The organism is Cryobacterium sp. PH31-O1 (assembly GCF_030063455.1).
In the GTDB taxonomy this organism is placed as follows: domain Bacteria; phylum Actinomycetota; class Actinomycetes; order Actinomycetales; family Microbacteriaceae; genus Cryobacterium.
Map to the genome: position 1 here is coordinate 861,905 of NZ_JASITB010000001.1, position 105,060 is coordinate 966,964.

Here is a 105,060-nt window from a genome sequence, read left to right on the forward strand (position 1 = left end):
GGCCGGTACGCCGCCGTCGCCTCGCTCGGCGGCAGTCCCAAAAACCCAGTCTGGTACGCGAACGTCGTGGCGCACCCCGAGGTCGAGCTGCAGGACGGCACCCAGAAATGGGACATGCACGCCCGCGAGGTCACCGGTGACGAAAAGGCCGCGTGGTGGGAGCGCGCCGTGGCAGCCTTCCCCGACTACGCCGCCTATCAGAACAAAACCGACCGCGAAATTCCCGTCTTCGTGCTCGAACCCCTCGCCTAAGCGTGGCCAAGACCAACACTCGCAAAGGGCCCGGCCCCGTCACGCCTCGATCGACCGCATCACCCTGCCCGACCTCGTAGACGACGACGGCGCTTTCTTGCGCTCCGGTGTCGGCCGTGAGGCCGAGCGGTACACGGGCGTTGACCTCGACGGACGTGACCTCACCGGCATCACGTTCGGGGAGTGTGAATTCACCCGGGTCTCTCTGCACGAGACCAGGCTGCGCGGGGCATCCTTTTCGGAGTGTCTGGCCACCGATCTGCACGCGCCGGTGTTTAGCGCGCCGCGTTCCAGCTGGCGGGACGTGCGCATCGAACACGCGAGGCTCGGTTCGGTCGAGGCCTACGAGGCAACGCTGCGGTCGGTACACATCGACGGCTCCAAGCTCGACTTCGTGAACCTGCGCAACGCCACCCTCACCGACGTACTCATCAGCAACTGCATCATCGAGGAGCTCGACCTGGGCAGCGCCACCGTGCAGCGCCTCGAACTGCAGAACTGCCGCATCGGCACTCTCGATGTCGGAGGCGCCAAGCTCAAAGACGTCGACCTGCGCTCAAGCGACTTCTCGGCCGTGCACGGCCTCGAGGGGTTGCGCGGCGCCACGATCGACGACGCCCAACTGAGCCTGCTCGCCCCGCTGCTCGCCGCTCACCTCGGTCTGCGCGTCGAATAGCCCCCTCAACAAGCACCAGCGAACAAGCGGATGCCTACGGCCGTCCCCGCCAGCCCGCCCGCTCTAGGGGATCGCGGTCGCGGTTAGCTCGAGGTCGGACGTTGGCCGATCGTGCTGGGTCGCGATCGCCGCGCTGGCCGCGACGCAGACGACGACGATGGCGATCTGCTGCAGCAGGGTAAAGGTTTCGCCGAGTACGAGAGCGCCGAAACCGGCCGCGATCACCGGGCCGAAGCTCGTGATGATCGCGTACAGCCGCGGGCTGATCCGACGCAGAATATAGGTGTCTAGCGTGTACGGAAAGGCCGAGGAGACGAGGCCGACAAGCAACAGCAGCCCGACTACGCCCCAGGTGAAGACCGAGAGATCCAGGGTGAACAGCGCGATCGGCACCACGATGACGAGGCTGACCACACTCGCGATCGAGATACCCTCAAGCCCGGCGAACTCCGTCGCCACCCGGCGGGTCAGCACGATGTAGCAGAACCAGGCGGCCGCTGCGGTGAGCGCAAGCACAATGCCGAGCGGGTCGAGCGTGCCGTCCGACCAGGTCAACAAAAACACTCCCCCGGCGGCGGCCGCTGCGCAGACGAAGTCCAGAATGCGGCGGCTGGTCACGAGGGCGAGGGCGAAGGGACCGAGAAATTCAATCGTCGCCGCGACGCCGAGTCCGAGCATACTGACAGCCTGGTAGAAGCTGAGGTTCATGACGGCGAGCACGAGACCGAGTGCAAGCGGCGGCCAGATCCGGGCCCAGGTCAGGTTCTTCAGCCGGGGCCGGGCCAGCGGCAGCACCACGATAACCATGACGATCTGGCGGGCAGCGACGACGATCGGCGAGCCGACGACCGGAATGAGCAGCCCGGCCAGTGACGACCCGAAATTGATGCTGACCTCGGTGGCGAGTTGGGCTCCAGCGCCGCTCAGTTTCTCCCGCTGCGTACGCACACTGCTCCTGTCGGCGCCATCAGGGCACCTCTCGACAGTACCGCTCGCGGCATCCACTCTAAAAATGCGGGCGCGGGAGGGCGCCTACAGCTGCAGCGGAACGAACTGGTATTCGCTCGTGAGATGCTCGTGCTGGCAGGCGCCGCAGTAGAGCACGCCGGAAACCCGCATGGCGTCAACCCGCGAGCAGCACTGGATCACCTTGGGACCACAGCAGGGGGAAATCACCATGTAGCCGCCCGATTCGGCCGGATCGTGACCGCTCAATCCGCGATCGTGATGCACGCCCTCGCAGGGCAGAAGAGACTCGAAGTCGAGCTGCTCCACAACGCGATCGTCCAGTAGTACATTCATGATTTCACAGCCGATCTCGGTGGTTCTCAGCCGCCATCCTGGGCCACGTCATCCGGCGGCGACCAGCCCGGTTGAACGACGACCGAGGGTCGTCAGCACTGCCAACCGGGGACCGGGGCTGGCACGAGGGTCGACTTCGCTATAAAACCGTGAAGCCCCCTACGAGGTAGGAGGCTTCCATGTCGACTACGTGTCTGTGCATAGTACGCTTCCATCCTGAAATTACCAGTGCCACTTTGCGCGCACCCGTTTCGGGGACTGAAGCCCGGCTAGTGGAACACCGCCCGGGATACCACCGTCACCTCGAGCGGCACACCGTCGGGGACCACGAGAGTGAGAACCGGCGGGCGCCACCACGATTGAAGCGTCACCGACGCGCTCTGCCGGTCAGTGGATGCCGCGCTCGTCACCGACAGCGCCTCGAACGAATCGTGGGGAACGAGGCGCAGATACTCATCGACCGCTGCCGACACGTCATGCGAGCGCAGTTGGGGCCGTGGCCCGCCGACGCCGAGCTGCACCGCCCCCAGGGTGAACGCCTCGGACCCGGCGAGCGCGGCCCCATCGGCGAGGCTCAGCAGCCGTTTGTGTTCGAGATACAGCGACGTCGCCGACAGAGCCACGAGCACGAGGCTCAGGGCCAGAAAGCCGTAGAAGATCACGAGCAGCAGGGTGGATCCGTCCTGGTTCGATGGGTGCGGCAGACGCCTGGTCATCCGAGACCACCGAACCGGGACACGATCTGGGTCGACGCCGCCGTCATCGGAACGCTCGCGCTCTGGTTCAGGGCGAGCAGATCGGGAGCCAGCGGCAGAATGATGCCGATGCGCACGGTGACCGTCACGAGGTTCTGACGGCTCAGGCAGTGACTGGCCCCACCAGCACAGTCGATCTGCACCTGGGCATCACCCGGGTCAAGGCCGTAGTCCTCGAGCGCGAAGGCTACCGCACGGTGGGCCCGCGCGGTGGCGGTGACCGCATCGGGAGACTGCACATAGACCCGGGCGGCCTGTCGGGCGGCACCCTCCACGGCGAGCGCACCACCCTGCAGCGCGGACAGGGTCAACACCAGGTAGACCAGAGGTACCAGCAGGATCAGGCCAGCCGTGATGAACTCGAGCGACGCCGAGCCCGATTCAGAACCGTTATTCCAGCGTTTCGACCGCGGCACGAGCGACCACCTCCAATCCGCGTGGAACACCGAGCAGTCCCATAAGCGGCAGCGGTGCGCGCACCCGCACTTCGACTGTGGGATATCCAGCACTCACCCCATGCTGCGCTACGACATCGGTGGCATAGGTCGCCCCGATGGCCGTCGTAATCAGGTCGCGCGTGCGCTGGGCCCCCGCTGGCAGGCTGCTGTCGGCGAGCGTGGCATAGCGGGCACCCTCGGCGGCGGCGTCGAGCACGGTGTTGCGAATGTGCAGGGCGAGGGCGAGTTGCATGACCATAAGCGTCAGGAAGGTCAGTAAAGACACCACCATGACGAATTCGGCCACGACGGAACCCGCCTCGCCGCTGAGCCGGTCACGGCACAGCCGGGCGCGGCGGCGCATCCGCTCGCAATGCTGGTACATGCCGCCCGGTCAGAAACTGCTGACGCGGTCCATGGCCTGCTGGAACACCCCGCTGAGGGCGGGGCCGGCCAGGCCCCAGATGATCAGAACCAAGCCTGCCGTCATCAGGGTGATCAGCACCCAGCCGGGCACGTCGCCTGTTTCATCGCGGAGCAGGTTGTTGAAGCGGAGCATGATTCGGGTCATCTGATTCTCTTCTCTCGAGGGGTGGGTGGTGCTGTGGAACGTCAGAACCCGGCCTGAAGCACAACGAGCCCGGGAAAAACAGCGAACAGAACGGTCATCGGAAGAATCAGGAAGACCAGCGGCACGAGCATCGCCACTTCCTTCTTGCCGGCCAGTTCAAGCAGCGTGCGCTTGGTCTGGTCGCGGGAATCCTGCGCCTGCGCCCGCAACACCTCGGCGAGCGGCGAGCCCCGGTCGAGGGCGCCGGTGACCTGGTCGACGAACCGGGTCACCTCCGGCAACTGGATGCCCCGCGACAGCGTCTGCAACGCCGCCCCGATCGGAACCCCGGTGTGCACGTCGGCGACCACCCCGGCGAATTCCCGCGACAACTCCCCCGAACTCGTGCGTGACACCCGTCGGATGGAATCCAGGATGCCTTCCCCCGCCGACAACGACAGGGTGAGGAATTCCAGAATGGTCGGCAGCTCACTGCGCATGCGTGCCAGTCGTGCGGCCGCCGCCCGTTGGAGCAGCCAATCCCGCAGCGTGGCACCGCCGAACGCAGCCACGAACGGCAGCGCAATGCGGGCGGGCAACAGCAGATCGGGCAGCGCCACGACAGTGACCACCGTTCCGGCAGCGAAGGCCAGCAACGCCCAGACGAGCTGAACGGAACGAAATTCCAGGGCGGTCTTCATCGAACCCGACTGGTGCAGACGTCGCGCAATGGTGTCGCTGCCCCCGAGGAGACTCGACAGCCCTCGCGTGAGCGCACGCAACAGCGGCGCGAACAGGCTGCCCAGCACAGGGATTGGGTTCACCGTTCGCCGGGCTTGGATGCGGCGCGCTTCCGGGGAAATGTCGAGGATGTACGGCACCACCCGGTCGCTCAGGCGAGGCCGGGTCAGGCGAGGCGTCAGGCTTACGAGCGACCACAGCCCCACGCCGAGGCCGCTCCCGCACAGCACGGCCCAGCCCAGAGCGGACGAATTCAAAGCGAATGAACTCAGAGCGGCACTCATCGGCTGCACCCGTTCACGAGAACCACCGGCGTTCCTCGGGCAGGCGACCGACGGCGATCATGACCCGATACGCGATGACCGACAGCGCGAGACCGCTCGCGATCACGACGACACCGGCCGGCGAGTTGTACGCGATGGCCGCTTCCGGGCGCGAAGCGAGCAGAATCAGAATGATCCACGGTGCGGCGACGCCCAACCGGGCCGCGTTCACCACCCAGGACTGGCGGGCTTCCACTTCGAGCCGCACGGCGGCATCCTGGCGCAACCAGGCAGCGAGGCTGCGCAGCACGACGGTGAGGTCACTGCCGCCCACCTCGCGCGCCATGCGCAGGGTCTCCAGAATGCGATCGGCAACCGGGTCGGCGAGGGAACATTTGAGTTCGTCAACGCAGTAGCTGAAGTTTCCGGTGGCGCGGTACTCGCGCTCGAACTGCGCGAATGCCATGCGGGTCGCGGTCGGCCCGGCCTGCGCGAGGCTGCTCACGCTGTCGGGTAACGCCAGCCCGGAACGCAGCGCCGACACCAGGTGGTCGACAACATCGGGCCACACCGTGCGATTGGCCCGACGCCGCGCCGCCGCCCGCCACGACACGATCAACCACGGCAACAGCAGCCCGGCCAATCCGGCGACCGCGCTGAGCGCGAGTACCGCGAAGATTCCGTGGACCAGGGCAGCGGATGCCACCCCCACGATCGCCGACAGGGCCAGGAAAGCGGGTACCGGCACCGACGGCAGCCCGCCTTGAACCAGGCGCATCCGCATCCGTTCGCCCACTCCGGCCCGCTTGGCTGCAGAATCGGCCGGCCAGAGGAACGGCGCAAGGACCAACACCAGCCCGCTTCCGAGCACGCACCCCAGCACGAGAGTCATGCGGCGCCCTGTCGTAACACCGACGCCGGATCGACGCCGGCCGCACGAAACTTGGCCAGTTTGGTGGGGTGGGAGCCGGTAGGTTCAAGGTGGCCGTGCGGGGAGAGGAACAGGGGGCTCGCCTCGATGGTCGAGCCAGCGAGCTGGCCGCTCGGTGCGATGATCTCGGTGACGCGGCGGCGGCCGTGCCGGTCGATCTCACAGTGCACCACGATGTCGATGCAGCCCGCCACGGTCGGCAGTACGAACGACGAGTCGATGTTGCGACCGGCCAGCAACGGCAGCGTGGAAAGCTTCGCGAGTGCGTCTCTGGCACTGTTCGCGTGGATCGAACACATGCCAGGCAGCCCGCTGTTGAGGGCGATGAGCAGGTCGAGGCTCTCGGCTTCGCGCACCTCGCCGACCACGAGCCGGTCGGGACGCATCCGCAGTGACTCCTTGATCAGCCGGCGAAGGGTGATCTCCCCTGTACCCTCAAGGCTCGGCTGCCGGCATTGCATCGCGACCACGTCACGGGCCGACAGGTCCAGTTCGAAAGTCTCCTCCACTGTCACGATGCGTTCGCCCGGCCGCGTCGACGAGAGCAGGGCGTTGAGCATCGTGGTCTTGCCGGTCTGAGTGGCGCCGGACACCAGAATGTTCTGGCCGCCGAGCACACAGATTCGCAGAAAATCGGCGGCCTGCTGGGTGAGGGCGCCGAGCCCGACAAGCTGGTTCAGATCACGGATGCGCCGGGTGAACTTGCGAATATTCACGGCCCAGTACTTGCGCGTTATGTCCGTTATACGTCGATAGCTACAGGGGTACCCCACCGGGCCGTGATCGTCAACGTTCGGACCTCGCCGAAGTTCACAATGAGCCCGGAGGCAAGACTTCGAATGGCGGCACGCTTCGTCTGCAAAGATGCGCCTGGCCACGCCTCCATGAGTTCACGTGCGATCTTCGCGGGCCCGGCGGGCGCGAGGACAACAGACGACTCCACTGCTCGCAGGGACTCGCTGAGTGCTTCCCGCCGTTCTTCCATTGCGGCTACCGCCGACCGATACGCGCGCTCAGGGACAATCCCTTGCGCGAGCTTCTGAGTCAGTGTCGACATCTGCGCATCGACGGCGAGAATCTCCCGTGCGAACCGTTGCGCATCTACCTTCGCCGCAGCCGCAGCATAGTCAGGTTCTGGATCGTCCATGCGGCCCACCTGCTCCAGCCAGCCGAGCACCGCCGGGTCAAGAATGCGCGCCGAGATCGTCCCCGGCCCATGCGCCGGAACTGTATGAACATTCTGAAACTGGCACCGGTATCCGATGTACGGATCAACGCTGCCTCGGCTCTGACTGTTCATGAGCCCGAACATGGTCCCGCCGCACCCGCACCGAAGAATGCCAGAGAGTAAGTAGCGGTGTCTCGGCGCACGCTCGCCGGCACGTTCAGCCCGCATTGCCCGGTACTGTTCCCAGACAGCGACCGGGACCAGACCCTCATGCTCGCCAGGAAACAGCTCGCCGTTGTATGTAATCTGCCCGGAGTGAAACGCCTTATCCAAAATGGACGTGACGGTCGAGTGCTCCCATGAAGAACTGTCATAGAACGTGCGGTAACCGTTCGCCTCCAACCAGTCGGCCAACTGTCGCGATCCCATGCCTGACAGGTACAAGTCATACAGTTTCGGGATGGCCGATGCGTTCTCTGGGTGCGGTACAGCATGCTTGTCCTTGATAACCCATCCCCACGGTAGGCGCCCAGACGGCAAGCCGCGGTTCACTCGGTTGACATGGACCTCTTTCCACTGCTCGCCGATGCGCTCAGACTCGAACGCGGACAGCTCAGTCATTACGCCGCGCGCGAATCGGCCGGCTGCTGTCACGTCGTTCGGCTCGGTGGCGGACTCGATGCGTCCGCCTGCTACCTCGATGCGGTCGACGGCCAGGGCCCAGTCTTTGCGCGATCGCGAGAGCCGCGACCACCGCCATAGGACGACGACATCAACGTCCCCGCTCTCGACGCTCGCCATGAGTCGTATGACCGCGGGGCGCTTCCATGTGCGTCCCGAGATTCCCGGGTCGGCTTCGACTCCGACGACGGTATAGCCGTGTTTCTCGCAATGAGCCCGCCCGGCAGTCTCTTGCAGCTCAAGACTGATGGACTCTTCCTTAAACGTCGACTGGCGCAGGTAGAGGATTGCACGCGGCTGCTGAGTCATGACGTGACCCTGCCGACTACTCCGTGGCGCCGAGTGCAGCCGTGATGACCTCGAGCGGATCCAGGCGCAGCACTCTGCACAGGCTCACGAACAGGTCCATATCCAGCGCGCGATCTCCACGCAGGTATTGAGAGATCGTCTGCTGAGGAATGCCGCCCAGTAATTCGCCCAGGCGCTTCTGGGTAATGAACATCTCGAGAAAGGCGTCGTTGACGATGGCGGCCACAGCCAGAGACATGGGGCCGGGTTGCATCCTTCTCCCCTTCGCCACACCCTGACGTTATCGGCAGGCTTGCCGACTTCTGACGAGGGTTAGGCTCGACCATATATATGGTTCGCTCTCCGCGGGTGTCTGTCAATGGGTATCCCTCGCTTTTGTGACCCGACGTGCAGCGCAGATGGTGCATGTCGCCGGTCGGATGTATGTTCGAATGTAACGAGAATTTGGGGGAATTATGCACGCGTACGCAAACACTGTTCGAGGCCGGCTGGTTGATGCAGCCAAGACTGCTGGCATCACGAGCAACCTGCCGGAACAGCCCGCTGACATTGCCGTCAGCGTGGCCATTCGCGAGGCACGTCGGTGCGATGTGACGTTATCAGTCGTCTTCGACGATCGCTTCGGCCTCGATCGCAATGGCTGACACGGTCGTGCCGAGGGCTTTGGCTATTGCGCGAAGCTCGCCCACTGTCGCAGCGCGCTCGCCCTTCCTGATTCGAATAATGGTCCGCAGGTGGATTCCAGTTTGAGCGCTAAGGTCCTCATTCGTCATCTCCCTGGCCGACATAAGCTTGCGGATCACTTTTGTAACCGCGAGGTCGAGAGGGTCTATTCGTGTCATAACTGTCACTGTATGGCCATATTTGTCACTTGTCGATTTGCGAAACAGGGGATTGACAAATCTGTCCTGTCTAGTCCTCGACTTGTGCAGTGACATATTTGTCACTACAGTGACAGTTATGTCACACACACCGCCTCAAGCCCAGGACGTAATCAACGTCGTCAGGAAATCCCTAGGCATGTCGGACGAAGCCCTCGGCTCGGCATGCGGAATGCCCCGCTCCACTCTCCGCACCAAAATCCAGAATATCGACCTCTTCACCCTCGGTGAGCTCAAGCGCATCGGACCCGCTCTGGATACCGACTACAAGACCTGGGTCTAGCCGCGTGAAGAAGGCACTCGTCCTCTCGCAAACCGCTTCCCTCTTCTGGGCCGGCATCCGTGAATCACGGAAGCTCACGCCCCACGCGCAGGCCGTCGCCGCGCACTATGCCGGCGGCCCATCCGTCGAGAACCTCGAACGCATGATCCTGGCCGAACGCGCCGTATAGCTCCCCCGCCCTCATCTGAGTAGGGCCGCAACACCTCACATTCTTGGCCGTCCACTGGACGGCCGAACCGCCGGCGTGTCCGCATGCCAGCTGCATCACCTGATTTGCCCCAGGGACCACCGCGAAAGCGACACGGCTGGGCGCGCTCGCACCTCATTGAAAACTGAATACAGCGAACTGAGAAGGATATTTACTCCGCCACACGGGCCCCGAGAACGAATGGGGAGGCGAAGTCGAGCAGTACGGCGAGGGAGCGGCATTCGAGGCCAGGCCCCGCCAAGGAAAGTACTCAGGTCGTGTGCATGCGGGTAGGTCGGTCCCTACGTCGCATGTGGCTTTACCGGCGCAGCTCGCTTGACGCGCCAAGGAACCACAACAGATTTGGCCTCACCCCGAGGGAGCGTGTCAGCGGGCGAATGCTGCCCCATCGCTGAAGTGGAGAGGTCACGCCCGGTCAGCTTCGAGCCCTGACCGGGCATATGGGCGGGTAGCTCAACTGGAAGAGCGCGGGTCCCCCCACCCGATATGCCGGTTCGAATCCGGCCCTGTTCCCACTCATCAACAGAAAGGGGAATCAATGAGCTTCATTCTCTCGACCGCCGCGATCTTGCTCGCTGTCAGTCAATGGGTTTGGGTTCGCCGGGTGACTCGACGGCGACTGGATGAAACGGGACCACGCGTTTCTTCGCCAATAGAACGCCGTATTTCAGAGTTATTTCGTCGGGGCGGTCGCCACTCAATGACTTCAAGGTGAATCGTCGCGACGATCCGGCCTTCATATCGCCAAAGAGCCAGGATCCGCCGAGTTGGTACTCGGCGACGGACGCGGGATCAATTGCGACCTCTCGAACGGTTCGTGATCCCACGTTCCTGATCCGGTACCACCCATCAAAAGCCGGGTCGAGTTCGATTCGGAAAGCGATGGACGCCGAATTGATCCGACGAATCGAGTCAGCCCAAGATGCGGCGGCGATAACCAGCGCGCCGAGCGATATGAGTTCACTCATTGTCATGTTCCGAAGTCTATGGCCGGGTCCGTCATAGGGATGTCCGGGCGCATAGCCCCGGCGTCCCGCTTATCAACGAAAAAGCCCACCCGCACGAACGGATGGGCCACGACACAGAAACGAGATCCAATGCCCACCCAGACTACAGACTTCGACGCCGAGATCAAGAAGCGGCAAGCGGAGATCGACGAATTGCGGCAGCAGCGAACCCGCGCCGAGGTCGCTGCGACCGAACCCGACTGGCTCAGCGCCGGCGGCAAGTACATGGTCAGCCTCAACGCCCACGGTAGCGGTGGCGCCGAGGTCACGACATTCCGCTACAACTTCCCGCAGTCGTCGGGATTCCTCACGGCTGCCGACCTCGTGTCGCTGCGGGACCACCTGACGCTCGTGATCAACATGCGGGCGTTCTCATGAGTGCCACCATCGCCACGGCCTACGCCGAGCGTCTGGACGACCTCAAGGTGATCACGCTCACCGATGGTGAGGTATGGAGCGCACGCGATCTGATGGAGTTCGCCGGGTACACCGAATGGCGCAACTGGTCGAAGGCTATCGATCGGGCCGTCGTATCCGTCAACACCACAGGGATCAGCGCTGCCGACCATTTTGTTGGGGTCAACAAAATGGTCCAGATCGGGTCAGGGAGTCGCCGCCAGGTCGAAGATGTCGAGGTGACCCGCTACGGGGCATACATCCTTTTCCAGAACGCGGACCCGTCTAAGCCCGCAATCGCCGCCGTGCAGCAGTACTTCGCAGTGCAGACGCGGCGCCAAGAGGTTGCCGAGCCCGCCGCGCTCCCCGGCGACTACCTGGCCGCGCTCAAGGCGCTCGTCGCGGAGGTGGAGTCAACCACGGCGCTCAAGGCTCAAGCCGCGATTGACGCCCCAAAGGTTGCTTACGTCGATGAGTTCCTTGCATCCGAAGACGTCGTTCTATTCCGGGCCGCCGCGTCCGAACTTGGCGTGGCCGAGGGCGTTCTGCGCGAGACCCTGCTGGACGCGAACTGGATCTACCGGTTGACGATCGGCAAGCGCTGGTCGAACTCGCGACAGAAGGACGTCCCCGAAGTCGAGTACCGGGCGGCTTCTGCTCACGGCTCAAAGTTTCGCCTGATGCCTCAGCACAACGCCCCACGTCACCACAACGGGCAGGTCAAGCAAACACTTTACATCCGTTCCGAATCGCTGCCGGCCATTCGCCACCGATTCTTCACCGCGAAAGCAGTTGCAGCATGACCAAGCCTCCCGCCCCGTATCCCGCAGAGCCCACCCACGGCTCGCAGATCATCGACAGCGACCGCCGCCGGCGAGTTGCCCAGCGCCAGACCGTGGTTGAGGTTCGCAGGTGGCTGGTCTCGCTAGTGATCGGGGTGCAGATCGCAGTCCTCGTGCTCCTATTCGCTGCAGTGATCGCATGGTGGTTGTCGTGACGGCCGTCGAAGACCTCACGGTCGCGATTCGCACGCTGACCGAGTTGACGTCAACCAGGGCGCGCGGCCCGATCCCTGCGCACCGTGATGCGGCCGATCTGACGGCAGCGCTCCGACGTTCGGTGCCGGCGCTGCTGGCGATCATGGCGGCGGCAATCACTCGGCTCGACGGGTGGCCTTCGAGCGATGCGGGCACGCAGGCGAACCCTGTTTACCTTGCCCGCCTGATCAACGCTCAACCGGATCCGCACGATGAGCAGCCGTGCTGAAATCGCCGGGGTTCATTCCGCGTCCGGTCGCAGTAGCTGGCGATCACGTCATGGTCATCGGCGGTCGCGGTCGCAATGAATGGGACATGACCGGGTACCTGCTGCCCTCCGATCCAGAGGTTGTTCGGCTCGCCGCTGAGGCCGTCGACGACGACCGGGTCGACCCGCCTGAGGACTGGTGGCGCGCGTCGTGGTTCTCCCGTCAGGTGAGCGTCGTGCTGCTCCGCCGGCGCCCATGGGTGTTCGTGTGACTGCCCCGCGTTGGCTCATCATCCTTGCCGTCATCGGCGCTCTACTCACCTTGGCGGGTGCCTGGTTCCTGTCGAACCTGCTCGCCCTGTTCGGCGTGGCCCTCATGGTCCCGGTCACCGCTATCGGCTGCCTAGCCGCGATTGAGAGATCACACGATGAACGCAAATTGTAAGCACCCCGGATGCGCACGACGCTCTTGCAGCGCCGGCTATTGCAACGCGCACCACCTGCGCCAAGTTCGTGGCAGCGATATGGACGCCCCACACCGTAGCGACGTGCCACCTGAAGACAGGTTCTGGTCGAAGGTCAACAAAACCGGCGACTGCTGGCTTTGGACCGCATCAAAGGATTGGCACGGCTATGGATCGTTCGCGATTGACCGCACGATGTGCAGGGCACACCGCGTTGCGTACATCTGGGCAAACGGACCCATTCCAGACGGTCTAACTCTGGACCACATGTGCGGGAACCGTGCATGTGTGAATCCAGATCATCTGCGAGCAATAACGAACACCCAAAACCACCAGAACAGGCAGGGCGCGGACATTGACAACGCTTCCGGGGTTCGCGGAGTCTCCTGGAGCGTGGCCAGTAAAAAATGGCAGGCCAAGGCCGAGCTCAACGGCAAGCAGCACTTTCTCGGCCTTTTCACCGAAATCGCGGCGGCCGAGGCTGTCGTGTCCGAATGGCGCCGAATCAACATGCCCTATTCACTAATGGATCAACGGCCTGCGGGCCGGGAATGAGATTGCAATGACATCGCAGAAAATCACCAAGATCACCGTGACCGACTTCATGGGGATCGAGGGCACCGTCGAGATGTTCCCCACCGGCCAACTGCAGGTGATCGCCGGGCCGAACGGATCCGGAAAGTCCAGCTTCATGGCCGCCGTCGAGGAGTGCTTCGACCCGGCCGGCACGCGGTTGATCCCGAACCCGGTGAACAACAAGGCCACTCGGGCGAAGGTGGAGATCCTGCTGACGGATGGGCGCATCGTCCGCGACTACCCGAAGGACGGGCCCGGCACGCTCACCGCCTATGCGCTCGACGGCGCCAAGTACCCGAGCGGAAAGGAGTTCGTGGCCAACATCACCGGCGGGCTGCTGTTCGATCCCAAAGACTTCGTGAAGCTGTCCGACAAGGAGCAGCGCCAAACGCTGCTGTCCAAGGTGACACTGCCCTTCGACCTCGCGGAGATCGACGCGAAACGCAAAGGATTCTTCGACGGCCGCACCGACAAGACGCGGGAGGTAAAGCGCCTGGCTGCGCAGCTCGACGGATGCGCCCCGGCCGACGCGAGCGTTCCGGATGCCGAGGTGTCGGCCGCGTCGCTGTACGCCGAGATGGATGCGATCCGCGAGCACAACGTGGAAGTGGACCGCCGCAAGGACACTGCCGAGCGTGCCTGCATCGCCCGGATCGATCTTGACGAACGCGGGAAGGCACTGGCTGCCGAGCTTGACGCGGTTCGGGCTGAACGCAGCGCAATGCTGGCCACCGAGCGCGAGGCAATCGCAGCGTGCAACTCGATTGCACCACAGTCGCCGGGTGCCGTGGCCGCGCAGCTGGCCAGCATCGACGAGACCAACGTAAAGGTGCGCGCACAGCTCACCCGGGCCGCCCTCGCCGCTGAGCTTGACGACCGTACCGCCGAAGAGGCCGCGATGACCGCGAGCATCGCCGCCATCGACAAGGTGAAGGCTGGCGGCCTCGCCGCTGCCGACTTCCCCGCCGGCCTCAGCGTGAGCGACGACGCAATCATGTTCGGCAACGTCACGTTCAAGCAGTTGAACACGGCCCGTCAGGACTCGATCGCGTTCGACCTGGCCACGAGCGGCAACCCGGACTTGAAGATCGTGGTCATGAAGTCGGGCAACGACCTTGATGACGTCAGTCTCGCGGCCGTGCAGAAGCTCGCCGACGAGCGCGGCTATTTCGTTCTCATGGAGCGGTACCGCGGTGACGCTGATGGTGTCGGCTTCCGCATCCAGACCCCGGCGGTGTCGGCATGACCGACTTCAAGGCCGCAGCGAAAGCCCGAATCGCCTACTACCTGAACCACCCGGAAAGCATCCTGAACACCGACGCGGATCACTTCGCCTTCGCCCAGGCGACGGCGACCATGGCCATCGCTGAAGCAGCAGACGCGCAGGTCGCCGCAACCATCGCGCAGACGGAGCAGCTACGCATTGGCAACCTCATCGCCTACAAACAGCTGCACACCCCACGCGAAGTCAACGACCGAGGGCTGTTCTTCGAGCTGCCCGTGGACCGCGACGAGATGACCAGCGACATCGAGAGAGGCCTGTGGGCGCTGTGACCATCGGAGAGAGCCAATCAGACATCTACTACGACGCCCCAGACGGGTGGACGGCTGAGCAGGAAGACCATATCGAAGAGGCGGCGCGAACACTGGTCGACCTCACTGTGGCTGATGCGCTCGACAACATCGGGAAGCGCTGGGAAGACGTGCCTGACCTCACCGAAGAGCAATTCACAGAGGCCAGGGAGCAGGCTGAAATGGCGATGCAATCCCTCGTGAGTTGCCCCGATTGCCACCGAGTCGGCGGTCACAAAATGGATTGCGGGCGTCGAGCATGACCCCCGCCGAAACGCTTGCTGGCCCCGCTGAGATTGACGTGCAGCGGGGCGTACTCGCACCGCCCTGGCAATCCCGTGTCATGGCCGACTCACTCGACCGGCCCGCGTGGCTCACTGCGCGAGAGCCGATCGTCGGGGCCAGCGACGCGGCCAAGCTCGTGAAGATGTCGTCCATCGAGACGTACCTCAACGCGAAGCTGAAGCCCTCGACCTTCTCGGGCAATCGGTACACCGAATCGGGCAACGAGTGGGAACCGATCATGCTCGCCTGGGCAGGCATCCCACAGAACACTCTGCTGATCCATTCCGCAGACCACCCGGGCCTCGCGGCCACCCCTGACGGGCTGCTGGTCAAGCCTGAGGGCATCGTGCTCTCCGAGGTCAAGGCCAAACACGACCGCATCGTCTACGGCCCCACACCGGGCGAATTCCGGCAGGTCGCATTCCAGCAGTACTGCGTCGGCCCGGAGGTCCTCTACACCGAGTTCATCTGGGCCGAGATCGTCAAGGGCGAGATGCGCACCGAGGTTCCCAAGAGCCTGCGCATCTACCCCGCCGACGTCGCAGACGTGCTGGCCGCACTTCTGCCGATCGCCATTGAACTATCCACGCGGATCACCGCCGCACTCAAATTCGAAAGAGGCATGCCATGAGCAAGGAAGTCACTCAGTACGAAGCCGCCGGGCTGGACGAGAAGATGCGCTACGTGCAGACGCTCGCATCCGCTGGCGACCTCATCCCCAAGGGGCTTTGGGACCGCGGCGCCCCGTCCCCCGGCAAGGTGCTGTTGGTCATGGAGACCGGCGCGATGCTCGGAATTCACCCGATGGCCGCCCTCGGTGGAATCCATGTGATTGAGGGAAAGCCTACGATCTCCCCCGGCCTCATGTCGGGCCTGGTGCGGAAGGCCGGCCACAAGCTGCGCGTGAACACGACGGGCACGATCGAGGGCGGCGACTTCGCGGCCACGGCCACGATCACCCGATCAGACGATCCCGACTTTACGTACTCGGCAACTTGGACTCCTGCCCGCGCTGCCCGCGCTGGTTTGTGCAAGTACGAGGTCAATAACGGTAAGTGGGTTGTGACTGCACGGTCAAAGAGCGGCAACCCGCTCCCGTGGGAGGCCTACAGTGAAGGGCTCTGCAAGGCCCGCGCCATCGGAGAAGTCGTCCGGGAGGGCGGCGAGGATGTTCTCATGGGTGTGAGCTACACACCAGAGGAGATGGGCGCGCTGGTCACCGACGCTGGGGAGCTGCAGTCCACCACAGGCACAGATGCTGAGCCCGCCGAGGATTGGGCTGCACTCGTGGCCGCGGCGACGACGACCGCTGAGCTTATGGCGATCAGGGATCGGGCCAGCGCTGCCGAACAGTACACGGCCAACCGCACGATGTTCCTGACGAAGCACGGCGAACTCAGCCGGGCCGAGGCATCCGAGGCATCCGAGGCATCAGCCGATACTGCTGCTGAACCTGACGAGAACATTGTCGACGCCGAGATAATCACGGATGACGAACCTGTCGCCGCTGTCGCAGAACTGGAACCGGAAGAGACGGAGCTGCAGCGGTACGAGCGCGAAACTGCTGCTGAGTTCGCTGCCGCAACGCCCGCCGCTGCGTCATGACCGAGGGTGAGCCGAACGCCCTGGCCATTGTCGGAAGGTCCGATGAGGAGAACCGCACTATTGCGGACCCCGCGGGCGAACTCCTCGTCTCTGTCGCGGAGGACCATGTCATCGCCATGCTTACCCCGGTTGATCTGATCGATTATCTGCCGCTGGGCCCGACGGAGGTGGAGCAGCTCATTCAGATACTCGCGGATCGGGTTGAGCGCTCTGCCGGAGTCATCACCCGCCTGTATGAGGACGTTCACCGGGCTACCGAGAAGTGGCAGGGGGCTGTCGCAGATCATTGCGTGGCCAACGTGAAGTACGGCGCCCAGATGGCCCGGCAGGTCGCTCTGTCAAAGACCAAGAGCGAGCTTCATGATCTGAACCTTGCTAAGGAGAAGCTCAAGTACGCCGAGGTGCTGGCGGATGCTCTGCAGTCGAAACTTTACGGCTACATGAATATAAACAAGTCCGTGACTGCGGCATACAACGCTTCTGGCATGCGTCGATGACCACCACAAACTCCCTGCTGCCGTCGGCGCAGGAGAACGCACGACCCAAGAAAGAAGGAACATCATGTCCGCAACATCCAAGACCGAGGCTGGCAGTTTCGCCGCCATTCTCGCATCCATCCGTCCCAAGAGTGACGTGGAACTCGCGGATGAGCTGCGCGGTGTCATCGAAGCCGTGAAGGACACCGGAAAGCCCGGCTCCCTCATTTTCCGTGTCGACGTGAAGCTCGTCAACCCCGGCGGCTCCGAAGTGATCATCAGCGACAAGATCACGGCGAAGCGCCCCGAACGCAACCGTGAAGGCTCCATCGCTTACACGGATTCGGCGAACAACCTCAGCCGTTCGGACCCGCGGTCAACGCCGCTGTTCGAGGAAGATGCACACGATATGCCCGCATACGACCACGCCACTGGCGAAGTAAAGGACCTCGACTGATGACTGATTTCACCACCGAAGCACAGGCAGTATCTGCGCTCGCAGGACAGGCTCTCGCACCGCAGAGCGTCGACATCAACCAGATCTACACCGTCGCTGACCAAGATGGCGGCGTGCGCCTCATCGACACGGACCAGTACGGCCCGGGCCCACGGCGAGCTACTGGCCGGCGCATCGTCACTGATGCCTACTCGTTCGTGACGTACCTCGACCGGCACTCGAATGACCAGACCGAGGTCTTCGCCGACAAGGTCGCGAGTACTGTGATCGCGGTGCTCGATTCGAATACCGGCTTCGCTAAGCCGAACGGCTGGCAGGGCCATACTGTGAAGCTCGAACTCGTCAAGACGATTCCATGGCTCGCATGGCTGGCTCGGGACCTCACCACAGTGGGCCGGGGCGCTTGGTTCGGTCAGGAGGAATTCGCCGAGTTCATCCAGGAGCGCGCAACGGACTGCGTCTCCCCCGACAGCGCCACGCTGCTGGAACTCGCAACGTCGTTCCAGGCGAACAACAAGGTCGACTTCAAGTCAGCCGTGAACACCGGGTCGGGCCAGATCAACCTTGGGTTCGACGAGACGATCACGGCCAAGGCTGGGCAGAAGGGGAACATCCCGATCCCGACCGAGTTGAAGCTCCGGCTGCGCCCGTACATCGGCGGCCCGATCTACAACGTGACGGCTCAGTTCCGTTTCCGGCTCAACGGCGGCGACCTGCGTCTGGGGTTCGCGATCGTGCGACCTCAGGACATCCTCGACGCGGCGTTCACGGACATCGTCGACGAGATCCGCGACGGCAAGGACGAGACCATCGTCGTGCCCGGCGTCGGCGGCGCCGAGGCGACAACCGAGAAAAAGCTCATCCACACCGGCACGGATGCACCGATCTTCTTCGGGAAGCCTGCATAACCCTCCGCGCTGCATGACAGCGCACCCGTAACACCCTCGCCGAAGGCCGCCCGCGCAACCACGCATGGCGGCCTTCGGCGTACCACCGCCGGGAGGCACCAATGCTCAACATGAATTCAGCCAGACCATGATCGGAACCGACACAGGCATGATGCCTTCCAGCTTTCAAACGATCACGCCCCGCCGAGTGATCGGTATCGACCTCAGCATGACGTCGACCGGGCTCGCCGTCATTGCCAACGGAATCATCGAGACGCACACCGTGACGTCGAAGGCTGACGCTGACACGCTCCGCAGCTTCATCGACCGTTCCGAACGGATCGCCCACCAGATCGACGAGGTCGTGCAGTTCCACGGCACCGATCTAGTCGTGATCGAGGGTCTCATTTATCACGGCAAGTCGAGTTCTCTCGACAAGATCAACGCGCACTGGTGGATGGTCGTGAAGTTCATCTGCGAATACGTCGATCAGGAACCCGTGGTCGTGAACAGCTCGCAGCGCTGCAAGTATGCGACCGGCGGAGCGTCGGCGAAGAAAGACATCGTGCTCGCTGCCGTCCTCAAGCGCTACCCGCAGGCCGACGCCGCAGGCAACGACGAAGCCGACGCGGTCATCTTCGCTGCGATGGGTGCTCGCCACCTCGGGCATCCGGTTGAAGAGTCGTTGCCTCTGCTGAACCTCGAGGCGATGGAAGCCGTGAGGTGGGGAGCGTGAGCGCCGCTTGGGCGTCGCCATACGCCGACTCCGCGCGGCGGTTCAAGAACGATGTCACGAAGCACCGAATGACAGTGCTGCACGATTCGGGCGTTTACCGCCACGTGCGATTCCAGAAGCCAGGCACGGGCATTGGGCACTTCGCCCTAATCACGGCGCCGGGCTGTCTCACGATCCGCGGCGACATGGGCACCTACGTCTTCGCCCGGATCTACGACATGTTCAACTTCTTCGACCGCTCGAGCTACGGGATCAACCCTGGCTATTGGGGCGAAAAACTCGAAGCGATTGGACGGCCTGAGGGGTATCGAGAGTACTCCGTGGAGAAGTTCAAAGCTTGGGTGAACGAAGACTGGGCTGACCGTATGGAGCAGTACACGCCGGCGCAGCGCATGACCATTCGCGCCGCGATCGATAGCGACATTCTTGGCGACGACAACTGGGGATTCGATACCGAGTACATCGAAGGGGCAACGGGCGTTCTCGATGATTTCGACGTGGAAGGCTTCACGTACACGGATGTCGGAGAGCTGGATTTCGAGGACTACTCGTATCACTATCTCTGGGCGTGCCATGCAGTTCAGTGGGGCATTCAGCAGTACCGCCTCGCCGAGGTTGCCGCCGTCGAGCCGTGGACCTCCAAGCGATGGTGGACCCATCGCGAGCAGCCGTTCGCTCGCGTCGCTTTCATGGCTGCGCACACGTCCAGGCGGTGGGCAGCATGATCCTCCCCAAGGTCCCGAAGCCATCGAAGGCCGAAGAGAACGACGCCTACGAGCTGGCCACCCTGCGCGACAAGGACACATGCCAGAAGTGCCGCCGGGACTGTGGGCCGACCGCTCGCGACCACCGTGTGAACCGCTCCCAAGGCGGCCGCACCGTCGTGAGCAATCTCCACGTGCTCGGCCTCGACTGCCACAAGTGGGCGACCGAGCATCCCCTCGACGCGCAGGCCGAGGGGTGGGCCGCACCGAGCTACGCCGACCCGCGCGAGTGGCCGGCGCGACGGTGGATGCCGATCTACGGCGGGCGTCTGCACCTGTCCTGGGTGCTGTATTCCGACGACGGCGAGATCGCAGTGATCACCGAAGAGGACGCAGCGCTCCGAATGTACGGCGCCGCGTGATCGACCGGGCCGCGCTGATCAAGCACATCAAGTCCCGCGCGAACAAACAGGCATCCCTGCCCGCAGCCGCGGTACTGGATGCCCTCGCCCTCCAACTCGAGAGAGGCGACTTTGACGACAAGGAAGGAGGTAAGACGTAGTGGTCTGGTTCAACGTTGACGACGGGTTCCCCACGAGCCCAAAGGTTTTGAGCATCCCCAGGGGTGAGCGAATGGCCGCCGTGGGTCTCTGGACTATCGCCGGGGCGTCGTGCGCAAAGCACCTCACGGACGGCCATATTCAGACTTTCATGCTCGACGAATGGGGTGCAGATCCGCTCTCTGCAGAGGCTCTCGTGGCCTCTGGATTGTGGGAGACAACCCCTCAAGGATTCGTCTTCCACGATTGGGAGGGTTGGCAGCGCACGAGGGAGGAAGTTGAGGGAAAACGCGAGGCTGAACGGCTGCGAAAGAAGACTTGGCGAGAAAATAGAGCTGATCAGAAGGCAAATCATGTCCCGCCTTTGTCCCACGGGACGGACAGCGGGACGGACGCACTTGTCCCACGGGTGTCCCAACACCCAAACCAAGCCAAGCCAAGCCCTACCAAGCCAAGCCGATTAAGTACTAAAGAGCTTCTTGTCGATGATTCTCCCGAGCCCATCTCGGAGCTTCGCCCCGAGGTCGAACGGCTGTGCATCCTGCTCCGCGATCTTGTCGTGGCAAACGGATCGAAGGTACCAGTCATTGGCCCGAGCTGGCACACCGCGGCCCGGCTCATGCTCGTCGCCGACGGCCGTGACGTGGACGCCGCCGAGCGGCTGATGCGGTGGTGCCAGGCCGACTCGTTCTGGCGAGGCAACGTGCTCTCCATGCCGAAGTTCCGGAAGGGCTACGACCAGATCCGTCTCCATGCCGAGAGGCAGCGGATCGAACGGCAAGAGCAAGTCAAGGTCCCGAAGGATCAACAGATCCTTGACGTCATCGAAACGGGCAGGCGAATGCAAGCCGAACACGACCGGAAGGCGCTGAGCGCATGAACTACGACGACATCGGCAAGCTGATTGCCCGCGTGAAGATCGGCGACAACCGCGACGTCGGCAAGCTCGGCCTGCTGCACGAGGAATGGTTTCAGTCCCTCGGCCACCTGCCGCTCGATGAGTGTTTGGCCGCTGTGGTCATTCATCGTCAGGAGCAGCCGGGGGTGTACCTCGAGGCCGGCCATATCGTCGCCAACGTCCGACTGATCCGGTCCCGGCAGGAACGCGCGGAGCGGATCGTGACGGCCATTCAGCGCGGTGCGATTGCTGCACCGATGATCACGCTCGACCGGGCGAAGTTTGAGGCTGAGACTCAGGCCTCGATCCGGGAGCACCGCATTGCGCGCGGCGTCGACCCGGAGACCGGGAAGGCGATCGTATGAATGACCTGATGGCTCTCGCGGATGACGAGTTCGCGGATGAGCTGAACGAAGCGATCTTCGATGACGAGATCTGGGCAGGGTTCTTGGACCCGGACGTGTGCCGGCGGGCAAGACCTGCGCTGGTGATCCTGCGTGCGTCACTGATGGAGCGCCTGCGCGAGGTGAAGGCTCGCACGGCGACGCGCCGGGAGCTGATCGCGTTCATAGCAAAGGCTGAACTGCGGCTGGCAGAGGTCAAGACCGCCGTGTCGGCAGCGAACAAAGCTGATGATGCGTCGATCGCATCGCTTGAGCGCAAGTGGGGCATGTTCGCTCAAACCCTTGCCGAGATCGTGAACAGCTCGGACTTGGCGCACCAACTCAGCTACGTGCTCCTCGACGGCGATTTGAATGCCGAGCAGTGGCTCCGACTGCGGCACCAGAAAGCGCCGGCATCGTCATGAGCGCTCACCCCCACACCGTGACCGTCTCTGTGCCCATGACCGCCGTCGACATGTGGAAGCTCGAGACCATCGCGGAGCGCCGCGGTATGACGTTGGCCGACTTCCTATTCCGCTCGGCTGTTGCCGTGTGCGGGGCGGGCGCACCGGCCGGCGCCGAGTCGATCGTGATCTTCCATCGGGCAGGAATGACCGCCCCGGAGATCGCCCGCCGCCTGGACATGACGAATCTGGCCGTGAAGGACCGGCTGCGCCGATTGGGGCTCACGCCGAACACGAATATCAAACGGAAAGAGACCAAGAAATGACCGCGAAAGCAACGAATGATGGCCGCGACAACTTCACGATCGGCTGCACGACGTGCCCGGATTTTGGGGCGGTGGCCTCTGGCCAGTCGGCAACGGTGAAGATTTGCGCCCGGCACGACAAGCGATTCCACCCGCAGGTGTATCAGCCGCCTAAGCATTCCCCTAGCGTGCGGGATTTGCCAGCCACGAGTCGCCCCGTGGCCGCTGGCGGGGTTTTGCCCACATTCGACCCGACTGCACGCCAGAGCCGGGAAATCGACGGAGACGGGCGCGTAACGCTTCCGACCAGAACCACAAACACGATGTTGAGAGACGAGAAATAGAGCATGGCGAAGGACTACGACCCCAAATTGGGCACCCGCCTGGTGCAAGGACCCCCCGAGCACACGGCAGCAATCACGAAGATTCAGGCCGCAGCTCGCGGCGACATCCAGACGAAAGAGAGCACGACAGCATGAGCAAAGCAACACTGACCATCGAGGGATTCGTGGCCAAGGAACCCGAACCCCGAGATGCCGGACAGCATCGCGTCGTCGAGATTGTGGTGCCTGTCACCCCATCTCGCAAAGTGAACGGTGAGTGGGTCGAAGAGAAGGAAAAGACGGTCTGGTTCGAGGCCACGTTCTGGGACGAGCACGCCGACGTCGTGATGAACGAGGTTCGAAAGGGCTCGCTCGTGCAACTGACTGGCGGTATCGAGCTCGAGGTGTACAAGAAACGCGACGGTGAGCCCGGCGCGAAGGTGAAGCTTTCATTCCCGACGATCGCGGTCGTAGTGCTTAGGCCGAAGCGCGGCGAGAGCGCATCGCAACGGCAGGGCAACCCAGCAGATGAGCCTTGGCCTGCCACCTCCGCTGCCGCGCCGGCGGCTGCTGCTGGTGATGTCTGGAATCAGCCCGGCAACTTCTCGGGTGAGACCCCGTTCTAAGCGCATAACCCCCGGGGGCGGCACAAGTCGCCCCCGCCAACAACTTCACAGAGACAGGACGCCATGACTGATCACGGCAGCACGAGAGGCTACGACGCGAGGGCAGCCGCATGACGTGGCGTGAGGCGGCGAACTGCGCGACGTCCGACCCTGACGCTTTCTTTCCCTCGGTGGGCGGGAGCATGAAGGGCCCGGCGAAAGTGTGCGCCGAATGCACCGTCGTCGCGGACTGTTTGGCTTTTGCCGAGTCGCATGAGAGCACCCGAGATTACGGAATTTTCGGCGGGTTGAGCGTGATCGAGCGGCGTGCGCTGCGCAAGGCGCGCGGGGTTGCCGCGTGAAGAAGCTGCTCGAGGCGAATGTCGCCTATGGCCGCCGGCGTATCGCGCAGGTGTTCGGTGACTTCTGCGAGTTGGCCGCCCTGGCGATTCGGAACACCGTCGACCTGAACTGTCATGCCGAGCGCGAGGAACGCTACGCCCGGATCATTGGCGAGTACTCCTCGGGGGAGGCTCTGCGGTTCGGCGAGATTCTGGGGAAGCTCACCGAGCATCTCAGCGGCGACCTGTCCGACGTGCTCGGCCAGCTGTACATGAGCTTGGAGCTCGGCAGCGACGACATGGGGCAGTATTTCACCCCGTTCGATGTCAGCCGGATGATCGCCCAGATGACGTGCACGGGGTTCGAGGAGGTGCTGGCCACTCAGGCGTTCATCACGGTCTCGGAGCCGACGTGTGGCAGCGGCGGCATGATCGTGGCTCTCGCGGACCGGATGCGTGCAGCAGGGTTCAATTACCAGAAGCAGCTGCACGTGACGGCGCAGGACCTCGAGCGCACCTCGGTGCACATGACGTACATCGCCCTGTCGCTGCTGCACATTCCTGCCGTTGTGATCCACGGCAACACCTTGACCATCGAGGTGCTGGACAGCTGGTACACGCCGGCGCATATCCTCGGCGGCTGGTGTGGCAGGTTGCGGGCACGGGAGGCGGTGCGCGAGGTCGCGGCGTCAACTACCACGCTTGCAGCGTCTGCAGCCGCGCCAGAACTGCTCGCACCGCTGCCGGCCGCTGCGCTCCCCCCTGATCCGGGCGTAGACATTCCGCTATTCGACTTCGACTTCGCGTAAATTCGCCCACCTATTCACAAGGAACTGACATTCGGTCGGTGCCTTTTCTTATCCCAGAAAGGACCGCGGCCATGACGCAGATGTGCAAACTTGACCACGTTCACCGACACGCGCTGTCGGGCACCTGCTACGTGATCGGCAAATGCCGGTGCATCCCCTGCACGGCGGCTATGACCATCCGGGCGAAGGCACGCCGGAAGGCGCAGGTCTTCGGCCGCTACGACAATGGCCTTGTCGACGCTGGCCCGGTGCGCGACCACATCGCTTACCTGCAGGCGAACGGCATGGGCTGGAAACGTATCGGCGTTGTGTCCGGGGTCGGTTCGACCGGAGTTTCATCGCTGGTCTACGGCCGCAAGGGTGGCCCGGATGACCCGCGCAAGGGCGAAGTGCTCAAGCGCACCTCACGGGCGAAGGCCGAGAAGATCCTCGCCGTGCGCCCCGAGCTGCACCTACTCGCCACCGGCGCGCCAATCCCTGCCAGGGGAACACATCGCCGCGTGCAGGCGCTCGTGACGCGGGGCTGGTCGCAGTCGAAGATCGCGGTGCTCGTCGGAGTGAACCGTGGGAATTTCGGCGCGATGATGCAGCAGCAGGCAGTAAGCGCGGGGTTCGCGTTGAAGATGATCGCCGTGTACGACCGGCTCTGGAACACCGCGCCGCCGCATGACGAATGGCGCGACCGAATCGCGTGGGCTCGCAGCATCAGATATGCGGCTGAACGCCGCTGGGTGCCGCCGCTCGGCTGGGACGACATCGACACCGACCGGGTGCCGCCGACCTCCAACCATCCCCGTTTCTGAACCACCATGCTCGGCCATTCGGCCGGGCATGACTCGTACCCCAGAGAGGGAAATCATGCTCAGACTCATTCACCTCAACCTCACCGTGTCCCGCGCATGATCACAATCACAGACCTATTTTGCGGTGCCGGCGGTTCAAGCTCGGGGTTATCAACGCTCCCCGGAGTGCAGGTTGTCATGGCTGCGAACCATTGGGCGCTTGCCATTGAGAGCCACCAAATGAACCATCCGAATACCGATCATGATTCGGCTGATATTAGCCAGGTCGAACCGTCGAGATTCCCAACGACGGACATCCTCTGGGCCAGCCCCGAGTGCACGAATCATTCGGTGGCCAAAGGGATCAAACGTCAACGGGCGACCGAGGCGACATTGTTCGGCGATGAGAAGCCGCTGCCCGACGCTGCCGCGATCCGATCCCGGGCGACGATGTGGGATGTGCCCCGTTTTGCGGAGTACCACCACTACAAGGCGATCATCATTGAGAACGTTGTCGATGCCTACCGGTGGATTCCATTCCCTGCATGGCTGATGGCGATGGAGGCGCTTGGCTATGACCACGAGATCGTCTGGCTGAATTCCATGCACGCTCAGGCACGCGGGTTGCCGGCGCCACAATCTCGTGACCGCATGTACGTGGTGTTCTGGTTGAAGGGCAACCGCAAGCCGGATATTCAGAAGTGGACGCGGCCCAACGCGCTATGCCCGACTCACGGTGTCGTTTCGGCGGTGCAGGTGTTCAAGAAGGCCGAGCGCTGGGGACGATACAAGGCGCAGTATCTCTACCGTTGCGGGCAGTGCGCTGCGGTCGTTGAGCCGGACTGGTTGCCCGCGTCGAGCGCGATTGACTGGACTATCGAGGGCACTCGGATCGGTGACCGCAAGACGGCGCTGTCGCCGAAGACAATGACCCGGATCGAAAAGGGCATCGAACGGTACTGGAATCCGATCACGCTCGAAGCTGGCGGGAATCAGTACGACTCGTGCGACCCGAAGCACAAGCAGTTCGGGAGCGATACCGGTTATCTCAGAGCATGGCCTACCGAAGAGGCATTGCGAACGCTGCACACCTCGGAGACGAAGGGGCTCGCACTCCCGCCGCTGATCACTGACGGCATCCGCGGTGAAGGCACCGTGCAGTCTGGCGCGGCCCCGATGCTGACGCAGACGACCGCGCAGACAAAGGGCCTGCTGATCCCGGTCGAGGGTCGCACTGGCAAGGTGGCTGCGCTGGCCTCCGATCCGATGCGCACGCAGTCGACCCGAAACGAAACTGCGATCGTCGTGCCGCTCCGAAACAACGGCGTGGCCAAGAGCGCGAGCGACGTTATCGACACCGTATCCGCTGGCGGCAATCATCACGGGCTGCTCATGCGCAACAACACGGGCGGCGCTGAGATGACGACGCCGGTCAAAGAGGTCATGCGCACGGTAACGACGGCGGGGCACCAATCGCTGCTCGTGCCCTACTACGGGACCAGCCTCCCGGCGCCGGTAACTGACCCTCACCGCACGCTGACCACCGTCGACCGGTATTCCCTCGCCACGAGTACCGGAACCGTCGATGTTCAGGACTGCATTTTTCGGATGCTCACCCCGGATGAGATCAAGGTCGGCATGGCTTTCGCGGCTGACTACATTCTGCTCGGGACTAAGCGCGAGCAAGTCCGTCAATCAGGTAACGCTGTAACGCCCCCAGCCGCCCGTGACCTTGGCGCCGCGGTGATCGAGTCGCTGGGCATCGTGCTCGAACGAGTCGTCGCATGATGGGGCTACTCGATGACTTCGACCTGCATTTCGCTGGTGAGGTCGGCCTGATTGATTTTGATGAGGCCGCGAATGGCGGCCTCGTGGGCACCGTCACAGGCGGCCTCACTCTCGCCCTCATCGCCGTGAGAATCGACGATAACGCGCCCCCCTTGGCCGATGCTGTCTCTGATCACAGAAACGTAGATGGCATCGACTGTCCGCCATTTATATTCGTACGGAATGACTCGATCAACTTCCTTCCGGAAGGCATCGAACTTGGCAGCAGGAACTCGGACTGTGATGGTGCTGCGGTATCTGACGGTCATATCCGAACTCTATCGCTGGCCCTCGCGTGACTGTCCCTTCATGGCCGCAGATCACCGAGGCGTCTCGCTCGCTACGCACGGTGGGCGGGGTTTATGAGTACCTCGCGGCTGCCCTTGAGCGGGACCACCAATCACTGAACCCAACACGAAAGGCTCCAATGCCAGAACTCGCACCCCCCACCCACCTGACCGATCTGCGTGATGCGGTCTGGGCTGCCCGCGAAGCTGCACGCCCGGCCCGCTCATGCAATCCACGCACCGAGTTTGAGGCTGGCTGGGCTGCGCGGGATGGGGTGAAGCCGTGACCGTCACAGACGCAGTCCTCGCTCTCGCAGCGACCAGGATCCGCAAGCTCGAAGCGGACAACCTGAATCAGCGGGGTCGGCTGATCCGCAGCGGGCAGCGGCTCGCAGACCTAACCGAAAAGCACGAGGCCACCTGCAACTATCTGGCCCGCACCTTGAGCAGTATCGAGGGCCAAGAGTGGGCGTGGTCGGCAGACGATGCACGCGAATTTATTACCGATGCGCTCAAGTATTTGGGCGCTGGAAACGAACCGAAAGAGAGCACGGAATGACGAAAACTGACAGTCTGGACCTCACTGCAATCCGGGCGCGGGCAGATGCGGCGGCTAACGGTCCGTGGTGGTGGGGCGGTAACGTCGACAACAATAGCGACGTGGGGCTACGCGGTCCCGGCAATGGCCACGGCGTAATCGATGTCATGCGCACATCTACCGAGGACATCGAAGAAGACGCGGCGGGCAAGGAGTGGGACTCCACCGATGCAAGCGACTACATCGACCGTGATGGCTACATTCAGTGGCGGACGGAGAATCCCAAGAGCCACCTTTGCTTCCTGCGTGAAGATGAGATGTTCATCGAGCCCGCGCGGGACCTAGCGATTTTCGAGGTGGCGCGCAATCAGAAGCTGCCGGACGACACCCCGAGGGGTCACCCGAAGGTGTACCGGGGCGACGTTGTAGGTGTGCGCAACGCCAACGCCGAGTTCATCGCCCACGCCCGCACGGACATACCCGCCCTGCTCGCAGAGGTAACCCGACTGTCCTCGCAGGATGAGGGCCGACAGACGCGCATTCGGGAGCTGCTGCTGGAGGGTGACCGGTTGCGTGCTGCTCTCAGGGCAACGGAATAGGGCATGAAATGAGCATCGAAAATGCCCGGTCACATGGCAATTTGCGGTAGAATTGGAGCGGCCCCAAACCGAGTATTCGACTACTCGCCGGGGCCTAACCCACCGCTTGACGAAACCAAGGAGGGGCTAGCAATGAATGCTACCCGAAACCAAGAAATCCCCACTGGAATCTGCATTTGCGGATGCGGGGGCACGACATCGAAGGTCCGCAGCTCGGACGCAAAGCTAGGCATTATTCGCGGCCAGTTCCGCGAATTCATGCACGGGCACAACAATCATGAACTGAAGGTGATTGTTCGCGTCGAGTGCCGAGTCAATGAGTGCTCGCGACCCGCGACCATAAAGGGCGCGTGCGCGACTTGCTACAAAGCCGAATGGATCGCCGCGAAGCCGAAGGATGAGTGCTCTTCCCCTGGCTGCGGCGCGATGTCGGTCGCCTTGGGATTGTGCAGCGCGCACTATACAAGGTCACGACCTGTCGTTTTCCCCATGCCACCTTTAGCGCTTGGCCGATTCATGGCCTCATTCGATGTCGTTGAGTCCGGGTGCTGGACATGGCACCGACCCCTCACTGAAAAGGGTTACGGGATATTCAGCTACCCCGGAGGTCGTCGGGCGCACCGCGCTAGCTACCTCCATTTCATCGGTCCGATCCCCAGGGGTATGGAACTCGATCACCTGTGCAACAACCGGGCGTGCGTGAACCCGAACCACCTTGAGGCCGTGACGCACCGCGAAAACCTTGATCGAGCAATTGCAAGACGGGAGCAGAAATTATGAATGATGCAGCGGAAATGCTCGAAGTTGCCAAGGAGGAATGCGGGTGGCTGGAACGGGAGCTGAAAGAGGCCCGGGGCCTGCTCGTTATCAGGGCAGATCATGCCGGGAGGCTTGCAGATGAAGTCCGTGAGCTTGGGGCCGAGCGTGACTGTCTACTGGCGAAGCTCAATGCGGTAAATGAGTGGCGTATCCAGTGGGGCCGTGACACTCGACGCGGTATGGGTCGTGAAGTGCTCCTAGGCATCCTTACCACCTCCCCCGCCCAGTCCCTCGCCAATCACGATGCCGCCCTGATCGTGGAGTACATCGATTCACCGGAGCACGCGGAAAGCCTGCGGGAGGCGGCGTATGGGGCGTGGGATCAAGGAAAGCGAACAGGCGGCAGTCGAGCTATGCGAATGATGAGTGATGAGTGATGAACCAGGACTATCCCTCGAAGTGGCAAACCCCTACCGCAAGACCGAAGCGGAGGCACCCCATGAGTGACTACTCCCAATCCATGCGCCGCGCGTTCCCCGGGGTTACTGGTGCGCGTGTTGAGGAGTTTGACCGGTGGATCGCAGAAATGAAAGCGACCGCGCTGGAAGAGGTGCGAGACAAGATGATGCCCCCGCTGAACTGGAACCTCGACCCGTACACCGGCAACGAGCGACCCGGCACGTCCAGCGTCGATCAGATCTACGGCGACGTGCATCGCGAGATGACCGAAGCGGCTGCCGAGTACCGGGCGGTGACGAAATGACTTACGCGATCGAGTCCGGCCGGCCGCCGGCACACGCTCGCTCGACGCTGGAAATGGTGAAGCTCACCGTGAAGCCCGGCAACCACATCGAGTTCCGGATCAAGGAATCCGACCTAGCAATCATGAGCGACCGAGACGTGGTGAACGAGATCACCTCGCGCATCATCGACGGGCGAACGCTCGACGCCGACGACCTCGAGGAAGCCGAATATCAACCGCAACGGATGACATGGGTCATCCGAGTCAGGAACAGGACATGAGCACGCCGCACATCATCGGGGTTGAGTGCCCGACCCGGGACCGGCGGGCTCGCCTCACCGATGACGAATTCTGGCAGGACGTGGCCAACGGATTGGAACCCGAAGGCTACGTCGACGAGCCCGGGCAGATCGACCTTGATTCGACCACCTACCAGGACACCCCGTGCAGCGAGTGCGGCGAGCACGGGGCCTGCGCCACCGATTCCGAGGGCCGGGCCCTGATCCACATCCAAACGAACGGAGAAGACGAATGACCCTTGTCTGCATTACGAACGATCTAGACGACATCAGATCATGCGTCGTCAACGGCCAGCACGCCAGCAACTGCGACGACATGGAGTGGCAGTACGACCGCGAGGCCGAATGCTCCTATCGGACCGCGAACGAGTGCCAGGGATGTCTCCCGGCACCCGCCGAGCACGGCATACTCTGCTGGTCCTGCTACGCCAAGACCCGAGACGCGCTGAAAATCGCTCTCGATATGATCACCCACCTATGTTCAATCTCTAGAGCTCAGCAACTCGACAAGAACGGGGTGCGCGCTGCAGCATCGTGGATACTCCCCATCCCGAACACGTGGCGCACCGCCGACGAGCTGATCATGCTGCTCGGGCATCCGGCGCCAGGCTTCCCGAGCGATGCCGTCGTGTGGGAGATCGAAGCGATCACGGAGCGCTACCTCGACGCGATCGACGTCGACGAGTGGGTTGCAAGGCAGGACGGCGCCGAGGCTGCTGTGCGATTCTTCCGCATCATGCAGAACGCCATGGCCCAGCACCCCATGGCCGACGTCGAGCACAAGGTGAAGAACGTCCGGTGCAACGAGTGCAGGCAGCTCAATCTCGTGTGGAAGCCGCCGCTGGACTTCGACGGGCCGATCCACATCGTGTGCTCGACACCTGAATGTGGGTTCACCGTCGACGACACGCTCTACGCCGTTCTGGCAGCCTCGCAGCTTGAGAAGGTCACGTCGGCCATCAAGGAGACGAAAGCGGCTGAGCTGGCCGAGGCGCGGGCGGCGCGGGCAATTGAGAAGCGACGCATCAAGGCGGCTGGCAAGGCGGCAGAGAAAGCCGCAGATGATGCTGCGATCGAATCCCGCGGGGCCGCGTGACTACCTCGGCAGCCTGGACCACGGTCGCCGGCGCGGCCACGATCGTGAAGCGCAGTCAGCGCACGATCTTTCGGTGGATCGAGGCCGGTTTCGTGCGCAAGATGATGGGGCGCGGCATCGTGCTCGTGAGACTCGATGACGTGACCGCCACAGAACGGGCCGTGTTCGACGGCGAGGAACCGACGAAGCATGAAGGCGACGCGGAACCCAAATGAGCCCAAACGAGCCGCCCTGATCCAATCTGCTTGAAAATAGTGCAGAATGTTTCAACCTGTGTCATGATTGATGACAGCAGCATAGCTGAATCAACTGCAACCAAAGCCCCCGTCTTACCCGCCGAATCCAGCGGAAGTGACCGGGGCTTTTCCTGTCCCGCTGGGACACCCGGGCATGTCCCGTAGGTGTCCCAGTGGGACAACCCCATACTTCCAGCCACGCATCCCCGCAGCCAACGAGGCCCCGCTGAGGGCACCATCGGGCGAACGTCGGGGCCGGAACTAACTTGCCACCCGAACCCACACGGAACGGGCCGTACACCGCAAGCTCAGCGGCGGCAAAGGAGCGAGCAACAAACACGCCCATCGTGGCGTCATAGAGCAGCCCGGCCCAGCTGGTAAATGGGCAGCAGGATGCCTGACGTGGCAGCGCTTCGGCGTGAGTGGGTCGAGTCCCACCCTGCGGATCCGGTGTAGCTCAAAGGTGGAGCACCCCTGCATGAGAGCAGGGAAGGTGCGGGTTCGAATCCCGCTGCTGGAACCAGAGAAGCACCAACGGACAACTAAGGGGACAAAAATGAGCACCGCGATCCAGAAGCCGAGCATCGGCCGCGTCGTGCACTACCAGAGCTACGGCACACCAGGCGGCGAGTACCTACCCGAACCGCGCGCCGCGATCATCACCGAGGTGACAAGCGCGCAGCTCACGCCCGGCTCCGACCCGGTCCCGGTCGTCGGCCTGTGCGTGCTGAACCCCACCGGGATGTTCTTCAACCGAACCGTGTGCTTCTCCGAAGAGCCGAAGCCCGGCCATTGGTCGTGGCCCCCACGCGTCTAGCGCCCAACTAGCTCCGGAGGCACGCAATAGCCAGTGAGGTCAAACCCCCGGCATGGACCATATTCGCCACTTGACGCAAATGGTCTGATCGTGCTACGCGCACGCACGTAATTCAGATATCAACTGGCGGGATGCATGGCCTCGCGCTTGAGGTGTTCCCACTGGGGCGATCTCATCGCGCCGCTCAGTAATCGTTTTACCCCATAGCTTCAGCGAACGAGTCGTAAGTTCCTGCAGCGATACCCCAAGGGCTTTAGCCGCGCGCGACTCGGCCAGTCCGGCTGGCGCAACATTCCCGGCCCCCACCGTCGCCTCATGCTTGCCCAGGCTGGGGACTGCGCTGTCGAACATGCGGCTCACAGTCTCCGGAGAGACGGATGCCTTATTCGTAAGGGTCATACCTGATTGAGAGCGCAGCAGGTCACCAAGCGCCAACGGTGTCCCGATGAGATCGCTGAGCGACTGAGTGACGATGAGGAGCACGGGAAGTCCCACGGGGATGCGTCCATGCTCAAGTTCCACTACTCGTGCAGTTGTCCACTTGAGTCCATAGCTGCGCGCCTTACTTGCAAGCGATTCGAGGGTTAGGCCGTTACGGACCCGGAGCGCCTTGACGTTGGCGCCGACGACTGACGAGATAGATTTTAGCTCCATAATCATTCAGTGTAGTCGAAATACTGACTACTTCATAGGCAGGCTCTAGCCACACCGGGTGCCAAAATTACCGGGGTTTGACCTCCCCAAACGGGGGCAAGACCCCGTAAAGACGCGGAAGTCACCCCGCCCCATCATCTTCGCCACCCGTCAGCCCCTCGAAACAAGGTCGGCTGATCCACTCCCATGACGTGCACGCACCGTTGTGGGAGTCGGCAGGCTGCACACGTTCACACACCGGACGAGTGGCGAACTAACTTCCGGCAGCGCGTGAACGTCGTGCCCGCATTCACGTCAAAGGACCCCTGAAGCCCCCGACCCTTTCGATGGGGTGGCCATCCTGCGCGCTGCCGGAAACTCTCACCCAAACGAAGGACATGCCATGAAGGTCGAAAGAGTCGTTGAACGCATACGCGGGATCACGCTCACCTCAGACGAGGCAGAGCAGATCATCGCCATAGTTCGATCACGAGTCCGCGAGGATGGGCCGGAGCTTCCAGCGTCACGCCCCACGGCTGGTCCCATGGGCGGCAACTACCTGACCGGGAACATCTCCATCTCGCTGGGTCAACCTGCAGGCATCAACGGCCGCCACCCATTTGGCAGCGGCGGCCCGGGCGCTCACGACATCACGATCAGCCCCTCCGAACAGGCGAACATCGACGTAATGCGCGCCAACCACATCGAGCTGGCCGTCAAACGCGGCCACCTTCGCCGCAACTGACCATGAACACACAATCCGACGCTGAGACCGAAGAGTCTTACCTCGCCGAGTACGACCGCGAGCACCACGTCGAAGAAGTACCCGCAACACCCTGAGGCATAAGCCTCACTCCGAACGTCCAGGCGGCGTCGGCATCCACAACATCCGAACGAGGTGATCGTCGTGCGCAAGGCAACGTTCGTCTCCAAACGCGCTGAGGCGCTCGCGCTCCATGCTGCTGGTCTTTCGTGCCGCGGCATTGCGGATGCGCTCGGGTTCGCTGCGTCGACGGTATCGAAGTGGGCGAAGCGTGAGGGTCTGTCCTTCGACCGCTCCAAGACGGATCTGGCGACCCGCGCGCACACCATCGACCTTGCTGAGTCTCGGATGTTGCTCACCCAGAAGATGATGGTCGTTGCTCATGCTGAGGTCGACTCGTTGACTCACCCGTATCTGGTGTTCAACTTCGGCGGCAAGGACAACACGTACGAGGAGCACACTCTCGCCGTGCCCCCTGTCGAGGTGAAGCGGTCGGTGTTCATGATGGCCGGTGTCGCTTTCGATAAGTCGACGCGCATCCTTGAGAAGGACAACGGCGGCCTCGACGAAGCTGTGGGCACGCTCGACACTTTGGCGGCTGGTTTCGCTGCTGCTGCTGAGGCGTTGCGTGCTCAGGACGAGACACCGGCCGATGGAGCTTGACGCTCTGCTTCGTCAGGTCTCTCGCAAGCAGCTGCTGTCCATCGTGGATAGTGCGAAGCGGACGATCTCACTGTGGTCTGGCGCGGTGTCGGCCGGTAAGACTGTGGCGCAGGTCATTGCGTTCCTGATCGCTGTTCGCATGGCACCACGCAAGGGCCTGATCATCGTCGTCGGCAAGACCCTCGCGACGATCTACGCCAACATCTTCGTGCTGTTACAGGACCGGGACATTTTCGGCGCGGCCATCTGCAACCAGGTCGCCTACACGCCGGGCGCGACGTCGGCAGTCATCCTCGGCCGTGAGGTCCTGCTCATCGGTGCGAACAACGCAGAGTCTGTCGCGAAGATTCAGGGAAAAACCGTGGTGCTCGCCCTGGTCGACGAGGCCACGCTGCTGCCTGAGGCGTTCTGGAACATGCTCGTCACTCGCCTGCGCGTCGACGGCGCTCGCATCCTCGCCACCATGAACCCAGCATCCATGAACCACTGGATGCGCAAAGAGTGGATCTTGAAGGCTGACGAGAAAGACGTCATCCACTTTCACCTCACGATGGCCGACAACCCGAAGCTGCCCGAGGGCTACGAGGCGCGCATGAAGCGCTCGTTCTCCGGGGTGTTCTACGACCGGATGATTCTCGGCCAGTGGACGAACGCTGCCGGCGCTGTGTACCCGATGTGGGACCCGACACGGCATGTCATTGAGTTCGACAAGATGCCGCGCATCGCCCGTGTCCTCGCCGACGGCATCGACTTCGCCGTCTCGCACACCTCCGCTGCTCTCCGCGTCGGGATCACCGCAGAGAAGAAGCCGCGGCTGGTACTGATGGATGAATGGCGCTACGACCCGCGCGACCACTACGGCGCCACGCTCGCCCCGTCCGACCAGGCGGTGCTGTACCGGGCATGGACTCGAGAGAAGCATTCTCCTCACGAATCACAGTTCGCCCCCGAGTACACCATTGTTGACCCGGCCGCCGCACACTTCTCCGCCGAGCTGCGCAAGTTCGACGAGATGTCCCTGCAGACCGCACACAACGACGTCCTCAAGGGTGTCGGAACGATCTCCCGGCTGCTGTCAAACAACCAGCTACTCGTCACCGACCGCTGCAAGGGCTGGGCTGCGGAGATCACCGAGTACCGGTGGGACCCCAAAGCCACAGCCAAGGGCGAAGACGAAGTTGTGAAGGACGAAGACGACTCCCTCGACGCCGGCCGCTACGGCCTCTACACCACTCGCTCGAACTGGCAATACGAACTCGACGCTGCCTAACCCCGCTCGGGGCCCGAACCCCTTGGAGGTCACCATGGCCGATTTTCCCGGCGCCCCATTCGACGAGGCCTTCAAGCAGCTCGCAATCTACGACGCCTGGTACAGCAACGACCTCGACAGCCTCCCCGCATCCGAGGGCGCTCCCACTCACACGTACAAGGGTCGCGAGTACCGCGGCGGTGTGCGCGGTGCGCTGTCGAAGAGCATCAATGGTGCCCCTGTTGGTGAGAACCGTTCCGAGCTGACAATGACGACCGCTGGCGACCTCGCACAGCTGTCTGCTGACCTGCTGTTCGCGGAGTCTCCGACGGTCACTCTGCCCGGGTCGCAAGACACGGCGACGGAGAAGGCAAACCCTGAGCGTGTCAACGCACAGAAGCGCCTAGACCTGATCATGTCGTCCGATGAGGCTCACGCCGAGCTGCTCCGCTCTGGCGAGTATGCGGCCGCGCACGGTGGCGCGTACCTCGCAGTCGTCTGGGACCCGGCCCTGCACGACAGCGTCTGGTTCCGCACCTACCGAGCCGACTGCGCCATCCCGTCATTCCGCGCCGGCCGACTCGCAAGTGTGACGCTGTGGACCGAATACGTGAAGACCGACGACACGTACCGTCTACTCGAGGTCCATGCACCCGGCCTGATCACCTACTCACTATGGAAGGGCGGCGCCAGCGACCTCGGCGTGCAGATGCCCGTCAACGCCATCGCTGACACCGCGCACTACATGAGCCTCGTCCCCGCCGTCGATGCTGAGTCGCTGCCGATGGCCGAGACCATGGACATCGTCGTCGCAACCGGTGTGCCGTGGCTTGCCGTCGAGTACTACCCGAATATGCTGCCCAACCCCATGTGGGACAAGAAGGGCGCACTGGCGAACCTCGGCCGGTCTGACTTCTTCGGGCAGGAGTCAAAGTTCGAACGCATCAACATCATCTGGGGCTCGCTGTGCCGCGACTTCGACAACGGCATGGGCCGCCTCACCGTCCCGGAGTCGTATCTTCGGCTCAACGGGCACGGCAAGGGCGCTGAGTTCGACATGGGCCGTCAGGTGTACTCGCCTGTGGGAGGTCTTGTCGATGACGGTAAGGGCGGCCAGATCACGATCTCGCAGTTCAATATCCGTGTCGCCGAGCACCTCGACGCGATCGAAGCTCTCAAACGGGAGATCGCGTTCTCTGCCGGGTACTCGCCCTCGCACTTCGGTGTGAAGGGTACCGGCACGCAGAAGACCGCGACTGAGGTTGAGGCTGACTTCACTGACTCGGAGCGCACCCGCGATAAGAAGGCCCTGTACGTGCGGCCTGCACTGTCCAAGCTGGCGCGCACGGCGCTGGCCATCGACTCGATCGTGTTCCCCGGTAAGGGCGGCCAGGTCATCGACGAGCTGCCGACGATTACCTTCGCCGAGGTGTCGCAGGTTGACCCGGAGAAGCGGGCACGGACGATCCAACTCCTTGACGCGGCCCGGGCCATCTCGGTCATCGAGAAGGTCCGCATGCGCCGCCCCGACATGGATCAAGCCGAGGCAGACGCTGAGGCAGACCTGATCCGCGCTGAGAACAACATGGCCCCCGAGGCCGACCCAACAGTCGTCACCTAATGAACCACCGGCCACCGCAGGGGTGGCCGTCAACCGATACGGCCAGGCGCCGCAAGGAGAAACATCATGTCCACACTCACCAAGGTCTACGGTCCCCGTGTACTCACGAAGCTCGACCTCATGGGGATTCGATTCGCCCTTGAGCCCGCCGGCGATGGGGGTGCCGGAGATCCACCGCCCGCGGCCCCCGTTGTCGTCCCGCCCGTCGTCGAGCCTCCGAAGCCAGCCCCGCCTGTCGAGCCTGCACCCATCGAGGGATCAGCCGACGGCGGCAAGACCTTCGACCTCACGTACGTCGAGAAGCTCCGCAAGGAGAACGCGAAGAACCGCACCGACGACAAGGCTGCGATTCAGGCGCAGATCGACGCAGCCCTCGCCGCCGGTCAGAAGACGTGGGCGACTGAGCTGGGCAAGAAGCTCGGCGTCATCGAGGACGACAAGCCGGCCAGCTCCGACGACATCATCGCCGCGCTGACTGCTGAGCGTGACGGGTTCCGCACCGAGCGTGACACCTTCGCTACCGAGCGCAGCGCACGCAGCGAACGCGACGCGATCAACGCCGCCTCAGACCTCCACAAGGGCAACTCTCGCCTTGTGGCCGCAGTCCTCCGTGAGGACGGACTGCTCAAAGACATCGACCCTGCCGCGACCGATTATCCAGCCCTGGTGGCTGCTGTGGTCAAGGCCGAGATCGAGAAAGACGCATCCCTTCGAGCGGTCCCGGTGGCCCCCCGCAGCGGAAGCGGAGAACGACCCGGCGGTACACCCATCTCGGGACCGCTTTCCATCGACGACCGTCGCAAGGCGATTCGCGAAGCACGCGCTTCTAAGTAGCGCAGAAGGGCCACCACCATGGCTAACGCATTCCTCACCGTGCAGGAGATCGCCGAAGAGGCGCTCGCCACCCTGTACGAATCCACCCCGATGCACGGACTCGTGCACACCGACCTCACCTCCGAGTTCGGCACGAAGGCCAAGGGCAACACGATCGACATTCGCGTGCCGGCCGTGTTCCAGGCCAAGCGCTTCAACCGCGCGAACGGCATCGAGCTGCAGGATGCCACCGAAGGCAGCATCCCCGTCGTGCTGGACGCCATCTCCGACGTGTCGGTGCCCGTCACCGACGAGGACATGACCCTCAACATCAAGGACTTCACAGCCCAACTGCTGAACCCGATGATCGAGGCCCTCGCCCAGGACATCGACATCTCCATCCTCGCGCTGCGCTCCGGCGTCTCGCAGGTCGCTGGATTTGGCACTGAGGCCACGACCAACGGTGAAACGTGGGACAAGCCGGAGGTGCTCATCGAGGCCGGGCGCCTGCTGGACCTCAACTCGGTCCCCATGCAGGACCGGTACGCCGTCGTTGGCCCGACCACGAAGGCGCGCTGGTTGAACAGCGACATCATCAAGCACGCAGAGAAGTCCGGCGACACTGCCGCGCTGCGTGCGGGCTCGATCGGTAAGAGCCTCTTCGGGTTCGACGCGTTCCAGACCGGCAATGTCGGCCAGCCTGCCGCAACGCCCGCCTCTGGGGCACCCACCACGGAGGTTGGTCTCGCGTTCCACAAGACCGCGCTCGCCTTCGGTTCCGCTCCGCTCCAGCTCCCTGCTGGTGCGAACATCGGCCAGGTGTCGGTCGTGAGCTACAAGGGCCTGTCCATCCGGATCTCGTACGGCTGGGACATCAAGTACAAGCAGACCGTCATCTCGGCGGACATGCTGTTCGGCGTGAAGCTGCTCGACGCCAAGCGCGCCGTGCTGCTCAAGGGCGCCAACCAGGTCTAACCGACCACTGCGGGCGGTCGTTCACGCGGCCGCCCGCTCCCCCGCACATCCCTCCAAGTCAGGAGCACCGCATCATGGCACCACACGCATACAAGTCGCTCGAACCGGGCGCACAGATCATCGTCTCCGACGAGCCGCGCGAAGATCTCGAAGCACTCGCACGCTGGGAGAGCATCCCCGTGGAAGAAGCAGAGGCTGCCGCCGAGCTGGTTGCCGATGGTCTTGCTGAGGCTGAGGCTCACGAGGCCGCGAAGGCCGCTCTCGAACTCGCTGCAAGCAACGTTCCCGCTGTCGTTGCACCCGTCGACGGCGCTTCGCTTGACGGTGTCGGTCTGCTCCCGCTGACGCAGGAAGAGATCGACGCGCTGACGCCCGATGAACTGGCGAACATCAAGGACGCCATCGCCGAAGATGTCCCGACTGCTGTGGCTGACAAGCCCGCTGCCAAGAAGGCACCGGCCACCAAGTAGCACCCGGGCCGCGGCAGGCAGATCGCTGCTGCCGCGGCCTCACCGACCTTCCCTCGACGGAGAGATGCTGATCGATGTGGGTACGGCGCCTAGCGGTCAGCTATGACTGGCGGGAGCACGCGAGTTGTCAGAAGAGTCTGTCCCTTGTGCTGCTTGTACCGAACCTCTGTTATTGCATCACAGCCCTCGCATGACAAACGCAACGTGAAGACGTCCCGGCGGCCGACACTGTCCACTTCGAAGTCAGGCGAGTTGATGCTGATTTCCCCACGAGGCGACACCCGGATATGCGTGACCTGGCCATCTTCCTCACGACGGGTCGCCGCAACGCCGCTTTCTACATGCGTCCAATCCGAGTTGCATGAAGCGCATTGGACGATTATTTCGGCATTTGTAGAGATCATGACCAGAGCCTATCGAGGAAGCCATCCCTGATCAGTCACAACGCTCGGAGGTAGCTCATGGCCCTATACGCCGTAGATCCCGAAGCGCTCTCCGCTGACGATTTGATCAACGACCTCGGCCGCACCATCGCCGAACGGTACGCACTGGCCGAGGATGAGCTGATCCGGGAGATCGCTCTCCGCGCCTACCGTGACGTTGACCTGCAGGCGGTGCTCGCCACCGCAACCGCCGCCGACCGGGCCGGGTATCAGTACGCGATCGACCGGGGCCGCGCGCTGGCCAACCTCGCCGGGCATCGTGCACAGGCGCTCCGCGAACTGCAAGCGGTGGCGTTGCAGGTCGCTGGCCGCATCCGTGACGAAGGCCTCGCCGAGGACCTAATCAACACGGCCACGACCCGAGGTGAGGCTGAAGCTGCCGCCCGACTCGGCATGGCCCGCCGAATCCCGACCTTCACCACGCTGAACGGTTCATCGACGCAGGCCACCGCGCAGCTGGCTCTCTCCCTGCAGTCAAAGCTTGAAACTCTGAACCAGCGCATCACCCGATACCCCGCCGACGCATACCAGCGCATCGTGTCGCTGACCAGCCCGAACGTGCTGCTCGGCGTGCAAACACAGGTGCTCGCCCAGCGCACGACCGTGCAGCGGTTCCTCACCGAGGGCATCACCGGATTCACAGACGTCTCCGGCCGAGACTGGCGCATCGGCACCTACGCGGAAATGGCCGGCCGCACCTCAGTTGCCCGCGCCTTCAACGACGCTGGGATCTGGCGGATGCAGCAGTCGGACGTCAACCTCGTCACCGTGCAGGGCAGCCTGTCCTCGTGCGATAAGTGCGCTCCATGGGTGGGGAAGATCCTCTCCACGGACGGCACGACAGGAACGGTCACTCTCCCTCATGCCACCGACGACAGCATGGTGACAATTGTGACCGAGGGCACGCTCGATGGCGCCCGCAACGCCGGACTCTTTCACCCCAACTGCTCACACAAAGCGACTGCCTACCTGCCGGGCCTGTCGATCCCGCAGGCCGATTTCAAGTACGACGAAGCCGCCGACCTGGCGCGTGAGCGTCAACGGGAGATCGAAGTGCAGATCCGCTCGGCCAAGCGCACATTGGCAACCTCGGGCGATCCGGTCACCGCGCAGAGGGCCAAGCGGAAGATCGCCGCGAAACAGGCCCAACTTCGTGACCACCTCGACGCGACCGGCCGCAAGCGAGCCTCCTACCGCGAGCAACTCCACTTCGCTGACGGCGGCCAAGTCGCATCATCCGCCGGCATCCGACCGCGAGCTGCACCGGCACAGCTCGCATCCGCATAACCCCACAATCTCCACGTCGTGTCTGGCCCTGTCACGGGCACGGCGTGGGCCAACCAGATCGGAGGCACTCGTGGCCAAGTACCGCAAGAAGCCCATCATTGTCGAGGCCCAGCAGTGGACCGGCGACAACATCAACGACCTGTGGGAATGGGTGAGCGCCGAGTTCCTATGCGGGCCACTCGCTGCGGAACCTGCGGTCGGCCCGGACTCGCTCGGCAGGGCATGCCCGGCACAACCGGCGCGGCCCGCCCGCTTGTACGTCGCCGCGAATGACGCGTGGCTCGACATCGAGGTAGGCGAGTGGATCATCCTTGATGCGCTCGGCTTCTACCCGTGCAAGCCCGGCATCTTCGCCGTGACCTACGAGGCCATCGAGCACAAACGCGAGATCCACGCCTACGGGCAGCCCGTCGTCACCGAGACCACCGAAGAGGCATAACATGACCCGCATCAAGCACCCCAACCCGCAGGACGGCACCTTCACTGACCGGATCGGTGGCGTCATCTTCCACGATGGGTACGCCGAGGTTGACCTGACCCACGACGAGAACCTCGCCGACGCCTACAGAATGCACGGCTATGAGGTCGAAGAGGTCACCAAGCTGCCTGTTCAACTCGACGGCACCGGCGACGACCTCCCTGAGTACGTCGACGGCGACACCACCGAGAAGACCTCGCCTGCTCGCCGCCGGAAGGCGCAGCAGTGACTCAGCGAGTCTTCGCTACGACCGCCGACTTCGCCCGGCTCGCCGAGGATCCGTTCGAGGGCGACGACACGAAGCTCGGCAAACGGCTCCGCTCTGCATCCATTGAGGTAGAGAAGCTCACCCGCATGGCCGTGTACGACGTCGACGACGACGGCTATCCCACCAGCGCTGACCTGACAGAAGCCTTCGCGGAGGCTACCTGCGCAATCACGGAGTACTGGCAAGAGACCGACGATCCCACCGGTGCAGAGGCAGCGCAGGGCGCCGTCAAGATCGGATCCGTGTCTCTCGGCACAGCCAGTTCGGCAGCGTCCGCCGGTGAATCCTCCATGGAAAAGCTGCAGAAGCGCATCGGCTCCAAAGCCATCGATATCTTGACGACCGCAGGACTCCGCTCCTCGACCGTCTCCCACTAGCGATCAGGTAGAATTGTTATACACAAGACCCCCGCATCTGCGCTAACAGACCGGGGGCATGACCAACTCGGTAAGGAGTTGATGTGGATAATCGTACCTGTTCCATTCCGGACTGTGACCAACCAGTCCGAGGACGCGGATGGTGTTCATCGCACTACGCCAGGTGGCGTACGTCTGGCGACGTTCGACCGGACCTACCGATCGGAAGCCGACCCGTTGTAACGGCTATGGACAAGCTACTGCTGGCTGGATGGACGGTAACTCCCGCTGGATGCTGGATAACTAAGCTGCGGATCGGCGGCACAGGTTACGGGCTCGCTACAAGTTCTGGCAGTCGAAAGAATCGAAAGACGTACGCTGCTCATCGCCTCATGTTTGAGCACCATTTCCGAAAACTCGGTCCCGGTGAAGAGGTTTTACACCGATGCGACAACCCAGCATGCATCAACCCGGACGACCTTTTCGTAGGAAGTCAGGACGACAACATGAAGGACATGGTTTCGAAAAATCGGAGCATGTTTGGTGAGCGCCAGCACCTACACAAGCTGACTGAAGATCAGGTTGTCACGATTCGCGCTCTCTATGCAGGTGGCAACATGACCCAGCAAGATCTGGCTGACCAGTTTGGCGTGCAGCGCACGACCATCGGCAGGGTTGTTCGCCGTAAGACGTGGCTTCGCGCCGCATGAACTGAGGAGAAGCCCCATGGCCCGACTACGCGCCCGGCATTTACCCCACCGCATCGACATCACCCGGCTGATCGGCGAGGGCGCTGAGGGGCAGACGTGGGGCACCCCCGAACTCGCTCGGCCAGCGTATGTCGAGCAGAAATCGCGCCTCGTCGTTGACCGGCGCTCGTCATCGCCAACTGCCGGGCAAGAGGTCACCTCAACCGCGTTCGTCGTTCTGCTGCTCATCGATGACGTGCTGCCTGCGTCGCTCGTCACCGTCTGGAAAGGCACCTCACGAGAACGGCAGTCGGAAGTCATCGACTCCGCGCTGTTCGAATATCGCGGGGCACCGAGTCACATCGAGCTTTATCTCTGAAACCGGGAGGCCACCATGGGCGTTCGCGTCTCCGTCAACTTCACCAGCGAATTCGGCCAAATCACGGACGGCATCCTCGCCGGATTCGTGACGGGCCAGAACAAGGCTGCCGAACGGCTGCTCGCCCTGTCCGCCTCCGAAGTGCCCATGGACGACAACGGCACGCTTCTAGCCTCGGGTCAGGTCGATCCTGCCGCGACACCAGGCGATGATGCGTCCGTCGTCTACGACGCCCCCTACGCGACCCGCTGGCATGAGGATGGCGCGCTCGTCGACTCTCTCGGTCGCCGATACGCCGGCAACTCCGACTTCCAGAACGGCCGCAAGTCGCACTACCTATCCGACCCCGCCCTGAAGAACGCCGACGAGCTCGGCAAGATCATCGCGACGGAGGCCTCACGTGGCTGACCCCACCTCCTACGCACTCCTCTTTCGCCGCGCCCTCGCACAGCACCTCGAAGATGCCGGATGCGCCGTGTACCGCGACGACGGCACCGACTATCTCGCCACCGAGCGGGGCATCTACACCAACGGCCCCGACATGCCCACCGCTCCCGGGTCGGACAACGCGCTCGTGATCACCTCGCTTACCCCGATCCCTGATGGCCGCGCCAACATGCTCTACCGGGTGCAGGTCATGACCCGGCTGAAGGGCAGCAGCATCGCCGCCGAGAACTGGGCCGCACTGATCACCAGTGCGATCGACCAGAAGCAGAACATCCCGCCCGGGCACAACATCGCCTGGGCAGAGCTGTTCTCTGAGGTCGCGTTCACTGCTGATTCCTCCGGCCGGCGCGCGACGTCGCAGACCTTCCATTTCATGGGCCGTCGCCCGTAACCCCACCCCCACACTCCCCACACTCGTGGGGTTCGTCGGCATGCCCGGCACCACCCCCAATTGGAGAACAGATTATGAGCACAACCATGTTTGACGCCGAGGTCCCCACTGCGGGAACCATCGCCCTCGCCCACGAAGAGATCCTGCGCATCAAGCGCGCTGGAACCTTTGAGAACGTCTCCGGCGACATCAACGCCCTCGTCAACACGCCCACCCCGATCACCGTCGCCCGTGAGGCATACGGGCTGAAGGGCACCGACTCCATCTCGGTGATCGGCTACAACCAGATCATCACCTTCACCGTGGAGGGCATCCGCGACAACCTCGGCCGCATCGCCCAGGCATGGCTCGTCAGCCTGCTCAACGTCGCACGATCGACGGGCGCTGCGAACAAGGTGAGCGCGCAGACCTTCGACGCGAAGGATGAAAACCTCATCGCTCTCGAAGGCAGCTACTCGGTGGCCGCGGTCAAGTCCACCACCGGATTCAAGGACAAGTTCGTGTGGACCTTCACCCTCACGAACGATGGCCCCGTCGCGCAGATCACCTCGCCGATCGCCGGCACGGGCATCCCTGTACTCGACTCGGCCCTGCCCAGTGGCGCAGTTGCCAGCGCCAACGTGTACGTGCGTGGGTACAACGTCGGCGCCATCACCGCAGCGACTGTTGGCGGTGTCGCAGTGACGTCGATCTCGCAAATCCCCAACGAGCCGAACATCGTCGTGATCGAACTGCCGACCGGCACCGCAGGGTCTGCGCCCATCGTGCTGACGAATGCCGCCGGCGCATCGACGTCGTTCCCTTACATCCGCGCGGTTTAGTCCATCGCCCGGCGGTCGTCACGGGCCGCCGGGCACCCACCACCCACACCTTCTGACAGGGAGAACATCATGATCAACGCAACACTTCAAGGCCGCAACCTCGCCATCCACATGGACGGCATCGAGGAAGACTTCATCATCCCGCCGCTGAATGGGCGCAAGGGCCAAGACCTCACCGACCGCTTCATCAACATCGCTGCCGGGAATCTCAGTCCCGAGAACACCGACCAGATGATGCGAGATGCCGTCGGAGACGCCGTATATGAGCGCGTGCAGGACGAACTCAGTCTCAGCGAGGGTGAATCCATCCTGCTCCCCGCGCTGTACTGGCAGACGGTCCTAGGCCTCGATGGCGTCAACGCCTACATCTCCGGCGGTGAAGGCATCGCCGGCGCAAAAAAAGCACTCGAGCTCCTGATCTGGACTTTGGGGATCTCACCAACGCAGACCGCGCCCAGTGGGGCATTGGAGAGCCTGATCCAGAAACCGGGACTTACCCCGCCTACCGGAGTGAGTACTACGAACGTCGACAAGCTGCCAGTGAGCAAGCGGTCACGGGATCAGAACCCCAAGAGGGCAGCAGCCTCACCGCAGTAGCGCTCTGGTCGATCGTCCTCCCCCAGCTACAGGGCGAGGTCGAACTCGACCTCATTCAGCATTCCCTCACTCCGGATCTTGACCTGGCGCTCGAAGCGCGCACATGGCATTTCATCCGTTCCGCGATCAACCGCCTCCTCGATTCCGACACGGACTCGTGGCTCAAGAAAGAGGTGACGGCTTATGTCCGCATTCAACGCCGGAGCGATCCAGTTCCTGATCCAAGCGGTCGGCGCGGAGGTCTTCAAACGGGATCTGAACGAAGCTGACAAGGCTGTAGCAGCCCTCGGCGCATCGTCTGAGACCGCGGCGAAGAAGGTCGCACCCGTCGGCGAGCAGGTCGATAAGACCGGCAAGGCTGCCCAGGCTGCGAAAGCTCCGCTCGATGGGGTCAGTACCGCGACGAAGAAAATGGGCGACGAGAACGCCACGGCCGCGCCCAAGGTCAAGCTGACCGCAAAAGAGATCGACGAGCTCAAGAAGAAGTCCGACGACGCCGGCCGCCTCATCGGTACCGCTGCTATCGGCATCGGTGTGGCCATCGCTGCCATGGCTACCATCGCGATAGGCACCTACGCCAAGTTCGATGAGGCTAGCTCCAAGACCGCCGCCGCGACCATGGCGACACGGGAGCAGCAGGACCTCCTCAAGAAGTCTGCGATCGAGCAGGGTGCCGCGTCGATCTACTCAGCGAAGGAAGCCGCCGACGCACAGACCGAACTGGCCAAGGCGGGCGTGTCCGTCAATGACATCCTCGCTGGTGGCCTGAAGGGATCTCTGGCTCTCGCCGCCGCAGGTGAACTGGAAGTAGCCCGCGCCGCTGAAATTGCGGCTACCACGCTCACAGTGTTCGGGCTGAAGGGTGACCAGGCAGGGCATGTTGCTGACCTCCTCGCCGCCGGCGCGGGCAAGGCGCAGGGTTCCGTCGAAGACCTCTCTCTCGGACTCGGTTATGTGGGTGTCAGCTTCGCCCGCCTCAACATCCCCCTCGAAGACACCGTTGGCACGCTGGCACTGCTGGCAGCAAACGGCCTGCTGGGTGAGAAGGCCGGCACGGGACTACGCAGCGTCATCTCATCCCTCACCGCTCCCGTTGCCAAAGGCTCTGAGGTGATGAAGCAGTACAACATCGACGTGTTCGACGCGCAGGGCAACTTCATCGGCATGCAGGGCGCTGCCCAGGAATTGCAGGACGGACTCGGCGGGCTCGACGAACAGACCCGGTCTGCTGCACTCGGCGCCATCTTCGGCGCGGAAGCTGCGAGCGCTGCAGGCATCCTCTACAAGTCCGGCGCGAAGGGCGTCAAGGAGTGGACTGACAACGTCGATGACCAGGGGTTCGCGGCCGAGCAGGCCGCGATGAAGACCGACAACCTCATGGGCGACATCGAGCTTCTCGGCGGTTCTATCGACTCCATTCTGATCAAGACTGGCGGTCAGGCCAACGGGGTTCTGCGCGACATGGTGCAGATCCTCATCGGCCTCACTGACTGGTATGGCTCGCTTGACGATGGTGCGCAAGGTGCCGCTCTAGCAATCGGCATTGGAACCGCAGCCGTGCTTCTGCTTGGTGGGACATTCCTGATCGCCGTCCCGAAGATCGTGGCATTCCGTGCCGCACTGACGACTCTGAATACCACGATGAAGGGTACAGCTGTCGCCGGAGGTGCTATCGGTCTTGCCGTCACCGCTGCGGCTATCGTGCTGGGGATCTTCGCCTCACGCCAGGCAGAGGCCAAAGCTAAGGTCGATTCCTTCACGGATTCGCTAGAAGCGAGCACTGGAGCTTTCACGGACAACACGCGCCAGCAGGTAATCAACTCGATCAAAGGTACGGACGCAGCAAAGATCGCCAAGCTGATGGGGATATCCCTCGGAGACCTAACGAATGCGGCTCTCGGCAATGCCGATGCAATCGAAAGCGTGAACGGCAAGCTGACCGAGTACCGCAAAAAACAGGACGAAGCTGGCGGCCCATTCACTAGCTCCATGGCCGAGAAGACATTTACCGACATCGAAAACCTCATCTCCAACACCTCTGAATCTCTCGCAGATTCAAAGGTCGCATGGCAGGAGAACAGGGATGCCATGGGTGAATCCACAGATGTCGCCGATGAGGCTGTGCCTGTGTATGAGGATGTGAAAGAGTCCGTCGATGGGGTCATCACTTCCATTAGCGACCTCATCACAGAGCTGGACGATGTCAACGGCAAGCACCTCGACAGTCGAGAAGCTGCCCGCCAGCTTGAGCAGTCCTACCGCGATTTCGATGCGGCGCTGGAAGAGAACGGCGCGCACCTCAACGCTGCCGGTACCGACCTCGACATCACTACGGAGAAAGGCTCTGCCCTACAGGGCGCGCTCGATGCCATCGCGGATAGTGCGATGGAGTCTGGGCAGTCGATCCTCGATTCAAAGGGCAGCTACGAGGAGTATCGGACGTCGCTCGAGACGAGCCGTGAATCCCTCCTGACCCGCATCGGTGACCTTGGAATTACTGGCCAAGCTGCTGAGGACCTCGCAACAGAGATCCTAAAGATCCCGACCAAAACGGAATGGGACATGCAGGTCAATACCGATGTCGCGAACGCGAAGATCGCGGCTACGAAGCTCGCTCTTGATACTTTCCTGACCAAGTACAACGCCGCACCCGCGAGTGCACGTTTAGGTCCCGGTATCTCATCTGGCGGAATGTGGCAGAAAGATTTGTATCAGGCCGACGGCGGGAAGGTTGACTTCTACGCCGGAGGTGGCCGCAGCGAGAACCATGTCGCGCAGTTCGCTCGTGCCGGCACAATGCGGGTCTGGGCCGAGCCGGAAACGGGCGGTGAATGGTACATCCCAGCATCGCCTGCGAAACGTCCGCGATCGATGCAGATCCTCGCATCGGCAGCCAATGAATTCGGCTACCAGTTGGTTCCATCAGGGTCTCCGGCATTTGCTGATGGCGGTCGCACTGCTGCAGGTCGCGCACCGGGCGCAAGCGCGGCAGGTCCAAAGGTAGAGATCAACGTCACTACGCCACCCAATGAAGATCCGCGCATTCTTGCGAAGCAGATTGCCCGCGAGTTCACCAGAGAAATGGCCGGTTGACGATGACGCAATTCATAATCAACGGATTGACCGCCATCGAGGGCGAGTCCGGCATGCCGCCGGGCCAGCTCTACTTCAACGACCTCGGAGACTGGTACACCGGCGCCGAGTCGAAGACCGACGTTCACGAGCGCGACCAAGCGGACGGCGCCAACGAAATCGAGAGCGACTGGCGAGCATCGGCGGTCTTCACCTTCACCGGCTGGTACGAAGGCGAGACGTGGACTGACGTGCTGCGGATGATCGACGCCTTCAACCGGGCCGTCGTGCGTCGCAGACTCGGACCCGTCACCGTCACAGATGAACTCGGGTCAACGTCCCGGATCGTGTCAGTGCGGTCGTCGCCGGTCCATGAGGACAAGTTCTCGAAGAGCTTCACTTTCGCCATCGACATGCTCGCCCCGGACCCACTGCGCTACGGCCCCGCAGTCTCCGTTTCCACTGGCCTGCCGACGTCTGGCGGTGGTCTGGCCTACCCGGTGACGTATCCGGTCGGGTACGGGGCGGCCGGCAACCCCGGCCGGGTCGTCGCGATGAACCCGGGCACGGCGGAGACGTTCTCTCTGCTCGAGGTGACCGGCGGCATGTCGGGCGGTTTCGAGCTGACGGAGATCTCGACGGGCCGGGTAAATCGCTTTGTACGTCCGGTGCCAGTCGGGTCCACGGTCGTGCTGAACCTGCGCACCGGGCGCGCGTTGCTCGATGGCCCGTCGGACGTGACGCAGTACTGGACGCGGCAGGAGCGGTGGTCGGTTCCGGCCTTCGACTCCCGCACCGTGCAGATCGCAGCTTTAGGTGTCGTCACCGGCACCCCCACACTCATGGCGCGCACTGCGCCGGCCTACTGGTAGGAGACACCGTGGCACTGAACTACTCTTTCCCGGGCCCGTCAGGCTTGGCCGATTCAACCGCGCTCCGCAAGGACCTCGCGGGCCTCGTCGTGCGCGATAGTGCGGGGGTGGTGCGTGGCGGGGTGTTCCCTCGACACACGGGCGCGCTAATCACGGCCCGCTCGGACATGCGGGTGAACGTGCTGCCGTTTGAGGGCGTCACGGTGCGTGGCGGGCCGTTGTTCATCGCCAATGACGGAGCGATGGTTTCGCCTCTCTTGGACTATGCGCCGTCCTCGAATGCCCGGATCGACGTGATCTATTTCAAGCAGAACGAATCGTCGCAAGCGGATGCCGACAACCTCCCGATCATCGGCGTGGTCACCGGCAACCCCTCGGCGGATCCGCAGAAGCCCGCTCTGCTCATTGCCGGCGCTGAGGAGCTCGGCACCGTCTATGTTCCGTCGACGGCGGTGGCGACGAATTCGAGCAGCGTCGTCATCACCGGGACGCACGCCTTCACGGCGGCAGCCGGTGGTGTGGTCATGGTGCGGTCATCTGCCGGCTACCCGGTGCTGCCGGTCTACGGCCAGCGCATCGATGACGTGGCACGAGGCTGCATGCTCCGGTGGAACGGGACCGGATGGGCCGCCGGAGCCCGCAGCATTCTCGGCGAAGCCGACCGGTCAGCAGCTTCGCCGTACACGCTCGGAGCTACCTACGCAGCCATACCCTCACTGTCGGCTGTGGCCACGACCCCGGCACGCGAGGTGAAAGTGTCAGCAACAGTGATGCTCGCCAACGCCAACTCCGGCGCAGACCGCACCGCACGGCTACGGGTGTTTTGCGACGGTGTCGGCATCGGTGAAGAACTCGCCGGAATCAACATCATGCTCAACGGCACCGGCGGGGCCACCGTGACCATTACGGCCAAGCACACCCCCAGCGCGGGCGCTCACACCTACACGCTGCAGTGTCTGGCGAGCACCGCCTCAGCCGTGCAAGCTTTCCAGGGAAGCCTGATGGTGGAGGCCTACTGATGCCGCTCAGGAACTACATCCTCAACGGCCCCTCAACTGTCATCCTCTTCGATCACCGCGACCCTTTCGAGTCGTGGAATCGGCACGTTGCCACTGCCGGCCGCGGCGGCATAGACCTTGTAGCGGCGGTCGGCACGCCCATTTATGCTCCGACATCGGGCGAGTGGCACTGGCGGAAGAACAACGGCAGTGCGGGTAACTCGGGTGAATTTCATCATGACGACAACGCCGGCTGGCGTGATGTGTTCAGCCACCTATCGAGCTACGTAGGCACGTCCGGTCAGCACTTCGAGCAGGGAGAGTGCATCGGCCACAGCGGCAAGAGCGGCAACGTCGTCCAGCATCTGCACCGCCATCTACTCGACCCGTCAGGCGTGCGCCGCAACCCATGGCTGTATTTCGTCGGGACGAGCACTGCGACCAATGGCAGCACCCCCATCAACATCACCGCAGTCCCAGCAGAAACGAGTCCCGCCATGTCAACACTCATTCGTAACTATGACGGCAGTATCGGACTCGTCACCGAAGATGGCGAGCTAATCCCGCTCGGCAGCATGACCGAGGTTGATTCGCTGCGAGCCACGGGGCTCGTGGGTGATTTTGTGCAGATGCCGGACGGTCTGATCTGGGATACCCTCACCACAATCACCGCCCGGAAGCTGGCGCAGCGCACAGCTAACCCGGCCGGGGTCGCCTCGGCGATCGCTCCGCTGCTGGTCTCCGCTGTGCTCGCCGGTCTCACTAGGACCGGGGCGACCCTGACGGAGGCTCAGGTGACGGAAGCTGCCGAGGTTGCCATTCGCAACGTCTTCGCCGACGCGGCGAAGTAGCCGATGACCGAGTACATTCTCGGGGATCTGCGCACGGGCCGGATCAGCACACGGAACCTTCCGGTGCTGTCCGGCCCGTGGTCTGTCCGGCTCGGCGCGGCAGACAGCCTCGACGTCACCGTCGACTACAACGACCCCGACACATTGGCCCTGTGCCTGCGGAACGCTGCCACCCCTGGCAAGGCCTACCTCGCCGTGGTGGAGCACGACGCGTTCGGGCAGAAGACGATCATGGCATCCGGCCCGATCTGGACCAGCACCTACGACCGCGACAAACGCACTCTCACGCTCGGTGCGAAAGGGTGGGGCTCCTACTGGGACCACCGCATCATCCTGCCCCTCCTCGCCCAGACGATCAGCCTCACTAGCTGGACGATCACCGACCCCGCCGACAACACCAAGACGATCCCGAACCCAGACCTGGCCACGAAGATCGAGGGACTCGCGCTCGGCACGATCGCCAAACGCCTGGTGCAGCAGGCACAACTCTGGACCAGCGGATCGCTGCCCTACGTCTTCAAAGCCGACGAGCTAAACACCACCCGGCTCCCGGACGGCACCTTCGAATCGACGCGCACCTACATCGGCGCCGACTTCAAACCAGTCGGCGAGGCACTCGACCAGCTCTCCGAGGTGGAGGGCGGCCCGGAGATGCGCCACACCGCACGCTTCACCACGGACGGCACCGGCATCGAAGTCCTCTTCCAGACCGGGACGACCACGCAGCCGCTGATCAGTTCCACCGCTGTGCTGTCGTGGGATCTGACCGCACCGGAATCCGCCGGCTACGGCCTCACCATCGACGAGGACGCCTCCGACCTGGGATCTCTCTCCTGGGCCACCGGTGGACGCTCCGCCGACACCGTACTCGTCTCCCGCGCTTACGACCCCACCCTGGTCGATCTTGGCTTCCCGCTGATGGAGATCACCGACAGCAGCCATTCGAGCGTGTCCGTGCAATCCACCCTCGACAGCTACGCCGCAGCCAACGTAGCCGGTGGGCGCCGACCCGCTGAGGTGTGGGCGTTCAACACGAAGGCCTACCCGATCGGCAGCGACGGCACCTCGGCCGGCCACTCCATTGACGAATACACGGTCGGCGATTTCGCCACCCTGCACCTCGATCCCTACGACCCCATGACTGGACGCGGCGACCCCTACCTCGCCGAGGGCGGCACGAGCGCGCACCGCATCGTCGGCCTCAGCGGCGACTCCGCCGGCGACGAAATCAAGATCCAACTCGCACAGAAAGTGACCTCCTGATGTCCGACTACAAAACGCCGAAAGGTGATGGCATGATTCCCATCGCGGAACGGCTGCGCAAGCAGGAGCGCCGCATCGCCGAGCTGGAACGCCCTGCAGGAACCTCGCTGGTGAACCTGGCCACTCAAGTGCAGACGACCACCGCGACGGCCAACCAGGGCCTGACGGATGCGGCGACCGCGCAGGGCGATGCCATCGCGGCCGCCTCCGACGCGGCAGCAGCAGACGCGAAAGCTGTCGCAGCCGCCGAGGTCGCAGCAGCGTCACAGTCGGCAGCGGATGCGGCCCGGGACGCGGCAGCCGTAGCTGATGCGGCAGCCACAGCGGCAGCAGCCTCCGCCGTCGAAGCTGACACGAAGGCAGCAGCGGCCCAGACGGCGGCGAACACCGCGCAGACGACCGCCAACGGCAAGAACCGAACCTATTACCAGGCCACCGCTCCGACCGGCACACTCACCGCCGGTGACCTCTGGTTCGATACCGGCGACGGCAACCGCCCCTACCGCTACTCCGGCACCGCCTGGGTCACGGCGCGGGACACCACCATTGCGACGGCCCAGTCCGCCGCGACCAGCGCCGCGACCAGCGCGGCCGCCGCCGATGCCAAGGCCGACGCGGCCCAGACCGACGCCGACGCTGCATTTGCCTCAGCGACCAGCGCAGGCGATGCCGCGGCTGCTGCGCAGACTGCCGCGACCGCCGCACGAATGGCCGCAACGACCGCGCAGACGTCAGCGGATGACGCGGCCACTGCGGCCAGTACCGCTGACGGGAAAGCGGCAGCGGCGCAAAGCGCCGCCAGCTCTGCCGCCACCGCTGCAAGCACGGCAGATGCGAAGGCTGTCGCCGCGTCCGGTCTGGCCTCGACTAAGGCTGTCGTGCTTTACCAGACGACAGCACCAGCCTCGACGTATCAGAACGCCAACACCCTCTGGATCGATACCACGAACAGCGCGAACACCCCGAAGAAGTGGTCGGGATCCGCGTGGGGTGCCATCACCGACAAGACCGCAACCGATGCAGCTGCCGCTGCCGCAACGGCCAGCACTGCAGCCGCGACTGCACAGACCAAGGCGAACTCAGCCACAGCTGACGCAGCTGCTGCCGACGCGAAAGCGGTCACGGCCAAGAGCGCAGCGGATGCCGCGCAGAGCAGCGCTGACGGGGCCAACAGTCTCGCAGCGGCGGCACGCACTCTCGCCATGACGAAGATCACCACCTTCTACGCCGCCACCACTCCGACCGCTGCCGGAGCCGGGGACCTGTGGATCGACACCGCCAACGGCAATGCCCTCAAACGGTGGACAGGATCAGCCTGGGCGACCGTTCAGGACTCCAAGCTCGCCCAGGCTCTGACCGCTGCAGGCGACGCTCAGGCGACCGCTGACGGCAAGGTACGCACCTTCGCGCAGACATCGGCGCCGACCGGCATGACTGCTGGCGACCTCGGCGATCTGTGGGTAGACACCGACGATGGCAACAAGATGTACCGGTGGTCAGGCACGGCGTGGGTTGCCGTGCAGGACACGTCGATCAGTGCCGCGCAGAGTGCAGCGTCGAGCGCGGCCACTGCTGCAGCAGCCGCGGATGCGAAAGCCGCGGCTGCCCAAGCGGATGCGACGACTGCGGTTGGTGCTGCGTCGACGGCGGACGGTAAAGCTGTCGCCGCCTCGGGCCTCGCCGCCACCAAAGCCGTGGTGCTCTATCAGACGACCGTGCCAGGTACCGCATATCAGAACGCCAACACGCTGTGGATCGATACGACCAGCAACGCCAACACACCCAAGAAGTGGGTCAGCGGTACGACCTGGGCTGCCATCACGGACAAGACGGCCACGGACGCGGCGAGTAGCGCGGCGACAGCGAACAGCGCCGCAGCGACCGCGCAGACCAAAGCAAATTCTGCCTCGACGGATGCTGCCACGGCGGACGCGAAAGCGGTCGCTGCGCAGACCGACGCCGACAGCGCAGCGTCCGCCGCCTCGACCGCGGACGGCAAGGCCGTTACCGCACAGAACCAGGCGAACACGGCCACCACCAATGCGGCTACGGCGAACACGGCTGCTGGTGCGGCGCAGAGCACGGCGAACACGGCGAGGACCAATGCGGCGACCGCGCAGTCTCGTGCGGACGCCGCTTACTCGAGCGCGACTGCAGCAGCGACCGCAGCTGGGAACGCGCAGACCACCGCGAACGGCAAGAACACCGTCTGGTATCAGGCCGCAGCGCCAACCGGCACCGGGCACGCTGTGGACGATGTGTGGTTCGACACCGACAACGGCAACGCGATCGCCGCATGGTCCGGCACCGCATGGGTCGCCAAGCAGCTCGGCACGAATGCGATCGCCAACCTCGCCATCACGAATGCGCAGATCGCAAACCTCGACGGGGCGAAGATCACCGCCGACACCGTCACAGCGATACAGCTACTGGGAACTGCGATCGACGGCATGACGGTCACCGGCGCAATCATCCGCACCGCCGCCTCCGGACGTCGTGTGCAGTTGGATACGACCGGGTTGACCGGGTATGACGGCGCCGAGATCCTGAAAATGGAGGTCACGACCGATGGGGCCGTTCGCTCCTACGGGGGTGGGACTGCGGGCAAGTTCGCCTCGTTCAGCAATGGCGGACTCACGTTCAAGACGAACCCGGGCCAAGCGACCGTCGACCTGCAGGTTGACAGCACGGGCTTCCTTCTCGCTGGCAGCACCACGAAATATCTCCAAGGCGACCTCAACGTCATCGGCCAGATTTCAGGCGGTGGTCTCCTCCGGGTTCTGGGAGATGTCAGCCGGGAGTATCCGAGCCCGGTGCAGCAGCTTCTGTCCACGGCATTCTCTAATATCGCCGGTCTGGAGGTGGACACCAAACCCCGATGGGCCGGGTCTATTGCCGGCGAAGTTCAGATCACCGCAACCGTCACCCTCGTCAATGCCGGTTCCGGCGCAGACCGAACGGTGGCGCTGAGGATCCTTTGTGACGGCGTGCAGATCGGCAGCCAGCTCGACAACATTGCCCTGATCAACAACGGCAGCTACGGAGCTGACACGGTGACACTCAAAGCTCGGCACACACCGAGCTACGCCAACCACGTTTACACAGTTTCGGCAGTTTGCAGCGCGGCCAGCTCTGTCTACGCCCGGCAGGGAAACATCATGGTCACCACGTATGTCTAACGGAGGAATCGTGCCCGCGCCAGGGTTGGTCGCCGCTCAGTTCGCGACGCACCCCGTCGGGATGCCGGCATCATTGAGCCAACCGGGTGCAAATCCCTCTTCGCACTCGAACGTCGGGGCCAGAAGCCACGCATCGAGGGCAGCGAACGGGTTGAACGAATCACGGGGCACAATCGCCTCCGGCTCCATAGCGGGAACCGCGGCAAGAGGGACAACAGGCGCGGCAATGGGCGCGGGCGCGACGGCGGCAGGGACTTCCGGAGCTGCAGGCGGTTGGACTGTCGGCGCGGATCGTTTCGAGGGAGCCTGCACGACCTGCTCGACCGGAACCTCAACCGGAATCTCGACCGACTGCACGACCTCAGCGGGCGAGGCCGGGTCGACGGTCGGGGCCGGCGTGCTCGTGCCTTGAGTCTGCCGAACGCTGACCGGCTCGGCGATCAGTTCGTCCGAGCATCCGCTCAAGAGTGCGGTGGCAACGACGGTAACGGTGAGGGTCAGGAGGAGTTTCATGGCTCCAACCTAGGGGTGTATGTACACCCAACGCACGGTGTATGTACACCCCGTTTAGGGTCGAGCCACGTACTCAGTCAAGCCGCGACGGATCACGTCCGTCAACGTCTCACCATTCTCAGCCGCCTTCGACTGTGCGGCCTCCTTCAAATCCACCGGGATCCGCACCGAGGTAATCGGGGTCTTCGGTTGATTCGCCATTCCCCCATCATGCAGCACGCCCGATCAAAGAGCCCCAATTCACCTACCCACACCCACGAAAGGGGCGCGCATGCCATGTCGTCATGACTGGGATTCACCTTGCTCCTGCGGGATGAGCTGCGACTCGTGCACGCACACGATCGGGCCGAGCGATGGCTGAGCAAGGCCCCGAGCCCACACCATGGGAACTCATGCGGGGCCTCAGCCGTGTTGAAGACGCCGTCCACCAGCTCGGCGGGAAAGTCGTCAACATTGACCTGTACGCCGCCGACCAAGCCCGAGTCAACACGCGGCTACGCGATCTGGAAACCGGCATCCGGGATGCCAAAACCGCTGAGGTCGCCGCCGACAACCGCGCCGACGACCAGAAGGCACGCAACCGCTGGACCCTCATCGGGCTGTTCGCATCCCCTTTCATCGCCGCCATCGCCATTTTCATAACTCAAGGAGGACTTACTTGAACCCGCGCAAAGGCATAGGCCCGAACATTGTTTCAGGGCTTGCCGTCATCGGTCTACTCGCCGCCATGATCTTCCTCATGGTGGGCACCACCGAACGTGACGCGAAAATAGACCGGCTCTCCGCCGGCAACGACGCGCTGTTCGCGCAAGTGCAGGAACAAGGCCAGATCCCTGTCGCCCCGCCTGCAGAAACCGTTACAGGTGACCCAGGGACGGACGGCGGGCAGGGCCCGCGCGGATTCGACGGCCCGCCAGCAAGTGCTGAATCAATCCTCGCGTCGGTCGCCGGCTATTGCGCCCTCCGGCTTGATTGTGCAGGCCCTGTCGGCCCGGTTGCACCGGCGCTAATCCCTCGTGACGGTGTGGACGGCACTGACGGTACTAACGGCATGGCCGGAGCTGATTCGACGGTGCCCGGCGAAAAAGGCGACACGGGCGCGACCGGCGCCGACTCCACCATTCCCGGCGCCATCGGCCTAACCGGCGCTGGCGTCGCGTCCATCCTCTGCCAGGACGACGGCACATGGCTCTTCACTCTCGCCCAGCCTGACGGATCAACCACCACTCAGACGGTCGACGGCCCCTGCCGAGTCGACCCCATCATCCCAACCAAGGAGACACCATGATCAAGAACCCCGCAGCCTACGTCAAGGCCTACGCCGCATGGATTGGCGGCGTCCTGTCCGCCGTCATCCTCGCGGCGCCCATGATCGGTGTCGACATCCCGCCGTACGTCGCGCTGGTGTCCATCATCATCACCGCCGTTTCGGTGCAGGCGCTCCCGAACACTGACGCCACCAAGAGCACCGAGTAGCAGCATGGACCTCACCGCACTCACCGACATCGAACTCGAAACGCAGCACGTCGCCATTCAAGCCGAGTACGACCGCCGGTCCGTACTCGCAGCGATCCCCGAACAGGTCGCCGTCCTGTCCCTGCAATACCTCGCCGCCGGCGGGAACCAATCCAACCTCGACGCCGCGATTGTCCCGGCCGCGGAGGAAGCGACCACAACCGCGTAGCCCCTGCACGACAAAGCCCCGCCGCTCGATCCTCACGGATTGGGTGGCGGGGCTATTTTGTCGTTACGCAGACAACAGGAACTCAGCGAAAGCCGATTCGTGCGGCGCACCAAAATAGTGGCCATGCGTGCGCATGACGGTTTGGATACTGTCTGACCCGATCAAGACGATTTCGTAGTCATTCTCATTCGCATGCTTCTTCTCGGCCGCCGTGTACGCTGCGGTGGCTCTGGTCGAGTCAGTAAATTCATCCTGGTGGATGAGTACCTGCTTCTGGTGGCTATAAACGAGCAGAAAATGCACGGTAGGAATCGGCATATCATTCTCCCTTTCCACGGAAATAACCTTGGTCAATGACAAGGTCGCGCGCACGATCGAATCGCTCGCGAGATTGGGGGTCCAACGGCCGCCCGTATTCTTGACTATAGATCATGTCGCTCGCTCCGCAATAGTAGTCACGCAAACTGTCGGGGCTCACGCCGTCCTTCAGAGTGAGATTGTGGTACGAATCTGATGCTTCAATACTGTCAGCCCACTCCTGTTGGCCCTGAGTTCGCAGCTGAATCTCGATCCGCCGGTCGAACTTTAGGACGGTGAGATGGCATGCGCGATAGCCCATCGGCGTTGGTTCCTCTACGGTGCGGCGGCGCGCCACAATGATCGGTCCCCACGTGCGCTCGACGTGAGCCTTCACCCGATCAAGCGCATCACCGTCGGGTAAAACAGCACGGCAACCTCCGATGTCTTCCAGCCGCGCCAAGCCACCATGCCCCATGCGTGAGAGTTTGCGCAGAATGCGAGGGACGCGCTTCAGCCGCTGCGACACCAATGGATCCTTCCCGGTCTCAGTGCGGACAATCTGACGAAGCCCCTGAGAGAGATTGCCAAGAGGCCGTTGATGAGCGGCACGGTAGTCGCTGACAATCTTCCGAGCCTCGCGATTCCGTTTGAAGTCGTACCACTCAACGAAATCAACGTCAGCCATTCCAACGGCTTCAGCGAGATAGTCGCCAGCCCTATTGATCTGACTTTTACTGAGCGAGGTTGCGGCGGCCATTCCCCCGATAATACTGGCTCGTTTGAACAATCAAGCCGCGACTTTGTCCAGGTCGCCCTTAGCGTGACGCTGAGGTAGATGAGATACCCGGCCGGAGTGCGGCCGCAGCGCGAGGGTGGGCAGCACCGCGACGCCCTGATGCATTTGCTCGGAGCTGACCTCGGTGTACAGCTGCGACGTCGCGATTATGCAGTTCCAGCCGCAGAGGTGCTGGGCTGCGCTTCGTCCTGCGCGGAGCACCGCAGGACGAACTCGTCAGTTTGCGGCAGCGACTGAGGAAACACTGTGCCAGCTTTGCTTATGGGGCGTCAAGTCAGCATTTCGGCCGACTGGACGCGATTGAAATACCGGCGTTAACCTCAGGGCATGGTCGACTTTCCGGAAGATTCCGCTCCCCGTCAAGGTATTTCCAGGCGCACCGCCCTAGGAGGCACTGCTGCTGTCTTCACCGCCGTGGCGCTGGGAACCTGGGAAGCATCACACGCTCCCGCGGCTATGGCAGCAGGCGCATATATGTTCCCGTTCTCCCCGTCCACCATCACCGCGCGATGGGGCGTGGTTGATGCCTGGCATCCCAATGGCCATCGTGGTCTCGACTTCGCCCCCGGTGACCGCGCGCCAATTCCCTCTGTCGCTGGAGGCGTGGTAGTCAGAAACGAGTGGAATTCAGCGCTCGGTAACATATTGCTCGTCGATCATCAGGACGGATACTTTTCCGGATACTGCCACATGGTGTCGAGGAGTCCTATCGGAAAAGGCAGTACCGTTCAGCGAGGAACCATCGTCGGCAACGTCGGTACCACCGGTACTGCGACGTCCGGGCCGCATCTGCATCTCACGATTGGGTCGACATCGTCGAACCCTGCCTCGGGTGCGACCATTGACCCGGAGCCGTTTATCCGCGCTCGAACCACGGACACCGCACCCAACCCCACAAATCCAAATGCAACGGCGTCAGGAGACAACATGATTCGCATCCAGTCAACCAACCGAGGAATCGCCCTAATCGGTGCTGGCTACTATCGTCAGCTCTCCAGCAATGAAGAAGTGGAGCAGTCGACCGTGATCATGGAAAAGCACATCACCGGTAATGATCGACAGTTTGACCTTTGGGTAAGTATGGCGCTTACCGGTCGATCTGCGTCCTCAGTCTGACCGACTGGTCCAGAACGGCATGACGAAGCCAAGTCTGTTCGCGTCCCATAGAGTTGCCAGAACAGCGACCGGTCCGCGAAAGCTCTCCCAGACTGACGCATAATCTCACGCCGGCAGAACCTCGACCGCCACGCGGCCGCACCTCGTGAGCGCATACATCGCGGCTGGAACCGTCGCCGCGTAGCACGACAAAGCCACGCATACTCTTCGGAGTGGGCGGGGCTTTTTGTGTCTGGTTCAGCGCTTAGTAGCTGGCTGCACCCAGCGGATACCTTCCACAACAAGCCAGGCGATGAACGCCATAGCTGCAATCGGAAATAGGCCGCTCGCGACTGCAATCCAGCCCGCGCCAGCTAACAGATCGAATGGGCTCGACTGAGATATACCAACCATCCAGGATACTGCCGTGATCAAAATTCCAACACCACCGATACTGAGCAACGCGGTGGAGAACGGATTGGACGGCACCTTCGGGCCAGCCTCGGCTTGGTCTTGAAATAAAGAACCTGATCGACTGCTCATAATTGCTTCCCCCTGTGTTGCCACGAGCCTAGCGCGGCCCATATCTCATTGGGAGAACTCGCCTGTAGCTAACGACTAATACTGTCCGGGATCACCACGTGCAGCCGGGAGCCGTCTGGCAGCGAGGCGTCGACGAAGGGCGACGAAAGGTCGACCCGCCGACCGGATGCCTGCAGCATCCGCTCGACCAGGTCACGAACGTCTTGTTCACCGAGCAGGAGCGTGGTCAGTTCGGGTACCCCGTCGCGTGCTACGAACACCCGAGCTGGTCCGTTGATCCAGATTTCCTCGATCTCGGGGTCGTCGAGAAAGGGCTGCAGTACGCCGAATCCGGTGAGCGCGGCGACGACCTCGCGGGTGGCTTGATGCTCGTCGGCGATCATCGGCGCGCTACCGCCGAGTGCCCGCTCACTGTAGCGGCGCAGTTCGTCGCGCACGTACTGCTCCACCAAGGCGTTGTTGGCCGCGAGATCCACGCCCTCGCGGCGCACCCGCTGGCGTACCTGGTCTGTGATGATACGAACGGCTTCGGTCATCCCCGCATGATGGCCCGTTTTATGAATCTTCGTGGAATCTATGCACAGGGCTTGTTTTTTGGTCCCCTGAACAGCAAAAATGATCGCAACGGATGCCGGGCATCCGTTGCAATCATTGACCGTGGCCCGGGCTAGCGGGCCGACCAGCCGCCGTCCATCGTGTAACTCGATCCAGTGACCATCGCCGCGGCATCGGAGGCGAGCCAGGCCACCAGGGAGCCGACCTCTTCCGGCTCGACCAAGCGTTTAATCGCACTCTCGGTAAGCATGATCTTGCTGAGCACCTCGGCCTCCGGTATTCCGTGTACGAGCGCCTGGTCGGTGATCTGCTTCTCGACCAACGGCGTGCGCACATACCCGGGAGCGACACAGTTACTGGTGACCCCGTGCGCGCCACCCTCGAGGGCGGTCACCTTGGACAGGCCTTCCAGCCCGTGCTTGGCCGAGACGTAGGCGCTCTTGAACGGCGAGGCGCGAATGCCGTGCACCGAAGACACGTTGATGATGCGCCCGAACTTCGCCGCGTACATCTGCGGCAGCGCGGCCCGGATCAGCAGGAACGGCGCCTCGAGCATGAGGGTGAGGATGTTGTGAAAATCGGCCGGATTGAAATCCTGGATCGGGTTGATTCGCTGGATTCCGGCGTTGTTGACCAGAATATCGACACCGTGCAGCGCGGTGGCGAGGACGTCGTCGGTAAGAGCAGCGGTCTCCATCAGGTTGACGGTCCAGATTGACCCGCCGACCTCCACGGCCAGGACGGTCGCACCCGCGGTATCAATGTCGGCGACGACGACGTGCGCACCGCGGGCAGCGAGCGCCCGAACAGCGGCGGCACCGATACCGCTCGCACCACCGGTGACGAGGGCGCGACGCCCGGCGAGGGGTTGCTCGGCCGTCCTGGCAGGCACAGTGCTGGTGTTGATGGCATCGGTGTTGATGGCATCGGTGGGGTCAGTCATGGTGTTCCTTTGATCGCGTGATCGCTGCGGGAAGGGTCGGCGACAGGCGGGGTGCCAATGGCACCCCGCCTCCTATAACCCGGTTGCTGAAGCCGGCGAAGTGAAGCCCGCTTAGTGAAGCCGGGTCAGTGAAGCCGGGTCAGTGAAGCCGGGTCAGTGAAGCCGGGTCAGTGAAGCCGGGTCAGTGAAGCCGGGTCAGTTGCCGGTACCGACGGGCTCGAGCCCGTGCTTGCGAGCATCCACGGCGTCGACCTCGCGCAGTGACACTCCCTTAGTCTCCTTGAGGGTGACAACGGCGACCACGGTGATGATGCAGGCGATCATGATGTAGATCGCGACGGGAACCCAGGTGTTGTATTGCTGCAGGAGTGCGGCGGCGATGATCGGCGCCATCGATCCGGCCAGAATCGAGGTGACCTGGTAGCCGAGTGATACACCCGAGTAGCGCATGCGGGTCGGGAACATCTCAGCCATGATCGCGGGCTGACCGGCGTACATCAGGGCGTGGAAGCAGAGCCCGACCGTGACGGCCAGAATGATGAGCACCGGGTTCAGGGTGTCGAACATCGGGAAGGCGAAGAACGCCCAGCTGGCACCGAGCACGGCACCGGCCAGATAGACGGGCTTGCGACCAACCCGGTCGGACAGCCGGCCGACCTGCGGAATGACGATGAAGTGCACGACGTGGGCGATGAGCAGGGCAATCAGCAGCTGCCCGGTATCGTAGTCGTGCACCGTCTTGAGGTAGACGATCGTGAAGCTCACTATGATGTAGTAAAGAATATTTTCTGCGAAGCGCAGGCCCATCGCTCCGAGGATTCCCTTGGGGTACTTCTTCACGACCTCGAGCACGCCGTAGTTGACGGCCTTCTCGGCCTCGACCTGCGCACGGGCCTCGAGGAAGATCGGCGCTTCGCTGACGTGCGTGCGGATGTAGTAGCCGATCACGACGATGATCGCGGAGAGCCAGAACGCTACCCGCCAGCCCCAGCTAAGGAACTGTTCGGGCGGAAGGATCCAGGTCATGGTCAGCAGAACGACCGTGGCGAGCAGGTTGCCTACCGGAACGGCGGCCTGCGGCCAGCTCGACCAGAATCCGCGCGATGCGTTCGGGCTGTGCTCGGCGACGAGCAGAACGGCACCGCCCCATTCGCCACCGACGGCGAAGCCCTGAATGAAGCGGAGGGCCACGAGCAGGGCAGGCGCCCAATAGCCGATGGTGTCGAAGCCGGGCAGGCAGCCCATGAGGAAGGTGGCGGCGCCGACCATGATAATCGTCACCTGCAGCGTGTGCTTGCGGCCCAGTTTGTCACCGATCTGGCCGAACACTATGCCACCGAGCGGGCGGGCGATGAACCCCACCGCATAGGTGAGGAAGGCGGCGATGATACCGTCCAGTTCGCTGCCGGCGTTCGGAAAGAAGACGGTGCCGAAGACCAGGCTTGCGGCGGTGGCGTAAAGGAAAAATTCGTACCACTCCACGACCGTTCCGACCATGGAAGCGGCGACGATCTTCTTGAGGCCGGATTTTTCATTTTCGCTACCGGCGGTGCGCGTGGCCTTACCGGAGTCGGCGGCCCCCACGCGTTGATTGACACTCATTGTCTGTCTCCTTTGTGTCGGCGATGACACGTACTTGGCCTGAGGTTGTGCGGGAAGAAAATGATCGTCTTAACAAAAGCACGACTTGACTGAGTATTCACGCAGGACGGGCGGGCAACAAGAGCCAAAACGACAGAGCTGATGTGCATAATTGCAGATATGAACTTTTCGCCGGCTGGCACCGCCCCCACCCCCGATGACCTGCTCATCTTTCTGGCCGTCGCCCGCACCGGCCGGTTCACGACCGCGGCCCAGAGCCTGGGGCTCAACCACACCACCGTGTCCCGGCGCATCGCCGCCCTCGAGAAAGCCCTCGATGGTCGCCTGCTGGCCCGCGCCGTGGGCGGCTGGGAACTGACGGAACTCGGCTATCGCGCCCGCACCGCGGCGGAGGGAGTGGAAACCGCCGTCACCCTGCTGCGCGGTTCCGAGGCCGACGCCCAGCAGCTCTCCGGCGTCGTGCGAATGTCGGCAACCGACGGCTTCAGCGCCTACATCGCTGCCCCGGCCGTGGCCGCTCTGCAGCGGCAGCATCCGCTGTTGCGGGTGGAAATCGTTACCGTCACCCGGCGCGCCCTGCAGCACCGTTCGGGACTCGATATCGAAATCGTCGTGGGTGAGCCGCAGGTACACCGGGCAGAGTCGATTCTGCTCGGCCATTACAACCTGGGCATGTATGCCTCCCGCCACTATCTGCAGTCTCACGGCACGCCGACCACGATTGCCGAGCTGACCGAGCATCCGCTCGTCTATTTCGTGGATTCCATGCTGCAGGTCGACGATCTCGACGCCCCGCGGCGCTTGGTGCCGCAGATGCGCGAGTCGCTCAGTTCCACCAACGTTTTCGTGCACGTGGAAGGCACCAGGGCCGGCGCCGGAGTCGGTTTTCTGCCCTGTTTCATGGCCGATCAGCACGCGGATCTGGTGCGTCTGCTGCCCCAGGAATTCCAGGAGCGGCTGGCGTATTGGATGGTCGTACGCAGCGAGTCGTTGCGGCTGCCGGCGGTGGCGGCGCTCGTCGCCGCCCTGCGCGCCCAAATGGAGTCGAATGCGGCAGCGCTGCTCGGCCACGGCCGATCCAGCCAAGTAGACTAGGACCACACCGGCGGGAGTGGTGGAATTGGCAGACACGCAGGATTTAGGTTCCTGTGCTTTCGAGCGTGGGGGTTCAAGTCCCCTCTCCCGCACATGGTCCCTCTGTCAGCACTCGACGGTCAATTGAACGACGTTCTCTCGCAAACGGGCGCCGTTGTGTTCTACCTGCTCATTTGGGGTCTGGTCTTCGCCGGCACGGCACTCTTTCTGGGCGTGTTCATTCCGTTCATCACCGGCGACTCGCTATTGTTCGGTTCCGGCCTCGTCGCCGCCTCGACCGGAAACATCAATATCGTAATCCTGGTGATCGGCACCGGCATCGCTGCGTTCCTCGGCGATCAGGTCGGTTTTCTGCTCGGCCGGCACTACGGTCGTGGCTATCTGGAACGGCACGGCGGCCGACGCACCCAGGCCGCGATCATCAAAACCGAGTCGTTTTATCGCAAATTCGGCTGGTGGTCGGTGGTCATCGCCCGGTTCATGCCCTGGGCCCGGGTGTTCGTTCCCGTCGTCGCCGGCGTCGGCCGCATGAACTACTACAAATTCCTTTCGAGCAACCTGCTCGGTGCACTGTCTTGGGGCGTCGGGCTCACCCTGACCGGCTACTTCGCGGCGACGATCCCCGGCGTCAAAAGTGCGGCCTATGTCATCGCGGGAGTGCTTATCACCGCCTCGATCGTTGTCGGGTTTCGCACCTGGCGCATCGACCGCGCGCAGCGTAGAGCGGATGCCGCGAGCTGCGACCACGCGCGCCTCCCCGACCCCCTGAACACCCCGACTCCGGGGGCGTGACGACCGGCACTTTCTCACGATTAGGCGATACCCTGTGTTTCGTCACCCGCCTGCGCAACCCGATCGTCTGCCCACACGCCAACAGGAGTTGTCCACGTGATTCACACCGCCTTGATTCCCTGGCTCGACCCGACCCAGATCATTGAAGCGGCCGGCCCGTGGGCGCTGCTTGTCGTCTGCGCGATCGTCTTCGCCGAGACCGGTCTGCTCGTGGGGTTTCTTCTGCCCGGAGACACCCTGCTGGTCATCACCGGCCTGCTGGCCTTTCCCGCCGCCGGCGTCATCCAGATCGATATCTGGTGGGTCGCCCTGGCGATCGGTTTTGCCGCGTTCCTCGGCGGTGAAGCCGGCTATCTGATCGGGCATAAATTCGGTCCGCGCGTCTTCGAGCGCAAGGAATCCGGCTTGTTCAGCATCAAGAACGTCGACCGTACCAATGCGTTCTTCGTGCGCTTCGGCGGTGTCGCTGTCATCGTCGCCCGGTTCGTGCCGATCGTGCGTACGTTTGCACCGGTCGCCGCCGGTGTCGGCCACATGGACTATCGCAAGTACACCCTGTACAACCTGATCGGCGCCCTGCTCTGGGGTGCCGGACTGACCTTTACCGGATATTTCCTCGGCTATATTCCGCCGGTGGCCGATTTCGTCACGACCTACATCGACCTCATCTTGCTGGGTGCGGTCGTCGTCACGCTCATTCCCACGGTGTACCACTACGTAATGTCGGTCGTGAGGGCTCGCCGAGTGCGCCAGCTCCCGACCACCGCGACGGGTAGCCACCTGCTCGACCCGCAGACGTTCAAAACCAACCATGACGGGCGTCACGAGGCCTGAGCAGATTAGCCTCCGAATTAGTCAGCGGTGCTGGTGGTCTTCGTGTTCCGCGTGCTCAGCCGGTTCCAGCTGAAAGGTGGAGTGCGCGACGTCGAAGTGCACGGCGAGGCACCCGGACAGCTCGTCGAGCAGGGCGTCGGTGCCAGCGGCGAGCACGGCCGGCTCGACGACGATGTGCGCGGTGAACACGTGGGCACCGCTCGTCATGGCCCAAACGTGCACGTCGTGCACGGCGACGACCCCGGCGGTACCGAGCAGGTGACGCCGAATTTCACTCACGTCGGTGTCGGCCGGCGTGGACTGGCCGAACACCCGCACGACGTCGCGCAGCAGAACGTAGGCGCGCGGCACGATCATGCCGGCGATGACGAGCGAGGCGAGGGCATCCGCTTGGGCGAAGCCGGTCGTCAGAATGATGATGGAGGCGACGATAACGGCGACCGACCCCAAGGCGTCGCCGAGCACCTCGAGGTATGCCCCGCGCATGTTGATCGACCCGGCGGCGGCGGGGCGGAGCAGTACCATCGCGGCCAGGTTGGCGACCAGACCGATGACGGCGACAACGAGCATCGGGGTGCCGAGCACCTCGGTGTCACTCGGACTGATCAGTCGAGTGATCGCTGCGACCGAGACCACACCGGCCACGACGATGAGGATCAACCCGTTAATGAGGGCACCGAACACCTCGGCGCGTTGAAAGCCGAAGGTCGCCCGGTCGGTGGCCGGCCGCGCCGCCACCATCGTCGCGGTCAACGCCACGATCAACCCCAACAGATCGGACAGCATGTGCCCGGCATCGGCGAGCAGGGCGAGCGAGCCGGTGAGCCAGGCTCCGATCACTTCGAGCAGCAGTACCGCTGCCACGATGCCGATGGCGATCGACAATCGCCTCCGGTTCGATCCGGTGCCGTGCGCGTGATCGTGGCCCATGACTTAAGGTTAGGGGTGTGCCGAGCCACTCGCCAGCCGAGCGGCTAGTTGGGAATGAGTGCCGTTCTCAGCATTTGGTGGCTACGCGCCGAGCACCTCGCGCAGCACCGGCACGAGGCCCTCGAAGGCGATCGCCCGATGGCTGACCTGGTTCTTGACGTGCGCCGAGAGCTCGCCTGCCGAAATCGCGTAGCCCTCAGGCAGAAAGATCGGGTCGTAGCCGAAGCCGTTGGCGCCGGCCGGTTCGAACAGAAGCTGCCCCGCCCATTCACCGGTCACGGCCCGCTCGGTGCCGTCGGGCAGGGCGAGCGCCGCGACGCAGGTGAAGTGGGCGTCGCGGTGTTCCTCTGACACGTCGCTGAGCTGCCAGAGCAGCAGGCGCAAGTTCTCGCCGGCATCTTTGGCCGGGCCCGACCAGCGCGCCGAGAAGATGCCGGGCGCCCCGCCGAGGATGTCAACGCAGATGCCCGAGTCGTCGGCGATCGCCGGCAGCCCGGTGTGGGCCGCGGCGGCGCGCGCCTTGATCAGGGCATTCTCGGTGAAACTGATGCCATCCTCGACCGGTTCGGGTCCGTCATAGGCGAGCACCTCGACACCGGGAAGTTGGGGAGCCAGGATGCGCCGCAATTCCTCGACCTTGTGGGCGTTGTGCGTAGCAAGAACGATCTGCACGTCTCAGCGCTCCAAAGCGCTGGTCTGAAACTCGGTCAGGGTGATGGCGCCCTTCAGCGCAAGGTCGAGCAATGTGTCCAACTCGCTGCGATCGAACGGTGCAGCTTCGGCGGTGCCCTGCACCTCCACGAACTTGCCGCGCCCCGTGACGACGACGTTCATGTCGGTGTCGGCGCGTACGTCTTCGGTATAGGCGAGGTCGAGCATCGGAACCCCGCCGATGATCCCGACGGAGACAGCCGACACGCTGTCGAGGAGCGGCTGCGCCTTCTGCGAGATGAATTTCTTGGTACGTCCCCATTCGAGGGCGTCGGCGAGGGCAACATACGCGCCGGTGATGGCCGCGGTGCGGGTGCCGCCGTCGGCCTGCAGCACGTCGCAGTCGAGCACGAGCGTGTTCTCGCCGAGCGCCTTCATGTCGACGACCGCGCGCAGGCTGCGGCCGATCAGGCGGCTGATCTCGTGGGTGCGGCCGCCGATCTTGCCCTTGACCGATTCGCGGTCCATTCTGCTGTTGGTCGAACGCGGCAGCATCGAGTATTCGGCGGTGACCCAGCCCTTGCCCTTACCGCTCATCCAGCGCGGAACGCCGTTGGTGAACGACGCCGTGCAGAGCACCTTGGTGCGGCCGTAGGAGATCAACGCCGAGCCCTCGGCCTGGTCACTCCAGCCGCGCTCGATGGTGATCGGGCGCAGTTCGTCGTTGGTGCGCCCATCGGCGCGCAGGTTCTCGGTCACGGTGTACTCCTAGTGGTTCGGGTGCAGCGGGGAAAAGGTGGGCGTTGCGAGCGCGCTGAGGTTGAGGGTGCCGGTCTCGATCAGGTCGACACGGCTGACCTCTGGTCCGATCAGGCGGTGGGCGAGGGCGAGAAAATCGTCGGCACTGTCGCCGGTGGCCTCGTAACGGTAAATGGGCGGTGTCGTACGGGCGCGCTCCAGGCCCTGGCTTACCAGCACCCGGTAGACGTCGTTGGCGGTTTCGGTGTCGCTGGAGACCAGGGTGACGCCTTCTCCCATGACATAGGAGATGGCGCCGCGCAGAAACGGATAGTGAGTGCAGCCGAGAACGAGGGTGTCGACCTCGGCGGCGCGCAGCGGTGCCAGGTATTCTTCGGCGACCGCGAGCACTTCGGCGCCGGTCGTGACGCCGGCCTCAACGAACTCGACGAAACGTGGGCAGGCTTTGCTGAACAGGGCAATCTGGGGCGCGGCGGCGAAGGCGTCGTTGTAGGCACGGGAGTTGACGGTGCCGAGGGTGCCGATGACGCCCACACGCTGGTTGCGGGTGGTGGACACAGCGCGTCGCACGGCCGGCTGGATCACTTCGATCACGGGTACGCTGTATCGTTCCCTGGCATCCCGCAACATGGCCGCTGACGCCGTGTTGCACGCGATGACGAGCATTTTCACGTCTTGCGCCACGAGATCATCGAGCACATCGAGGGCGAATCCACGCACGTCGGCGATCTTCTTCGGTCCGTACGGCGAGTGGGCCGTGTCACCGATGTACAGAATGGATTCGTTGGGCAGCTGGTCCTTGATCGCCCGGGCGACGGTCAGGCCGCCCACTCCGGAATCAAAAATACCAATCGGTGCATCCGTCACGGATATCAAGCCTAGCCCGCCAAGCGGATAAGCTGTGCCGGGTGACCCCGTCCCCCGCTTTCTTTGTGCCGGTGCCCCGCGGCACGGCCGCACGCACGCCAGCGCTTCGCACCGACCGCTACGAGCTCACCATGGTGGACGCCGCCATCCAGAGCGGTACCGCCGATCGGGAGTGCATGTTCGAGGCCTTCGCCCGGCGCTTGCCCACCGGCCGTCGTTACGGCATCGTCGCTGGTACCGGTCGTCTGCTCGAACTGATCCGCCAGTTTCGTTTCGAGACCGAGGAACTGACCTGGCTTGCCGAGAACTCGGTCGTGCGCGCCCCGACCCTCGACTATCTGGCCGACTATGCCTTCAGCGGTAACGTCTGGGGCTATCAGGAGGGCGAAGCGTACTTTCCCGGTTCTCCCCTGCTGCTGGTGGAGAGCACCTTCGCCGAGGGTGTCATTCTGGAGACCCTCATTCTCAGCGTGCTCAACTACGACATCTCGGTCGCCAGTGCCGCCGCCCGCATGGTATCGGTGAGCCTTGGCCGTCCGATCGCTGAGATGGGATCACGCCGCACCAACGAGTATTCAGCCGTTGCGGCCGCTCGCGCGGCATTCATTGCCGGTTTCGCTTCGACGAGCAACCTGGAGGCCGGCCGCCAGTGGGGCCTGCCCACCATGGGAACCGCCGCCCACTCCTTCATTCTGCTGCACGACAGCGAAGAGGACGCGTTCCAGGCGCAAGTGGATGCCTTCGGTTCCGCCACGACCCTGCTCGTGGACACCTACGATGTGCCGGCCGGAATTGCCCTGGCGGTCAAAATTGCGGGGCCCGAACTCGGCTCGATCCGCATCGACTCCGGTGATCTGCCCACCGTCGTCGCTGCGGCACGGGCGCAACTCGATTCACTCGGCGCGGTCAACACGAAGATCACCGTCACGAGCGACCTCGACGAGTACGCCATTGCGGCGCTGTCGGCCAGCCCGGTGGATGCCTTTGGCGTGGGCACCTCGGTCGTCACCGGGTCGGGCGAACCCGCTGCCGGCCTGGTCTACAAGCTCGTCGCGCACAAGGGCCACGGCGACGACTGGATCTCCGTCGCCAAGACATCGACCGCGAAACTTTCCATCGGCGGCCGCAAAAACGCCCTGCGCCGAGTGGATGCCGTCGGTACCGCCCAGGAAGAGATCGTGCTGCTCGGCGACGGTCCCGACGCCCAATTCGATTCCGGCCGCGGACTGGAACGTGCACTGCTGGTTCCGCTGATCGTCGACGGCGCCGTCGATGAACGCTATCTGGGACAAGCCGGAACGTTGCGCGCACGCGCGCACAACGCATCCGTTATGCAGGAACTGCCAATCGAAGCGTTTCGGTTGGGGCGCGGCGAGGCCGTCATTCCGACCACGTATCGCTAGGCCGGTTGTGCCGGGAGGCTATTTGGCTTTCATCTTCTCGTAGATAGCCTTGCAGGTCGGGCACACCGGAAACTTCTCGGGGTCGCGGCCCGGCAGCCATTTCTTGCCGCACAGCGCCTTGACCGGTTTGCCAGAAATAGCCGATTCGAGAATCTTGTCCTTGGGCACGTAGTGCGAAAACCGTTCGTGGTCGCCGGGCTCGATCTGCTCCTGATTGAGAAGCTCTTCGAGTTCACGGTCGAGCGTGGACGTTCCGCCGCCGGGCTGGCCGGGTTCTGCAATGCTCGCACGAAATTCAGTCATTGCACCAGTCTAAGCACTCTGCCCGGGTCGAGTCAGGCGCGTTGCGCGGAAGCGATCATTTCTGGTCCACGCCGGTCGAAGGCCCGCGAGCCGACCCAGATGCCTACGACGACGGCCACGAGGCCGAGGCCGACGCCGGCGCCGAGCGCGCGCAGATGCCAGACCGGGTCCTCGAAGAGCCCAAGGTAGGCGAAGACGAGCGCCGGCAGTGCCACGACGATCGACCCAGCGAAGGTGAGCGACTGTACGAGTGCCGAGGCGGTATCGGAGGCCTGCGGCTGGGCGAATGGGCTGTCACCAGGTTTGGTCACCGGATAGGGAAAGCGGGTGGAGGTGTAGCTGGAGAAGCCCAGACCCGCCAGGAAGATGCACGTACTTACGCCCAACATCGAGGGAAGCACCGACCAGTCTCCATAGACGGAAATGCTGACGGCAGAGCCAATTCCAATCAGCGGGATGCCGACGAAAAGAGCGGGAATCAGGCGGCCGATACGATCAGCCACCCCGCCGGTTCCCGACGCCACATGCAGCCAGATCGCGGTGCTGTCATAGGCGACATCGTTGTGCATGGTCCAGCCGAGGAAGATGCACATGAGCGGGACCGGCACCAGGGCGAGGGAGTGCAGCGGCACGCCGACGAAGCTCAGCGGCAGGATCGCGATGATCGGCACAATCGGAATCATGATCAGCGACACCCAATAGCGCGAGTCGCGCGCCCAGTATGTGAAGGTGCGGGCTGCGATCGCGCCGACGGAGCTGTGCGGCAGCCGGTCGAACCAGCCCAGCCCGGAATACTGCTTCGCCAACGCCTCACGCCCGGGTGAGACGAGCATGCGGGCTACGACGAATTGCCAGATCAGCCAGAGGGCATAGGCCGACCCAACGGCAATGAGCAGCTTGAGAATCGCCGCGCCCCAGGCACCGGTGGAGGCATCTCCGGGAACGGCCCACGCTGCGCCGAGCGGCGTCCAGCCCAAAATCGCGGCCACGGTGCCGAGCAGGGTGCGACCGTGACGGCCCCAGTCCGTGCTGAGCAGGACCACGATGACCGGTGAGATCAACACGAGAAGGACGACACCGATCAGACCGGTGAACTCGCGCGATCGCCTGGTCGACAGGAGAAAGGCGGCGACGGATGCGCTCACCCGGGACAGCAGGATGCAAGTCACGAGGATCAGCGCGGCCGATATCAGGGCGAGCAGTGTCTGCCCGACGCCGCGCGACCACATGACAACGGTTCCGAGAAGCACGATCGTCAGCGCGAGCGCCGGAACTCCAATCAACGCCGACCCGGCCAGGCCGAGCGACAGGGACCGGTTCGGGATACCCAGCAAGGCGAACTTGCGTGGGTCCATAGTGTCGTCGATACCGACCACGATCGGGATGACCAGAAAGCCGAGGATCACGATGGATCCGGCCACGGTGAGCGCATCTCGGATGAGCACGGGGTCCCCGACAAATCTCAGACTGATCAGGGCGATGAGAAGTGCAATAGCAACGCCGAGGCCGTAGAGCAGACCGAGAACGAGGCCGACGACTTGCCAGGGACTACGACGAAACAGATTGGCGAGGAGCCGAAGTTTCAGTCCGAAAAATTGTGCAACCATTCCATGCCCTCCGCGACCTTGCGCCCACCTGCGAGCTCGACGAACCGTTCCTCCAGCGTCTTCTGGCCGCGAACATCGTCGATGGTGCCGGCTGCGAGCACCCGGCCCTGCACGATGATGGCGACGTGATCGCACACCCGTTGGATCAGGTCCATGCCGTGGCTGGACAGCACGACCGTCCCCCCGGCAGCCACGTATTTCTGCAAAATTTCGGTGACATTGACCGCCGACACCGGGTCGACCGACTCGAACGGCTCATCGAGCACCAGCACGCGCGGGGAATGAATCATCGCGCAGGCCAGAGCGATCTTCTTGGTCATGCCGGCGGAGTAGTCAGCGACGAGACGGTTGAGGGCATCCTCGAGGCCGAACGCCGCGGCAAGGTCAGCAGATCGGCTGCGCACCGTGTCGTTGTCGATCCCACGCAGGGTGCCGGCGTAGTAGAGAAGCTGAGCGCCGGTCAGACGATCAAAGATCCGAAGCCGGTCGGGAAGAACACCGATCACCCGCTTGGCCTCGTTGGGCTTGGCCCAGACATCGATGCCGTGTACCAGGGCGGTTCCGGCAGTCGGACGCAGCAGCCCGGTGATCATCGACAGGGTCGTGGTTTTTCCGGCACCGTTGGGTCCGACGATGCCGTAGAACGATCCGGCCCGAACGGTCAGGTCCAGATCCGACACCGCAACGTTGTGGCCGAAGCGTTTGACCAGGCCGCGAGCTTCGATGACAATCGGCACGAGCACAACCGGCATGACCACAACCGGCGTGTGCACAATCGGGGCGACCGCAACCGGCGTGTGCACAGCCGGGGCCGCATCCGCTGTCGGCTCCGGCAGGGGCCTCGCTGCTGCCGTGGAGCCGATCTTTGGCGTGGCTGACGGCTTGTCGACAGGTTGCAGCGAAGGAGCGACCAACACGTTCGGCGGGGTCGTCACCAGTGCGTCACGGGTCGCGTAGGGTCGCGTCGTCTCGTCGGTTGCATTCTCGGCGAGCACTTTGGCTGTGGCCTTGGCAGCAACAGAGGGTGCTGGTTTCGCTGAGCTAGTCGTCGACGTCGATTCAGATGCGGCCGACTTGCCCGCGGCGGGCTTCCGCGCCGCTGGCTTACGCACGGCCGGCTTGCTAACGGCCGGCTTGCTAACGGCCGGCTTACGCACGGCCGGCTTACGCACGGCCGGCTTGGCAATTCCGGCTTCGGCGGAGGGCTTTGCCGCAGCAGGCTTCGCCGCCGTCGGCTTGGCTGCGGTCGGCTTGGCTGCGGTCGGCTTGGCTGCGGTCGGCTTCGCCACCGTTGACTTGGCCGCAGCAGGCTTCGCCGCCGTGGGCTTGGCCGCGGTCGTTGTACGTACGGTCGGTTTGCGGACCGCCGGCTTGCGCACCGCTGGCTTGGCGGCGGGCGGCGTGCTGACCGCTGGCTTGGCGGTGGGCTGAGCTTTCGATTCGGCAGCGCGGTCCGCGACGGAGTCGTCGACGGGTTCGGAGTGGGGCGGCACAAAAGTCACTTCGCTAACCTACCAAGGACCGCTGACCGGGGGGCGCGGATGGGCCGGCAGCACCGGTTTCAACCTGTGAGTACGCTCTACGCCGGGTCACGAAAGGGACACGTGCTGAGCCGTTTCTTCCCTCGGAACGGCCCGACAGGTTATGGTGAGATTGACATAACGGTGTGTCTTGACGTGAACATGTGGGTGAATCCTAGGCAAACTCTTCAATACTGATGGGGTTTTCAGGCCTAGCCCCAACCATTCTTGAGGAGATAATCGTGACGACGCACGCAGTCAAAGCACGGGCAGCGAAGACGCAGGTGGTCATTCTCGCGGCCGGCATGGGTAGCCGTCTCGGGCGCTCACTGCCGAAGCCGCTCACCGAGCTGAACGACGGCCGCACGATCATGCAGCAGCAGTTCGACAACATCGCACACGCCTTCGGCACAGCCGCCAAGGTCACGATCGTCGTCGGATACAAGCTCGAGCACATCATCGAAGCGTTCCCGCAGGCATCCTTCGTCTACAACGAAGAATACGACCAGACCAACACCTCGAAGAGCCTGCTGCGTGCCCTGCAGGCCTCGAAACCCGGCGGGGTGCTCTGGATGAACGGCGACGTGGTTTTCGACCCCGCTATTCTCGACCGCGCTGCGGCAATGATGGCTCGCGATCAGTCCTTCGTTACCGTGAACACCGACAAGGTGTCCGATGAGGAGGTCAAATACACGACGAGTGCCGAGGGTTACATCAAGGAGCTCTCGAAGACCGTCAAGGGCGGTCTCGGCGAAGCTGTCGGCATCAACTACGTGTCAGGTGCCGATAAAGCCACCCTCATCCGCCAGCTGAGCAAGGTGGCCGACCAGGATTACTTCGAGCGTGGCATTGAGCTCGCGATCGAACAGAACCGCATGCTGGTGGAGCCGGTCAATATCTCCGACTTCTACGCCGTCGAGGTGGACTTTGCCGAAGACCTCGAGCGCGCCAACCTGTTCGTCTGACCGACAGTCCTGCACCATCCGAAACCCCTGCGCCACGGCGTGGGGGTTTCGTCATCGGCCCCGCTGGCGCGGAACGCTCCCCGCGCTCCCATACGATAGACCGCGTGAGTAGTTACGCCCTGGTGCGCCCCGAACAGCGCACGCCGATCGCCCGGTATCGGCATTCGTTGTGGTTGCTGACGCAGCGCGACCTGCGGGTGCGCTATTCCACGTCGGTGCTGGGCTACTTCTGGTCCATCCTCGACCCGCTCGTGATGGCCGGCATCTACTGGTTCGTATTCACCCAGGTCTTCGAACGCAGCGTCGGTAACGAACCGTACATTGTGTTCCTGCTGGCGGCCCTGCTGCCCTGGATGTGGTTCAACGGTGCGGTCTCGGACTGTACCCGGGCTTTTCTGCGCGAGGCAAAGCTCATCCGCTCGACGCGGATACCCCGCACCATCTGGGTGAACCGCCTGGTGCTGTCCAAGGGCATAGAGTTTCTGGCGTCCATCCCGGTGCTGGTGCTGTTCGCTATTTTGTACGGTGCCGAACTCAACATCGACGCCGTGTTCTTTCCCCTCGCCATTGTGATCCAGGCAATGTTGACCGCGGGCGTCGGACTGCTGGTCGCCCCGCTCGTGGTGTTCTTCCGCGACCTGGAACGGGCCGTCAAGCTCATCCTGCGTTTTCTGTTCTACGCCTCTCCCATTATCTATGGCACCACCGACTTACCGCCCGAGTTGCATTTCTGGGCAGCGTTCAATCCGCTCAGCGGCATTTTCAGTCTCTATCGGGCAGCCTTCTTTCCCGAACAACTGGACTGGTTTGCCGTCAGCATCAGTGTGGTCATGTCCCTCGTCTTCCTCGGGCTCGGATTGCTGGTCTTCCGTCGCACCGAACGCGCCGTGTTGAAGGAGATCTAATGACGCAGGTGACGTCGCCGCCGATAGTCGCACCGGTGATCTCGCTGCGGGATGTCGGCATCCGCTTTCGCCGAAATCGGCGGGGGCGTCGCAATTTCAAGGACCTGTTCGGTACGAGCAGAAGGCGCAGCCGGCCCGGCGAGTTCTGGGCCCTGCAGCACGTGACCTTTACCGTGCAACCGGGCGAGGCCATCGGTGTCGTCGGTCGTAACGGTCAGGGCAAGTCCACCTTGCTCAAACTCGTCACCGGGGTCGTGCTGCCCGACGAAGGATCGGTGCATGTCACCGAGGGTGTTGCGCCACTGATCGAGATCACGGGCGGGTTCGTCGACGACCTGAGCGTGCGCGACAACGTCTACCTGACGGCGGGTCTGCACGGCATGACCCGCAAACAGATCACCGAACGCTTTGACGAGATCATCGAATTCGCCGAGATCGCCGATTTCATCGATACGCCGTACAAGCACCTGTCCAGCGGGATGAAGGTGCGGATCGCTTTCGCGGTGATTTCCCGGTTGGAGGAACCGATCCTGCTGGTCGATGAGGTTCTAGCCGTCGGCGACAAGGCCTTTCGGGAGAAATGCTACCGCCGCATCGAAGAACTTCTGGCCGGCGGTCGCACGTTGTTCATCGTCTCGCACAACGAGCGCGACCTGCGGCGCTTTTGCACCAGGGGGCTCTACCTCGACAAGGGCGACCTGGTGCTCGACGCGCCGATCACCGACGTGCTCGCCCGGTACAACGCTGACTACGGCGTCAAACCTGCCTGACCCTCATCGAGCCGTCGATGCACCGGGTTGTCCTGTGATCGACGAAATTCAATCGCGAGGTAGCCGTCGTGGGTCGGCGGCAGTTGCTCGACGGCCAGACCGGCAACGAGCTCACTGAATTCGAGTTGCAGCACGGCCGCAACTCGAATGAGCGTGTACATCGTGGGATTGCCGCAGCCCCGGTCGATTCGGGCGTAATTGGACACGTTGAGTCCGGCCCGCAGGGCAACGTCCTGCTGATTGAGCGCGAGCGCCAGGCGGCGCTCCCGTAGGCGGAGTCCGAGCAGTCGGGACGCTTCTGACTTAGGCGCAAGCATTCCTCATTTGTAGCGGCACAGGTGAGTCTTGACTAGCGGGTGGACAATTCGTGAAAGGTAGTATTTGTAGACGGGCGCGAGAAAGGCGACGAATGGCCAGGAAGAGTACACCGATGTTGTCGTCGACGGGCGGCACTCCGCAGGGCGGCGCACTACCGACCGGATTCGTCAAGGGTTTCGATCGAGTCCTGGCCATCCACCGGCCCGTCGTGCTCGCGCACATCCGCAGCATCCGACGTCGCAATCCTTACGCTTCCCCCGAGCAAATCGTGCGCATCCTGGAAAAGCGCTACGTCGCAGCGGTCACGACCGGCGGTGCCGCCGTCGGCGCCACCGCGGTAATTCCCGGCGTCGGTACCGGAATCACCCTCGCGCTCTCCGGCGTGGAGACCGCGGGTTTTCTCGAAGCGACGGCCCTGTTCACCCAGTCGGTGAGCGAGGTACACGGCATCGCCGTTGACGACCCCGACCGTGCCCGCGCCCTCGTCATGACCATGATGCTGGGCCGGGAAGGCAGCGACCTGGTCCGCCAGCTCGCCGGGCAGGTGACCGGCTCGGGAACGGCACGAACCACGTACTGGGGTGAGCTGATCACCAACAGTTTGCCCCGGGCCATTCTCGGCCCCCTCACCGACCGGTTGAAGAGTGCTTTTCTGCGGCAATTCGCCACCCGGGGCAGCGCCAGCCTGCTCGGCAAGGCCCTGCCGTTCGGCATCGGAGCGGTGATCGGCGGTGCCGGAAACCACATTCTGGGCAATAAGGTCATGCATGCGTCACGGCTTGCCTTCGGTCCGGCACCAGCCGGATTCCAGCCGGATCTAGACCCGCGCGTGCGGGAGATCTCGGTTCGCGAAAAGCGCGGGGGCAAATTGGTACGGGCCGTATTGGCCGAGCCGCCGGCATCGGCTTCACCGTCGACGGAACCTACAGAGCGCTAACGCGTCAGGCGGTTGATTGCTGCTCGCCCGCGCGCGGGCTGCTCGTGCTGCCGACCCGCTAGGCGCGCGAGCAGCATGTGGTCGCGCCGACGTTACTTCTCGTCGCCCGGAATCAAGGTGGGACCGGGAAGGATCGCCACATCGTGGTCGTGCACCGCCGCGAACCTGTCCCACTCGTCCATCAGGTGTTGCACTGCCGCATGCAGCCGTTCCGTCGCGACGCCGGGGGCGGTGTCGCCGAAATAGCGCTGCACCCAGCCCTGCAGCCGTTCCACCGCCGCGTCATCGTGGCTGAGGCGGTCGACTTGTGCCACGATATCGGCGGCCTGCTCGGCTGGCAGCCACTCGCAGTCGGAGAGGTACCCGCTGGTATCGATCACGGCCGTCGGGTTCACCGGTCGGGTGATGATGAGTGGCTTTCCGGTGGCGAGGCGGTCGTAGACCATGGCGGAGATGTCGACGATGGCGACATCCGCTGCGGCGAGCTGCCAGCCGAGGTCGGGGCCGGAGTCGTAAACGTGCTGCGCGGTCACATCGCGGGCGTTCGCCGCGGCGATGGCAGCGATGATGGCCTTGTTGGCCGCACCGTAGAGGTGGTCGACGACGCCGCTGCGCGGGTGCGGTCGGTAGATGACGCGGTGCGCGCCTGTGGCCAGCAGAGCCGTGACAAGCGCGACCCCGTGGGTCGCGACAGAGCCGTACGCGGCGGCGGCGCGGTCACCCTCCCAGGTGGGTGCATAGAGCACGACCTGGCGTTCATCGGGACGGTAGGGCAGCTCACCGCTGAAATAGTCGGCCTGGGGGCGCCCGATCTTGATGGCGCGCTTGTCGAAGTCGTAGTCCCAAAGCACCCGGTCGAGTCGGGCCAACGCGGCGTCCCCGGCGACGAATGAATAGTCGTAGGCCTTGAACTGGTTGGTAATCATGTACATCTTGTCGCTCTCACCGTGGTTGATGAAAACGTGCCAGCAACGCCCGTAACGCATCATCTGGAAATTGCGCGGGTTTTGGTTGACGTAGAACACGATGCGGATGTCCTGCTCAGCGACGATCTGTTCCAACTGGGGTACCGTGCGCGCGTAGGCGACCGGGATCGGTGATTCGTCCATGAGCTTGAGGGTGCCGCCGCCGGTGCGGCTGAGCACGAGTACCGGCCAGGTTTTGGCGAGTGTGGCCAGCGGCTGGTACCACTGCCGCATCTGGTACATGTTGACTGGTCCGTCGGCAAAGTACACGGCGATCTTGAAGTGGTTGTCTGCGCGCAGCTCCCGCAGTTTCAGCGGGCCGCGGAGCCTGTGCTGGGCCTTGCGGGAAGCCACAACATCCCTGACCAGTTTGACTCCACGCCTGATGTCTTTGCGAATTACCACCGAATAAGACTACCTTTCGTTAGATGATCGGCGGTCGCCCCGCGCGCGTCATGCGCCAGACCGTGCGCGCTCGCAGCGGATGCCTCGGTCCCGGGTCGCTTCGCCACCCTTCGCGCCAGCCGCCGAACCAGGCGCGCAGGGCCGGCCGATTGCCTGGCCCCCAGCGGAGCACCTGGATGGCCGTCCAGGAGCCGACGTACAGCGGCACGAACAGGGCCGGGAGGTTGCGGCGGGCCAGCCAGACCCGGTTGCGGGCGTTCAGCCGGTAGTAGTCGGCGTGCCGGGTCGGCAGAATGACCGGATGGTTGGCGACCAGGTCGCCGGCATACCAGGCGACCCGACCCTGATCCCAGACCCGCCAGGCCAACTCAATGCCTTCGTGGGCGTAGAAGAACGGTTCGGCCCAGCCGCCGGTCGCGTCGAAGACGCTGCGCGGCAGTAGCACGGCACCCTCCCAGACCGAGAACACCGGTCCGGGAGTGGTGGCCTCACCCTTACGGATGCGGGGAATCCACCGCCGCGGCGACGAAACCCCCGTCGGGTCTTCGACCCGCGGCTGGAGCAGCCCGATGGTCGGGTCGGCGCGCAGTTGCGCGATCGCGTCGCGGAGAAAGTGTGGGTCGGGGATGCTCGCGTCGTCGTCGAGAAAGAACAGGTAGTCTCCGGTAACCCGGGGCACCCCGCGGTTGCGGCCGGCCGGTATGCCGAGGTTGGTCGGCAGGGCAAGCGTCTGCACGCCGCCGGGCAGATCGGCCGGCTGCCAGCCGTTGCCGACACAGACCACGTCGAGGGTCACCTCCTGCTGGGCCAGCACCGAGCGGATGCCCCGATCAAGATCCGCCGGCCGGGTGCCCTGGGTGAGAACCACGACTCCGACGGTGGGCGGGTCGGCGTCAGCTTTAGGAACGGACACGCTTGGACGCCATGATGGCCACGAAATGTCCGATGAGTGACAGAAATGCGAGCGGTACCAGAACGATGAGCACGGCCCGGTCGACGAGCGGCTGCCCGAGGAACAGTCCGATCACGGCCGCGACGAAGATGACCATGGTCAGTTCGACCGAATGGTACAGCCGATGGAAGGGCACGAAACGGGCGAGTCGGCGCACCCGGGCGATCATGCTCGAGGTCGGTGTCTTCTCGCCGTGGGTGTCGGCGAGCTTCGTCAAGCCGGCGTTGGCCCGCGCAACGTGCACCATATCGTTGAGGGCTTTGTTCAGCACGATGATGAGGGCGAGCAGCAGCGCCAGGCTGGTCCACAGAAAATCGTCGGGCGATTCAAATGGGTAGGCGGCCGCGCGAAAGCCCAGCGCGATGGGGATGAGGGATTCGGTGGAGTAGTGACCGACCTTGTCGAGGAACACCCCGGCCGGCGAGGAGGTGCCGCGCCAGCGCGCCACTTCACCGTCGCTGCAGTCGATGAGCATCTGTACCTGGCTCAGCGCGAGCGCCAGCAGGGCGCCCCAAATTCCAGGGATCAACAGTGCGGCGGCGGTCGACCAACCAGCCAGGATCATGAGCGCGGTCACACCATTGGCCGAGATACGGGTCTTCAGCAGCATCCAAGTGAGGAACGGCGACAGGTCACGCAGGTACAGGCTCGCCGTCCAGTGCTCGGCGTTGGCGCGCAGGCGCACCTCTGGAGGCTGCGCGACCGCGCGCAGCTGGGCGATCGACTCCGGTCGGGCCGGCCGGTCGGGCGAGATCTGGGGCGAACTGGTCATCTGCTCACCTTCCAGTGTGTGCCGTGATGTTAGTGGTGAGCTTGAGATATCCGAGTACGAATCCGATTCCCCAGCAAAAGTGAATGCAGGGCAAGACTACGAGAAAGTGCAGGGACGCACGAAATCCGTCCGGACGGGCCACCGCAATTGTCGCGGCGATGACGATGAACAGGTACCCGGCGGGAACGACCAGGCCGAGCAGCAGCCACGGCGCAACACCCAGCGCGGCCTGCACGAGCCCGCCGATCCCCACCAGCAGTCCGACAGCGACACCGAGCACCATGGCGGGCGGCACGAAATAGCGGATGCCGTTGGCCGCCGGATACCGCCGCGCCAGCTCGCCGCGCCAGAGCCCGGTGGAGAGCATCTGCCGTGCCAATTGGGCCAGGGTCGGCCTGGGGCGATAGAGCACGCGCAAGCGCGGGGTGAACCAAACCTGGCCGCCGGCTTCTCGGAGTCGACGGTTCAAATCCCAGTCCTGGCCGCGTTTGACGCCCTCGTCGAACAGTCCGACGCGCAGGATGCTCTCGGTGCGGAAACAGCCCAGGTACACGGTTTCGGCGGCACCTTCCGCGCCACCGACATGGTGCGGCGTACCGCCGAGGCCGATGCGGGTGCCGTAGGCGCGGGCCACGGCCCGCTCGAAAGCGCTGATGCCGCGGGCATCCATGATGCCGCCGACATTGTCGGCGCCGGTGCGCTCAAGGGTCGCCACCGCGATGCGCGCATAGTCCGGGGGCAGCACGGAGTGGGCGTCCACGCGAATGACGACCGTATACCGGGAGGCGCGGATGGCGATGTTCAGGCCGGCCGGGGTCGAGCCGACCTCGTTGGGCACCACGCGGATGCGCGCGTCGACGGCGGCCATTTCTTCGACCAGTTCGGTCGTGCCGTCAATGCTCGGTCCGAGCGCGAGGGTGACCTCGAACGGTCCCTCGTAGTCCTGAGCCAAGAGGCTCTCCACGGCGGCTCTGACGTGCGTCGCCTCGTTGAGTACGGGCATCACATACGACACTCCGGGAGAAAGTCCTGTACCACGTTGGTGCACCTGGCTGGCCAGCCTTCCGGTTATTGGGTAGGACGACCGAGCCTACCAGCCCGGCAAATGGGTGTAGGCCCGGGGCCACACGCGCAATACGCGCCGCCGGCTTGCCGGCGGCGCGTATTGCGCGATCGTGCTGGAATAAAGCAGGAAGGAGCGCGCGGTTAGCTGGAGAGCTCGCCAACCGTGACCGAGACGGTGATCGACTTGCCGTCCCGCACGTAGGTGAGCTCGGCGGTACCGCCAGCGGGAAGTACCCGCACCTGCGCGGTGAGGTCGATCGCATCGGTGATCGGGACGCCGTTGAAGTTGGTGACCACGTCTCCCTCGGCCAGACCGGCCTTCTCGGCAGCCCCACCCGAGGTGGCCTCGGCGATGAGGGCGCCCACCGTGCTGCTGGTGGAGCTCGAGGCGTCTTTGACGCTCGCCCCGAGCAGGCCGTGGGTGGCCGTTCCGTTGGCGATGATCTCATCGGAGATGCGTTTGGCGAAGTTCGACGGGATGGAGAAGCCGACACCGATGCTGCCCGCCGCCGAGGATGCCGTGGTGGTGCCCGCGCTCGCAATGGCGACATTGATGCCGATCAACTCGCCCTGGCCGTTGAGCAGGGCGCCACCGGAGTTACCCGGGTTGATGGCGGCATCCGTTTGGATGACGGGGAGCGCAATGCTGGCGGTGGCCGACTGGGAACCCTGGGATTTTTCACCCTTCTGGTTGGGGAAGTCGAAGAAGAACGGGTTCTGACCCTCCCCCTCGTTGGGCACCGTTTCGTCTGGCGAGGTCGGGGCGGCCGAGCTCGCCACTGTAATGCTGCGGTTGAGGGCGCTGACGATGCCGTCGGTGACCGTGCCGGAGAGACCGAGGGGGGCACCGATGGCGATAGCACTGTCGCCGACGTTAAGCTCGGAAGAGTCCCCCCAGTTGATCGGGGTGAGGCCGCTGGCGTCGGTCAGTTTAATTACGGCGAGGTCGGAGATGGGGTCGGTTCCCACGAGCGTGGCGGTGTACAGCTTGCCGTCATCACTTTTGACCTCGATTTTCACGTCCGACGCTGCACCGTCGAGGGTGACGACGTGCGTGTTGGTGAGAACGTAACCGTCCTCGGTGAGGATGACACCGGAACCGGTACCGCCGGCTGAACCGTTGGCGACGTCAATGGTCACAACGCTCGGCGAGGCCTTGGCGGCGACGGCGGTGATCTGGTTGACGCTCGTGCTGTCGTTGACCACGACGTTGCTGGGGCCGTCAGCCTGGCTGACCGGTACGCCGTTGTTCTGGTTGCTCATCATGAGGGCGGTGATGCCAGCTCCGGACGATCCGCCGACGAGGGCGCCGATGGCGAGCGCGGCGATCAGTGCCACGCTGCCCTTTCGTCGACCGGGTTCCCTGGTCTTGGTGGCGGCGAAGGGCTGCCCGGGGTGGGCATCCGTTGGGTAAGGGGGGTACGTGTTCGCAGTGGCGTAGGTCTGCGGCGCGACACTCGGTGCGTGGGCGGACGTCGATGCTGTGGGGGTCTCGATCGGGCGACCGAAGGCATCCGTCGGGTAGGCGGCGGTCTGCGCCTGGTCTGCCGCTGATGAGGTTGGCATGGCCGGTGCGTTCACGACCGGTACGGCGTCGACGGGCGGTGCATCGACGGGCTGTGCATCGACGTTTAGTTCATCGACGCTGTGGGCATCGACGCTGTGTGCATCGACGCTGTGTGCGGGCGATGCCGGCGGAGCGATCGGTGCGGTTGGTGCGGCCGGCGGGGTGGCCGGCGACGTGGGTGGGGTTGCCTCGCCGGACTCGTCCACGGCGAAAGCGGCGGCATCATCAGCCGGATCGGGGGTGGTGCTGGAATCCTTGGTGTTATCGGTCATCGGGTGCTCCTTCCAAGCGTTGTTAGCTTTGCGCCCGAACCTGAACGTTCAGTATGTACGCCCTGAGAGCATTCAATGATCGAGCCGAGACCTTGCCGAGGCGATAGTTTGGAACCCATGCAGGACTCATCACAGGCAGAACAGACACGCACCATTTCCGGCGCCTGGCGACGCACCGCGCGCGGAGCAGGGCTGCTCGCCGAGGATGGCAGCGTCGCGGCGAGCATCTTCGCGGAGATGAGCGCGCTCGCCCTGCGTACCAGTGCAATCAACCTCGGCCAGGGCTTTCCGGACGAAGACGGACCGGCCCTGGTGCTCGAAGCGGCCCGCCAGGCGATCAGCAATGGGATGAACCAGTACCCGCCCGGGCGCGGCCAACCGGTATTACTCGACGCGATCTCCCGGCACCAGCAACGTTTCTACGGCCTGACCGTTGATCCGGGCAGCGAAATCCTGGTCACTGCCGGCGCAACGGAGGCCCTCGCGGCCACGATTCTGGCGTTGTTAGAACCGGGCGACGAGGTCGTCACCTTCGAACCGTTCTACGATGCCTACGGCGGACTGATCGGCCTGGGCGGCGGCATTCATCGCACCGTGCCGCTGCAGGCCCCGGACTTTCAGCCCGACCTCGACGCGCTGCGTGCCGCCGTCACCGACCGCACCCGGCTGATCATCGTGAACGATCCCCACAATCCCACAGGCGCAGTTTTTCCCTTGGCCACCCTCGAGCTGATCGTGGAGCTCGCCCACCGGCACGACGCGATCATCGTCACCGACGAGGTGTACGAACACCTCACCTTCGGGGCGCCGCACATTCCCATCGCGACGCTGCCGGGAGCGAGGGAGCGCACCGTTACCATCTCCTCGGGCGGAAAGACGTTCAGCCTCACCGGCTGGAAGGTCGGCTGGCTGAGCGCACCCGCCGCCATCGTCACGGCGATTCTCGCGGTTAAACAGTTTCTCACCTATGTGAACGCTGCCCCTTTTCAGCCGGCCATCGCCGTGGGGCTCGACCTGCCCGACGCATACTTTGCCAAAATCGCCGCGGAGATGCAGCACAAACGCAACGTGCTCGCGACCGGGCTGCAGGCAGCGGGCTTCGACATCAGCTTGCCGCAGGGCTCGTACTTCATCGTGGCGGATGCGACCCCACTCGGCTATTCGGACGGCGCGGACCTCTGTCGTCGGCTGCCGGAGCTGGCGGGCGTGGTCGCGGTGCCCGTCACCGCGTTCTGCTCCCCCACCCACCGTTTGGAATACGCACCGTTGGTGCGGTTCGCCTACTGCAAGAAGGAAAGCCTCCTGGAACAGGCCTCGGCCCAGCTGGCGGCTCTGTCCCACCGCTGACCGCATTCTCACAGGCAGGGTCGATGCGTAACTCCTGCAATTTCTGCGTCAAAGCGTTCTCAACCCCGTAATTACGCGGAATTTTCGCCGAAGGCCTACGAATTGCAGGAGTTAGGCACCCCGGTGAGGTGGGTAGAGCCGGTTACGACGCCAGAGCGGGATAGTCGGTGTAGCCCCGGGCACCGTCGCCGTAGTAGGTGAGCGGGTTGGGCTCGTTCACCGGCAGATTTTCGCGCCAGCGACGCACCAGGTCGGGGTTGGCGATGGCGGCCCGACCGACGACCACGGCGTCGGCGACGTCGTCCCGCACGAGGTCCAGGGCCTCGTCGCGCGCGGTGATGGCAGCGAATCCGCTGTTGACCAGGAAGACCCCACCGAACCGGGTGCGCAGATTTTGCACGAAGTCGCCGCGCGGGTCGGCGTGCAGCACGCTCAGGTAGGCCAGTCCGAGCGAGGCCAGCCCGTCCACGAGGGCGCCATAGGTTGCAGCGAGGTCGGCGGCATCCGCTTCGAGCGCGTCCTGGATATTGTGCTCTGGTGAGATGCGCAGCCCCACCTTGTCAGCGCCGATCGCCTGGGTAACGGCGGTCGCCACGTCGATGACGAACCGGGCACGGTTGGCGGGCGAACCGCCCCACGCGTCCTCCCGGACGTTCGAGGCAGGAGACAGGAACTCGTGCAGCAGGTAGCCGTTGGCTCCGTGCAGCTCGACGCCGTCGAATCCGGCGGCGATGGCGTTCTGGGATGCGAGCACGAACTCGGCGATAATGCCGGGCAGTTCGTCTTCGCGCAGCGCGTGCGGCACCGGATAGTCCTGCTTGCCGTCGTAGGTGCGGGTAGTTCCGCTGATGGCGATGGCGCTCGGTGCGACGACCGGGAAGCCACCGGTGGTGGCCTCGTGGGTGACGCGACCGGCGTGCATGATCTGGGCGACGATGCGACCCCCGGCGGCGTGCACCGAGTCGGTCACGGCCTTCCAGCCCGCCAGCTGTTCGGGCTCGACGAGTCCGGGCTGGCCGGGAAACCCCTGGCCGGCGTGGCTCGGGTAGGTGCCTTCGCTGACGATCAGGCCGAGCGAGGCGCGCTGCGTATAGTGCAGGGCCACGAGTTCACCGGGAACACCGGACTGGCCAGAGCGGATGCGAGTCAGCGGCGCCATAACGAGACGGTTGGGGAGTTCGAGATCGCCCAGGTGCAGCGGGGAAAACAGTTTCACGGGCACTTCTTTCTCAAAAATCAGTCGGTCAGTCAGACCAAACACGTTCGCGTGGGAGGCAACAGATTTCTGCGCTTCCACAGGCGGCAACGGACAGGAGTCGTGCGATATTCCTGCCTGCCAATCGGCTGCGCGTTTGTCGCCGCGTCCGAATCCCCTTCGAGCGGGTCGGCGAGCAATCCGCTGCGGCGGCGGCACCGAACTACAGACATGAGCATTCTGATGACCCGACCAGCGATCCGAAACCGCTCGACCCAGGACAGTTCCTCAAGCAGGGCTGTGACGTCCATCGGCGCACCGGACTCTCCGAAGCCGGTTCCAACCCCTCCCCGGCCGAAGCCCGCCCCGCCCGCGACCGTGCTGGGCTACAGTCCGTTTCCCATCGATGTTGACGCCCGTCAGTTTGGGCTGACCACGAGTACCATGCGCCTGAAGGGTGGAACGGTGCTGGTGCGCCACGGCCGCCGCAGCGACAGCTCGACCGCGACCATATTGTTGCACGGCGCCGCCGGGTCCTGGACGACATGGACTCCCCTCCTGCAGGCCGGCGATGCGACCGCCCGCGAGCTGACCGATCTCATCATTCCCGACCTGCCGGGCTGGGGCGATTCGCCCGCGCCGGCTGACGCGTCGAAACTCGGCGTCGAATCGATGGCCGAGCTGGTTGCCGATCTGGCCCGCTCGCTCGGCTACGAGCGCTGGAACGTGGTGGGTCATTCGATGGGCGGGTTCATCGCGCTGCAGCTGGCGGCGAGCGAAACGCGCGCCACGGCATCCGTCGGGCTGGTCTCGGCCACGTCGTTCTCGATCATCGACAGCGTTCGTCATCCGATCCGCCGGTTCGCGGTACTGCCCGCATTCACGGCGCTGCTGCTGACTATGCGCATTTTGCGCGTCGCCGGCCCGATCGGCCGCGGTCTGGTGCGGGCCGTCGCGGGTCTCGGTCTGCTGCGCCGGCTGGTCAGTCCTCTGTTCAGCCGGCCGAGCGCCATCGACGCCACCGTGGTCGCCGCGCTCGGCACCGAGGTGCGCCCGGTCGGCTTCGTCCTGGCAGCTGACCGTGCCGGCAGCTACGACGCGGCGACCACCTGGGCTCAGATCCGCTGCCCGGTGCGTTCGGTGCACGGGGACCAGGACGTGTTCGTCACCGCCGCCGACGACGAGCGGATGCTCGCGGCGATCTCGACCTGTCGAATCAGTACCATTCCAGGGGCGGGTCACTTCAGTCAGATCGAACGCCCGTTGGAAGTGCTGATCCGGCTTGAATTCGCCGCTCCCCTGCCGAATACTTGCGCCGAGCACGTGCTGGGTACTTGCTAAAATCCTTGTATTTGTCCCCCGAACGGAGGACAGTGGGTAGCAGTACCCGGTTCCACGCAAAAGTGCACCCTTCGCTTTCATTCGTTCCGGACTCAGTGTTTTCGCTCAGCGCAACCGTTCGCAATGAAATGGAAGTGGCAATCATGGGTTCTCTCACGTACGACCGCGTCGTCGTGGAATTTGAAGACCGAATGCTGGCCCACCTGCAACTCGTCATCATTCAAAAGCTGCGTCGCGGCGAGAGCTTTCTGCTTTCTTGGCGCGACGCCGCCGTGGTCGGCGATGGCCGAAGCTCAGCGTGGCTGCACCCGGCCATTCCGCTGTATTTCAAGTTCGCTGGCGGCCACGCGCCGACCATCAATGCGAACTGGGTCGCCCAGCTCACCCGCTCCGCCAACAGCTCTCAGGGGCTCGTCGTCACCGCCGAGGAGAGCGCCTCGTTCGACGCGAATCTGCCGCCCAAAGTGGAACCGGCCATCGGTATCCGATCGGCCGCACAGACGCGCGCGACCAAGGCGAGCGTCACCGAGCGCTAGCCGGTTCGAGGTACTACCGGTTCGAGCTCTGGCCGGATCAGCGTGGAACGACGGCGAACCGCCGAAGCGCGAGGGCCGGGTTGATCGCGCGCACCGCGGCGACGCGAGCCGGCGCCAGGAACGCTACCGCGACATCCGCTGTCTCGCCGAGGCTGGCCACAGCAACCCCCATCGGGTCGATGATAAGGCTGCTACCGACGCCGATCGGCGGGGTGTGATCGGCCGCGGCCACGAATACGGTGTTTTCCAGGGCCCGGGCGGTCAGCAGTGTGCGCCAGTGCTGTTCCTTAAGTGGGCCACGCACCCATTCGGACGGCACAAGCACGAGGGTGGCTCCGGCATCGACGAGCCGGCGGGTGACTTCGGGAAAGCGGATGTCGTAGCAGGTCTGCAGCCCCACCCGGAGGCCGCCGACGGCGAAGGTTTCGGGGTCGGTCACCGAGCCGGGCAGCACCCACTCCGATTCGCGGTCGCCGAACGCGTCGTAAAGGTGCAGTTTGCGATAGGTCGCCACGAGCTGACCGGCCGGATCGACGGCGACGATGGTGTTCGAGAACCGAGTCGGATCTTCGCACGTTTCGAGCATGCCGGCCACGATGTGCACTCCGAGCTCCGCGGCGAGTTCGGCGAGCGCCGTCACGAACTCTCCATCGAGCCCTTCGGCTGCGGCGACAAACGCCGGCCCGAGTTTCGGTTCGAAGAACGCAGAATACTCGGGGAAGACCACGAGCCGGGCCCCGCGAGCGACGGCCGTGGTAGCCAGCTGTCGCATTACGGCGCGATTGTGCGCCCGGTCAATGCTCGGGGCAAACTGGGCGACGGCCACGCCGACTTCGTCTGTGCGGTGCGGGTCAACGACGGGAGTCATGACGAAAGCCTAACTGGCCGCCCGATGCCGGAGCCGATCGGCGACCGGATTGGTGTTTGCAGGCAACTCCGGGGGTTTCGAAGGCTCGCGTTAACCAATGCTGGGTAGGTTTGAACTGTGACCTCCGTTCTCGCTTCGCGCTTCGCCGCCCCCGTCGCGCAGCGGCGACGCAGTTCGTGGGGCCTGACACCGGGGCGGTCGGCCGGGATGGTCGGCCTTGTGGCCTTCCTGGTCTCCTTCGCGTGGTCCTGGCAGCCGTCCTTCTGGGGCGATGAGGCTGCGAGCATCATGTCGGCCGAGCGATCATTCCCCTCACTGTTCGGCCTGCTCGAGAACGTCGATGCCGTCCACGGCTTGTACTACCTGTTTCTGCACGGCTGGATCGGCCTGTTCGGTGCCTCCGAAGTCGCCACCCGCCTGCCGAGCGCGATCGCGATCGGCATCGCCGCGTCCGGGACCGTCGTTCTGGCGCGGTTCTTCATGGGAACGCGGGTGGCTATTGGCGGCGGACTGATCTTCGCCCTGATTCCCCGGGTCACCTACATGGGCGCCGAGGCGCGATCCACCGCCATCGCGACGGCCATCGGGGTCTGGCTCACCGTGCTGCTCGTGAACACGCTGCGGAGCGGCGCCGCCTCTCGCCGCCGACAGATCGGGCTGTGGCTGGGCTATTCCGTTCTGCTCGCCATCGGAATCTATGTCTTCCTGTTCCTGGCACTGCTGCTTCCGGTGCACGCGGTGGTGGTCTTGCTGGCAGCACGCCGGCATCCGCTGTGGCGCAGCGTCTCCGCCTGGCTGGGGGCTAGCGCCCTCGGGCTGCTGCTGTCCACCCCGATCATTCTGGTCGGATCGTCGCAGCGCGAACAGATCGCGTTCATCGGACGGCGCCCGACGGTCACGGTGACCGAGGCAGCAGTGATGCAATGGTTTGACACCATTCCGGTGGCGATCATGGCCTGGTCGCTCATTATTGTGGCCGTTCTCGTCGTGTTCCTGCGACGCCCCGGCACGCATCGCGTCGGCTTGCCCGGTCGCGCCGCACTGACGTTTTTTCTTTCCTGGCTGGTGGTACCGAGCGCCATTCTGCTGATCGGCACCCAGGTGGTCACCCCGATGTACTCCCTGCGTTACCTCTCCCTGTGCGCGCCGGCGGTGGGCATCGTGATGGCCGTTGGCGTGGCCGCGCTCGCCACGAATTGGCTGCGCACCCTCGCGGTTGCGGCGCTCGTGGTGGTGATCATGCCGGCTTACTTGGTGCAGCGCGGTGACTTCGGCAAGAACGAGGGAAGCGACTGGCGGCAGGTCGCCAACGTCATCGCGGCCAGAGCAACGCCCGGTGACGGTGTCGTGTTCGACCAGAGCGTGCGCCCCTCGCGGGTGCCGCGGCTGGCCATGCACGTGTACCCCGACGCGTTCGTCGGCCTGCAGGACGTGACACTGACCCGGTCGTACGCCGAGACGGGGTGGCTCTGGGACGACGTCGCCCCGCTGAGTGACGTGCTGCCAGCGGTCGCCGGGCTCGACCGAATCTGGCTGCTGCAATACTCAGGCAGTGGAGAATCGCGCCGTGAAACGGATGTCCAGACGCTCACGCTCCAGGGATTCCACGTCGCCGAGGCGACACTGGTCAATCGCACCCGCATCATTGAAATGACGAGGTAACCCCATGCCCATTCCCGCGCCAACCACCTTGGTACTGGTACCGACTTACAACGAGTCCGAAAACATCGCATCGATCGTGAAGCGGCTGCGCTCCAGTGTGCCCGCGGTACACATTCTGGTCGTCGACGACGCCTCCCCCGACGGTACGGGCCCTCTCGCCGATGCCATCGCGGCACAGGATTCGAGCGTTCACGTGCTGCACCGCAGCGAGAAAACCGGCCTCGGCGCGGCCTATCTCGACGGATTCGGCTGGGGCCTGAGTCGGGGTTACACCCAGCTGGTGCAACTCGACGCTGACGGCTCGCACCTGCCGGAGCAACTCGCGAGCCTGCTGGCGGCTGCCGCCACGGCCGACGTGGTGATGGGGTCTCGCTGGGTGCCGGGCGGGGCCATTGAGAATTGGCCCTGGCATCGCCGCGCGCTGTCCCGCGGCGGATCGCTGTATTCCCGCCTGCTGCTGCGGCTGCCGCAACGGGACGCCACCGGCGGCTACCGGGTCTACTCGGCCCACGCGCTCGAGCGCATGGACCTCTCAAGCGTGGACAGCCTCGGCTACTGCTTTCAAATTGAGATGCTGCTGCACGCCGTGCGCGCTGATCTGCGCGTCGTCGAGGTACCGATCACCTTCGTCGAGCGGGTACGCGGGTCGTCCAAGATGAGTCCCCGCATCGCGGTCGAAGCGATGGCTCGAGTGACGCTGTGGGGTGTCACAGGAATGGGCATCAGCCGGGCTGGCGCCCGTGCGGCCGCTGCGCGCGAGGCATAAACGGTTTTCGTCATAATCGGTGTTTGAGTCATTTTGACTATATGATGGATCCAGCAGTTAAAGTCACCTCGACCTTTACGACTGGATTCCCGTGCTGGACCACCACCTGACCGAGCAGAGCCCGCTCGAACGCGGCAGCGCTCAGACGACCCTGGCCGTTTCGACCGTGATCTTCGCCCTGCGCCCCGACGACGCGTCGCTGCTCAAGACTCTCTGGCTGCCGCTGGTGCGCCGCACCCGCAACCCTTTTCTCGGTCTCTGGGCCCTGCCAGGCGGCTGGTTGCCGGCCGACGAGGAACTCGCATCAGCCGCCGCGCGCACCCTGCGGGAAACGACCGACCTCTCCCCGCGCTACCTCGAGCAGCTCTACACCTTCGGCGGCATCGATCGCTCCCCCGGCGCGCGCGTGGTCTCGGTGGTGTACTGGGCGCTGGTGCGTTCGGAGGTCGCAGAGCGAGCATCCGTAGGTGAGAACGTGCGCTGGTTCGCGGCCGACGCGCTGCCGCCGCTCGCCTTCGACCACAACCGCGTCGTGGAATACGCCCTCTGGCGGCTGCGCACCAAGGTGGAGTATGCCCGCATCGCGCACGCCTTTCTCGGTGACACGTTCACGCTCGCCCAACTGCGCGAGGTGCACGAGGCCGTGCTTCAGAAAGCCCTCGACCCGGCCAATTTTCGCCGGTCGATCGAGGCGTCTGGCAGCGTGATCAGCACCGATCAGCACGTGGCAGGGGCCCGGCATCGGCCGGCGCGGCTCTATCGGTATGACGATCGGGCCAGCGAGCACGACCCGCCCTGGCCGACGCTCTAACCCACTTTCTTCCTTCTCACCATCTCTCTCAAGGAGCACGGCCATGACGATTCCCTCGGTCGAGACCACCATCCGTCTCATCGGTACCGGCAAAGCCGCCGGCAGCACGTGCAGTCCCGATCTGGCGACCGCGCCGTGGGAATTCGACGCCGGCACCCCCGGCTACGGCCCGGGTTCGTCGATGGGCGACGTGATTCCGGCCGGGTCGCCCCGTCAGGGCGCGCTCCCGGAGCGCTACCGCACCGCCTCGCCGGAGGAGCTCAGCGCCCGCATCGTCGAGGCCAAGAACGTGCTCGGTGACTCGGTGGTCATACTCGGGCACTTCTACCAGCGCGACGAAGTGCTGCGGCACGCGGATTTCGTGGGCGACAGCTTTCAACTCGCCCAGGCCACCCAGAGCCGCCCCGACGCTGCCGCGATCGTGTTCTGCGGCGTGCACTTCATGGCCGAAACCGCAGACCTGCTCTCCGGGCCCGAGCAGGCCGTCATCCTGCCCAACCTGGCCGCCGGCTGCTCGATGGCCGACATGGCCGACATCGACTCGGTCACCGAATGCTGGGAACAGCTCGAAGCGCTGTACGGTACCCAAGCGGATGCCTCCGGCCGGGTTCCGGTGATTCCGGTCACCTACATGAATTCCTCCGCCGCGCTCAAGGGCTTCTGCGGCGAGCATGGCGGCATCGTCTGCACCTCTTCTAACGCGAGGGCCGTGCTGGAGTGGGCGTTCGAACGCGGTCAGCGGGTGCTGTTCTTTCCCGACCAGCACCTCGGTCGGAACACGGCCAAGGCCATGGGCGTTCCGCTCGAAGCCATGCCGATGTGGAACCCGACCAAGCCGCTCGGCGGCAATTCAGCGCAGCAACTCGATGCCGCCCGGGTCGTGCTCTGGCACGGGTTCTGCAGCGTGCACCGCCGCTTCACCGTGCCGCAGATCGACACCGCTCGTGCCGAATACCCGGGCGTGCGGGTCTTGGTGCACCCGGAATGCCCGATGGAGGTCGTCGACGCTGCCGACTCGGCCGGGTCGACGGACTTCATCGCCAAGGCGATCGCGGCCGCTCCGGCCGGCACGACCTTCGCCATCGGCACCGAGATCAACCTCGTGAACCGCCTCGCCGCCCAGCACCCCGAGCACGAGATCTTCTGCCTCGATCCGGTGATCTGCCCCTGCTCGACCATGTACCGCATCCACGCCGGCTACCTGGCCTGGGTGCTCGAAGCCCTCGTCGGCGGCGGTGAAGCACCGTCCCAGGTGCTCAACCAGATCACCGTGTCGGCCGATGTCGCTGGGCATGCCCGGGTTGCCCTCGAGCGGATGCTGGCGGCCCGGCCACCGGTGCTGGTCGGCGCCTGACATGGCCGCGATCCTCGTCATCGGCAGCGGTCTCGGCGGTCTGCTCGCCGCGGTGCGGGCAGCGGATGCCGGCCACCGCGTCGTGCTCGTCACCAAGTCGGTGCTGCCAGAGAGCAATACCCGCTATGCGCAGGGCGGCATTGCCGCTGCCCTGTTCCGTGATGACTCCGTCGACGCGCACGAGCTCGATACCCTGCGCGCCGGCGCGGGCCTGTGCGATCCGGCCGCCGTTCGGGTGCTCTGCGAGGAGGGACCGGCGCGAGTGCGCGATCTCATCCGCTTTGGCGTGGACTTCGACCGCGACGAATCCGGCGTGGCCCGCGGGCTGGAAGCCGCCCACTCCCGCTCGCGGGTCGTGCACGCCGGCGGCGACGCCACCGGGGCTGCGGTCGAAGCTGCGCTCGTGGCGACCGTGCGACGCCGAGCCGCCATCGACGTGCAGGAGCACACCATGCTGGTCGACCTGCTGGTCGACGACGACGGCGCGGTGAGCGGCGCCCGGGTACTCGGCCCCGACGGCGTGCAGCGCTCACTCGAAGCCGACGCCGTGATTCTCGCCACCGGCGGCGCCGGCGCCCTCTTCACGCACACCACCAATCCTTCGGTCGCCACCGGGGATGGGGTGGCGGCGGCGTGGCGGGCCGGGGCATCCGTTGCCGATCTGGAGTTTTACCAGTTCCACCCGACCGCCCTCGCTGTGCCCGGCACACCCCTGGTCTCGGAGGCGGTGCGCGGCGAAGGCGCCGTCCTCAGAAACCAGCTCGGCGAGCGCTTCATGCTGGCTGAGCACCCCGACGCCGAACTCGCCCCGCGCGACGTCGTGGCCCGGGCGATCGCCCGCCAGATGGAACGGCAGGGCGGCGCCCCGGTGCTGCTCGACGCGACCGCGCTCGGCCGCGAGCTGCTCGAAACCCGATTCCCCACCATCACTGCCGCCTGTCGGGCAGCCAAACTTGACTGGGCCGTCCAAGCCATTCCGGTAGCGCCGGCCGCGCACTACTCGATGGGCGGCGTCGAAACGGATGCCTGGGCTCGCACCACCCTGCCCGGCCTGTTCGCCGTCGGCGAGGTTGCTCGCACCGGGGCACACGGCGCCAATCGACTCGCCTCCAACTCGCTGCTCGAGGCGGCCGTGTTCGCCGACCGCGCCGTGCGCGCGCTCGGGCAGCCCTGGCCGACCGGCGCGTTCCTTCCTCCCATGGACCCCCAGGCCGACAACGAGACCCACTGGGCCAATCGCCTTCATCCCCTGGTCGAAATCTCGACCAGCTCGATGCACGGCTTGCCCAGCGAGACCGCCATCGGGTTACCGTCGGGCGATCCCGGCACGCCGATCGACCGCTCCACGTTGCGGCAGCTGCTCTGGGACTTCGTCGGCGTGCACCGCTCCGGCGCCGGGCTGGCCCACGCCGCCGCCGCCCTCGCGGAGTGGACCGCGCCGTCGGCGACGAGCGTTTCGGTCGCGGCCCTCGAAGATCGCAACCTGCTGGGCCTCGGCCGGCTGCTGGTTGCCGCAGCGTTGGCACGCGAAGAGTCCAGGGGCGCCCACTACCGTTCGGACTTTCCCCACCCCCGGCCCGAACTGGCCCGCTCAGTCTCGCAGGCACACTCACCATCCCTCGAACTCGTTCCGACCCAGGAGGCCATCGCATGCTGACCGACCACTCCATCACCGTTGTTGTGCAGGCAGCCCTCGACGAGGACGCCCCCTGGGGCGATCTCACGTCGGCCGTGCTCATTCCCGCCGACGCCGTCGCGACGGCCAAGCTTGAAGCACGCGAACCCGGCGTATTCAGCGGCAGCGCCGTGTTCGCCGCAGCCTTCGCCCTCACCGACCCCCGCATCGAAGTGCACCAATTCTTCGCCGACGGTGACCCGTTCGACGCCGGCGCCACCCTGGCGGAGGTGACGGGCCCGGCCCGCGGCATCCTGCAGGCGGAGCGTATCGGCCTGAACTTCGTGCAGCGGATGAGCGGAATCGCCACCCTGACCGCCCGGTACGTCGCCGAGACGGCTGGCACCAGGGCCCGCATCGTCGACACTCGCAAGACCACCCCCGGCCTGCGAGCCCTGGAGCGCCAGGCCGTGCGCGATGGCGGCGGCCACAACCACCGATTCAGCCTCTCCGACACCGTGATGGCCAAAGACAACCATCTCGCCGTGCTCGCCGCCGGCCCGCTCGGCCTCACCGAGGCGCTGCGCGCGGTACGTGCGAAGCTCTCGCACACCACGCATTTCGAGGTGGAGGTCGACCGCATCGACCAGATCGAAGACGTGCTCGCGGCGGGCATCGACACGATCATGCTCGACAATTTCAGCCCGGAAGACCTTCGTACCGGCGTCACGCTGGTCGCCGGGCGCGCGATCGTCGAGGCTAGTGGCGGCGTGTCGCTGGCGACGGTGCGCGAGATTGCGGCATCCGGTGTCGATGTCATCTCGGTCGGGGCGCTCACGCACAGCGTGCACTCGCTCGACCTCGGCCTTGACGTGGCCATTCGGGTGAACACGCCGGCAGGGTTTGCTCTCTGACCCATGATTTATCTGGACAACGCCGCGACCACCCCGGTGCGCCGCGAAGCCCTCGCGGCGATGTGGCCGCATCTCACGAGCGGCTTCGGCAATCCATCGAGCCACCATCAGGTCGGTGAGGCGGCTGCCGCCGCGCTGTTGGAGGCGCGCCGCAGCGTCGCCCGCTCGCTCGGCTGCCGGCCCGGCGAAGTGACGTTCACGAGCGGCGGCACCGAAAGCGACAATCTCGCGATCAAGGGCGTTGCCCTCGGCAACCCTCGCGGCCGCCACGTCGTCACGACTCCGATCGAGCACGAGGCGGTACTGGAATCGTGCGACTACCTGCGACGGTTACACGGTTTCGAGATCACCCTGCTGCCAGTGGATGCCGCCGGCCGCGTCGACCCCGCCGACCTCGCCAGCGCACTCCGCCCCGACACGACCCTGGTCTCGGTGAACTACGCCAACAACGAGGTCGGCACCGTGCAACCGATCGCTGAACTGGCCACCGTGGCCCGCTCCGCTGGTGTGCCGTTCCACACCGACGCGGTGCAGGCCGGTGGCTGGCTCGACCTCAACGTGACGACGCTCGGCGTCGACGCACTGAGTCTCTCCGGCCATAAACTCGGCGCTCCCCCCGGCATCGGCGCCGTGTTTCTGCGCGGGCGCCTACCGATTGAACCGCTGCTGCACGGCGGCGGCCAGGAGCGCGGCAAACGCAGCGGAACCGAGAACGTCGCCGGAGCGGTCGCGCTGGCCGTCGCCCTGCGCCTGGCCGGTGAGGAACGCGCACTCGCCGCCGCCCGCACCAGCAGTCTTCGCGACGAGTTCATCACCACCGTGCTGCGCGACACTCCCTCGGCACGGCTCACCGGGCACCCCGCAGAACGCCTGCCCGGCACGGCGTCGTTTGTGTTCCCCGGCACGAGCGGCGAGGCTGTGTTGCTCGAGCTCGAGCAGCGCGGCATTGTCTGTTCGAGTGGGTCCGCCTGCGCGGCCGGCAGCAGCGACCCCTCGCACGTGCTCACCGCCATGGGCCTGTCGGCCGAGGTGGCTCAGACGGCGGTGCGGTTCACGCTGGGCGCTGGCACGAGCGCGGCGGAGGCGGCCGAGGCCGCAGCATCCGTTCAGGGCGCCGTCGCCGCGGTCGCCCGCCTCGGTGCCTGAGACCTTTTCGTGCGACGTCACCAGCGTCGAGCATTAGCCATTTAGAGCCAGCGCGGCGCCGACGGAATCAGTGACTCCTCTGAAGAAATGCCCCACGTCGTGCGTCCCGTCGCCCAGCCTGTGAGGTCGGCGAGACTCCCGGAGACAACGCTCGCAGCATCGTCATCACCGATGCTCGTCGCGTAGGGCGCAGCAACGTTCATGCGGATGCTGCTCGCCGGCCAGGACCCGGCCACGTCGCCCAGCGTGCGCCGCAGCATCCGTTCTGGCAGGGCGTCGAACCCCGCACCGACATTCAGGTCGACGCCGTGCACCCAGAGTTCGCGGGTGCGCATCCAGAGCGTAGCGGATGCCGGCACCACGCGACCCTGCCCGCCACGCACCTCCGCCGACCAGCTAGCCGTGGGCAGAGCCAGCCAGGCGCTGGTGAGCGCGGCCGCTTCGGTGTGGAACAGCGCCCGCAGCACCTTCGGGGCCACGAGCGCGGTCTCGGCGATTTCACGGTCACGCACCTCACGCGACTCATACATGGGGTTCTCGACTCCGGTCGCCGCCCAGTTCACCAGGCGCCCGACGGCGAGAGCATTCTGGGCCAGGTGCGCCACGACGTGGCGCCGAGTCCAGTCCGGGAGCAGCGAATCGCCGTCGAGATCGGCGTCAGAGAGCGTGTCGAGCAGGTCGGCCACAAACGTGGTGGCTGCTCGCGCATCGGCCAGCTCGGCGTCGATGGAAATGGTCGCGTCATTGCTCATGACGACAACGCTACGGCACCCGACCTTGGTCGCTGAACCTCCCGAAGCGCCACCACTTCCACCTTCCGGGACTCCGACATGCCACATCCCGACACCACAAACACCACGACCCCGGCCGTCACCACCGCCAGCACGGCACGACAATTGAATTGCATCATTCCACCTCAGACAGATCCACCGACGAGATCTTCTCTGCAGGTAACGCCGCGTGTCGTCTCGACACGCTTGCGGCTTGTAGCTCCACCCGGTTTGCCCGGTCACGGCCACGGCCGATACTCGGAGTATTAAAGAAGTACTGCTTTCGGAGAAGGGCGCACAGGATCAACGCTGCGGTATCTACCGGTGCAGTACTAGTTCACATCCGTGATCATCCCATGTTCTCGCATCGCAACGCGGCGAACCGGCTGGCCGGCGCTGTCGCAATTGGGGATGGGCTCCACGCGTAAGCGCCCCGCGCGGCGCCAGAACCTGCAGGTGAAGCGCCGGCGTGGCAATCGGTGTCGGCTCCTCGCACGAACAATCCCGAACGGTGACCAAAACGTTCGAGCAGCAGTTCCGACAGAGATGATTCCGCAACCATATCGGCCACACGACGGCTCGAATGTCGAACCCCCGGGAACCTCGTCCAGCACGGTCCGATTCAATCACTATTGGCTTGACGGTCGGTCCAAAGTGGCCGGACTCAGCACGGCTCGTGTCAACACGATTAGATGGGGTGATGAATGCAAATTATCGGTTCTCATCCGACGTTGCCGAGATCGACCGTGACCAGGTGCACCGTTGGATCAGCGAGCAGACCTACTGGGCGCCCGAACGATCACGCTCACGGCAAGACGCAGCGATCGACGGATCACGCAATTACGGCGTCTATGACAGCGTGTCCAACAGACAGGTCGCCTACGCGCGCGTCATCACCGACGGCGTCACGTTTGCCTGGCTCTGCGATGTCTTCGTCGACCCTGCGGTTCGCGCTCACGGCATCGGCAAGGCCCTCATCGCGGGCATTCTCGAGGAGTGCGATCCCCTGGAACTAAGGCGCATCGCCCTCTCGACCAACGATGCACACGGCCTGTATTCCAATCTCGGGTTTACCCCTTTGGGCGCCCCAGAGACGTGGATGGAGCGCATCGTCAACCCTGGCGTGTAGCCGAAAGACGACTATCCGCGAGGTGGGATCTGCTCGCGTGTTCTCGACCGATATCGTGGGAAGATGCTTCACCTGACCCCCACGACTCCCTCGGATCTGAAGGACGTGACCGCGTTTCTTAGCGCAGCTGACCTCACTCTCAGCGGGCTTGACTCTCCCTCCGTGGAACTTTGGACCGCACGCGACGCGGAAAGCAGTCGCATCGTGGCCAGCACGGGCTACGAGCGCAGCGACGACAACCACCACGTTCTCATCCGCAGCGTGGCCGTCGACCCGGCCCTTCGAGGTCACGGCATGGGCCTCGAATTAGCACGCTTTGCCCTCGATCGAGCGGCCGACGCGGGAGCCGATCGAGCCTGGCTCTTCAGCCGACGTTCCGGCCCTTTCTGGCAGAAAGTCGGATTCGTTTCCGCAGACAGCAACGAGCTAGCGTTAGCACTCGCATCAACGCATCAGGTGCGGCTCTTTTCTGAAACCGGACAGCTCCAACACGAGGTCGCCTGGAGTCGACTCCTCCAAGGAGGTTGACGCCCAGTTTGCCCTGCAACCTGCCACCCCTGCCCGTAAGGGGAACCGTCATCGGGCACGATTAGGGTCTGCGGAGTCTAATTTAACGATGCCCATTGCCTTCAAACGGGCTTCTCCAAGCCGAGTGCTATGAGTCAGGACGTGAGCATCCAGATGAGCGCGGCGGCGTTGACCAAAGCCGTGATCGCAGGCCCTAGGGTCTTGACGCGATCGGAGATCACGCCACCGATCACGGCATCAAACCCCTGGACCAGAACCACGGCCAGGGCCGCGGCGGCCTCGAAGGCGATCGATGAACTTAATAGGCCAACCACAGCGACGACGATAAGAGCCACGCTTCTTGCCAGCGCATACATTGACGGAAGGCGAGACTCTCGGATTGCGGCGCGCAAGCCGGACACAGCGTACCCGCCGCTCACTAACGAGCTGATGAGTGTCAGAGAGGCGCAGATCCAAAAGGCTGCTGGCATACCGTCAGCTTAGCCAACGGCCGCCCGCGATCGTGCTCGCGCTCGCAAGAACTCACCCAACGCTCAGCGGGCTTATGTCCCAGTCATTGCCTCTGTGAGGGCACGCGTAGTGGTGTTGGGCCGAGGCCTGGCTAAATACTGTTGACGATTTGGAGGAGTAGAGAGTTCAAGGACTGGCTAGAGGTGGGTGCGATTCCTGCTTGTCCGAGGTCGTTGGTGTCAAGGGCTGATTGCCAAGCCTCGTGCACGCGCTTATCGCCGACGCTGGTGAGCTCCACGGGATTTGGTCGACCGCGCTCTCGCAGCGGACTTCGCCTGATCAGTCCCATGTCCTCCATCCCTTGAAGAAGCGGGGCCATGCTCTGTGGCCTGACGAGGGTGGCTCGGGCAAGTTCTGCCTGGGTCATCGTGCCCCCGGCAGCGAGCTGCGCCAACACACCGAACTGCACCGGATTGAGGGAATGACCTTCGAGAGCTTCAGTCATGATGTGGCCGGCACGTCGGGCAGCTCGGATGAGACTCCACATCAAGACGCTGTCGATGTCGTTTTGGCTGATCTGGATACGGTCGGTCACTCCATCATCGTAGGGCGCGTATTGTGAGAAACAGTTATCTGTTTCTCAAAGAATCGAGAATTATGTCCCATCCTGTAGGCCAGAAGATCCTCGTCACGGGGTCGACCGGCGATATCGGACGTCGGTTGGTTGCCCAGCTTTCCCGAGACGGGCACCCCGTCGTCGCGATGTGCCGCAAACCAGAACAGATCGCTGATTTCGAGCAGCACGGCATTGAAGCGGTATTCGGAGATCTAGAGAAACCAGCCAGTATCGCTAAAGCCTTGCAGGCATGCGACCGAATGTTTCTTCTAACTGTTGCAGGGAGAGCGCAGCAGGAGCATGGCCGCCATGGTGTTGAGGCGGCGCAAGCGGCGGGTATTCGACATGTCGTGCACTTATCGACCGGTGACGCGAACCCGAACTCGCCCATCCCCTGGGCCAACGCTCCGGCCCATACGGATGCCGTGTTGAAGCAGCGTTCCGGTTCATGGACGATTCTGCGCCCGAGTGCGTTCATGCAAAATCTGGTGCAGTCAGCGGTACCGATCAAGAAGGGTGTGTTTCCGCAGACCGCCGGGCGGGGGGTATTGGCGTGGATCGACACGGAAGACATTGCCCGTGTAGCGGCGACGGTGCTGACCAACGAGGGACACGAGGGTAAGGAGTATTACCTAACCGGTCCCGAATTGTTGACAATGTCAGATGTCGCGTCGCACCTGACGGCTGTGTTGAACTATCCGGTTCGACACCTTCACCTGCCAGGACCGCTGTTTTTCCTCGCATTGAGAGCGGGCGGACTGGACTCCTGGACCGCCCGGGGTTTGGTGCACCAGTTCATCGACGTCGTCCGCAAAGGACATGACTTCGGGGACCTCATCACGGACACAGTGCACGTCCTGACCGGAACCCCGGCGAGAAGTGTCCGGGAGTACCTGGTGGAGAACCGGGCAGCGTTCGCCCGCTGAGCCCCCACAACATGGCAGTCCCAACTCGACACCGCGGGTCGGTGGCGCGCTCGGGTCCCAGGAAGCCAGGAGCACGATCGCGACCGCAGATAGTCGAGGATTGGGATGGAACGTTCGCTCGGCAGCGTGGCCTCGAGTATTCGACGTTTTCCGATGTGCGCGTCGGCCACATTCCTGCCGCGGCGAAAGCGCGGGCGAGCCGTCCGGTGCTGATGAACTTTGCACTGCTCCGGGACGGCTGCCGTTTGGCGGCGCCGCGGCGCTGCGGCCGTCGCCTGCCTGGCCGGCCTGCTCTTTTGTACTAAGACGCGGTAGTCGCCAAGACGTCTAGTTTCATTATCTTCACTCGGCTGAGTGCGTACACCCCGAAGCCAAAGACTATGGTCGTGACCGAGATGGCAACGCAGTAAACGGCCACCGATCCGTAGCCGGTGGCGGGGTCGAGGAAGGGGTAGGGCACCCAGCCGTCAGTGGCTCCGCGGATCAGGATCACCACTATCCAGATAATCGGGTAGATCAACACCAACCAGAGCTTGCTGTATGGCAGCTTCTTGCGATCGGCGAAGAGTATCCAGTCCAGCAGGGCATAGATCGGGATGATCACGTGCAGGATGTTACTCGACCAGCGAAGGTCGAATGAGCCTGCAAGCGAGGCGCCAGATAGCAGGGTGTTGTAGACCAGCCCAACCAGAACAATGACCGTGGTCGCAGCCGCCCGCAGGAAGACGACCCAGGATGGTTGTGTTTTACGTCTGAGGATGAAGTAAGCCGAGGCGAAGAAAGCGACCATCAGGATGATGTTGCTTTGAGTTGTGAAGTATCCGAAGAAGTTGAAAAAATTGATCGGACCCCGCGCGGCGCTGTAGACGAACTGGCCAATGACCGCGATGACAATCGCGACCCCGGCCGCCAGGCGCAATAGACCGGGAAGTTGCTTCACTGTGGTTAGCCAATCTGAGTAGGGCCGCGACGCCTCGTCCCACCGCTGCAGGTCACGGTATCAAAAGCGTAGTTTATGAACATTACCGTTTAGCTCATTGAATGTCGTTGCTCCAGGCGGGACAATTCGACCAAGGTGAAAAACTCTCCCGTAAATGCGATTTACGGATATATTCACGACCAGGCCCGCGACGACCGGCAAGCGGCAATTGAGGCGCCTCCGAAGGTGTGGTCGAGGGAAGTTTTGGGCCCTGATCATCCGCTCGTAAGCCGGACCACCAGCGGAAACGTCCCCGTGGAGATTGGAATGTGCCGCCAGCCTGAGCACACTTGTGGCGCTTACCTTGCCCGTAAGGAAATCCCGCTTATAAGCGTCATACGGGACCACCCTTGGGAGCTCTGACTGTCGGACAACCCTGGGGATACAAGATGTCTCACTCGCGATCAGCACCTGACGAAATCAGTCTTGTGCCGCGTTCGCGGGCGCGCTCCGAGGCGCCAAAACCTGCAGGTGCAGCGCGGGCGTAGCAATCGGCGCCGGCTCCTCCGGTTCGATGTAGTGTTTCTTCGCGATCTTGGGGCTGTTCCCGAGAACCTCGGCAGCGGTCTCCGCGCCGGTCGCACGGGCAATCACAGTGCCGGCGGTACGCCTGAAAGTATGCGGCGTGACTTTCAAATCAGAGAGCCCGGCGTCGGCGAGCATTTTGCGCAAAGTTCGCCGCACGTTGTAGGGCGACAGCGGTGTCCCGACCCGAGTGAAGAAGACCAGGTGGTCGTCGTGCTCGTCCTCAAGGAGGGCGAGTCGAGGTCGCAATACGTCGGCCGTGAAATCTGGCACCTGCAGTGTTCGAGTCGATGATGATGTTTTTGGGTGGTCTTGGCGGTAGACCGATTTTCCCTTGATAACCACCCGGGTGCCCGCGACGGTCACCTGCATGGGAACCACCGTGTCGTCGATGTCTCGTTTGCGCAGGGCGAGCGCCTCTCCAATGCGGTCGCTGGTGCCGAGCATCACCTCGATCACGTCCTTGACCTGACTATCGGGCCGCGGTCCGCTGACGGCAGGCCCGCTCCGCCACGACGACACCGCCTGCCGCACCTCGTGCAAATGATCGAGATTGAGCGCGACCGGCTTGCTCGTCGGTGGCTTGAGGCGGCTCGTGCCACGCACCAGATTATGGTGCAGCGCGTCCTGTCTCAGCGCATAGTTGAACATGAGGTTGAGCACCACGCGACTGTGCCGGGCATGCGCATAGGAGATCTTGTCTGCCTCTTGAGAAACTGATCCAGCCGCCCGGTTGGGGACTGTCTCTTAAACGGTGTTTCCGGCCTGACGCGCTGGACGTGGGTCTGGCGGGAAAGGTGCCGTGATGACGACACTTGATGCTGTGACGAAGAAGACGAAAAATGAGCCCACCCGTGAGGCG

The 105,060-nt window shown here is 63.9% G+C and carries 132 protein-coding genes, 3 tRNA genes and 1 pseudogene (1 of these 136 running past the window's edge); 94 read left to right on the forward strand and 42 right to left on the reverse strand.

Going from position 1 to position 105,060, the window contains the following annotated elements; genetic code table 11:
- Both QMK31_RS04115 and QMK31_RS04120 read left to right on the forward strand, forming a co-directional pair.
- Nucleotides 1-252, forward strand: partial view of a nitroreductase family deazaflavin-dependent oxidoreductase gene (locus tag QMK31_RS04115; RefSeq protein WP_283499647.1) — the 3' portion only. Its footprint begins 186 nt before the window's first position; 252 of the gene's 438 nt are visible here — the last part of the coding sequence; the start codon falls outside the window, past its left edge; its stop codon occupies nt 250-252.
- A gap of 97 nt (nt 253-349) precedes the next feature.
- The gene (locus QMK31_RS04120; RefSeq protein ID WP_283499648.1) at nt 350-928 is read left to right on the forward strand and encodes a pentapeptide repeat-containing protein; all 579 of its coding nucleotides are present in this window, start codon (nt 350-352) and stop codon (nt 926-928) included.
- 63 nt (nt 929-991) lie between these two features.
- On the opposite strand, the gene QMK31_RS04125 is transcribed toward QMK31_RS04120, so the two are convergent.
- From QMK31_RS04125 to QMK31_RS04180, 12 genes and pseudogenes are all read right to left on the reverse strand, one after another.
- Nucleotides 992-1,876, reverse strand: a complete 885-nt coding sequence (locus QMK31_RS04125; protein ID WP_283499649.1) for an EamA family transporter — start codon at nt 1,874-1,876, stop codon at nt 992-994.
- Between the two features lie 84 nt (nt 1,877-1,960).
- Complete coding sequence (locus QMK31_RS04130; RefSeq protein ID WP_283499650.1) at nt 1,961-2,230, reverse strand: hypothetical protein; 270 nt, start codon at nt 2,228-2,230, stop codon at nt 1,961-1,963.
- A gap of 269 nt (nt 2,231-2,499) precedes the next feature.
- Nucleotides 2,500-2,946: a pilus assembly protein TadG-related protein gene (locus tag QMK31_RS04135; RefSeq protein WP_283499651.1), complete on the reverse strand. Its 447-nt coding sequence runs from the start codon at nt 2,944-2,946 to the stop codon at nt 2,500-2,502.
- Complete coding sequence (locus QMK31_RS04140) at nt 2,943-3,401, reverse strand: hypothetical protein (protein ID WP_283499652.1); 459 nt, start codon at nt 3,399-3,401, stop codon at nt 2,943-2,945. Before QMK31_RS04140 ends, QMK31_RS04135 begins: the two co-directional genes overlap by 4 nt.
- Nucleotides 3,376-3,807 carry a TadE family protein gene (locus QMK31_RS04145; protein ID WP_283499653.1) on the reverse strand — a complete coding sequence of 144 codons (432 nt, stop codon included), beginning with the start codon at nt 3,805-3,807 and terminating at the stop codon, nt 3,376-3,378. Before QMK31_RS04145 ends, QMK31_RS04140 begins: the two co-directional genes overlap by 26 nt.
- A gap of 9 nt (nt 3,808-3,816) precedes the next feature.
- Nucleotides 3,817-3,993 (reverse strand): hypothetical protein, encoded by a 177-nt coding sequence (locus QMK31_RS04150; protein ID WP_283499654.1) that lies wholly within the window; start codon nt 3,991-3,993, stop codon nt 3,817-3,819.
- 41 nt (nt 3,994-4,034) lie between these two features.
- Nucleotides 4,035-4,997: a type II secretion system F family protein gene (locus QMK31_RS04155; protein WP_283499655.1), complete on the reverse strand. Its 963-nt coding sequence runs from the start codon at nt 4,995-4,997 to the stop codon at nt 4,035-4,037.
- Between the two features lie 13 nt (nt 4,998-5,010).
- Nucleotides 5,011-5,868, reverse strand: coding sequence for a type II secretion system F family protein (locus QMK31_RS04160; protein ID WP_283499656.1), 858 nt, complete (start codon nt 5,866-5,868; stop codon nt 5,011-5,013).
- Nucleotides 5,865-6,653: pseudogene (locus QMK31_RS04165) on the reverse strand (TadA family conjugal transfer-associated ATPase); the annotation flags it as partial. The pseudogene QMK31_RS04165 and the gene QMK31_RS04160, both read right to left, overlap by 4 nt.
- Nucleotides 6,650-8,065: a recombinase family protein gene (locus tag QMK31_RS04170; protein ID WP_283499657.1), complete on the reverse strand. Its 1,416-nt coding sequence runs from the start codon at nt 8,063-8,065 to the stop codon at nt 6,650-6,652. The pseudogene QMK31_RS04165 and the gene QMK31_RS04170, both read right to left, overlap by 4 nt.
- Nucleotides 8,066-8,081: 16 nt before the next feature.
- On the reverse strand, nt 8,082-8,291 hold the full coding sequence (locus QMK31_RS04175; protein ID WP_283499658.1) for a helix-turn-helix domain-containing protein: 210 nt from the start codon (nt 8,289-8,291) through the stop codon (nt 8,082-8,084).
- A gap of 373 nt (nt 8,292-8,664) precedes the next feature.
- On the reverse strand, nt 8,665-8,907 hold the full coding sequence (locus QMK31_RS04180) for a helix-turn-helix domain-containing protein (RefSeq protein WP_283499659.1): 243 nt from the start codon (nt 8,905-8,907) through the stop codon (nt 8,665-8,667).
- 118 nt (nt 8,908-9,025) lie between these two features.
- Between QMK31_RS04180 and QMK31_RS04185 the strand changes: the two genes are divergently transcribed.
- The 3 genes from QMK31_RS04185 to QMK31_RS04195 all read left to right on the forward strand — a co-directional run bounded on the left by QMK31_RS04185 (nt 9,026) and on the right by QMK31_RS04195 (nt 9,950).
- A complete protein-coding gene (locus QMK31_RS04185) occupies nt 9,026-9,229 on the forward strand; it encodes a hypothetical protein (RefSeq protein WP_283499660.1) in 204 nt (67 codons plus the stop codon).
- 4 nt (nt 9,230-9,233) lie between these two features.
- On the forward strand, nt 9,234-9,398 hold the full coding sequence (locus tag QMK31_RS04190; protein WP_283499661.1) for a hypothetical protein: 165 nt from the start codon (nt 9,234-9,236) through the stop codon (nt 9,396-9,398).
- Between the two features lie 481 nt (nt 9,399-9,879).
- Nucleotides 9,880-9,950: transfer RNA gene (locus QMK31_RS04195), tRNA-OTHER, on the forward strand.
- Nucleotides 9,951-10,015: 65 nt separating this feature from the next.
- On the opposite strand, the gene QMK31_RS04200 is transcribed toward QMK31_RS04195, so the two are convergent.
- Complete coding sequence (locus tag QMK31_RS04200; protein WP_283499662.1) at nt 10,016-10,411, reverse strand: hypothetical protein; 396 nt, start codon at nt 10,409-10,411, stop codon at nt 10,016-10,018.
- Between the two features lie 123 nt (nt 10,412-10,534).
- On the opposite strand from QMK31_RS04200, the gene QMK31_RS04205 reads away from it, so the two are divergent.
- The 28 genes from QMK31_RS04205 to QMK31_RS04340 all read left to right on the forward strand — a co-directional run bounded on the left by QMK31_RS04205 (nt 10,535) and on the right by QMK31_RS04340 (nt 27,045).
- A complete protein-coding gene (locus tag QMK31_RS04205; protein WP_283499663.1) occupies nt 10,535-10,822 on the forward strand; it encodes a hypothetical protein in 288 nt (95 codons plus the stop codon).
- Nucleotides 10,819-11,643, forward strand: coding sequence for a phage antirepressor KilAC domain-containing protein (locus QMK31_RS04210; RefSeq protein ID WP_283499664.1), 825 nt, complete (start codon nt 10,819-10,821; stop codon nt 11,641-11,643). The genes QMK31_RS04205 and QMK31_RS04210 overlap by 4 nt, the downstream gene beginning before the upstream one ends.
- Entirely contained in the window at nt 11,640-11,837 is a 198-nt protein-coding gene (locus QMK31_RS04215; protein ID WP_283499665.1) for a hypothetical protein, read from the forward strand. The genes QMK31_RS04210 and QMK31_RS04215 overlap by 4 nt, the downstream gene beginning before the upstream one ends.
- Entirely contained in the window at nt 11,822-12,106 is a 285-nt protein-coding gene (locus QMK31_RS04220) for a hypothetical protein (protein ID WP_283499666.1), read from the forward strand. Before QMK31_RS04215 ends, QMK31_RS04220 begins: the two co-directional genes overlap by 16 nt.
- Nucleotides 12,100-12,357 carry a hypothetical protein gene (locus tag QMK31_RS04225; RefSeq protein WP_283499667.1) on the forward strand — a complete coding sequence of 86 codons (258 nt, stop codon included), beginning with the start codon at nt 12,100-12,102 and terminating at the stop codon, nt 12,355-12,357. Before QMK31_RS04220 ends, QMK31_RS04225 begins: the two co-directional genes overlap by 7 nt.
- Entirely contained in the window at nt 12,354-12,530 is a 177-nt protein-coding gene (locus tag QMK31_RS04230; protein ID WP_283499668.1) for a hypothetical protein, read from the forward strand. The genes QMK31_RS04225 and QMK31_RS04230 overlap by 4 nt, the downstream gene beginning before the upstream one ends.
- A gap of 103 nt (nt 12,531-12,633) precedes the next feature.
- Nucleotides 12,634-13,104: an HNH endonuclease signature motif containing protein gene (locus QMK31_RS04235; protein ID WP_283499669.1), complete on the forward strand. Its 471-nt coding sequence runs from the start codon at nt 12,634-12,636 to the stop codon at nt 13,102-13,104.
- Nucleotides 13,105-13,111: 7 nt separating this feature from the next.
- On the forward strand, nt 13,112-14,371 hold the full coding sequence (locus QMK31_RS04240) for a hypothetical protein (RefSeq protein WP_283499670.1): 1,260 nt from the start codon (nt 13,112-13,114) through the stop codon (nt 14,369-14,371).
- On the forward strand, nt 14,368-14,679 hold the full coding sequence (locus QMK31_RS04245) for a hypothetical protein (protein ID WP_283499671.1): 312 nt from the start codon (nt 14,368-14,370) through the stop codon (nt 14,677-14,679). The genes QMK31_RS04240 and QMK31_RS04245 overlap by 4 nt, the downstream gene beginning before the upstream one ends.
- Nucleotides 14,676-14,960, forward strand: a complete 285-nt coding sequence (locus tag QMK31_RS04250) for a hypothetical protein (protein WP_283499672.1) — start codon at nt 14,676-14,678, stop codon at nt 14,958-14,960. The genes QMK31_RS04245 and QMK31_RS04250 overlap by 4 nt, the downstream gene beginning before the upstream one ends.
- Nucleotides 14,957-15,613 carry a PDDEXK family nuclease gene (locus QMK31_RS04255; RefSeq protein ID WP_283499673.1) on the forward strand — a complete coding sequence of 219 codons (657 nt, stop codon included), beginning with the start codon at nt 14,957-14,959 and terminating at the stop codon, nt 15,611-15,613. The genes QMK31_RS04250 and QMK31_RS04255 overlap by 4 nt, the downstream gene beginning before the upstream one ends.
- Nucleotides 15,610-16,587, forward strand: coding sequence for a hypothetical protein (locus QMK31_RS04260; protein ID WP_283499674.1), 978 nt, complete (start codon nt 15,610-15,612; stop codon nt 16,585-16,587). Before QMK31_RS04255 ends, QMK31_RS04260 begins: the two co-directional genes overlap by 4 nt.
- Entirely contained in the window at nt 16,584-17,084 is a 501-nt protein-coding gene (locus QMK31_RS04265; RefSeq protein WP_283499675.1) for a hypothetical protein, read from the forward strand. Before QMK31_RS04260 ends, QMK31_RS04265 begins: the two co-directional genes overlap by 4 nt.
- Nucleotides 17,085-17,148: 64 nt before the next feature.
- On the forward strand, nt 17,149-17,520 hold the full coding sequence (locus QMK31_RS04270) for a YfdP family phage-associated protein (RefSeq protein ID WP_283499676.1): 372 nt from the start codon (nt 17,149-17,151) through the stop codon (nt 17,518-17,520).
- Entirely contained in the window at nt 17,520-18,428 is a 909-nt protein-coding gene (locus tag QMK31_RS04275; RefSeq protein ID WP_283499677.1) for a DUF2303 family protein, read from the forward strand. Before QMK31_RS04270 ends, QMK31_RS04275 begins: the two co-directional genes overlap by 1 nt.
- Nucleotides 18,429-18,555: 127 nt before the next feature.
- Complete coding sequence (locus tag QMK31_RS04280; RefSeq protein ID WP_283499678.1) at nt 18,556-19,143, forward strand: hypothetical protein; 588 nt, start codon at nt 18,556-18,558, stop codon at nt 19,141-19,143.
- On the forward strand, nt 19,140-19,868 hold the full coding sequence (locus tag QMK31_RS04285) for a hypothetical protein (RefSeq protein ID WP_283499679.1): 729 nt from the start codon (nt 19,140-19,142) through the stop codon (nt 19,866-19,868). The genes QMK31_RS04280 and QMK31_RS04285 overlap by 4 nt, the downstream gene beginning before the upstream one ends.
- On the forward strand, nt 19,865-20,269 hold the full coding sequence (locus QMK31_RS04290; RefSeq protein ID WP_283499680.1) for an HNH endonuclease: 405 nt from the start codon (nt 19,865-19,867) through the stop codon (nt 20,267-20,269). Before QMK31_RS04285 ends, QMK31_RS04290 begins: the two co-directional genes overlap by 4 nt.
- A gap of 139 nt (nt 20,270-20,408) precedes the next feature.
- The gene (locus tag QMK31_RS04295; protein ID WP_283499681.1) at nt 20,409-21,287 is read left to right on the forward strand and encodes a phage replication protein O; all 879 of its coding nucleotides are present in this window, start codon (nt 20,409-20,411) and stop codon (nt 21,285-21,287) included.
- Nucleotides 21,284-21,670, forward strand: coding sequence for a hypothetical protein (locus tag QMK31_RS04300; protein ID WP_283499682.1), 387 nt, complete (start codon nt 21,284-21,286; stop codon nt 21,668-21,670). Before QMK31_RS04295 ends, QMK31_RS04300 begins: the two co-directional genes overlap by 4 nt.
- On the forward strand, nt 21,667-22,113 hold the full coding sequence (locus QMK31_RS04305; RefSeq protein WP_283499683.1) for a hypothetical protein: 447 nt from the start codon (nt 21,667-21,669) through the stop codon (nt 22,111-22,113). Before QMK31_RS04300 ends, QMK31_RS04305 begins: the two co-directional genes overlap by 4 nt.
- Nucleotides 22,110-22,418 carry a hypothetical protein gene (locus tag QMK31_RS04310; protein WP_283499684.1) on the forward strand — a complete coding sequence of 103 codons (309 nt, stop codon included), beginning with the start codon at nt 22,110-22,112 and terminating at the stop codon, nt 22,416-22,418. Before QMK31_RS04305 ends, QMK31_RS04310 begins: the two co-directional genes overlap by 4 nt.
- A 326-nt stretch (nt 22,419-22,744) precedes the next feature.
- Nucleotides 22,745-22,876, forward strand: a complete 132-nt coding sequence (locus QMK31_RS04315) for a hypothetical protein (RefSeq protein ID WP_283499685.1) — start codon at nt 22,745-22,747, stop codon at nt 22,874-22,876.
- Nucleotides 22,873-23,346, forward strand: coding sequence for a single-stranded DNA-binding protein (locus tag QMK31_RS04320; RefSeq protein ID WP_283499686.1), 474 nt, complete (start codon nt 22,873-22,875; stop codon nt 23,344-23,346). Before QMK31_RS04315 ends, QMK31_RS04320 begins: the two co-directional genes overlap by 4 nt.
- A 110-nt stretch (nt 23,347-23,456) precedes the next feature.
- Complete coding sequence (locus QMK31_RS04325; RefSeq protein ID WP_283499687.1) at nt 23,457-23,687, forward strand: WhiB family transcriptional regulator; 231 nt, start codon at nt 23,457-23,459, stop codon at nt 23,685-23,687.
- On the forward strand, nt 23,684-24,475 hold the full coding sequence (locus QMK31_RS04330) for an N-6 DNA methylase (RefSeq protein ID WP_283499688.1): 792 nt from the start codon (nt 23,684-23,686) through the stop codon (nt 24,473-24,475). The genes QMK31_RS04325 and QMK31_RS04330 overlap by 4 nt, the downstream gene beginning before the upstream one ends.
- A 71-nt stretch (nt 24,476-24,546) precedes the next feature.
- Entirely contained in the window at nt 24,547-25,278 is a 732-nt protein-coding gene (locus QMK31_RS04335) for a hypothetical protein (RefSeq protein WP_283499689.1), read from the forward strand.
- 6 nt (nt 25,279-25,284) lie between these two features.
- Nucleotides 25,285-27,045, forward strand: coding sequence for a DNA cytosine methyltransferase (locus tag QMK31_RS04340; RefSeq protein ID WP_283499690.1), 1,761 nt, complete (start codon nt 25,285-25,287; stop codon nt 27,043-27,045).
- Between the two features lie 5 nt (nt 27,046-27,050).
- On the opposite strand, the gene QMK31_RS04345 is transcribed toward QMK31_RS04340, so the two are convergent.
- Entirely contained in the window at nt 27,051-27,353 is a 303-nt protein-coding gene (locus tag QMK31_RS04345; RefSeq protein WP_283499691.1) for a hypothetical protein, read from the reverse strand.
- Between the two features lie 301 nt (nt 27,354-27,654).
- Here QMK31_RS04345 and QMK31_RS04350 point away from each other — a divergent pair, with 301 nt between their 5' ends.
- The 11 genes from QMK31_RS04350 (at nt 27,655) to QMK31_RS04395 (ending at nt 32,457) form a co-directional block, all read left to right on the forward strand.
- On the forward strand, nt 27,655-27,930 hold the full coding sequence (locus QMK31_RS04350; protein WP_283499692.1) for a hypothetical protein: 276 nt from the start codon (nt 27,655-27,657) through the stop codon (nt 27,928-27,930).
- Nucleotides 27,927-28,508, forward strand: a complete 582-nt coding sequence (locus QMK31_RS04355; RefSeq protein ID WP_283499693.1) for a hypothetical protein — start codon at nt 27,927-27,929, stop codon at nt 28,506-28,508. The genes QMK31_RS04350 and QMK31_RS04355 overlap by 4 nt, the downstream gene beginning before the upstream one ends.
- A gap of 516 nt (nt 28,509-29,024) precedes the next feature.
- A complete protein-coding gene (locus tag QMK31_RS17295; RefSeq protein WP_502852476.1) occupies nt 29,025-29,288 on the forward strand; it encodes an HNH endonuclease signature motif containing protein in 264 nt (87 codons plus the stop codon).
- Nucleotides 29,285-29,704, forward strand: a complete 420-nt coding sequence (locus tag QMK31_RS04360; protein ID WP_283499694.1) for a hypothetical protein — start codon at nt 29,285-29,287, stop codon at nt 29,702-29,704. Before QMK31_RS17295 ends, QMK31_RS04360 begins: the two co-directional genes overlap by 4 nt.
- A 62-nt stretch (nt 29,705-29,766) precedes the next feature.
- On the forward strand, nt 29,767-30,030 hold the full coding sequence (locus QMK31_RS04365; protein WP_283499696.1) for a hypothetical protein: 264 nt from the start codon (nt 29,767-29,769) through the stop codon (nt 30,028-30,030).
- A complete protein-coding gene (locus QMK31_RS04370; RefSeq protein WP_283499697.1) occupies nt 30,027-30,290 on the forward strand; it encodes a hypothetical protein in 264 nt (87 codons plus the stop codon). Before QMK31_RS04365 ends, QMK31_RS04370 begins: the two co-directional genes overlap by 4 nt.
- Nucleotides 30,287-30,544, forward strand: coding sequence for a hypothetical protein (locus QMK31_RS04375; protein ID WP_283499698.1), 258 nt, complete (start codon nt 30,287-30,289; stop codon nt 30,542-30,544). The genes QMK31_RS04370 and QMK31_RS04375 overlap by 4 nt, the downstream gene beginning before the upstream one ends.
- Nucleotides 30,541-31,404: a hypothetical protein gene (locus tag QMK31_RS04380; protein ID WP_283499699.1), complete on the forward strand. Its 864-nt coding sequence runs from the start codon at nt 30,541-30,543 to the stop codon at nt 31,402-31,404. The genes QMK31_RS04375 and QMK31_RS04380 overlap by 4 nt, the downstream gene beginning before the upstream one ends.
- On the forward strand, nt 31,401-31,619 hold the full coding sequence (locus QMK31_RS04385) for a hypothetical protein (RefSeq protein WP_283499700.1): 219 nt from the start codon (nt 31,401-31,403) through the stop codon (nt 31,617-31,619). Before QMK31_RS04380 ends, QMK31_RS04385 begins: the two co-directional genes overlap by 4 nt.
- 467 nt (nt 31,620-32,086) lie before the next feature.
- Nucleotides 32,087-32,163: transfer RNA gene (locus QMK31_RS04390), tRNA-Met, on the forward strand.
- Nucleotides 32,164-32,196: 33 nt separating this feature from the next.
- Nucleotides 32,197-32,457 carry a hypothetical protein gene (locus QMK31_RS04395; RefSeq protein ID WP_283499701.1) on the forward strand — a complete coding sequence of 87 codons (261 nt, stop codon included), beginning with the start codon at nt 32,197-32,199 and terminating at the stop codon, nt 32,455-32,457.
- A gap of 93 nt (nt 32,458-32,550) precedes the next feature.
- Here the strand turns inward: QMK31_RS04395 and QMK31_RS04400 are convergent, their stop codons facing one another.
- Nucleotides 32,551-33,117 (reverse strand): hypothetical protein, encoded by a 567-nt coding sequence (locus QMK31_RS04400; protein WP_283499702.1) that lies wholly within the window; start codon nt 33,115-33,117, stop codon nt 32,551-32,553.
- A gap of 376 nt (nt 33,118-33,493) precedes the next feature.
- Here QMK31_RS04400 and QMK31_RS04405 point away from each other — a divergent pair, with 376 nt between their 5' ends.
- The 23 genes from QMK31_RS04405 to QMK31_RS04515 all read left to right on the forward strand — a co-directional run bounded on the left by QMK31_RS04405 (nt 33,494) and on the right by QMK31_RS04515 (nt 56,035).
- The gene (locus QMK31_RS04405; RefSeq protein WP_283499703.1) at nt 33,494-33,835 is read left to right on the forward strand and encodes a hypothetical protein; all 342 of its coding nucleotides are present in this window, start codon (nt 33,494-33,496) and stop codon (nt 33,833-33,835) included.
- A 162-nt stretch (nt 33,836-33,997) separates the two neighbouring features.
- Complete coding sequence (locus tag QMK31_RS04410; RefSeq protein WP_283499704.1) at nt 33,998-34,516, forward strand: helix-turn-helix domain-containing protein; 519 nt, start codon at nt 33,998-34,000, stop codon at nt 34,514-34,516.
- Nucleotides 34,506-35,786 (forward strand): PBSX family phage terminase large subunit, encoded by a 1,281-nt coding sequence (locus QMK31_RS04415; protein WP_283499705.1) that lies wholly within the window; start codon nt 34,506-34,508, stop codon nt 35,784-35,786. Before QMK31_RS04410 ends, QMK31_RS04415 begins: the two co-directional genes overlap by 11 nt.
- Before the next feature lie 34 nt (nt 35,787-35,820).
- Nucleotides 35,821-37,386, forward strand: a complete 1,566-nt coding sequence (locus QMK31_RS04420) for a hypothetical protein (protein WP_283499706.1) — start codon at nt 35,821-35,823, stop codon at nt 37,384-37,386.
- 66 nt (nt 37,387-37,452) lie between these two features.
- Nucleotides 37,453-38,220: a hypothetical protein gene (locus QMK31_RS04425; RefSeq protein WP_283499707.1), complete on the forward strand. Its 768-nt coding sequence runs from the start codon at nt 37,453-37,455 to the stop codon at nt 38,218-38,220.
- Between the two features lie 18 nt (nt 38,221-38,238).
- Nucleotides 38,239-39,174, forward strand: a complete 936-nt coding sequence (locus tag QMK31_RS04430) for a major capsid protein (protein WP_283499708.1) — start codon at nt 38,239-38,241, stop codon at nt 39,172-39,174.
- Between the two features lie 74 nt (nt 39,175-39,248).
- Nucleotides 39,249-39,644 carry a hypothetical protein gene (locus QMK31_RS04435; protein WP_283499709.1) on the forward strand — a complete coding sequence of 132 codons (396 nt, stop codon included), beginning with the start codon at nt 39,249-39,251 and terminating at the stop codon, nt 39,642-39,644.
- Between the two features lie 461 nt (nt 39,645-40,105).
- On the forward strand, nt 40,106-41,374 hold the full coding sequence (locus QMK31_RS04440) for a phage minor capsid protein (protein ID WP_283499710.1): 1,269 nt from the start codon (nt 40,106-40,108) through the stop codon (nt 41,372-41,374).
- 70 nt (nt 41,375-41,444) lie between these two features.
- Entirely contained in the window at nt 41,445-41,813 is a 369-nt protein-coding gene (locus QMK31_RS04445) for a hypothetical protein (protein WP_283499711.1), read from the forward strand.
- 1 nt (nt 41,814) lies between these two features.
- Complete coding sequence (locus tag QMK31_RS04450) at nt 41,815-42,081, forward strand: hypothetical protein (RefSeq protein ID WP_283499712.1); 267 nt, start codon at nt 41,815-41,817, stop codon at nt 42,079-42,081.
- Nucleotides 42,078-42,497, forward strand: coding sequence for a hypothetical protein (locus QMK31_RS04455; protein WP_283499713.1), 420 nt, complete (start codon nt 42,078-42,080; stop codon nt 42,495-42,497). The genes QMK31_RS04450 and QMK31_RS04455 overlap by 4 nt, the downstream gene beginning before the upstream one ends.
- Nucleotides 42,498-42,724: 227 nt before the next feature.
- Nucleotides 42,725-43,186, forward strand: coding sequence for an HNH endonuclease (locus tag QMK31_RS17300; RefSeq protein ID WP_502852421.1), 462 nt, complete (start codon nt 42,725-42,727; stop codon nt 43,184-43,186).
- Between the two features lie 16 nt (nt 43,187-43,202).
- Nucleotides 43,203-43,544, forward strand: coding sequence for a hypothetical protein (locus tag QMK31_RS04465; RefSeq protein WP_283499715.1), 342 nt, complete (start codon nt 43,203-43,205; stop codon nt 43,542-43,544).
- Nucleotides 43,545-43,559: 15 nt separating this feature from the next.
- Nucleotides 43,560-43,952, forward strand: a complete 393-nt coding sequence (locus tag QMK31_RS04470) for a hypothetical protein (RefSeq protein WP_283499716.1) — start codon at nt 43,560-43,562, stop codon at nt 43,950-43,952.
- Nucleotides 43,945-44,382 (forward strand): hypothetical protein, encoded by a 438-nt coding sequence (locus QMK31_RS04475; protein WP_283499717.1) that lies wholly within the window; start codon nt 43,945-43,947, stop codon nt 44,380-44,382. The genes QMK31_RS04470 and QMK31_RS04475 overlap by 8 nt, the downstream gene beginning before the upstream one ends.
- A 74-nt stretch (nt 44,383-44,456) precedes the next feature.
- Entirely contained in the window at nt 44,457-45,203 is a 747-nt protein-coding gene (locus tag QMK31_RS04480) for a hypothetical protein (RefSeq protein WP_283499718.1), read from the forward strand.
- Nucleotides 45,204-45,272: 69 nt separating this feature from the next.
- A complete protein-coding gene (locus tag QMK31_RS04485) occupies nt 45,273-45,800 on the forward strand; it encodes a hypothetical protein (RefSeq protein ID WP_283499719.1) in 528 nt (175 codons plus the stop codon).
- 183 nt (nt 45,801-45,983) lie between these two features.
- The gene (locus QMK31_RS04490; protein ID WP_283499720.1) at nt 45,984-48,893 is read left to right on the forward strand and encodes a phage tail tape measure protein; all 2,910 of its coding nucleotides are present in this window, start codon (nt 45,984-45,986) and stop codon (nt 48,891-48,893) included.
- A 2-nt stretch (nt 48,894-48,895) separates the two neighbouring features.
- Complete coding sequence (locus tag QMK31_RS04495; protein WP_283499721.1) at nt 48,896-49,744, forward strand: phage tail family protein; 849 nt, start codon at nt 48,896-48,898, stop codon at nt 49,742-49,744.
- An 8-nt stretch (nt 49,745-49,752) separates the two neighbouring features.
- Nucleotides 49,753-50,763 (forward strand): hypothetical protein, encoded by a 1,011-nt coding sequence (locus QMK31_RS04500; RefSeq protein WP_283499722.1) that lies wholly within the window; start codon nt 49,753-49,755, stop codon nt 50,761-50,763.
- Nucleotides 50,763-51,593, forward strand: coding sequence for a M23 family metallopeptidase (locus QMK31_RS04505; RefSeq protein ID WP_283499723.1), 831 nt, complete (start codon nt 50,763-50,765; stop codon nt 51,591-51,593). The genes QMK31_RS04500 and QMK31_RS04505 overlap by 1 nt, the downstream gene beginning before the upstream one ends.
- Before the next feature lie 3 nt (nt 51,594-51,596).
- A complete protein-coding gene (locus tag QMK31_RS04510; RefSeq protein ID WP_283499724.1) occupies nt 51,597-52,856 on the forward strand; it encodes a hypothetical protein in 1,260 nt (419 codons plus the stop codon).
- Nucleotides 52,857-52,888: 32 nt separating this feature from the next.
- Complete coding sequence (locus tag QMK31_RS04515) at nt 52,889-56,035, forward strand: hypothetical protein (protein ID WP_283499725.1); 3,147 nt, start codon at nt 52,889-52,891, stop codon at nt 56,033-56,035.
- A gap of 36 nt (nt 56,036-56,071) precedes the next feature.
- Here QMK31_RS04515 and QMK31_RS04520 read toward each other — a convergent pair whose 3' ends face one another.
- Nucleotides 56,072-56,548 carry a hypothetical protein gene (locus QMK31_RS04520; RefSeq protein WP_283499726.1) on the reverse strand — a complete coding sequence of 159 codons (477 nt, stop codon included), beginning with the start codon at nt 56,546-56,548 and terminating at the stop codon, nt 56,072-56,074.
- A 353-nt stretch (nt 56,549-56,901) separates the two neighbouring features.
- Between QMK31_RS04520 and QMK31_RS04525 the strand changes: the two genes are divergently transcribed.
- The 4 genes from QMK31_RS04525 to QMK31_RS04540 are packed head-to-tail and all read left to right on the forward strand — an operon-like array spanning nt 56,902 to nt 58,232.
- A complete protein-coding gene (locus QMK31_RS04525; protein ID WP_283499727.1) occupies nt 56,902-57,210 on the forward strand; it encodes a hypothetical protein in 309 nt (102 codons plus the stop codon).
- Nucleotides 57,207-57,836: a hypothetical protein gene (locus tag QMK31_RS04530; protein ID WP_283499728.1), complete on the forward strand. Its 630-nt coding sequence runs from the start codon at nt 57,207-57,209 to the stop codon at nt 57,834-57,836. Before QMK31_RS04525 ends, QMK31_RS04530 begins: the two co-directional genes overlap by 4 nt.
- A complete protein-coding gene (locus QMK31_RS04535; RefSeq protein ID WP_283499729.1) occupies nt 57,833-58,024 on the forward strand; it encodes a hypothetical protein in 192 nt (63 codons plus the stop codon). The genes QMK31_RS04530 and QMK31_RS04535 overlap by 4 nt, the downstream gene beginning before the upstream one ends.
- A 4-nt stretch (nt 58,025-58,028) precedes the next feature.
- On the forward strand, nt 58,029-58,232 hold the full coding sequence (locus QMK31_RS04540; RefSeq protein ID WP_283499730.1) for a hypothetical protein: 204 nt from the start codon (nt 58,029-58,031) through the stop codon (nt 58,230-58,232).
- Nucleotides 58,233-58,295: 63 nt separating this feature from the next.
- Here QMK31_RS04540 and QMK31_RS04545 read toward each other — a convergent pair whose 3' ends face one another.
- The gene (locus tag QMK31_RS04545) at nt 58,296-58,550 is read right to left on the reverse strand and encodes a hypothetical protein (protein WP_283499731.1); all 255 of its coding nucleotides are present in this window, start codon (nt 58,548-58,550) and stop codon (nt 58,296-58,298) included.
- 1 nt (nt 58,551) lies between these two features.
- Nucleotides 58,552-59,289 (reverse strand): RelA/SpoT domain-containing protein, encoded by a 738-nt coding sequence (locus tag QMK31_RS04550; RefSeq protein ID WP_283499732.1) that lies wholly within the window; start codon nt 59,287-59,289, stop codon nt 58,552-58,554.
- A 366-nt stretch (nt 59,290-59,655) separates the two neighbouring features.
- Between QMK31_RS04550 and QMK31_RS04555 the strand changes: the two genes are divergently transcribed.
- Nucleotides 59,656-60,444 (forward strand): M23 family metallopeptidase, encoded by a 789-nt coding sequence (locus QMK31_RS04555; protein WP_283499733.1) that lies wholly within the window; start codon nt 59,656-59,658, stop codon nt 60,442-60,444.
- Between the two features lie 237 nt (nt 60,445-60,681).
- On the opposite strand, the gene QMK31_RS04560 is transcribed toward QMK31_RS04555, so the two are convergent.
- The 4 genes from QMK31_RS04560 to QMK31_RS04575 form a co-directional block, all read right to left on the reverse strand.
- Complete coding sequence (locus tag QMK31_RS04560; RefSeq protein WP_283499734.1) at nt 60,682-60,966, reverse strand: hypothetical protein; 285 nt, start codon at nt 60,964-60,966, stop codon at nt 60,682-60,684.
- 68 nt (nt 60,967-61,034) lie between these two features.
- Entirely contained in the window at nt 61,035-61,502 is a 468-nt protein-coding gene (locus QMK31_RS04565) for a hypothetical protein (protein WP_283499735.1), read from the reverse strand.
- Nucleotides 61,503-61,633: 131 nt separating this feature from the next.
- On the reverse strand, nt 61,634-62,464 hold the full coding sequence (locus tag QMK31_RS04570) for a 3-hydroxybutyrate dehydrogenase (RefSeq protein ID WP_283499736.1): 831 nt from the start codon (nt 62,462-62,464) through the stop codon (nt 61,634-61,636).
- 195 nt (nt 62,465-62,659) lie between these two features.
- Nucleotides 62,660-64,066: an MFS transporter gene (locus QMK31_RS04575; protein ID WP_283499737.1), complete on the reverse strand. Its 1,407-nt coding sequence runs from the start codon at nt 64,064-64,066 to the stop codon at nt 62,660-62,662.
- Nucleotides 64,067-64,225: 159 nt separating this feature from the next.
- Between QMK31_RS04575 and QMK31_RS04580 the strand changes: the two genes are divergently transcribed.
- The 4 genes from QMK31_RS04580 to QMK31_RS04595 all read left to right on the forward strand — a co-directional run bounded on the left by QMK31_RS04580 (nt 64,226) and on the right by QMK31_RS04595 (nt 66,787).
- Nucleotides 64,226-65,161 carry a LysR family transcriptional regulator gene (locus tag QMK31_RS04580; protein ID WP_283499738.1) on the forward strand — a complete coding sequence of 312 codons (936 nt, stop codon included), beginning with the start codon at nt 64,226-64,228 and terminating at the stop codon, nt 65,159-65,161.
- Nucleotides 65,162-65,171: 10 nt separating this feature from the next.
- Nucleotides 65,172-65,253, forward strand: a tRNA-Leu gene (locus QMK31_RS04585).
- A 1-nt stretch (nt 65,254) separates the two neighbouring features.
- Nucleotides 65,255-65,953: a DedA family protein gene (locus QMK31_RS04590; protein WP_283499739.1), complete on the forward strand. Its 699-nt coding sequence runs from the start codon at nt 65,255-65,257 to the stop codon at nt 65,951-65,953.
- A gap of 99 nt (nt 65,954-66,052) precedes the next feature.
- Nucleotides 66,053-66,787 carry a DedA family protein gene (locus QMK31_RS04595; protein WP_502852478.1) on the forward strand — a complete coding sequence of 245 codons (735 nt, stop codon included), beginning with the start codon at nt 66,053-66,055 and terminating at the stop codon, nt 66,785-66,787.
- A 21-nt stretch (nt 66,788-66,808) separates the two neighbouring features.
- Here QMK31_RS04595 and QMK31_RS04600 read toward each other — a convergent pair whose 3' ends face one another.
- From QMK31_RS04600 to murI, 4 genes are all read right to left on the reverse strand, one after another.
- Entirely contained in the window at nt 66,809-67,717 is a 909-nt protein-coding gene (locus tag QMK31_RS04600; RefSeq protein WP_283499741.1) for a cation diffusion facilitator family transporter, read from the reverse strand.
- 81 nt (nt 67,718-67,798) lie between these two features.
- A complete protein-coding gene (gene rdgB / locus QMK31_RS04605) occupies nt 67,799-68,389 on the reverse strand; it encodes an RdgB/HAM1 family non-canonical purine NTP pyrophosphatase (protein ID WP_283499742.1) in 591 nt (196 codons plus the stop codon).
- A gap of 3 nt (nt 68,390-68,392) precedes the next feature.
- On the reverse strand, nt 68,393-69,127 hold the full coding sequence (gene rph / locus QMK31_RS04610; RefSeq protein WP_283499743.1) for a ribonuclease PH: 735 nt from the start codon (nt 69,125-69,127) through the stop codon (nt 68,393-68,395).
- A gap of 9 nt (nt 69,128-69,136) precedes the next feature.
- Nucleotides 69,137-69,994: a glutamate racemase gene (gene murI, locus QMK31_RS04615; RefSeq protein ID WP_283499744.1), complete on the reverse strand. Its 858-nt coding sequence runs from the start codon at nt 69,992-69,994 to the stop codon at nt 69,137-69,139.
- Nucleotides 69,995-70,035: 41 nt separating this feature from the next.
- Between murI and QMK31_RS04620 the strand changes: the two genes are divergently transcribed.
- Nucleotides 70,036-71,397, forward strand: a complete 1,362-nt coding sequence (locus QMK31_RS04620) for a nicotinate phosphoribosyltransferase (RefSeq protein WP_502852432.1) — start codon at nt 70,036-70,038, stop codon at nt 71,395-71,397.
- An 18-nt stretch (nt 71,398-71,415) separates the two neighbouring features.
- Here QMK31_RS04620 and QMK31_RS04625 read toward each other — a convergent pair whose 3' ends face one another.
- From QMK31_RS04625 to QMK31_RS17305, 3 genes are read right to left on the reverse strand one after another with little or no spacing between them, the layout of a single operon-like run.
- A complete protein-coding gene (locus tag QMK31_RS04625) occupies nt 71,416-71,700 on the reverse strand; it encodes a DUF3039 domain-containing protein (protein WP_283499745.1) in 285 nt (94 codons plus the stop codon).
- A gap of 32 nt (nt 71,701-71,732) precedes the next feature.
- On the reverse strand, nt 71,733-73,307 hold the full coding sequence (locus QMK31_RS04630; protein WP_283499746.1) for a hypothetical protein: 1,575 nt from the start codon (nt 73,305-73,307) through the stop codon (nt 71,733-71,735).
- Complete coding sequence (locus QMK31_RS17305; protein WP_502852435.1) at nt 73,283-74,809, reverse strand: ABC transporter ATP-binding protein; 1,527 nt, start codon at nt 74,807-74,809, stop codon at nt 73,283-73,285. Before QMK31_RS17305 ends, QMK31_RS04630 begins: the two co-directional genes overlap by 25 nt.
- Before the next feature lie 260 nt (nt 74,810-75,069).
- Here QMK31_RS17305 and QMK31_RS04640 point away from each other — a divergent pair, with 260 nt between their 5' ends.
- The 3 genes from QMK31_RS04640 to QMK31_RS04650 all read left to right on the forward strand — a co-directional run bounded on the left by QMK31_RS04640 (nt 75,070) and on the right by QMK31_RS04650 (nt 77,467).
- Nucleotides 75,070-75,792, forward strand: coding sequence for a phosphocholine cytidylyltransferase family protein (locus tag QMK31_RS04640; RefSeq protein WP_283499747.1), 723 nt, complete (start codon nt 75,070-75,072; stop codon nt 75,790-75,792).
- 104 nt (nt 75,793-75,896) lie between these two features.
- On the forward strand, nt 75,897-76,697 hold the full coding sequence (locus QMK31_RS04645) for an ABC transporter permease (RefSeq protein ID WP_283499748.1): 801 nt from the start codon (nt 75,897-75,899) through the stop codon (nt 76,695-76,697).
- On the forward strand, nt 76,697-77,467 hold the full coding sequence (locus QMK31_RS04650) for an ABC transporter ATP-binding protein (RefSeq protein ID WP_283499749.1): 771 nt from the start codon (nt 76,697-76,699) through the stop codon (nt 77,465-77,467). Before QMK31_RS04645 ends, QMK31_RS04650 begins: the two co-directional genes overlap by 1 nt.
- Here the strand turns inward: QMK31_RS04650 and QMK31_RS04655 are convergent.
- Nucleotides 77,446-77,784 (reverse strand): helix-turn-helix transcriptional regulator, encoded by a 339-nt coding sequence (locus tag QMK31_RS04655; RefSeq protein ID WP_283499750.1) that lies wholly within the window; start codon nt 77,782-77,784, stop codon nt 77,446-77,448. The two genes, QMK31_RS04650 and QMK31_RS04655, sit on opposite strands and share 22 nt — an antisense overlap.
- 92 nt (nt 77,785-77,876) lie before the next feature.
- Between QMK31_RS04655 and QMK31_RS04660 the strand changes: the two genes are divergently transcribed.
- On the forward strand, nt 77,877-78,722 hold the full coding sequence (locus QMK31_RS04660) for a hypothetical protein (protein ID WP_502852438.1): 846 nt from the start codon (nt 77,877-77,879) through the stop codon (nt 78,720-78,722).
- A 92-nt stretch (nt 78,723-78,814) separates the two neighbouring features.
- Here QMK31_RS04660 and QMK31_RS04665 read toward each other — a convergent pair whose 3' ends face one another.
- From QMK31_RS04665 to QMK31_RS04685, 5 genes are all read right to left on the reverse strand, one after another.
- Nucleotides 78,815-80,041, reverse strand: coding sequence for a CDP-glycerol glycerophosphotransferase family protein (locus tag QMK31_RS04665; RefSeq protein ID WP_502852440.1), 1,227 nt, complete (start codon nt 80,039-80,041; stop codon nt 78,815-78,817).
- A 70-nt stretch (nt 80,042-80,111) separates the two neighbouring features.
- A complete protein-coding gene (locus QMK31_RS04670; RefSeq protein WP_283499753.1) occupies nt 80,112-81,005 on the reverse strand; it encodes a glycosyltransferase family 2 protein in 894 nt (297 codons plus the stop codon).
- Nucleotides 80,992-81,816, reverse strand: coding sequence for a CDP-alcohol phosphatidyltransferase family protein (locus QMK31_RS04675; protein WP_283499754.1), 825 nt, complete (start codon nt 81,814-81,816; stop codon nt 80,992-80,994). Before QMK31_RS04675 ends, QMK31_RS04670 begins: the two co-directional genes overlap by 14 nt.
- A 4-nt stretch (nt 81,817-81,820) precedes the next feature.
- Nucleotides 81,821-82,876: a glycosyltransferase family 2 protein gene (locus QMK31_RS04680; protein ID WP_502852480.1), complete on the reverse strand. Its 1,056-nt coding sequence runs from the start codon at nt 82,874-82,876 to the stop codon at nt 81,821-81,823.
- A 146-nt stretch (nt 82,877-83,022) separates the two neighbouring features.
- Nucleotides 83,023-84,720 (reverse strand): S1C family serine protease, encoded by a 1,698-nt coding sequence (locus tag QMK31_RS04685; RefSeq protein WP_283499756.1) that lies wholly within the window; start codon nt 84,718-84,720, stop codon nt 83,023-83,025.
- A gap of 117 nt (nt 84,721-84,837) precedes the next feature.
- On the opposite strand from QMK31_RS04685, the gene QMK31_RS04690 reads away from it, so the two are divergent.
- Nucleotides 84,838-86,067, forward strand: a complete 1,230-nt coding sequence (locus QMK31_RS04690; protein ID WP_283499757.1) for an aminotransferase class I/II-fold pyridoxal phosphate-dependent enzyme — start codon at nt 84,838-84,840, stop codon at nt 86,065-86,067.
- 142 nt (nt 86,068-86,209) lie between these two features.
- Here QMK31_RS04690 and QMK31_RS04695 read toward each other — a convergent pair whose 3' ends face one another.
- Entirely contained in the window at nt 86,210-87,283 is a 1,074-nt protein-coding gene (locus QMK31_RS04695) for an alkene reductase (protein ID WP_283499758.1), read from the reverse strand.
- Nucleotides 87,284-87,493: 210 nt separating this feature from the next.
- Here QMK31_RS04695 and QMK31_RS04700 point away from each other — a divergent pair, with 210 nt between their 5' ends.
- Together QMK31_RS04700 and QMK31_RS04705 are read left to right on the forward strand one after the other, a co-directional pair.
- Nucleotides 87,494-88,603: an alpha/beta fold hydrolase gene (locus QMK31_RS04700; RefSeq protein ID WP_283499759.1), complete on the forward strand. Its 1,110-nt coding sequence runs from the start codon at nt 87,494-87,496 to the stop codon at nt 88,601-88,603.
- A gap of 143 nt (nt 88,604-88,746) precedes the next feature.
- Nucleotides 88,747-89,139, forward strand: coding sequence for a DUF7882 family protein (locus tag QMK31_RS04705; RefSeq protein WP_283499760.1), 393 nt, complete (start codon nt 88,747-88,749; stop codon nt 89,137-89,139).
- A 37-nt stretch (nt 89,140-89,176) separates the two neighbouring features.
- Here the strand turns inward: QMK31_RS04705 and QMK31_RS04710 are convergent, their stop codons facing one another.
- Complete coding sequence (locus tag QMK31_RS04710) at nt 89,177-90,007, reverse strand: carbon-nitrogen hydrolase family protein (RefSeq protein WP_283499761.1); 831 nt, start codon at nt 90,005-90,007, stop codon at nt 89,177-89,179.
- A 117-nt stretch (nt 90,008-90,124) separates the two neighbouring features.
- On the opposite strand from QMK31_RS04710, the gene QMK31_RS04715 reads away from it, so the two are divergent.
- The 7 genes from QMK31_RS04715 to QMK31_RS04745 all read left to right on the forward strand — a co-directional run bounded on the left by QMK31_RS04715 (nt 90,125) and on the right by QMK31_RS04745 (nt 98,275).
- Complete coding sequence (locus tag QMK31_RS04715) at nt 90,125-91,669, forward strand: glycosyltransferase family 39 protein (protein WP_283499762.1); 1,545 nt, start codon at nt 90,125-90,127, stop codon at nt 91,667-91,669.
- Nucleotides 91,670-91,673: 4 nt separating this feature from the next.
- Nucleotides 91,674-92,435 carry a polyprenol monophosphomannose synthase gene (locus QMK31_RS04720; RefSeq protein WP_283499763.1) on the forward strand — a complete coding sequence of 254 codons (762 nt, stop codon included), beginning with the start codon at nt 91,674-91,676 and terminating at the stop codon, nt 92,433-92,435.
- Between the two features lie 91 nt (nt 92,436-92,526).
- Nucleotides 92,527-93,246 carry an NUDIX hydrolase gene (locus QMK31_RS04725; RefSeq protein ID WP_283499764.1) on the forward strand — a complete coding sequence of 240 codons (720 nt, stop codon included), beginning with the start codon at nt 92,527-92,529 and terminating at the stop codon, nt 93,244-93,246.
- 43 nt (nt 93,247-93,289) lie between these two features.
- On the forward strand, nt 93,290-94,600 hold the full coding sequence (gene nadA / locus QMK31_RS04730) for a quinolinate synthase NadA (RefSeq protein WP_283499765.1): 1,311 nt from the start codon (nt 93,290-93,292) through the stop codon (nt 94,598-94,600).
- Nucleotide 94,601: 1 nt separating this feature from the next.
- Nucleotides 94,602-96,257, forward strand: coding sequence for an L-aspartate oxidase (nadB, locus tag QMK31_RS04735; protein ID WP_283499766.1), 1,656 nt, complete (start codon nt 94,602-94,604; stop codon nt 96,255-96,257).
- On the forward strand, nt 96,251-97,129 hold the full coding sequence (nadC, locus tag QMK31_RS04740) for a carboxylating nicotinate-nucleotide diphosphorylase (RefSeq protein WP_283499767.1): 879 nt from the start codon (nt 96,251-96,253) through the stop codon (nt 97,127-97,129). Before nadB ends, nadC begins: the two co-directional genes overlap by 7 nt.
- A gap of 3 nt (nt 97,130-97,132) precedes the next feature.
- Complete coding sequence (locus QMK31_RS04745) at nt 97,133-98,275, forward strand: cysteine desulfurase family protein (RefSeq protein ID WP_283499768.1); 1,143 nt, start codon at nt 97,133-97,135, stop codon at nt 98,273-98,275.
- 41 nt (nt 98,276-98,316) lie between these two features.
- On the opposite strand, the gene QMK31_RS04750 is transcribed toward QMK31_RS04745, so the two are convergent.
- Nucleotides 98,317-99,027 carry a maleylpyruvate isomerase family mycothiol-dependent enzyme gene (locus QMK31_RS04750; RefSeq protein WP_283499769.1) on the reverse strand — a complete coding sequence of 237 codons (711 nt, stop codon included), beginning with the start codon at nt 99,025-99,027 and terminating at the stop codon, nt 98,317-98,319.
- Between the two features lie 718 nt (nt 99,028-99,745).
- Here QMK31_RS04750 and QMK31_RS04755 point away from each other — a divergent pair.
- Together QMK31_RS04755 and QMK31_RS04760 are read left to right on the forward strand one after the other, a co-directional pair.
- Nucleotides 99,746-100,174 (forward strand): GNAT family N-acetyltransferase, encoded by a 429-nt coding sequence (locus tag QMK31_RS04755; RefSeq protein ID WP_283499770.1) that lies wholly within the window; start codon nt 99,746-99,748, stop codon nt 100,172-100,174.
- A 63-nt stretch (nt 100,175-100,237) separates the two neighbouring features.
- The gene (locus tag QMK31_RS04760) at nt 100,238-100,702 is read left to right on the forward strand and encodes a GNAT family N-acetyltransferase (RefSeq protein WP_283499771.1); all 465 of its coding nucleotides are present in this window, start codon (nt 100,238-100,240) and stop codon (nt 100,700-100,702) included.
- A gap of 134 nt (nt 100,703-100,836) precedes the next feature.
- Here the strand turns inward: QMK31_RS04760 and QMK31_RS04765 are convergent, their stop codons facing one another.
- Together QMK31_RS04765 and QMK31_RS04770 are read right to left on the reverse strand one after the other, a co-directional pair.
- Nucleotides 100,837-101,037, reverse strand: coding sequence for a hypothetical protein (locus tag QMK31_RS04765; RefSeq protein ID WP_283499772.1), 201 nt, complete (start codon nt 101,035-101,037; stop codon nt 100,837-100,839).
- 266 nt (nt 101,038-101,303) lie between these two features.
- Nucleotides 101,304-101,747 carry a MarR family winged helix-turn-helix transcriptional regulator gene (locus tag QMK31_RS04770; protein ID WP_283499773.1) on the reverse strand — a complete coding sequence of 148 codons (444 nt, stop codon included), beginning with the start codon at nt 101,745-101,747 and terminating at the stop codon, nt 101,304-101,306.
- Nucleotides 101,748-101,809: 62 nt separating this feature from the next.
- Here QMK31_RS04770 and QMK31_RS04775 point away from each other — a divergent pair, with 62 nt between their 5' ends.
- Nucleotides 101,810-102,694, forward strand: a complete 885-nt coding sequence (locus tag QMK31_RS04775) for an SDR family oxidoreductase (protein WP_283499774.1) — start codon at nt 101,810-101,812, stop codon at nt 102,692-102,694.
- 301 nt (nt 102,695-102,995) lie between these two features.
- Here the strand turns inward: QMK31_RS04775 and QMK31_RS04780 are convergent, their stop codons facing one another.
- Entirely contained in the window at nt 102,996-103,634 is a 639-nt protein-coding gene (locus QMK31_RS04780; RefSeq protein ID WP_283499776.1) for a Pr6Pr family membrane protein, read from the reverse strand.
- 459 nt (nt 103,635-104,093) lie between these two features.
- A complete protein-coding gene (locus QMK31_RS04785; protein ID WP_283499777.1) occupies nt 104,094-104,861 on the reverse strand; it encodes a site-specific integrase in 768 nt (255 codons plus the stop codon).
- Nucleotides 104,862-105,060: the final 199 nt, after the last annotated feature.

Coding starts and splice junctions, on each gene's coding strand:
- QMK31_RS04495 (WP_283499721.1), top strand. CDS start 48,896: ATGACGCAATTCATAATCAACGGATTGACCGCCATCGAGGGCGAGTCC.
- QMK31_RS04415 (WP_283499705.1), top strand. CDS start 34,506: ATGGAGCTTGACGCTCTGCTTCGTCAGGTCTCTCGCAAGCAGCTGCTG.
- QMK31_RS04590 (WP_283499739.1), top strand. CDS start 65,255: ATGGTCCCTCTGTCAGCACTCGACGGTCAATTGAACGACGTTCTCTCG.
- QMK31_RS04555 (WP_283499733.1), top strand. CDS start 59,656: ATGGTCGACTTTCCGGAAGATTCCGCTCCCCGTCAAGGTATTTCCAGG.
- QMK31_RS04400 (WP_283499702.1), bottom strand. CDS start 33,117: ATGATTATGGAGCTAAAATCTATCTCGTCAGTCGTCGGCGCCAACGTC.
- QMK31_RS04510 (WP_283499724.1), top strand. CDS start 51,597: ATGACCGAGTACATTCTCGGGGATCTGCGCACGGGCCGGATCAGCACA.
- QMK31_RS04220 (WP_283499666.1), top strand. CDS start 11,822: ATGGTGGTTGTCGTGACGGCCGTCGAAGACCTCACGGTCGCGATTCGC.
- QMK31_RS04525 (WP_283499727.1), top strand. CDS start 56,902: ATGGCTGAGCAAGGCCCCGAGCCCACACCATGGGAACTCATGCGGGGC.
- QMK31_RS04675 (WP_283499754.1), bottom strand. CDS start 81,816: ATGACCAGTTCGCCCCAGATCTCGCCCGACCGGCCGGCCCGACCGGAG.
- QMK31_RS04570 (WP_283499736.1), bottom strand. CDS start 62,464: ATGACTGACCCCACCGATGCCATCAACACCGATGCCATCAACACCAGC.
- QMK31_RS04755 (WP_283499770.1), top strand. CDS start 99,746: ATGAATGCAAATTATCGGTTCTCATCCGACGTTGCCGAGATCGACCGT.
- QMK31_RS04490 (WP_283499720.1), top strand. CDS start 45,984: ATGTCCGCATTCAACGCCGGAGCGATCCAGTTCCTGATCCAAGCGGTC.
- QMK31_RS04375 (WP_283499698.1), top strand. CDS start 30,287: ATGAGCACGCCGCACATCATCGGGGTTGAGTGCCCGACCCGGGACCGG.
- QMK31_RS04150 (WP_283499654.1), bottom strand. CDS start 3,993: ATGACCCGAATCATGCTCCGCTTCAACAACCTGCTCCGCGATGAAACA.
- QMK31_RS04205 (WP_283499663.1), top strand. CDS start 10,535: ATGCCCACCCAGACTACAGACTTCGACGCCGAGATCAAGAAGCGGCAA.
- nadA (WP_283499765.1), top strand. CDS start 93,290: ATGACGATTCCCTCGGTCGAGACCACCATCCGTCTCATCGGTACCGGC.
- QMK31_RS04705 (WP_283499760.1), top strand. CDS start 88,747: ATGGGTTCTCTCACGTACGACCGCGTCGTCGTGGAATTTGAAGACCGA.
- QMK31_RS04180 (WP_283499659.1), bottom strand. CDS start 8,907: ATGACACGAATAGACCCTCTCGACCTCGCGGTTACAAAAGTGATCCGC.
- QMK31_RS04425 (WP_283499707.1), top strand. CDS start 37,453: ATGTCCACACTCACCAAGGTCTACGGTCCCCGTGTACTCACGAAGCTC.
- QMK31_RS04630 (WP_283499746.1), bottom strand. CDS start 73,307: ATGGTTGCACAATTTTTCGGACTGAAACTTCGGCTCCTCGCCAATCTG.
- QMK31_RS04485 (WP_283499719.1), top strand. CDS start 45,273: ATGATCAACGCAACACTTCAAGGCCGCAACCTCGCCATCCACATGGAC.
- QMK31_RS04200 (WP_283499662.1), bottom strand. CDS start 10,411: ATGACAATGAGTGAACTCATATCGCTCGGCGCGCTGGTTATCGCCGCC.
- nadB (WP_283499766.1), top strand. CDS start 94,602: ATGGCCGCGATCCTCGTCATCGGCAGCGGTCTCGGCGGTCTGCTCGCC.
- QMK31_RS04750 (WP_283499769.1), bottom strand. CDS start 99,027: ATGAGCAATGACGCGACCATTTCCATCGACGCCGAGCTGGCCGATGCG.
- QMK31_RS04720 (WP_283499763.1), top strand. CDS start 91,674: ATGCCCATTCCCGCGCCAACCACCTTGGTACTGGTACCGACTTACAAC.
- QMK31_RS04340 (WP_283499690.1), top strand. CDS start 25,285: ATGCTCGGCCATTCGGCCGGGCATGACTCGTACCCCAGAGAGGGAAAT.
- QMK31_RS04170 (WP_283499657.1), bottom strand. CDS start 8,065: ATGACTCAGCAGCCGCGTGCAATCCTCTACCTGCGCCAGTCGACGTTT.
- QMK31_RS04380 (WP_283499699.1), top strand. CDS start 30,541: ATGACCCTTGTCTGCATTACGAACGATCTAGACGACATCAGATCATGC.
- QMK31_RS04405 (WP_283499703.1), top strand. CDS start 33,494: ATGAAGGTCGAAAGAGTCGTTGAACGCATACGCGGGATCACGCTCACC.
- QMK31_RS04600 (WP_283499741.1), bottom strand. CDS start 67,717: ATGGGCCACGATCACGCGCACGGCACCGGATCGAACCGGAGGCGATTG.
- QMK31_RS04625 (WP_283499745.1), bottom strand. CDS start 71,700: ATGACTGAATTTCGTGCGAGCATTGCAGAACCCGGCCAGCCCGGCGGC.
- QMK31_RS04160 (WP_283499656.1), bottom strand. CDS start 5,868: ATGACTCTCGTGCTGGGGTGCGTGCTCGGAAGCGGGCTGGTGTTGGTC.
- QMK31_RS17295 (WP_502852476.1), top strand. CDS start 29,025: ATGGCCTCATTCGATGTCGTTGAGTCCGGGTGCTGGACATGGCACCGA.
- QMK31_RS04130 (WP_283499650.1), bottom strand. CDS start 2,230: ATGAATGTACTACTGGACGATCGCGTTGTGGAGCAGCTCGACTTCGAG.
- QMK31_RS04700 (WP_283499759.1), top strand. CDS start 87,494: ATGAGCATTCTGATGACCCGACCAGCGATCCGAAACCGCTCGACCCAG.
- QMK31_RS04360 (WP_283499694.1), top strand. CDS start 29,285: ATGAATGATGCAGCGGAAATGCTCGAAGTTGCCAAGGAGGAATGCGGG.
- QMK31_RS04540 (WP_283499730.1), top strand. CDS start 58,029: ATGGACCTCACCGCACTCACCGACATCGAACTCGAAACGCAGCACGTC.
- QMK31_RS04335 (WP_283499689.1), top strand. CDS start 24,547: ATGACGCAGATGTGCAAACTTGACCACGTTCACCGACACGCGCTGTCG.
- QMK31_RS04440 (WP_283499710.1), top strand. CDS start 40,106: ATGGCCCTATACGCCGTAGATCCCGAAGCGCTCTCCGCTGACGATTTG.
- QMK31_RS04535 (WP_283499729.1), top strand. CDS start 57,833: ATGATCAAGAACCCCGCAGCCTACGTCAAGGCCTACGCCGCATGGATT.
- QMK31_RS17300 (WP_502852421.1), top strand. CDS start 42,725: ATGGACAAGCTACTGCTGGCTGGATGGACGGTAACTCCCGCTGGATGC.
- QMK31_RS04515 (WP_283499725.1), top strand. CDS start 52,889: ATGATTCCCATCGCGGAACGGCTGCGCAAGCAGGAGCGCCGCATCGCC.
- QMK31_RS04710 (WP_283499761.1), bottom strand. CDS start 90,007: ATGACTCCCGTCGTTGACCCGCACCGCACAGACGAAGTCGGCGTGGCC.
- QMK31_RS04135 (WP_283499651.1), bottom strand. CDS start 2,946: ATGACCAGGCGTCTGCCGCACCCATCGAACCAGGACGGATCCACCCTG.
- QMK31_RS04470 (WP_283499716.1), top strand. CDS start 43,560: ATGGGCGTTCGCGTCTCCGTCAACTTCACCAGCGAATTCGGCCAAATC.
- QMK31_RS04290 (WP_283499680.1), top strand. CDS start 19,865: ATGATCCTCCCCAAGGTCCCGAAGCCATCGAAGGCCGAAGAGAACGAC.
- QMK31_RS04655 (WP_283499750.1), bottom strand. CDS start 77,784: ATGCTTGCGCCTAAGTCAGAAGCGTCCCGACTGCTCGGACTCCGCCTA.
- QMK31_RS04550 (WP_283499732.1), bottom strand. CDS start 59,289: ATGGCCGCCGCAACCTCGCTCAGTAAAAGTCAGATCAATAGGGCTGGC.
- QMK31_RS04690 (WP_283499757.1), top strand. CDS start 84,838: ATGCAGGACTCATCACAGGCAGAACAGACACGCACCATTTCCGGCGCC.
- QMK31_RS04345 (WP_283499691.1), bottom strand. CDS start 27,353: ATGACCGTCAGATACCGCAGCACCATCACAGTCCGAGTTCCTGCTGCC.
- QMK31_RS04465 (WP_283499715.1), top strand. CDS start 43,203: ATGGCCCGACTACGCGCCCGGCATTTACCCCACCGCATCGACATCACC.
- QMK31_RS04430 (WP_283499708.1), top strand. CDS start 38,239: ATGGCTAACGCATTCCTCACCGTGCAGGAGATCGCCGAAGAGGCGCTC.
- QMK31_RS04580 (WP_283499738.1), top strand. CDS start 64,226: ATGAACTTTTCGCCGGCTGGCACCGCCCCCACCCCCGATGACCTGCTC.
- QMK31_RS04660 (WP_502852438.1), top strand. CDS start 77,877: ATGGCCAGGAAGAGTACACCGATGTTGTCGTCGACGGGCGGCACTCCG.
- QMK31_RS04575 (WP_283499737.1), bottom strand. CDS start 64,066: ATGAGTGTCAATCAACGCGTGGGGGCCGCCGACTCCGGTAAGGCCACG.
- QMK31_RS04185 (WP_283499660.1), top strand. CDS start 9,026: ATGTCACACACACCGCCTCAAGCCCAGGACGTAATCAACGTCGTCAGG.
- QMK31_RS04300 (WP_283499682.1), top strand. CDS start 21,284: ATGAACTACGACGACATCGGCAAGCTGATTGCCCGCGTGAAGATCGGC.
- QMK31_RS04305 (WP_283499683.1), top strand. CDS start 21,667: ATGAATGACCTGATGGCTCTCGCGGATGACGAGTTCGCGGATGAGCTG.
- QMK31_RS04435 (WP_283499709.1), top strand. CDS start 39,249: ATGGCACCACACGCATACAAGTCGCTCGAACCGGGCGCACAGATCATC.
- QMK31_RS04310 (WP_283499684.1), top strand. CDS start 22,110: ATGAGCGCTCACCCCCACACCGTGACCGTCTCTGTGCCCATGACCGCC.
- QMK31_RS04420 (WP_283499706.1), top strand. CDS start 35,821: ATGGCCGATTTTCCCGGCGCCCCATTCGACGAGGCCTTCAAGCAGCTC.
- QMK31_RS04265 (WP_283499675.1), top strand. CDS start 16,584: ATGACCGAGGGTGAGCCGAACGCCCTGGCCATTGTCGGAAGGTCCGAT.
- QMK31_RS04355 (WP_283499693.1), top strand. CDS start 27,927: ATGACGAAAACTGACAGTCTGGACCTCACTGCAATCCGGGCGCGGGCA.
- QMK31_RS04685 (WP_283499756.1), bottom strand. CDS start 84,720: ATGACCGATAACACCAAGGATTCCAGCACCACCCCCGATCCGGCTGAT.
- QMK31_RS04260 (WP_283499674.1), top strand. CDS start 15,610: ATGAGCAAGGAAGTCACTCAGTACGAAGCCGCCGGGCTGGACGAGAAG.
- QMK31_RS04210 (WP_283499664.1), top strand. CDS start 10,819: ATGAGTGCCACCATCGCCACGGCCTACGCCGAGCGTCTGGACGACCTC.
- QMK31_RS04565 (WP_283499735.1), bottom strand. CDS start 61,502: ATGACCGAAGCCGTTCGTATCATCACAGACCAGGTACGCCAGCGGGTG.
- QMK31_RS04215 (WP_283499665.1), top strand. CDS start 11,640: ATGACCAAGCCTCCCGCCCCGTATCCCGCAGAGCCCACCCACGGCTCG.
- QMK31_RS04240 (WP_283499670.1), top strand. CDS start 13,112: ATGACATCGCAGAAAATCACCAAGATCACCGTGACCGACTTCATGGGG.
- QMK31_RS04155 (WP_283499655.1), bottom strand. CDS start 4,997: ATGAGTGCCGCTCTGAGTTCATTCGCTTTGAATTCGTCCGCTCTGGGC.
- QMK31_RS04315 (WP_283499685.1), top strand. CDS start 22,745: ATGGCGAAGGACTACGACCCCAAATTGGGCACCCGCCTGGTGCAAGGA.
- QMK31_RS04255 (WP_283499673.1), top strand. CDS start 14,957: ATGACCCCCGCCGAAACGCTTGCTGGCCCCGCTGAGATTGACGTGCAG.
- nadC (WP_283499767.1), top strand. CDS start 96,251: ATGCTGACCGACCACTCCATCACCGTTGTTGTGCAGGCAGCCCTCGAC.
- QMK31_RS04505 (WP_283499723.1), top strand. CDS start 50,763: ATGCCGCTCAGGAACTACATCCTCAACGGCCCCTCAACTGTCATCCTC.
- QMK31_RS04745 (WP_283499768.1), top strand. CDS start 97,133: ATGATTTATCTGGACAACGCCGCGACCACCCCGGTGCGCCGCGAAGCC.
- QMK31_RS04545 (WP_283499731.1), bottom strand. CDS start 58,550: ATGCCGATTCCTACCGTGCATTTTCTGCTCGTTTATAGCCACCAGAAG.
- QMK31_RS04245 (WP_283499671.1), top strand. CDS start 14,368: ATGACCGACTTCAAGGCCGCAGCGAAAGCCCGAATCGCCTACTACCTG.
- QMK31_RS04450 (WP_283499712.1), top strand. CDS start 41,815: ATGACCCGCATCAAGCACCCCAACCCGCAGGACGGCACCTTCACTGAC.
- QMK31_RS04270 (WP_283499676.1), top strand. CDS start 17,149: ATGTCCGCAACATCCAAGACCGAGGCTGGCAGTTTCGCCGCCATTCTC.
- QMK31_RS04775 (WP_283499774.1), top strand. CDS start 101,810: ATGTCCCATCCTGTAGGCCAGAAGATCCTCGTCACGGGGTCGACCGGC.
- QMK31_RS04650 (WP_283499749.1), top strand. CDS start 76,697: ATGACGCAGGTGACGTCGCCGCCGATAGTCGCACCGGTGATCTCGCTG.
- QMK31_RS04520 (WP_283499726.1), bottom strand. CDS start 56,548: ATGAAACTCCTCCTGACCCTCACCGTTACCGTCGTTGCCACCGCACTC.
- QMK31_RS04560 (WP_283499734.1), bottom strand. CDS start 60,966: ATGAGCAGTCGATCAGGTTCTTTATTTCAAGACCAAGCCGAGGCTGGC.
- QMK31_RS04480 (WP_283499718.1), top strand. CDS start 44,457: ATGAGCACAACCATGTTTGACGCCGAGGTCCCCACTGCGGGAACCATC.
- QMK31_RS04760 (WP_283499771.1), top strand. CDS start 100,238: ATGCTTCACCTGACCCCCACGACTCCCTCGGATCTGAAGGACGTGACC.
- QMK31_RS04370 (WP_283499697.1), top strand. CDS start 30,027: ATGACTTACGCGATCGAGTCCGGCCGGCCGCCGGCACACGCTCGCTCG.
- QMK31_RS04365 (WP_283499696.1), top strand. CDS start 29,767: ATGAGTGACTACTCCCAATCCATGCGCCGCGCGTTCCCCGGGGTTACT.
- QMK31_RS04275 (WP_283499677.1), top strand. CDS start 17,520: ATGACTGATTTCACCACCGAAGCACAGGCAGTATCTGCGCTCGCAGGA.
- QMK31_RS04280 (WP_283499678.1), top strand. CDS start 18,556: ATGATCGGAACCGACACAGGCATGATGCCTTCCAGCTTTCAAACGATC.
- QMK31_RS04395 (WP_283499701.1), top strand. CDS start 32,197: ATGAGCACCGCGATCCAGAAGCCGAGCATCGGCCGCGTCGTGCACTAC.
- QMK31_RS04145 (WP_283499653.1), bottom strand. CDS start 3,807: ATGTACCAGCATTGCGAGCGGATGCGCCGCCGCGCCCGGCTGTGCCGT.
- QMK31_RS04320 (WP_283499686.1), top strand. CDS start 22,873: ATGAGCAAAGCAACACTGACCATCGAGGGATTCGTGGCCAAGGAACCC.
- QMK31_RS04325 (WP_283499687.1), top strand. CDS start 23,457: ATGACGTGGCGTGAGGCGGCGAACTGCGCGACGTCCGACCCTGACGCT.